86 protein-coding genes and 1 tRNA gene (2 of these 87 only partly in view) are annotated in these 115,343 nt (G+C 45.1%); 30 read left to right on the top strand and 57 right to left on the bottom strand.

The window, feature by feature from the left end:
- From ACM0P2_RS05105 to ACM0P2_RS05070, 8 genes are all read right to left on the bottom strand, one after another.
- On the bottom strand, nucleotides 1-2,717 hold the 5' portion of the coding sequence (locus ACM0P2_RS05105; protein WP_159119408.1) for a 6-hydroxymethylpterin diphosphokinase MptE-like protein. 817 nt of this gene lie to the left of the window's left edge; the window shows 2,717 of its 3,534 coding nt (coding positions 1-2,717); its start codon is at nucleotides 2,715-2,717; its stop codon lies beyond the left edge, outside the window.
- Between the two features lie 174 nt (nucleotides 2,718-2,891).
- The gene (locus ACM0P2_RS05100; protein WP_159119407.1) at nucleotides 2,892-3,209 is read right to left on the bottom strand and encodes a hypothetical protein; all 318 of its coding nucleotides are present in this window, start codon (nucleotides 3,207-3,209) and stop codon (nucleotides 2,892-2,894) included.
- Entirely contained in the window at nucleotides 3,206-3,634 is a 429-nt protein-coding gene (gene fliS, locus ACM0P2_RS05095; RefSeq protein WP_105930236.1) for a flagellar export chaperone FliS, read from the bottom strand. The genes ACM0P2_RS05100 and fliS overlap by 4 nt, the downstream gene beginning before the upstream one ends.
- A 22-nt stretch (nucleotides 3,635-3,656) precedes the next feature.
- Complete coding sequence (gene fliD, locus ACM0P2_RS05090; protein ID WP_159119406.1) at nucleotides 3,657-5,087, bottom strand: flagellar filament capping protein FliD; 1,431 nt, start codon at nucleotides 5,085-5,087, stop codon at nucleotides 3,657-3,659.
- A gap of 13 nt (nucleotides 5,088-5,100) precedes the next feature.
- Nucleotides 5,101-5,589, bottom strand: a complete 489-nt coding sequence (locus ACM0P2_RS05085; protein ID WP_419227387.1) for a flagellar protein FlaG — start codon at nucleotides 5,587-5,589, stop codon at nucleotides 5,101-5,103.
- 94 nt (nucleotides 5,590-5,683) lie between these two features.
- Nucleotides 5,684-6,523, bottom strand: coding sequence for a flagellin (locus ACM0P2_RS05080; RefSeq protein ID WP_105930239.1), 840 nt, complete (start codon nucleotides 6,521-6,523; stop codon nucleotides 5,684-5,686).
- Nucleotides 6,524-7,243: 720 nt separating this feature from the next.
- Complete coding sequence (locus ACM0P2_RS05075; protein ID WP_419227386.1) at nucleotides 7,244-8,089, bottom strand: flagellin; 846 nt, start codon at nucleotides 8,087-8,089, stop codon at nucleotides 7,244-7,246.
- A 789-nt stretch (nucleotides 8,090-8,878) separates the two neighbouring features.
- Nucleotides 8,879-9,730: a flagellin gene (locus tag ACM0P2_RS05070; protein WP_105930241.1), complete on the bottom strand. Its 852-nt coding sequence runs from the start codon at nucleotides 9,728-9,730 to the stop codon at nucleotides 8,879-8,881.
- Between the two features lie 239 nt (nucleotides 9,731-9,969).
- On the opposite strand from ACM0P2_RS05070, the gene ACM0P2_RS05065 reads away from it, so the two are divergent.
- A complete protein-coding gene (locus ACM0P2_RS05065) occupies nucleotides 9,970-10,947 on the top strand; it encodes a hypothetical protein (protein WP_419227385.1) in 978 nt (325 codons plus the stop codon).
- Between the two features lie 5 nt (nucleotides 10,948-10,952).
- Here ACM0P2_RS05065 and flgL read toward each other — a convergent pair whose 3' ends face one another.
- From flgL to ACM0P2_RS05000, 13 genes are all read right to left on the bottom strand, one after another.
- Entirely contained in the window at nucleotides 10,953-12,176 is a 1,224-nt protein-coding gene (flgL, locus tag ACM0P2_RS05060; protein ID WP_159119403.1) for a flagellar hook-associated protein FlgL, read from the bottom strand.
- 7 nt (nucleotides 12,177-12,183) lie between these two features.
- Entirely contained in the window at nucleotides 12,184-14,226 is a 2,043-nt protein-coding gene (flgK, locus tag ACM0P2_RS05055) for a flagellar hook-associated protein FlgK (protein ID WP_159119402.1), read from the bottom strand.
- 27 nt (nucleotides 14,227-14,253) lie between these two features.
- On the bottom strand, nucleotides 14,254-15,204 hold the full coding sequence (gene flgJ / locus ACM0P2_RS05050; protein ID WP_173359442.1) for a flagellar assembly peptidoglycan hydrolase FlgJ: 951 nt from the start codon (nucleotides 15,202-15,204) through the stop codon (nucleotides 14,254-14,256).
- 23 nt (nucleotides 15,205-15,227) lie between these two features.
- Nucleotides 15,228-16,340, bottom strand: coding sequence for a flagellar basal body P-ring protein FlgI (locus ACM0P2_RS05045; RefSeq protein ID WP_105930246.1), 1,113 nt, complete (start codon nucleotides 16,338-16,340; stop codon nucleotides 15,228-15,230).
- Nucleotides 16,341-16,361: 21 nt separating this feature from the next.
- On the bottom strand, nucleotides 16,362-17,042 hold the full coding sequence (gene flgH, locus ACM0P2_RS05040; RefSeq protein WP_159119489.1) for a flagellar basal body L-ring protein FlgH: 681 nt from the start codon (nucleotides 17,040-17,042) through the stop codon (nucleotides 16,362-16,364).
- A gap of 11 nt (nucleotides 17,043-17,053) precedes the next feature.
- The gene (flgG, locus tag ACM0P2_RS05035; RefSeq protein WP_105930247.1) at nucleotides 17,054-17,842 is read right to left on the bottom strand and encodes a flagellar basal-body rod protein FlgG; all 789 of its coding nucleotides are present in this window, start codon (nucleotides 17,840-17,842) and stop codon (nucleotides 17,054-17,056) included.
- A gap of 46 nt (nucleotides 17,843-17,888) precedes the next feature.
- Entirely contained in the window at nucleotides 17,889-18,632 is a 744-nt protein-coding gene (locus ACM0P2_RS05030; protein ID WP_159119400.1) for a flagellar basal body rod protein FlgF, read from the bottom strand.
- A 226-nt stretch (nucleotides 18,633-18,858) separates the two neighbouring features.
- Nucleotides 18,859-20,244 carry a flagellar hook protein FlgE gene (gene flgE, locus ACM0P2_RS05025; protein WP_159119399.1) on the bottom strand — a complete coding sequence of 462 codons (1,386 nt, stop codon included), beginning with the start codon at nucleotides 20,242-20,244 and terminating at the stop codon, nucleotides 18,859-18,861.
- 14 nt (nucleotides 20,245-20,258) lie between these two features.
- Nucleotides 20,259-20,945 carry a flagellar hook assembly protein FlgD gene (locus ACM0P2_RS05020; RefSeq protein ID WP_159119398.1) on the bottom strand — a complete coding sequence of 229 codons (687 nt, stop codon included), beginning with the start codon at nucleotides 20,943-20,945 and terminating at the stop codon, nucleotides 20,259-20,261.
- 31 nt (nucleotides 20,946-20,976) lie between these two features.
- The gene (flgC, locus tag ACM0P2_RS05015; protein ID WP_105930251.1) at nucleotides 20,977-21,399 is read right to left on the bottom strand and encodes a flagellar basal body rod protein FlgC; all 423 of its coding nucleotides are present in this window, start codon (nucleotides 21,397-21,399) and stop codon (nucleotides 20,977-20,979) included.
- 2 nt (nucleotides 21,400-21,401) lie between these two features.
- Nucleotides 21,402-21,836: a flagellar basal body rod protein FlgB gene (gene flgB, locus ACM0P2_RS05010; protein WP_159119397.1), complete on the bottom strand. Its 435-nt coding sequence runs from the start codon at nucleotides 21,834-21,836 to the stop codon at nucleotides 21,402-21,404.
- A gap of 197 nt (nucleotides 21,837-22,033) precedes the next feature.
- A complete protein-coding gene (locus tag ACM0P2_RS05005; RefSeq protein WP_159119396.1) occupies nucleotides 22,034-22,864 on the bottom strand; it encodes a CheR family methyltransferase in 831 nt (276 codons plus the stop codon).
- Nucleotides 22,865-22,879: 15 nt separating this feature from the next.
- Nucleotides 22,880-23,809, bottom strand: a complete 930-nt coding sequence (locus ACM0P2_RS05000) for a chemotaxis protein CheV (RefSeq protein WP_159119395.1) — start codon at nucleotides 23,807-23,809, stop codon at nucleotides 22,880-22,882.
- A 270-nt stretch (nucleotides 23,810-24,079) separates the two neighbouring features.
- Between ACM0P2_RS05000 and flgA the strand changes: the two genes are divergently transcribed.
- The 3 genes from flgA to flgN all read left to right on the top strand — a co-directional run bounded on the left by flgA (nucleotide 24,080) and on the right by flgN (nucleotide 25,692).
- Nucleotides 24,080-24,799 (top strand): flagellar basal body P-ring formation chaperone FlgA, encoded by a 720-nt coding sequence (gene flgA, locus ACM0P2_RS04995; RefSeq protein WP_236547140.1) that lies wholly within the window; start codon nucleotides 24,080-24,082, stop codon nucleotides 24,797-24,799.
- Nucleotides 24,800-24,901: 102 nt separating this feature from the next.
- A complete protein-coding gene (gene flgM / locus ACM0P2_RS04990; protein WP_105930255.1) occupies nucleotides 24,902-25,231 on the top strand; it encodes a flagellar biosynthesis anti-sigma factor FlgM in 330 nt (109 codons plus the stop codon).
- A 29-nt stretch (nucleotides 25,232-25,260) separates the two neighbouring features.
- On the top strand, nucleotides 25,261-25,692 hold the full coding sequence (flgN, locus tag ACM0P2_RS04985; protein ID WP_105930256.1) for a flagellar export chaperone FlgN: 432 nt from the start codon (nucleotides 25,261-25,263) through the stop codon (nucleotides 25,690-25,692).
- Between the two features lie 117 nt (nucleotides 25,693-25,809).
- On the opposite strand, the gene ACM0P2_RS04980 is transcribed toward flgN, so the two are convergent.
- Nucleotides 25,810-26,295 carry an LPP20 family lipoprotein gene (locus tag ACM0P2_RS04980; RefSeq protein ID WP_419227384.1) on the bottom strand — a complete coding sequence of 162 codons (486 nt, stop codon included), beginning with the start codon at nucleotides 26,293-26,295 and terminating at the stop codon, nucleotides 25,810-25,812.
- Nucleotides 26,296-26,675: 380 nt separating this feature from the next.
- On the opposite strand from ACM0P2_RS04980, the gene ACM0P2_RS04975 reads away from it, so the two are divergent.
- From ACM0P2_RS04975 to ACM0P2_RS04965, 3 genes are all read left to right on the top strand, one after another.
- Nucleotides 26,676-27,857 (top strand): flagellar assembly protein T N-terminal domain-containing protein, encoded by a 1,182-nt coding sequence (locus ACM0P2_RS04975; RefSeq protein ID WP_419227383.1) that lies wholly within the window; start codon nucleotides 26,676-26,678, stop codon nucleotides 27,855-27,857.
- A gap of 149 nt (nucleotides 27,858-28,006) precedes the next feature.
- Complete coding sequence (locus tag ACM0P2_RS04970) at nucleotides 28,007-28,687, top strand: transglutaminase-like cysteine peptidase (protein ID WP_419227382.1); 681 nt, start codon at nucleotides 28,007-28,009, stop codon at nucleotides 28,685-28,687.
- Nucleotides 28,688-28,693: 6 nt separating this feature from the next.
- Nucleotides 28,694-30,628 carry a LapD/MoxY N-terminal periplasmic domain-containing protein gene (locus ACM0P2_RS04965; RefSeq protein WP_419227381.1) on the top strand — a complete coding sequence of 645 codons (1,935 nt, stop codon included), beginning with the start codon at nucleotides 28,694-28,696 and terminating at the stop codon, nucleotides 30,626-30,628.
- Here ACM0P2_RS04965 and ACM0P2_RS04960 read toward each other — a convergent pair.
- From ACM0P2_RS04960 to ACM0P2_RS04945, 4 genes are all read right to left on the bottom strand, one after another.
- Nucleotides 30,603-31,199, bottom strand: a complete 597-nt coding sequence (locus tag ACM0P2_RS04960; RefSeq protein ID WP_419227380.1) for a response regulator transcription factor — start codon at nucleotides 31,197-31,199, stop codon at nucleotides 30,603-30,605. The genes ACM0P2_RS04965 and ACM0P2_RS04960 overlap by 26 nt on opposite strands.
- Complete coding sequence (locus ACM0P2_RS04955; RefSeq protein WP_159119389.1) at nucleotides 31,199-32,566, bottom strand: HlyD family type I secretion periplasmic adaptor subunit; 1,368 nt, start codon at nucleotides 32,564-32,566, stop codon at nucleotides 31,199-31,201. Before ACM0P2_RS04955 ends, ACM0P2_RS04960 begins: the two co-directional genes overlap by 1 nt.
- Complete coding sequence (locus ACM0P2_RS04950) at nucleotides 32,563-34,662, bottom strand: type I secretion system permease/ATPase (protein ID WP_159119487.1); 2,100 nt, start codon at nucleotides 34,660-34,662, stop codon at nucleotides 32,563-32,565. The genes ACM0P2_RS04955 and ACM0P2_RS04950 overlap by 4 nt, the downstream gene beginning before the upstream one ends.
- Before the next feature lie 76 nt (nucleotides 34,663-34,738).
- The gene (locus ACM0P2_RS04945) at nucleotides 34,739-36,691 is read right to left on the bottom strand and encodes a TolC family outer membrane protein (protein ID WP_159119388.1); all 1,953 of its coding nucleotides are present in this window, start codon (nucleotides 36,689-36,691) and stop codon (nucleotides 34,739-34,741) included.
- 245 nt (nucleotides 36,692-36,936) lie between these two features.
- On the opposite strand from ACM0P2_RS04945, the gene ACM0P2_RS04940 reads away from it, so the two are divergent.
- From ACM0P2_RS04940 to smrA, 4 genes are all read left to right on the top strand, one after another.
- Nucleotides 36,937-56,259: a BapA/Bap/LapF family large adhesin gene (locus ACM0P2_RS04940; RefSeq protein ID WP_419227379.1), complete on the top strand. Its 19,323-nt coding sequence runs from the start codon at nucleotides 36,937-36,939 to the stop codon at nucleotides 56,257-56,259.
- Nucleotides 56,260-56,466: 207 nt separating this feature from the next.
- Nucleotides 56,467-56,541: transfer RNA gene (locus tag ACM0P2_RS04935), tRNA-Arg, on the top strand.
- A gap of 132 nt (nucleotides 56,542-56,673) precedes the next feature.
- Nucleotides 56,674-56,799, top strand: a complete 126-nt coding sequence (locus ACM0P2_RS04930) for a hypothetical protein (protein WP_268891133.1) — start codon at nucleotides 56,674-56,676, stop codon at nucleotides 56,797-56,799.
- 159 nt (nucleotides 56,800-56,958) lie between these two features.
- Nucleotides 56,959-57,546 carry a DNA endonuclease SmrA gene (gene smrA / locus ACM0P2_RS04925; RefSeq protein WP_159118565.1) on the top strand — a complete coding sequence of 196 codons (588 nt, stop codon included), beginning with the start codon at nucleotides 56,959-56,961 and terminating at the stop codon, nucleotides 57,544-57,546.
- Nucleotides 57,547-57,731: 185 nt separating this feature from the next.
- On the opposite strand, the gene ACM0P2_RS04920 is transcribed toward smrA, so the two are convergent.
- A complete protein-coding gene (locus ACM0P2_RS04920) occupies nucleotides 57,732-57,872 on the bottom strand; it encodes a hypothetical protein (RefSeq protein WP_173359657.1) in 141 nt (46 codons plus the stop codon).
- A 256-nt stretch (nucleotides 57,873-58,128) separates the two neighbouring features.
- The gene (gene purL, locus ACM0P2_RS04915) at nucleotides 58,129-62,016 is read right to left on the bottom strand and encodes a phosphoribosylformylglycinamidine synthase (RefSeq protein ID WP_159118564.1); all 3,888 of its coding nucleotides are present in this window, start codon (nucleotides 62,014-62,016) and stop codon (nucleotides 58,129-58,131) included.
- Between the two features lie 176 nt (nucleotides 62,017-62,192).
- Between purL and mltF the strand changes: the two genes are divergently transcribed.
- Nucleotides 62,193-63,581: a membrane-bound lytic murein transglycosylase MltF gene (mltF, locus tag ACM0P2_RS04910; RefSeq protein WP_159118563.1), complete on the top strand. Its 1,389-nt coding sequence runs from the start codon at nucleotides 62,193-62,195 to the stop codon at nucleotides 63,579-63,581.
- A 405-nt stretch (nucleotides 63,582-63,986) separates the two neighbouring features.
- On the opposite strand, the gene tadA is transcribed toward mltF, so the two are convergent.
- Nucleotides 63,987-64,493, bottom strand: a complete 507-nt coding sequence (gene tadA / locus ACM0P2_RS04905; RefSeq protein ID WP_201282651.1) for a tRNA adenosine(34) deaminase TadA — start codon at nucleotides 64,491-64,493, stop codon at nucleotides 63,987-63,989.
- A 563-nt stretch (nucleotides 64,494-65,056) separates the two neighbouring features.
- Between tadA and ACM0P2_RS04900 the strand changes: the two genes are divergently transcribed.
- Nucleotides 65,057-65,284, top strand: a complete 228-nt coding sequence (locus ACM0P2_RS04900; protein ID WP_159118569.1) for a hypothetical protein — start codon at nucleotides 65,057-65,059, stop codon at nucleotides 65,282-65,284.
- Between the two features lie 48 nt (nucleotides 65,285-65,332).
- Here the strand turns inward: ACM0P2_RS04900 and ACM0P2_RS04895 are convergent, their stop codons facing one another.
- A complete protein-coding gene (locus ACM0P2_RS04895; protein ID WP_159118562.1) occupies nucleotides 65,333-67,300 on the bottom strand; it encodes a cation:proton antiporter in 1,968 nt (655 codons plus the stop codon).
- 355 nt (nucleotides 67,301-67,655) lie between these two features.
- On the opposite strand from ACM0P2_RS04895, the gene ACM0P2_RS04890 reads away from it, so the two are divergent.
- Together ACM0P2_RS04890 and ACM0P2_RS04885 are read left to right on the top strand one after the other, a co-directional pair.
- On the top strand, nucleotides 67,656-68,555 hold the full coding sequence (locus ACM0P2_RS04890) for a GGDEF domain-containing protein (protein WP_159118561.1): 900 nt from the start codon (nucleotides 67,656-67,658) through the stop codon (nucleotides 68,553-68,555).
- Complete coding sequence (locus tag ACM0P2_RS04885; protein ID WP_159118560.1) at nucleotides 68,556-68,762, top strand: hypothetical protein; 207 nt, start codon at nucleotides 68,556-68,558, stop codon at nucleotides 68,760-68,762.
- Nucleotides 68,763-68,780: 18 nt separating this feature from the next.
- On the opposite strand, the gene tilS is transcribed toward ACM0P2_RS04885, so the two are convergent.
- From tilS to rpsB, 17 genes are all read right to left on the bottom strand, one after another.
- A complete protein-coding gene (gene tilS, locus ACM0P2_RS04880) occupies nucleotides 68,781-70,106 on the bottom strand; it encodes a tRNA lysidine(34) synthetase TilS (protein ID WP_236547109.1) in 1,326 nt (441 codons plus the stop codon).
- A 125-nt stretch (nucleotides 70,107-70,231) separates the two neighbouring features.
- Nucleotides 70,232-71,188 (bottom strand): acetyl-CoA carboxylase carboxyl transferase subunit alpha, encoded by a 957-nt coding sequence (accA, locus tag ACM0P2_RS04875; protein ID WP_105932269.1) that lies wholly within the window; start codon nucleotides 71,186-71,188, stop codon nucleotides 70,232-70,234.
- Nucleotides 71,189-71,256: 68 nt separating this feature from the next.
- Nucleotides 71,257-74,721: a DNA polymerase III subunit alpha gene (gene dnaE / locus ACM0P2_RS04870; protein WP_159118559.1), complete on the bottom strand. Its 3,465-nt coding sequence runs from the start codon at nucleotides 74,719-74,721 to the stop codon at nucleotides 71,257-71,259.
- 4 nt (nucleotides 74,722-74,725) lie between these two features.
- Entirely contained in the window at nucleotides 74,726-75,298 is a 573-nt protein-coding gene (rnhB, locus tag ACM0P2_RS04865; RefSeq protein ID WP_201282649.1) for a ribonuclease HII, read from the bottom strand.
- Entirely contained in the window at nucleotides 75,291-76,439 is a 1,149-nt protein-coding gene (lpxB, locus tag ACM0P2_RS04860) for a lipid-A-disaccharide synthase (RefSeq protein WP_159118558.1), read from the bottom strand. Before lpxB ends, rnhB begins: the two co-directional genes overlap by 8 nt.
- Before the next feature lie 2 nt (nucleotides 76,440-76,441).
- Nucleotides 76,442-77,212 carry an acyl-ACP--UDP-N-acetylglucosamine O-acyltransferase gene (lpxA, locus tag ACM0P2_RS04855; RefSeq protein ID WP_105932273.1) on the bottom strand — a complete coding sequence of 257 codons (771 nt, stop codon included), beginning with the start codon at nucleotides 77,210-77,212 and terminating at the stop codon, nucleotides 76,442-76,444.
- A 1-nt stretch (nucleotide 77,213) separates the two neighbouring features.
- Nucleotides 77,214-77,663 (bottom strand): 3-hydroxyacyl-ACP dehydratase FabZ, encoded by a 450-nt coding sequence (fabZ, locus tag ACM0P2_RS04850; RefSeq protein WP_105932351.1) that lies wholly within the window; start codon nucleotides 77,661-77,663, stop codon nucleotides 77,214-77,216.
- Between the two features lie 193 nt (nucleotides 77,664-77,856).
- Nucleotides 77,857-78,372, bottom strand: a complete 516-nt coding sequence (locus ACM0P2_RS04845) for an OmpH family outer membrane protein (protein WP_105932274.1) — start codon at nucleotides 78,370-78,372, stop codon at nucleotides 77,857-77,859.
- Between the two features lie 61 nt (nucleotides 78,373-78,433).
- Nucleotides 78,434-80,911, bottom strand: coding sequence for an outer membrane protein assembly factor BamA (gene bamA / locus ACM0P2_RS04840; RefSeq protein ID WP_105932275.1), 2,478 nt, complete (start codon nucleotides 80,909-80,911; stop codon nucleotides 78,434-78,436).
- A gap of 58 nt (nucleotides 80,912-80,969) precedes the next feature.
- Nucleotides 80,970-82,322 carry a sigma E protease regulator RseP gene (gene rseP / locus ACM0P2_RS04835; protein ID WP_159118556.1) on the bottom strand — a complete coding sequence of 451 codons (1,353 nt, stop codon included), beginning with the start codon at nucleotides 82,320-82,322 and terminating at the stop codon, nucleotides 80,970-80,972.
- On the bottom strand, nucleotides 82,316-83,503 hold the full coding sequence (gene ispC / locus ACM0P2_RS04830; RefSeq protein WP_159118555.1) for a 1-deoxy-D-xylulose-5-phosphate reductoisomerase: 1,188 nt from the start codon (nucleotides 83,501-83,503) through the stop codon (nucleotides 82,316-82,318). The genes rseP and ispC overlap by 7 nt, the downstream gene beginning before the upstream one ends.
- Nucleotides 83,503-84,366 (bottom strand): phosphatidate cytidylyltransferase, encoded by an 864-nt coding sequence (locus tag ACM0P2_RS04825; protein WP_159118554.1) that lies wholly within the window; start codon nucleotides 84,364-84,366, stop codon nucleotides 83,503-83,505. Before ACM0P2_RS04825 ends, ispC begins: the two co-directional genes overlap by 1 nt.
- Nucleotides 84,367-84,420: 54 nt before the next feature.
- A complete protein-coding gene (uppS, locus tag ACM0P2_RS04820; protein WP_159118553.1) occupies nucleotides 84,421-85,203 on the bottom strand; it encodes a polyprenyl diphosphate synthase in 783 nt (260 codons plus the stop codon).
- A gap of 9 nt (nucleotides 85,204-85,212) precedes the next feature.
- Nucleotides 85,213-85,770, bottom strand: a complete 558-nt coding sequence (gene frr / locus ACM0P2_RS04815; RefSeq protein ID WP_159118552.1) for a ribosome recycling factor — start codon at nucleotides 85,768-85,770, stop codon at nucleotides 85,213-85,215.
- A gap of 23 nt (nucleotides 85,771-85,793) precedes the next feature.
- The gene (gene pyrH / locus ACM0P2_RS04810; RefSeq protein ID WP_105932280.1) at nucleotides 85,794-86,531 is read right to left on the bottom strand and encodes a UMP kinase; all 738 of its coding nucleotides are present in this window, start codon (nucleotides 86,529-86,531) and stop codon (nucleotides 85,794-85,796) included.
- A gap of 235 nt (nucleotides 86,532-86,766) precedes the next feature.
- A complete protein-coding gene (gene tsf / locus ACM0P2_RS04805) occupies nucleotides 86,767-87,639 on the bottom strand; it encodes a translation elongation factor Ts (protein ID WP_105932281.1) in 873 nt (290 codons plus the stop codon).
- 121 nt (nucleotides 87,640-87,760) lie between these two features.
- On the bottom strand, nucleotides 87,761-88,492 hold the full coding sequence (gene rpsB / locus ACM0P2_RS04800; protein WP_105932282.1) for a 30S ribosomal protein S2: 732 nt from the start codon (nucleotides 88,490-88,492) through the stop codon (nucleotides 87,761-87,763).
- A 411-nt stretch (nucleotides 88,493-88,903) separates the two neighbouring features.
- Here rpsB and map point away from each other — a divergent pair, with 411 nt between their 5' ends.
- From map to dapD, 3 genes are all read left to right on the top strand, one after another.
- The gene (gene map / locus ACM0P2_RS04795; RefSeq protein ID WP_105932353.1) at nucleotides 88,904-89,698 is read left to right on the top strand and encodes a type I methionyl aminopeptidase; all 795 of its coding nucleotides are present in this window, start codon (nucleotides 88,904-88,906) and stop codon (nucleotides 89,696-89,698) included.
- A 257-nt stretch (nucleotides 89,699-89,955) separates the two neighbouring features.
- On the top strand, nucleotides 89,956-92,607 hold the full coding sequence (gene glnD, locus ACM0P2_RS04790) for a [protein-PII] uridylyltransferase (RefSeq protein WP_159118551.1): 2,652 nt from the start codon (nucleotides 89,956-89,958) through the stop codon (nucleotides 92,605-92,607).
- Entirely contained in the window at nucleotides 92,604-93,428 is an 825-nt protein-coding gene (gene dapD, locus ACM0P2_RS04785; RefSeq protein ID WP_120960526.1) for a 2,3,4,5-tetrahydropyridine-2,6-dicarboxylate N-succinyltransferase, read from the top strand. The genes glnD and dapD overlap by 4 nt, the downstream gene beginning before the upstream one ends.
- 131 nt (nucleotides 93,429-93,559) lie before the next feature.
- Here the strand turns inward: dapD and ACM0P2_RS04780 are convergent, their stop codons facing one another.
- The 3 genes from ACM0P2_RS04780 to ACM0P2_RS04770 all read right to left on the bottom strand — a co-directional run bounded on the left by ACM0P2_RS04780 (nucleotide 93,560) and on the right by ACM0P2_RS04770 (nucleotide 95,244).
- On the bottom strand, nucleotides 93,560-94,009 hold the full coding sequence (locus ACM0P2_RS04780; protein WP_159118550.1) for a flavodoxin domain-containing protein: 450 nt from the start codon (nucleotides 94,007-94,009) through the stop codon (nucleotides 93,560-93,562).
- Between the two features lie 66 nt (nucleotides 94,010-94,075).
- Nucleotides 94,076-94,903 (bottom strand): tRNA pseudouridine(65) synthase TruC, encoded by an 828-nt coding sequence (gene truC / locus ACM0P2_RS04775; RefSeq protein ID WP_419227378.1) that lies wholly within the window; start codon nucleotides 94,901-94,903, stop codon nucleotides 94,076-94,078.
- Nucleotides 94,900-95,244, bottom strand: a complete 345-nt coding sequence (locus ACM0P2_RS04770) for a YqcC family protein (protein ID WP_236547108.1) — start codon at nucleotides 95,242-95,244, stop codon at nucleotides 94,900-94,902. The genes truC and ACM0P2_RS04770 overlap by 4 nt, the downstream gene beginning before the upstream one ends.
- 195 nt (nucleotides 95,245-95,439) lie before the next feature.
- Here ACM0P2_RS04770 and ACM0P2_RS04765 point away from each other — a divergent pair, with 195 nt between their 5' ends.
- Both ACM0P2_RS04765 and ACM0P2_RS04760 read left to right on the top strand, forming a co-directional pair.
- Complete coding sequence (locus ACM0P2_RS04765) at nucleotides 95,440-96,489, top strand: DUF3549 family protein (RefSeq protein WP_419227377.1); 1,050 nt, start codon at nucleotides 95,440-95,442, stop codon at nucleotides 96,487-96,489.
- Nucleotides 96,490-96,792, top strand: coding sequence for a DUF3301 domain-containing protein (locus ACM0P2_RS04760; protein WP_159118548.1), 303 nt, complete (start codon nucleotides 96,490-96,492; stop codon nucleotides 96,790-96,792).
- 948 nt (nucleotides 96,793-97,740) lie between these two features.
- Here the strand turns inward: ACM0P2_RS04760 and ACM0P2_RS04755 are convergent.
- Together ACM0P2_RS04755 and ACM0P2_RS04750 are read right to left on the bottom strand one after the other, a co-directional pair.
- Nucleotides 97,741-98,388 carry a GNAT family N-acetyltransferase gene (locus ACM0P2_RS04755; RefSeq protein ID WP_159118547.1) on the bottom strand — a complete coding sequence of 216 codons (648 nt, stop codon included), beginning with the start codon at nucleotides 98,386-98,388 and terminating at the stop codon, nucleotides 97,741-97,743.
- 198 nt (nucleotides 98,389-98,586) lie between these two features.
- Nucleotides 98,587-98,952, bottom strand: a complete 366-nt coding sequence (locus ACM0P2_RS04750) for a DUF3192 domain-containing protein (protein ID WP_105932290.1) — start codon at nucleotides 98,950-98,952, stop codon at nucleotides 98,587-98,589.
- 428 nt (nucleotides 98,953-99,380) lie between these two features.
- Here ACM0P2_RS04750 and ACM0P2_RS04745 point away from each other — a divergent pair, with 428 nt between their 5' ends.
- Complete coding sequence (locus ACM0P2_RS04745; protein WP_373996012.1) at nucleotides 99,381-99,590, top strand: hypothetical protein; 210 nt, start codon at nucleotides 99,381-99,383, stop codon at nucleotides 99,588-99,590.
- Between the two features lie 42 nt (nucleotides 99,591-99,632).
- On the opposite strand, the gene syd is transcribed toward ACM0P2_RS04745, so the two are convergent.
- Nucleotides 99,633-100,178, bottom strand: a complete 546-nt coding sequence (syd, locus tag ACM0P2_RS04740; protein ID WP_159118545.1) for a SecY-interacting protein — start codon at nucleotides 100,176-100,178, stop codon at nucleotides 99,633-99,635.
- Between the two features lie 143 nt (nucleotides 100,179-100,321).
- On the opposite strand from syd, the gene queF reads away from it, so the two are divergent.
- From queF to ACM0P2_RS04705, 7 genes are all read left to right on the top strand, one after another.
- The gene (gene queF / locus ACM0P2_RS04735) at nucleotides 100,322-101,182 is read left to right on the top strand and encodes an NADPH-dependent 7-cyano-7-deazaguanine reductase QueF (RefSeq protein WP_159118544.1); all 861 of its coding nucleotides are present in this window, start codon (nucleotides 100,322-100,324) and stop codon (nucleotides 101,180-101,182) included.
- A gap of 73 nt (nucleotides 101,183-101,255) precedes the next feature.
- Nucleotides 101,256-102,812 carry a GGDEF domain-containing protein gene (locus ACM0P2_RS04730; RefSeq protein WP_159118543.1) on the top strand — a complete coding sequence of 519 codons (1,557 nt, stop codon included), beginning with the start codon at nucleotides 101,256-101,258 and terminating at the stop codon, nucleotides 102,810-102,812.
- Between the two features lie 11 nt (nucleotides 102,813-102,823).
- Nucleotides 102,824-104,188, top strand: coding sequence for a nucleotide 5'-monophosphate nucleosidase PpnN (gene ppnN / locus ACM0P2_RS04725; RefSeq protein WP_159118542.1), 1,365 nt, complete (start codon nucleotides 102,824-102,826; stop codon nucleotides 104,186-104,188).
- Nucleotides 104,189-104,413: 225 nt separating this feature from the next.
- Nucleotides 104,414-104,788: a DUF3192 domain-containing protein gene (locus tag ACM0P2_RS04720; RefSeq protein WP_012517477.1), complete on the top strand. Its 375-nt coding sequence runs from the start codon at nucleotides 104,414-104,416 to the stop codon at nucleotides 104,786-104,788.
- Nucleotides 104,789-104,799: 11 nt separating this feature from the next.
- Entirely contained in the window at nucleotides 104,800-106,410 is a 1,611-nt protein-coding gene (locus tag ACM0P2_RS04715) for a histidine kinase (RefSeq protein ID WP_159118541.1), read from the top strand.
- A gap of 511 nt (nucleotides 106,411-106,921) precedes the next feature.
- Nucleotides 106,922-107,929 carry an isocitrate dehydrogenase gene (locus ACM0P2_RS04710; protein WP_105932297.1) on the top strand — a complete coding sequence of 336 codons (1,008 nt, stop codon included), beginning with the start codon at nucleotides 106,922-106,924 and terminating at the stop codon, nucleotides 107,927-107,929.
- 337 nt (nucleotides 107,930-108,266) lie between these two features.
- Complete coding sequence (locus tag ACM0P2_RS04705; protein ID WP_159118536.1) at nucleotides 108,267-108,581, top strand: ComEA family DNA-binding protein; 315 nt, start codon at nucleotides 108,267-108,269, stop codon at nucleotides 108,579-108,581.
- A gap of 128 nt (nucleotides 108,582-108,709) precedes the next feature.
- Here the strand turns inward: ACM0P2_RS04705 and galU are convergent, their stop codons facing one another.
- The 4 genes from galU to wecA all read right to left on the bottom strand — a co-directional run bounded on the left by galU (nucleotide 108,710) and on the right by wecA (nucleotide 112,861).
- Nucleotides 108,710-109,603 (bottom strand): UTP--glucose-1-phosphate uridylyltransferase GalU, encoded by an 894-nt coding sequence (galU, locus tag ACM0P2_RS04700; RefSeq protein ID WP_105932299.1) that lies wholly within the window; start codon nucleotides 109,601-109,603, stop codon nucleotides 108,710-108,712.
- Nucleotides 109,604-109,944: 341 nt separating this feature from the next.
- The gene (locus tag ACM0P2_RS04695; RefSeq protein WP_159118535.1) at nucleotides 109,945-110,805 is read right to left on the bottom strand and encodes a glycosyltransferase family 2 protein; all 861 of its coding nucleotides are present in this window, start codon (nucleotides 110,803-110,805) and stop codon (nucleotides 109,945-109,947) included.
- Nucleotides 110,802-111,689: a glycosyltransferase gene (locus tag ACM0P2_RS04690; protein ID WP_159118534.1), complete on the bottom strand. Its 888-nt coding sequence runs from the start codon at nucleotides 111,687-111,689 to the stop codon at nucleotides 110,802-110,804. Before ACM0P2_RS04690 ends, ACM0P2_RS04695 begins: the two co-directional genes overlap by 4 nt.
- Nucleotides 111,690-111,799: 110 nt before the next feature.
- Nucleotides 111,800-112,861 carry a UDP-N-acetylglucosamine--undecaprenyl-phosphate N-acetylglucosaminephosphotransferase gene (gene wecA / locus ACM0P2_RS04685; protein ID WP_105932302.1) on the bottom strand — a complete coding sequence of 354 codons (1,062 nt, stop codon included), beginning with the start codon at nucleotides 112,859-112,861 and terminating at the stop codon, nucleotides 111,800-111,802.
- Between the two features lie 484 nt (nucleotides 112,862-113,345).
- On the opposite strand from wecA, the gene ACM0P2_RS04680 reads away from it, so the two are divergent.
- Both ACM0P2_RS04680 and ACM0P2_RS04675 read left to right on the top strand, forming a co-directional pair.
- Complete coding sequence (locus ACM0P2_RS04680) at nucleotides 113,346-113,744, top strand: hypothetical protein (RefSeq protein WP_173359645.1); 399 nt, start codon at nucleotides 113,346-113,348, stop codon at nucleotides 113,742-113,744.
- A gap of 58 nt (nucleotides 113,745-113,802) precedes the next feature.
- Nucleotides 113,803-115,343 carry the 5' portion of a polysaccharide biosynthesis/export family protein gene (locus ACM0P2_RS04675; protein ID WP_373996011.1) on the top strand. It continues 235 nt past the right edge of the window, so 1,541 of the gene's 1,776 nt are visible here — the first part of the coding sequence; its start codon is at nucleotides 113,803-113,805; its stop codon lies off the right edge, out of view.

The raw sequence follows: 115,343 nt of genomic DNA, 5'->3' as shown, positions 1-115,343 counted from the left end.
CTTAGCATATTGAGACGTGACACTTTTTCGTATTCTGATTCATCCGAATAAAGCAACTTACTGAATGCAGAGTTAGCAAAATTTACCGTACCGTAAAGATAATAGAAAAGAAGTGACCTTCCCTCTTGATATGACGAAAACAACTTCTTTTTAAGTTTTTCTGTGTAATGCTCTGCATCGTCCGATACTTCAAAAGCATCTTGCGTCATCGCTACAAACTCATTCAATTGTTTTTCTAAGGTTGGCTGATCGTAAAAACTATCGTATTCTTGTAAAAAATCGCGATCTTCCGACAAAGGTTGAAATGCTTCCGCCTTCACTTTTCTCAACACCTCCTCTTTTTCATAGGCAGATGTCACTAACAGGATGTCGTCTACAGGTAATGGTTTCGCGCCAGCAATAAGCGCACCGTCACTTGTGTTAAAACAATCTACTTTAGCTTTTGCAAGCGTGCGCTCAATAATGGCTTTGGAAACTTTAAATTCATACTTGGTAAACACACTTTTCTTGAAGTTTCCTGGCACCACGATGTTGGTATTATGCCGTTCTTTATAACTATATTTTTCCTTTCCATGATTGTCATAATAGCCAGACTGCTTAGAATGATGTTTATCTTGTTCTGCAAAACCTAAATCGACTCCGAACAAGTAAAGCTGCTGAAATCCCATCAAGGTAAACAGGTTTATAGCAAAATTGGATACCGTAGGATAAGCAAACTGAAGTTCTTCGTAGTTTTTTTCACCGAGTAACTTTAGTGAAGAAACCGTAGAAGATTCACCTTCTTTAAATGCGATATAGGTATTTCTAAACAACTTACATGTATCTGGATGAATTCCGTTACATGACAACAAGTCCACTTGCTTTAAAAAAGCAAAGTCGTTAATCCGGCAGCTCCAATCAAAAGTAGAACGATTTTGTTCGATTTCTGCATGGAAATCTGGAACTATGCCATTTTTATACAACGGCATAAGCGCTGTACCACACGAGACCACGATAGCTTTGTCTTTAAAAGACTTGATAGCATCGATTGTGCTATCTAGTGACGGGCCATTTCCTACGATGAAGACTGCAATATCCTTGTCTGCTAGTGATAGTTTTTTTGCAGGGTCCTTTAAAAGAAGTGGATACTTTCTACCTATGGTTTCTTTTGTATGCGCAATGCCGTAGCGAGCATGATCAAAGTTTTCACCCATGGCAATAACAACTTGCAACTGCTCACGCAGCTGACTAATGGTATGAACCATCTTGGTGTTATGATAGGTCTGATAAAAGTATGTATTAGCGAGAATGTAGGGACCAACAGAATAAAACTGATTCAGCAAATCTCTAAATAGATTTGAGCCATCATCTCCAACATTAATGTATAAACGTCCGCCTTTCTGGTCGATGCGCTCAAGAATATTTGCCCAGTCTATTAAATAAAGCGATGCATAGAATAGGTCGCGATTAGGCTCACAGACGAAGAGCTTTTCAACATCGTTGTTCTCAAACAACGTTTCTAACTGAGGTCCAATACCAAATAGAATTAGCGACTTTATCTGCTCGGGTAGCTTACTTGTTTTATCTCCTGCGTCTTTTAAAAGTTTCTCTGCCTTTTTAACAAACTGAAAGTGTTGATAATGCTTCAGCTTAACCCCGTTATACCCCAATATTAAGCCATCTTTATTCGGATACTCTTTGAAGTTTTCGAAATTTATACTGGCATCTTCAAATGGTGAATCACTGTACCAATTAGCCAGAGATACTTTGCTAAATATGTTTACTGCACCGCGCGCGTCCTGCATTGGAACCCAATAATTAGGTGTGTAGCACTCAAATTCATTGGCAATATTCGGGACGTAGCGTTTAAAAGCTTCTACATTGAGAGTAAAACGCTCCTCTTTGCTCGCCTCATCAAGTCGCTTCATTGAAACAGGTTTGTTCCAATGCGGCAGGAGACTTTCCTCAGACTTTCTTAGCTGTTTGCTGATACCATCTTTTTGAAAGTTCTCCCAACTAGAAGTAAGTAATGCATTTTCGAGAAGGTTGAACGTATTGTGATTATAATGCCGATAAAAATAAAAACCTGAAATTGGAAAATGAGTTTTCAGTTCCTCTATGTCATTAGACATAGATATACCACTATTTTTTAATTGAAAATAAAGTGCAGTGCCTTTCGACTTGGCCGTTTCTAGTATGACTTTCCAATTTGACGTATAGAGTGAAGCAAAAAAATATTGCTCTTCCGGCTCATAAATAACAAGGTGTTTGATGTTATGGTTTTCAACCAAGGTTCGAATATGAAAGCCTAAGCCCACTCCCATAACAACGAGTAAATTAATATCTTTTGTTAAAGGGGGTTGCGATAAGTACCTGTCATAAATAGGTAAGTAATGTTCATAGTTGGAGTTATAGCTTACATTTCTGTCTAGATCGCAATAGGTACAGTGAAGTAATTTTTCAACATACTGAGCTTGAACTTCCTTCTCGGGTGACAAATCGTAGAATGTACGACCGTTGCTGTAATTGACAATATTAAGTTCGCCATTCCGATTAGTAAAAATGGAAATATCTAGCGTTGCAGCTTGCACAATTTTATCGACTATATTAGGTACATACGCCTTGAATGCCCCGAAATTTCGCCGATAATTTTGTGTAACTCGTTCAGCGAGTTTCTTTTCTAGCTCGCTTTGTTTCTTTTCATCTGGGTCTAAGTGGATTCTAATATCTTTTAGCATTTTTCGACTCCAGCGCCTTAATCAAAGAGCTCTGCCAATTATACGATTTCTAAAATTTTAGTTTTATTTAAGAACGAGACATAATTTTGACGCAACAAGAGGAGTTTACAGGAGGCTCAAGTATAAAAGCTATGTCAAATGAATAAACCAATGCTGTCTAAAGCAAAAATACTTCTATTTGTATTTTTTGACTGCAGCCTTGCCTCTAACAAATTGAATAATCTCTTCTTTTGAAGATTCAAGCAATTTAAAGGCCAACTCCTCGAGGAGGCGATTGACGATCAATTCTTTTTCAGAAAATTGCCGCTTTTCGCTAACAGAAAGTGAGTTTAAGTGGTCTTTTATAAGGCAATCTCGCTCTGCTAACAATGTTCTCAGCATAGCGTAATCAGAGGGTTTTTCTTGGTCCAACAGTAACTGCGCCGCAATGCTTTCGTTTAAGTTTTGCAGCGCTGTTGGCGTTAAAGAGTGGTTAAGGTCTTGTAGTTTCACACAGCTTGTCGTTTCTGACGCTGGGCTTCGTAAGCTTCCTGTTTCGCCTCTTCAGGAATCTGTACCCATGCATCTCGGATAGGTGTTAATAGGCTAGACACTTCATCTAACATATTCAAGTCGTTGTTAAAATGTGCATCGTTCAAGCGCTCAATCATATAGTTATATAGCGCAAACATATTCTCAGCGACTTCACCGCCCACTTCCAAATCAAGAGTGTCACGCAGATGCATTATGATCGCATTCGCTTTTGAAATGAAATCGGCTTTGGCTACTAATTCTTTGCGTTCCATGGCACCTTTAGCGTATGCAATTCTGTCTAATGCGCCTTGAAGAAGCATAAGTGTAAGTTTATGCGGATCGGCATTAGCAATATCTTGCTTAAGGTTACCTTTGCGATATGCATTTATACCTTTAAGTGACATAAAAACTCCAAATTTATGTTTTTTATAACGACGCTAAAAGCGCGGAACCAGTTTGGTTTAATTGCGCTACGGTTTGGTCGAGGTTTAAATATTTATCTCGAAGGATTTCTTCATAATTCAACATACGCAGTTCGAGGGTCTCACGTTCATCAAATATATCATCCCTATCATCCTTGGCTGCGCGCTCTCTCAAGCTAATTAGTCCACTAAATGAGGTGTACTCTTTAGAAAAGTCATAAAGTCGAGTTGCGATGCCTTCGTCAGGGTCTGTAAACAATTTTGCTATTTCATCGAAATTATCTTCTAAAGCATCTTCCAGTCTGTCTTCGCCAGAACCCAATCCAAAATCAGTTGTGCCGACTTCGAGCTTTCCGTCATCATTAAATTCAATACCGATCTGGAAGAGCCCTCCTAATGAAGAAGAACTTACGCTATCGCCAACAATAGAAGCTAATCCGCTTTGTATACCACGCAGTAATGAATCTCCTGCTAATGCGCCATCGTCTTCAAGCTCAGATTCACCGTAGCGCGTCAAAGTTTTTATTTCATCAATCAGTGAATTGTAGTTATCGACAAAATCTCTGATCTTTTTATCTAAACCTTCTTTGTCATAACCAATGTTCAATTTAGTAGCTAAGAAATCGCCTGCAGCATCTTTTGGTGAGACTTCATTTACTTCAAAGGAAACGTTTTGAATCGTGTTTTCAAATTCATTGGAGCTACTTTGAACTTCAATTCCGTCGATATAAGCTACCGCATTTTTTGCACTCTGAATATTTGCGGCACTGATATTGTTTGTGCCACCTGCCGTTGACAATCTATCTAACTCTGTAGCGCCAGTGTCATTGGTAATAACGAGATCGTTTCCATTGCCAGTTTCGCTCGACGAGAATACTAATCGAGGCCCTGCACCGGTTCCTGTATCAATGATGTTTGCGGTTACACCAAAGTTGTTATCAGAGTTGTTTATTTTTTCGCGTAATGCGGTGAGTGACATCCCAGCGGTAACATCTACGGTAAAGCTTTTGCTTCCGCCCACGTCAAACGTTAATGAGCCTGTTCCTGAAGTAAGTACGGGATCGCTGCTTGACGTGAATGCACCTGCGTCTGTTGTAATTCGACTGCCAGACGCTAGCTGCTCTACAACAATTTCGTAACTCCCGCGAAGCGCTGAGTTAGAAGCCTCGGCAGAAAGAACATCATTGTCTTCTGAGGGATTAGAAATGGTGGGCTCACGACCATTAATGCCATTATCGCTTCTTAGTTCGTCAACGGCGTCCTTAAAGTCAGAGAGCTTAGACTTTATCTTACCAAGGCCAGATATTTCAGCCTCGATACGCTCTTCTTTTGCATTTAAACGCTCCTCTTTGGGTTGGCGTTCTGCGCTAAGAAGTTGCTGTACAAGATCATCAAGGGCTAAACCTGATCCTACACCTAGAGACTGAATTGTCATACTTTACCTCAAACTAAACTTGATTGTTGATAAACACTCCCACACTGTCCCCAACATCCTGTTGTAACTCTTGGATCCGATCGGCAAGCTTTAACACTTCTTCTGAAGGTATTTGCCTTATTACGTCACCAGATTTTGAATCTTTAACTGTCACTACCGAACGATTAGTATTTTCATCAATAGTAAACGCTAAATCCCGATTCTGAACTTTTAAGAATGATTCAACTTTCGCAACAGCATCATCTAACTCAATGCCATTACGCTCTTCTTCACTCTTATCGGCCTGCGCTTGAGAACCTTGAGAAAGAATTTGCTGCCTTTCTGTATTATTCGACTCATCAATTGCCAGTCGCGTATTGCCTCGACGCGTATCGCTAGATGTAGCCGGTTCACTACTTTCAAGAACAGCAATTTTATTCTGAATATCAGCTTCAACAACTTCAGAATTCTTAGGAGCTAGTGATGCAAACACTTGGCCAACTTGGGTATTTTGAATTTCCACGTAATACCTCCCGACTGAAACAACAAAACGGGCCCTTGCTTAAAAAGCAAGCACCCGCTACATCTCAACTAAGGTCGCTATTTTAAAGTATAGCTTATCCGAGCAAAGACAGCGCAGTTTGTGGACGCTGATTTGCCTGGCTTAGTACAGAAACAGATGCCTGCTGAATAATCTGGTTTCGCGTTAACTCTGCTGTTTCCGCAGCAAAATCTGTGTCTCGAATTTGTGAACGAGCCGAAGATAAGTTTTCACTGATATTGCTCAGGTTGCGGATAGTTGACTGAAAACGGTTCTGAAGTGCACCTAGGTCTGCACGAACCGCACCAATACCAGAGATAGCAGCGTCAACATCACTAAGTAAGGCTGATGCACCGCCCGCTGTAGCAACGCTGTTTGTAGTGATGCCAAGACCTGTAGCACTGAATCCGCTAATGGAACCCAGATTTGTTGATGACAAATTTACCGAAATTGTTTGGCCGGCATTAGCACCAACAAGAAACTTCGCAGAAAAATTACCATCTAATATGTTCACGTTACCAAACTGTGTATCGGTAGCGATGCGTGAAATTTCTGTACGTAAAGCAGACACTTCTTTTTGTAGTGCCAGACGATCAGCAGAGCTGTTAATACCGTTCTGTGATTGTACAGCAAGAGTACGTATACGCTGTAGGCTTGTAGTAACTTCGCTAAGCGCACCTTCTGCTGTTTGCGACAAAGAGATAGCGTCGTTAGCATTTCGCACGGCCTGGTTAAGACCTTGTACCTGCGATGTAAGACGATCAGAAATTTGCAGACCTGCAGCGTCATCCGATGCACTGTTAATGCGGAATCCCGATGAAAGTCTTTCAAACGAAGTGTTTAGACGATCGTTCACGTCAAAAAGCTGACGCTGCGCATTGATCGATGAAACATTGGTATTTACAAATAAAGACATAGATTACCTCCTAGGGATTCGATGGCAAAACTGCTATAATCAAATCCTTCCAGTTCATATTAGCTGGGTCACTACTCCCGCTAACACCTCAATATAAAAGTAAATTAAATTACCCCTCAACAATAGGTATCGGCCAAGGCTTTAGGTTCTTTAGCTTTTTTTTTATTTTTTTTAAAAAAAACTAGACCCAGCAATCTACAGCAATGATTTAAAAGCAAAAAATAAATTTTTATCGAAGATTTAATTCTAATTTAACGCAGTATCAATCGTACTAACTGGGTCCTTTCAAGGAAGGAGAAAGAGTAGTCGTTCTTAAACGAAGTAGATTAAAGGGAACAATTTTGGTGGTGAGTGATAAGTTGGAGACAGATATGATCTTATAATTTTTAAGTTGGCACTTAATATGCTTTAGATACTATGAACTCGCGGCGTTGCTCTACCGCAGTTTGAAATTGGTGGGATGTTTCGGTAAAAATAAAAAAAGGCCGAGACAATTTAATCTCGGCCAATTTGCTCACGTTAGGAGATTGAGCAAATTCAGTTTCTGTCGGCTGGCAGGGTTTAGTAGGATAAACTGGCCTCTCAACCAACACTTCTACACTCTCAGTCCTGTTAGTCGACGCTTTCTCAAAGGAGCGGCCTAAATGGCCGCTAACCTTTCTTCAGGGGATGGCCTCTCAACTCCTTCCCAAATAAGCGCCTAATAACTAACTTTGGTAATTAGCCAAGTAGTGATAATGCAGCCTGTGGGCGCTGGTTCGCCTGGGCAAGAATTGTGGTACTTGCCTGCTGTAATATCTGGTTGCGGCTTAACTCTGCCGTTTCAGTGGCAAAGTCAGCATCTTTGATACGCGATCTTGCCGCAGACACGTTTTCAGAAATGTTACTCAAGTTACGAATAGTTGACTGAAAACGGTTCTGTAAGGCACCTAAATCAGCGCGTAGGCCGCCAATTGCCGATACTGCTTTGTCTACCGCGGTTAACAAACGTGATGCACCAGCTTCGGTTAACACGTCGTCAGCGATAATTCCTAGGCCTGTCGCACTGAAACCATTAACACCTGCGCGACGCAGTGCCTGTGCAGACAAGTTTACTGATATAGTCTGCCCTGCGTTGGCGCCAACAAGGAACTTGGCAGAAAAATCACCCGTTAAAATGTCTACACCTGCGAATTGCGTTGTCGTCGAAATGCGCGATATTTCCGTGCGAAGTGCAGAGACTTCTTTTTGAAGCGCAACACGGTCCGCTGAGCTATTAATACCGTTCTGTGATTGAATCGCTAAAGTGCGAATGCGTTGAAGCGCCGTAGTGGTCTCAGACATCGCTCCTTCAGCCGTTTGTGCAAGCGATATACCATCGTTTGCATTTCGTACCGCTTGGTTCAGACCTTGAATCTGAGATGTCATACGGTCGGTAATTTGAAGACCAGCAGCGTCGTCGGCAGCGCTATTGATTCGAAAACCAGATGATAGACGTTCAAAAGCAGTGCTTAAGTTATTGCCAGTTGTGAATAATTGACGTTGTGCATTTAACGATGACACATTGGTATTAACAAATAGACTCATGGGTCTCTCCTAACAGTTTCGAGATTGCGCTATTGTTTTTATTATCTGCGCTGTAGTTTTAAAAATGGCATAGCCTGTGCTTTATTCAGGTGTCAGAGTAATCTGACGTTTTACCGGCACACTACCGATAAAACTTGCTATACAGAGAAGTTACTTCTCTTTGCTGGCTGGTGAGTTTGATGTTCCAGACCTCAAACCTCTCACTACCTCCTGGCTTCACTCTCGCCAGTCAGCAGTCCCTCGCCCAACAAACCTTCTTATTTATCGTCACTCAAACAAATTTTCTTTAGAAATTTTTAAAAATTTATTCAAACAAAGATAAAACACTGTTTTTCCTAACTTTAAAACCAATTTAAAAAAAGTTATCTACCCATCAAAAGCTAAATATTGATAATGTAAACCACTATTTTATTGGCTCAGGAAGTATAAAACCTCTTATACCTCCCTTTGTAATAGTTATCGTCACTTGGGGAAAATTACTTTAGTGTTTTTTAAAATATTTTGGAGGTTTTTTAGTTTTCGGATGAAAGTTACTTATTATCAAACACATAGGGTTGGAAAAACTTCTAGCGGAAGTAGTATTGAAGCAAGATAGGGGGTGGGTCTGACGAATTAATACTAGGGTAATTCAAAAATTAAAAAATGCCGATGGTTAATCGCCTTTTTATCGTTTGACTACGTAAGTTATTTTAACCGAGAAAAAATAAAGCCAATACCATATCGGTATCGGCTTTATGAATCGCTTTGTGGACTAGAGCACTACCTCCTGGCTCCACTCTCGATATAGTATTAACCAAGTAGCGATAATGCTGCCTGCGGACGCTGATTAGCCTGCGACAATACAGTTGTGCTTGCCTGCTGAATAATCTGGTTACGCGTTAGGTTTGCCGTTTCAGTAGCAAAATCCGTATCTTTGATCTGAGAGCGCGCAGCAGAAACATTTTCTGAGATGTTGCTCAAGTTACGAATTGTAGACTGGAAACGGTTTTGTAGCGCACCTAGGTCTGCGCGTAAACCACCAATTGCAGATATGGCGCTGTCTACTTTTGCTAAAAGACCAGAAGCGTTTTCGCTCGTAAGAACGTCAACACCAGTTCCTGTGATATTCAATCCCGTCGCACTAAAACCATTAACTCCAGCACGTGTTAGCGTTGGGCTAGAAAGGTTTACAGAAATAGTCTGACCTGCGTTGGCGCCTACAAGGAATTTAGCAGAGAAATCGCCTGATAGAATGTTTACACCAGCAAACTGTGTTGTTGTAGAGATACGCGAAATCTCAGTACGTAGTGCTGACACCTCTTTTTGCAGTGCTACACGGTCAGCTGAGCTGTTGATACCGTTTTGCGACTGAATAGAAAGCGTACGTATACGTTGTAGAGCTGTTGTTGTTTCAGATAGTGCACCTTCTGCAGTTTGCGACAGTGAAATCGCATCGTTTGCATTACGTACAGCTTGGTTAAGTCCTTGAATTTGTGAAGTCATTCGATCGGTAATCTGTAGACCTGCAGCATCATCAGCAGCGCTGTTGATACGGAAGCCTGAAGAAAGGCGTTCAAAAGACGTGCTCAAAGAATTACTAACATCAAATAGCTGACGCTGGGCATTCAATGAGGATACATTGGTATTAACGAACATAGACATAAAGTCTCTCCTACACTCTCAGTCCAGCGTGCGCTGGCTGTCGGCATTGCCGACGTTTTGTTTTAGTAGTCATCAAGACCTGAGGGGTAATTGATGAACTGGCTCTCTCAGAATCTGTATCGACAAAATGTAAATTCCCTTTAGGAAAAATTACGATTTTTGCCGATAAGCGGTAATATATTGCCGCCAAGAACCCGCAAATGCGTTTGTAACCATTGGATTTTTAAGGAAGATTTAAGGTGGAAAAAAAGTTGAATCTAGTTAATTTAATGCGTATTTCTAAGCCTGCTGCCCATTGTGCATTCACCGATTTAATTAAAAATCCTTTCGACGAAGGCGGTCAAACATTACTGTGTTGTTATCGCCTAGCAACTAATCACGTTAGTGCCGATGGTTTTCTCGTTATTCTGACAGTAGAAAAAAAGACTTTTCGCGTTCTCAGGAAAATGACAATCAGAGAAAACAATGCAGATTTAAGAGATCCTAAATTTTCTTTCGATGGGACACGGCTTATCCTAACTACTTACGCAAAAACATACTTAGCTACCGGAAAAATGGTCACTAAAATGCTGACTTACTTTTCAACTACAGGACAATCTTGGTCAGGCAAAAATAGTTTTGGTAAAAGCGGTTGGTGGTTGTGGAACCATGAATGGTTTGGTTCTGAAGCCTACGGATTTGCTTACAATCGGCCCTCAAACACATTATCTCTTTATAAGGGCGACCCCACTCGCACAATGCGGCCCCATAAAGAGGATGTTTTTAACCTAAAAAAGCAAGGCAAAGGTTACCCTAATGAAAGCACAATCTTGTTTGATGACGACGGCAACGCCTCGGTATTTTTAAGAAGAGATGCCGATACTTTCAGTGCACAATTTGGCACATCGAAGCCACCTTTTACTAAATGGGAATGGCACGATTTGGGAATTTACATAGGCGGTCCTGCGGCTGTAGCAATAAGTAGAAATCGATTTATTGTCGCTGGAAGACACGTCAAATGGGAAACTAGAGAGTTCTCTACGAAAATATGGCTGTTCAACAGTGACTCGAAAAAACTTGAAGAACTACATACGTTGCCAAGCAGTAAAGATACGAGTTATCCAGGTTTAGTAGTAGAAAACGACCGCCTGTATGTTTCCTACTACTCTTGTCATGTAGACAACGAAGCTCGAGTTTATTTGGCGTGTTTACCCGGCGTTAGTGAATTAACAAATTAGAAAGGCTAAACAAAATCAAATAGCGACAAGTTGGCCACTTTAGGAAAAGTAGCTAGCGCAGCACTTAATGCCGTTTCTTGCTTCGCAAATTCAGTAGATGCTTCGGCGTAATCCACATCCTGAATTGACGAACGCTGCGCTTTCGCGGCAATTTCCATATCTAGGTTACTTTCGTAAGTACTCTCGGCTATATTTAACCGGCTACCAATCGAAGCACGCTCTAAAGAAAGCTTTTCAAGCCCGTTATCTAAACCTACTAATGCATCGGCTATCGATTCTTGAAGCGCTGAATTATCTATTGTGGAATCCATCAAAATCGTTTGAATTTCGTGAATAGACTGGGCCATGCTTTTTTTCTCAGGCGCATTAAAGGATAAGTCGATACTATCGCCAGGCGCGGCCGTCGCATCAAACTCCATTCCCTTTATAGTGAAAGGCTGACCAGATATATAGGAAACTGAGTCGACAACCGTACCGGTTCCTTGATTGACAAGTTCAGCCTGCCCTGACGCTAAAAAATTAATACGATAATCGTTGTTCGCAGCATTTACCGGGTCATAGTTTTTGTCAAAAAAAGTGTCGAATGTTCCCTGCTGTTTAACCGATGCAGTGTTCACTGTAGCGCCAATAGTACTATCAACCGAGAATTTAAAGCGTGATAGCACGTTTTCAAACACTTCGTAACCATTACTAGTTGATTGAATCTTCGAACTATTTGATAGCTGAACGAAGCTTACTCCAGGATCGCCCGCGAACGTAATGGCGTTGCCACCTGCAGCTGGGTTGTATTCAAACGCCTGGTTACCTGATTGGAAGCCAGCGTATAAATAATTCCCATCAGCATCTTGCGTGTTCATAAGATCAAACACTTCGAGCTTAATTTGTTCTAATTCAGCCCCTATAGCGCGTTTATCAGGGTCAGATAGAATACCGTTACCCGACTGAACGATAAGCGTGCGGGCACGGTTAATTGAGTCGGTAATATTGGTGAGCACCGCCTCTTGCTGTTCAAGTGAACCAGTAACCAAATCGTTGTTACGCTGGAACTGGGTGAGTTCGTCAATTTCTTCAGTCAAGCGAAGTACTTTTGCCGCACCAACAGGGTCGTCGCTGGGCGTAATTATGCGCTTGCCCGAGGCCAGTTGCTCTTGTGTCTTTGCCAAATCGCCCTGGTTCTGCATAATCGAGCGCATGTTTTGGTCATAAATTTGATTCGTTGATATACGCATAAATCACCTACCTTGCTGACTGCAGAATGGTATTAAACAGCTCTTGAGCGGTCGATAGAATTCGCGCTGCTGCGGCATAGCTTTGCTGATACTTTATTAAGTTAGCCGCTTCTTCATCTAAGCTTACACCCGAAACAGACTCAAACCAATTTTGCGATTGCACTTTCATCGCTTCTGCTGAGGCCAGTGAAACATTAGCCATTGAAGCGTCTTCGCCAATTCGCCCAACCATAGACGCATACGCATCCTGAAACGTACGAGGCTTATTGGTGGCTTCACTGCTCACCTGTACTTTATTTTCACTTTGAAGAGCGGCTAAATTAAGCGCATTACTATTGTCATTAAAGCCATCTGTATTATAGCTAATTGAAAAGCTATCCCCGGCTTTCGGCACGCCATCTAAACTCAGATCAAACCCTGGGTCAGGGCTAATGCCTGCTTGGCTGATAAGATTATTTAAGTTCGTTGTGCCAGTAACGGTAGCGAGCACCGTTCCACTTCCATCCAAAACATTATACGTATCAGCCGCCGTAAAACTGATTTGAGCAGGCGCAGAATTTAGAATGCCTCCCGCTCCATCAAAGGCTGACGTTCCTACTTCTGTGTTTGATACGGCAACATCAATAATATTTGCACTACCTAAGTTTGCGCTATCAGCCCCTGCCCTCACGGGATTAGCAAAAGCTAAATCTTCAGGACGATTTGTCGCAAAACTTATTTTTGAAGCTACATCTTTAGTAGGCTGAACTAAAAATGTATTGCCAACGGTGTAAGGATCGCTTCCCGAAAAGTCGATTTCAATACCACCGGGCAACTCGTTAAAACCAGGTGTCACAGCAAAGTTTGAAAAAATGATGTCTGTGCCTGAACCGTCTTTTTTGGGCGTGCCGTCTGGGTTTAAAAACGTAATTTCTATCTCACTGGGTACCCCAGCAGCAACCGCCGTTACTTCAATTTTATAATCAGCATCAGTTAATTCAGCGCCCTTGCCTTCCGTGATCTGTGCTGTAACTACGTAGTCACCATTGGTGTCTTCATACGCTAAGCCTCTGAACGAGGGAATGTCAAAAATGTTACCACCGATTTGGCCATCTAGGTCCATACCCAGCTTGTTTTGCGTATTCATAGCGTCCGCAAAGGCTACAGATAACTGACCAACGTCACGCATCGTTGGGCCTAGGACTTCATTTCGATAGTTGAATAGGCCGCCTAATGCGCCGCCAAGATCACTTTCTAATATACGTAAGGATGCGTTATTTTTAGTTTGTGAACCAAAATCAGTTTCTAACTTGATTTCCTTGGTGGTCAAATCAGCGCTAGAGCTCAACTCGAAAAGATTGAACGCACCGTTTTCAAGAACGAGAGACTCACCTGAGGTAAGGTTAATGGTTACCGCGCCGTTTTGCGTTGTACTTTCCTTTACGGTTATTCCCATTATTGAGGCAAGCTCATCAATAGCTTGGTCTCGCTCGTTAAGTAGGGCACTCGGCTGGTCGCTCGTACTGTTGCCATTTGCAATAACAATGTTGCGATTCAAATCACCGATACTGCCAATCAACGTATTCGCTCTGTTTACCATCGACGTGAACTCAAGATTGAGTTCTTCTTCTTTTTCAAGCATGTAATCCGACAAGGTTCTCATACGATTGTAGAGAGACTCAGACTTACTAAGTACTTGCTCACGTGATGCGAGGTTAGTCGGATCGTCAGCGGCGGTTTGAAGCGCTGAGAAATATTCGCTCAACCCTTTTGAAATGGAGTTTGCTTCACTTGCCAACAGGTTATCAATAGCCGTTGTTTTGCTAGAAAATGCTTCAAGCTCACCAACAGCCGTAATATCTCTTCTAAGTTGGTTTTGGGCGAACACATTGATAATACGCTCGGTGTTGCCAATTTCGACGCCAAATACTTGGCTATTTTGCAGTTCAGTGCGCTCACGAACATAGCCTGGCGTGTTCACGTTGGCTATATTGTTGCTCGTTGTTTGCAATAGCTTACTGCTGGCATTTACGCCGCTTGTCGCTAATGAATATAAGTCAACCGAACTCACTGTATTCTCCTCACCGATGACCCGAAATTATGGCATTAGCCCGCGAAGACGATCGCTGTTATAAACGGCCATTATCTTGCTTGCGTATTCAGGGTCAGTAGCGTAGCCCGCTTCTTGAAGCGCGCTTGTGTATTTGACGGCATCAGACGCGTTGTCAACAGCCCGACTATAGCGAGGCTGCGTTGTGATAAATCGGCCATAATCTTCCATGGCCTCTTCTACCGATGAATAAGATCTAAATGCCGCTTTTTGTTTTTGCGGAAGTCCATTGTTAAATTCCAATGTGTCCACCACCGCTTGTTCACCTTGCCACCCCTTGTTGGCCTTTATGCCAAACAGATTATGTGAACTGCTGCCGTCTGACTTGTGAATTACAAATTTACCCCACCCCGTTTCTACTGCGGCCTGAGACACAATAGCTTTGGGATCCATGCCATACTTTTCTGCTATTTTTTCGGCGATCGGCATAAGGCTTTCGATAAATTGTTCAGGTGTCTCGAACATGGCGTCTTTTTGCGCTGACCTGCTCTTTATTGATTCAGAGTGAAGGGCTGCGTCTTGAGCTTGCGCGACGTTTTGTACGCGGTTTCTATTTAAAGAAGATAAATCACCGTCACTTCTAATCACGCTCGCGGGCGTATAACTATCTTCTGTCTGCCCTAACTGTTTTACAATAACGTCTGCAAGCCCTAAGCCACCGCCTGATGTCAAGTCTGTGGCGAGCTGCTGATCGTGCATGTCGCGATAAAATTTAACTTGCTGTGAATTAAACGGGCTGTTTTCGTCAGCAAGGGCATCTTGTGCTTTACGCATAGACTTCAGCATCATTTGCACAAATATCGCCTCGAACTGCTGCGCAGCTTCTTGCAATACTGTCTCATCGCCTGACGCAATGGCTTCGCGCATTTTGTTTATGCTGCCCATGTCATGGACGTTTCGAGCCATATCAAGCTGAGTTTTTGTGCTGAGTGATTCCATCGTATTTATTCCACTTACACCCGTTAAATAATGATAAGTTCGCCACGTAAAGCACCTGCCTGACGCAATGCTTCAAGGATTGCCATTAAGTCACCAGGTGCTGCACCAACTTCGTTTACGGCGCGCACGAGTTGGTCAAGCGTTACGCCTGGCTCGAACTTAAACATACGGCTATCAGCTAAATCGACATCCACAATGGACTGTGTGGTAACGGCTGTTTGCCCATCAGCAAAGGCATTAGGCTGTGAAACCTGCTGATTCTCTGAAATCGTTACCGTAAGCCCGCCGTGCGTAATAGCGGCTGGCAACAAACGTACGTCACTACCAATTACAATTGTGCCGGTGCGGCTGTTAATCACAACTCTCGCCGGTGCATCTGCCGGAGTGAACTCAAAGTTTTCGAGTGTAGCCAAGAAGCCTACTCGCTGACCTACATCGCGCGGCGCTGTAACTCGTACAGATGCAGCGTCGATGGGTTTTGCGATGATGTAGCCATTTTCAGGCTGCGCGCCCAATCTTTCATTAATGGTGTCGGCTAGCGCTTTTGCCGTTGAAAAGTCAGGATAATGAAGGTTGAGGGTTAGCGTATCGCCATTGGCGAAACCACTGGGAACTGAGCGCTCTACCATGGCCCCGTTTGGTATTCTGCCTACAGTTGGGGTATTGACTACAATCCTAGAGCCGTCGCCGCCTTGTGCACCAAATCCGCTAACAACTAGGCTACCTTGCGCCACTGCATAAACTTCACCATCTACGCCACGGAGAAACGTCTGTAGCAGCGTTCCTCCCTGAAGACTAGCCGCTTCACCTACTGAAGAAACCGTAATATCTATGGTCTGCCCAGGCTTGGCAAAAGCCGGAAGTTCTGCGTGAACCGCAACCGCTGCTACGTTTCTAATTTTAGGTTTGGTATTAGCGTCAAGACTGATACCGAAGTTGCGCAACATGGTACGAAAGCTTTGCTCTGTAAACGGGCTTTGCTCCCCCGTTCCTGGCAATCCAACGACTAAGCCGTAACCTACTAATTGGTTACTACGCACACCCTGAATGCTCGCTAAGTCTTTTATGCGCTGCGCCCCTACTTGAGATGATAAAAGCAGTGAGGAAACGGCCAATAAAACTGATAATAAACGCATGTTCACTCTCCTACCCTTAACCTAAAGAGGCCACCAAGCCGAATCAAAGAACTTGGTTAACCATCCCTTTTCTTGTGCTCGGGCAAAACTTCCCGTGCCCGAATATTGAATGCGCGCGTTCGCGACCTTGGTTGACACAATTTCATTTTCGGGGCTGATGTCGGCTGGACGAATAATGCCGGTCAAACGTATATATTCGTCACCCTGATTCAGTGTTAGCCACTTTTCACCGCGAATAACTAAGTTGCTATTGGGAAGCACATCAACCACGGTTACCGAAATAGCGCCATTTAAGCTATTGCTTTGGTTCGCCGTTGCGTCTCCGCTAAAATCGCGAGACGAACTTATTCCGAGCTGAATCGATTCGCCGCCGATATTGATTGCTTGACCCGCTAGCCCGGTAATAGGGTTAAGGTTTACATTTGAGTCTTTAGCTGTGCTTGTGTCAGCAGATTTGCTGGCTTGCGTATTCTCGCTTAACGTAACGGTAATAATATCGCCTACTCTTCTGGCCGTAACATCCGAATAAAGATTGTTTGCCAACTGTGAACGAAACAGCGAACCGTCTTCAACCACCGTTTCACGCGGGTAATCTGGGATCACTGGCGCAAACGACGGGTCGTTTGCCTGAACAGGCGGTTCACTTGTGCTGGCGCAGCCACCAATAATGAGCAGAGCAACAGATAAACCTAGAATACGCATGATACTACCCATTAAAGTTGCTGAATAACTTGACCAAGCATCTGGTCCACCGACGAGATAACTTTTGAGTTCATCTCATACAAGCGTTGACTTTCGATTAGGTTAACCAACTCTTCAGTTACGTTTACGTTAGAGGTCTCCAGCGTGCCTTGAGAGATATATCCCAGTCCTTGCAGACCTGGAATGCCCTGAATCGGCGCTCCACTAGAGGCCGTCTCTACAAACAAGTTTTGTCCTGTGGGCTGCAAACCCGTAGGGTTAACGAAATCTGAAATGTTTAGCTGTCCCAATACCTGTGGTTCAGCTTGCCCTCGAATGCTTACGCTAATTTCACCATCTTGCGAAATCGTAATTTGCTGAGCATCTTCTGGGATAGCGACTTCAGGCTGAAGTAAAAAGCCAGCGCCAGAGGTCACAATTTGCCCCTGGTCATTTAACGAGAACTGACCGTTTCTTGTATAGGCAATGGTGCCGTCCGGCTGGAGTATTTCAAAATAACCACGGCCTTGAATAGACATATCAAGGGCATTTTCAGTGGTTAATAGATTACCCTGGGTATGCGCTTTTTGCGTAGCGACAACTTTAGAACCTGAACCTAGCATTAAGCCTGAAGGTAATTCGGTATCGGCAGAGGATCGCCCGCCCGGTTGATTAATATTTTGATAAAGCAAATCTTCAAATACCGCGCGATCTTTCTTAAAGCCCACGGTTGAAGCGTTTGCAAGGTTGTTCGATACCACTGCCACGTCAGTTTGTGCGGCATCTAGGCCTGTTTTACTAATCCACAATGCTGGATGCATGTTAACCTCCGACGTTGCTCAAGGGGCAACGATGATAAAAATTCTATTACAAGATTCGCAGCAATTGATTGCCGCGAGTATCAAGCTCTTCAGCCTGTTTCATTACTTTTACTTGAAGCTCGTAATGACGCTGTAGACTTATCATATCTACCATTTCTTCAACTGCGTTCACGTTTGAGCCCTCAAGCATGCCGGACATCACTTTGACGTTGGCGCTAGCTGGCGCAATTGAGCCGTCTTCCATGCGAAATAAGCCGTCATTGCCTCGCTCCATATCTGCATAGTTAGGGCTAACTAATTTAAGGCGACCCACATCTTCTATAACGTTCGCTGGTGCGCCTAACTGTCTCATCGACAGCGTTCCGTCTGAGGCAATGTTTAGGTTGTCTAAAGGAACGGGTAAGAAAATAGGCCCGTTATCACCAAGCACTACGCGATCGTGAATGTCTGTCAAAATTCCGTCGTCGCCCAGTTTAAAATTGCCGTCTCTTGAATAAGCTTCTTGGCCGTTTTCATCTTGAACCGCAAACCAGCCATCCCCTTGAATTGCCACGTCCAAATCGCGGTCGGTCTTAATCATTGGGCCCGACTCATAATTATTTGAGGGGCTTTCTGTTATAGAAAAAACGCGGGTCGGCAAGCCTTCGCCATAAGCTGGCATAGAGCGCGCCTGCTCTAACTGTGCTCTGAAACCAGTAGTTTGTGCATTGGCTAAGTTGTTGGCCCGAATCCCTGTTCCTAAAAGGTCTTGGGATGCGCCGCTTGCTGCAATGTAGAGAAGTTTGTCCATGACTGACTTTTGACTCTGATTAAACCTTAAACAAGATTTTGCAAAGGCAATGCCAATCTGTTGATATTTAGCACTATTGGAGAAGATGGAAGTTACTGAATTGAAATATAAAGAAAAATAAAAAGGCCGCGATGCTGCGACCTGTCATTTTGCGGCAATATTCAGGCGCATTTACACGCCTGAATATTGCCGCTTTATTGCCTCAGATTCTGAAGCTTGCCGTTAACTATCGAATGTTAAGGATAGTCTGGTTCAATGAGTTATTTACCTCAAGGGCTCGCGAGTTAGCCTGGAAGTTACGTTGAGCAATGATCATATCAATTAGCTCTGTAGTCAGGTTAACATTTGCTTGCTCTAAAGCAGACGAGTTGATCTCACCAAACGTTCCGGTTGTTGCTTCACCCGCTAGTGCTTCACCTGATAGAATACTCTCTTTCCACTGAGTGCTGCTCTCTTGCGTCAGACCTTGTTCGTTAGAGAAACGAACTAGCGCAACACGAACGATGGGCTCAGAAGTACCGTTTGAGAACGTAGCGCGGACCAAACCATCAGGACCGATATCTATACCCGTAAGACGACCTACTGGCAAACCATCTTGCTCAAGTGACGTGACCTCGAACGCTGATGCAAACTGGGTCGGTTCGTTTGGCGTAGCATTATTAACATCTAAGTTAAAATCGATACTAATCTGCTGCGTTGGATCTGAACCATTGGCCAGAATACCTGCGCCCAGCGCTTCCGTTTGCATTTTAAAGTCTAAGGTTGGCAATCCATCGGGAGTCTCCATGCCTGAAAAATCACCGCCTTGAGAGAAGATAAGTTTAGATGCCGTTACTGCATTACCCGTATTACCGCCAACAGAATTAACCGCTGTAGCAGGATCGGTATTTGCGCCAGTAGAGTCCGTCATATCAACAAGGGTGTCGTCGATTGCTGTGGCAACATACCATTCGTTATCTACACCTGCTGCACCATCTTTTATAAAGTAATAGGTCATTACATGGCTATCACCAAGCGAGTCATATACGGTTACTGATGTAGCAGCGTTGTACGTCAATGGGTCATCAGGATTGAAATCTTGTGGATCTAAACCTGCATCGCCAGCAGGCAGGTTCATTCGAATATCTACCTCTGCAGTCTGTTGCGGAGAACCTGAAGAATCAGGAATACGCACTGGCTCTGTCGTACTTAATGCAACAGAGGCACTAGTACCATCCGCGTTAACTGGAAAACCGAGCAGGTTGTCACCATTACTATTTACAACGAAATTGTCGCTGTCTAATTTAAACTGACCCGCTCGCGTGAAAGAGAAATCTCGCGATGTAATTTCAGGCACCGTAGCAAAGAAGCCATTGCCGGTTATCGCCAAATCTAGCGATGTATTAGTGAACTGAAGACTACCTTGTGAAAACTGCTGAGCAACCTCTTGAGTTAAAACACCATCACCCACTTTTGTTTTGCCGCCTGCAAGAAGAGATGCTGCATAAACATCACCAAATTCAGCACGAGACTCTTTGAAGCCAACCGTGTTTACGTTTGCGATGTTGTTGGCTGTTACGTCCAAATCTTTTTGTGCGGCTGAAACGCCACTCAGTGCAATATTAAAAGACATTATTGATTCTCCTACTAACTGCCGATTTGAATGACGTCATCAAGATTGATACTGACATCACCATCCAAATTTAAAATTACCCCTTGGCCTCTATTTGCCAAACTTACACTTCCAACATGACGATTAACTGCAGTGTTTAACTGAACACCTTCACCATTTAGCTCTCCGGTGGCACTGATAACGTATTCACCAGGAGCCATTAAATTGCCATGTTTATCTTTGCCGTCCCATTCAAACTCAATGTTGCCAGCACTTTGCGTACCTGCGTCAATGGTTTTAATTACTTCGCCAAATTGGTTTTCGATACTTATCGTCATGTTTTGAACCGTCTTTTCGTTCACAACCACACCCGACAAACCGTCTCCTTCAGAGGCCATGAAGCCAACATTGCCTTGAACAAGCACGTTCTGACCTATCAGACTAGATGCTTGGAGCGCCTGATTCGAGGTCATTGAAGCAGCAAACGACTCGAATTTTTCATTAAGTTGGGATATGCCATCAGCCATCGTGAACGATGTCATTTGCGCCACCATTTGGTCATTGTCTACTGGCGCAGTGGGGTCCTGGTTGGCAAGCTGCTCTGTAAGCATCGAGAAAAAGTCTTCCTGCGTAAGCTGTTGCTCGGTGCCATCGGCAATTTTGACGGTTTCTTCCTGCCAATACATGTCAGTATTTAAGCCGGTGTTGTTTATAGTATTCACTGATTAATCCTCACAAAATTCATGCGGCTAATTATTGCCCTTGACCAAGCTGCAATACGCGACGAAAGATGCGTTTTGTTGTATCAGCTACCTGAACATTTGTTTCATAGGCTTTAGATGCAGACATCATATTTGCCATCTCTTCCACAATATTAACGTTAGGCTTATAGATGTAGCCATTCTCATCTGCCATTGGGTTGTTGGGTGCGTATTCAACTTGAAGCGGAGCATCGCTTTCAACAATACCTTTCACCTGAACACCCGCACCTTTTGACTGATCGCGCATCGCATCTTGTAACGCTGTAGCAAAAACAGGATGACGTGCTCGGTATGTCTCGTCATAGCTGCTGCTGACCGAGTTTGCGTTGGCAATATTACTGGCCGTGGTATTTAGGCGTACGTTTTCGGCTTCCATACCCGTGCTCGAAATTTGCATTACGTTAAATAAACTCATGACTATTGACCTCCTGAGCTAAGCGCTTTTTTCATGCCTTTGATTTTTCCATTTAAAAATTCGAGGCTGGCTTGGTAGCGCAATCCATTGTCTAAAAATCGATTTCTTTCCGCTTGCACTTCCACCGTATTGCCGTCTCCGGTATCTGGCTGAGTTGGCACGCGATATTGCATGTCAAAGTTTGCCGCTACAGACGAAGGATTGCCGCTTAAGTGGCGATCATTTGTCCGCACTAAGCCAGAAGAAGCACGACTAGATGAATGGCTTGATGCCTCTTGCATTGCAGACTGCATCGCCTTGTTAAAGTCGATATCCCGCGCTTTGTATCCAGGCGTATTCGCATTCGCTAGATTCCCTGAAATCACTTCCATACGCTCTGTGCGTATCTTTAGTGCTGACTCGTGAAAGCCAACCAGTTTATCTAGGTTTATAGCCATACAATGACCTCTGACTTACTTAAAACATTTCATGATGACAATATAAGGAAAATACGGCGTCGCTTATTTTCGTTTAACTGTCGTTTGTGAAAATAGTTAGCAAGGCAAATGCCATAATGATTTTTTGACGGGAATTTTGAGGAAGAGGGTTCGAACTAACCAAAAAAAACTTTGGATATTCAAACCCCTAAGTTAGATCATTTTTTTTGGTAGTAGAGTCCAGGGTGACACTTGACCATACTATAGGTAGAGCTCGCAGCACTAATTGACTCGGAAGCGCCAAGGAAAAGTATGCCTTCAGGCTGCAGTTGCCCGGCAATTTGTTGCAGTATGCGCTGTTTTACGTCAGCCGAGAAGTAAATCAACACGTTGCGACAAAAAACGATATCAAAACGGCCCAGCGCAGCATAGCTTGTAAGCAAGTTAAGACTTCTAAATGTCACCATGCGACGTACTTCAGGTTTAACCTGCATCATGCCGTTGTCGCCTTGTTGGAAAAAGGCTTGTCTACGCTGAGGCGATAAACCTCTGGCAAGAGATAGTTCGTCATAAAGTCCAAGTTCGCATTTTTGCAGCATTTCCGATGATAAATCGGTAGCAACAATTTCAACACCAGCTCTCAGAGCGCCGGGTCGCTGTCGTTGATATTCAAGAACAGACATGGCAATAGAATACGGCTCTTGTCCCGAAGAACACGCGGCACTCCAAATGCGGATCCTCTGATTCTTAGATGAAAGTGAGGGAAGCAAGTTATTCACAAGAAGATCAAAGGGATAGTTGTCGCGAAACCACAGTGTTTCATTGGTGGTCATCGCATCAATTACGCTTTGAAGCAACGCTCTGTCAAACCCGCGAACCACGACGTCAATCAACTCATCAGCGGATTCATACTTGTGCTTGTAAAGTAAAGAAGCTAGTCGGCTGCGAACGAGGTACTGCTTATTTTCACCAAGCACTATCCCACATTGCTTCTCTAAGAACTCCCTGAACTTCAAGTAGCTTGCTGGCGAAACGTCTTTATTAGCCAATCCTATATTGCTCCGTTATTCGCACTCTGTCATCAGCCATTTTTGTACCGCGGTAGCCAGTTCATCAGGGTGAAATTTAGCGATGAAATCATCGGCGCCCACTTTTTGAACCATTGCTTGGTTGAACACGCCACTCAATGAGGTGTGGAGAACAACGTGCAGCTTTTGCAATTCAGGCGTATTTTTTATTTCCGCAGTGAGGGTATAACCATCCATTTCCGGCATCTCAATATCTGAGACTAAAACACCAACACGTTTGGTAACGTCGCCATATTCCTCTGCAATTTCTTTCAACCTGTTTAATGCTTCCAGACCATTTTTAGCAAGCTCTATTTCAAGCCCAAGGGATGTAAGTGCTTTTCTAACCTGGTTTCTCGCCACAGATGAGTCATCGGCAATAAAGATTATTTTATTTTCTTGACCTTCGGTTGTTAGCCCTTCGGCCACTTCTGCACTTACCTCTGCGTTAAGAGGTGAAATCTCGTTTAGTATTTTCTCTACATCGAGAATTTCAATAAGTTCATTTTCTACCTCTGTCACCGCCGTTAAGTAGCTGGCGCGGCCAGTTCCTTGTGGAGGAGGCATAATCGCATCCCAGTTTGTATTGATAATCCGTTCAACAGCACCAACCAAAAAGCCTTGTACAGAGCGGTTGTATTCAGCGATAACGATAAAAGCATTAGAAATATCTTCTATTCTGCGGCCTTTAGTGGCCATACTTAAATCGATAACCGAAATGGTTTGCCCACGGATATGCGCGACCCCGCGAACCAACGGGTTGAGCTTTGGAATTGCGGTTAAAGGAGGGCATTGAAGCACCTCACGTACTTTGAACACGTTAATGCCGAAGCGTTGACGGCCATTAAGTCTGAACAGCAGCAATTCTAAGCGATTCTGTCCAACGAGCTGAGTTCGTTGGTTAACTGAATCTAAAATACCCGACATAGGTCACCTCTAAAAATACTGGGCATGATCATTGCCTCTGATAGTAAAGATAGACAATATCACTAAATTTTTGCAGGTCAAACGACAGAAAAATGACGCTTGGTGTCATTTTAGTGTGTTTAGTAATCTCAACCTTCGTTGAGTTGTTATACCTGCCATGGAATCAGCGCATATTGAACTTCAATACGCGCTTTACGATTTAATCCAATGTGTCGCTGGACTGATGTTTTTAAGCATAGTCAAAAACTCATAAACTGAACACGAAAAGTCATGATGAAACGAATAAACAAAAAAATATACCTGTTGCTTACCCGATTGCTTTCGTTTGTGTTGCTTGGAGCATGTTCAACGAGCTGCCTAGCAGCACTGTCTAATCACGAAAAAGTAGAACAAGGCGCCAGACATTATCTTTTGGCTCAGCTTACTGATAATGCGCAGGATACTAACATTGATGTCGATGTTGTGAAGATAGACGATCGGATAAATATTCCCAATTGTCCAACAGGCTTTGAATACCATGTTTCCCAAGAAGCACTGAGCCAGTCCTATATTTCAGTTCGAGTTAGTTGCCAAAATAACGACTGGTACTTATTTACTAGTGGTCAAGTGACTCGCACGAAGGAAATAGTAGTTACACAAGGCGCAGTAAGCCCGGGAACGGTGCTTACATCATCAAATTTAGCGCTGGCTAAAGTAGACATAAGACGACTGCGCCACACCGCATTTACCGACATGGATGGACTTATCGGTGCAAGAATGAAACGAAGAGTGACAGATGGCCAAGCTATTCAATCAAATATGCTATGCTTCGTGTGTAAAGGCGATAGAATAACGATTACTGCAGAAATTGCAGGAATGGAAGTTAAGACTGCCGGTATTGCCCAACAAGACGGCGTTGTAGGTGACAACATTAAAGTTTTAAATGCCAGTAGCAATAGGGCGATTATTGCAAGAGTCGCGAGCCCTGAAGAAGTCGTGATACACTTGTAAAAGGCCCGGTTATTTTCTACTTTTTTGTGCATAATTTTGCTAAAGAAATTTGCCAAAAGGCCGATAACTAAACTGAGGCAAAAAAGGTAGTGAGGACTTAAAATGGCAATTAACAATATAAACAATGGGTTACCTAAAACACCTATTGACAATGGGAAGGTTGCGCAGCAAAACCAGACGCAACAATCTCAGCAACAAGCTTCGGCGCAAACTGCGCAGACCGCTCCTGCTCCACGTCAGGATTCTGTTTCTTTGACTCAATCGGCACAGCAACTTAGTCAGGTGCAGAAAAAAGGTTCTGAAGCACCTGTGAATCAGGAAAAAGTCGATCGCCTTAAGAAAGCAATTCAAAGCGGCGATTACAAAGTTAACCCTGAGGTACTTGCGAATAAAATAGCTAAGTTGGAATCAGAAATTTTTAGTACTAAATAATCGCGCTAGACAAAAAACAGAGAAGACGTGTGACAGAACATAGCAGCCAAACAACACAAGCGATTACCAAGCAGGTAGAGCAACTCTCTACGCTTGTTACTTTGCTTGAAAAAGAGCTTCAGTTGATCAGTTCTCGCGATGCAGAGTCGTTAATGAACCTGCTTGATGAGAAGACGCAGCTGCTATCTGATATACAAACGCTCGATGGGCAAATTGAGCATATTATTCGCGACAAAGGGTCGTTGTCAGACAATGACGAGCTGTTGATGGAACAAGCGAACCGTCTTCTCGACGATTGTAAGTATCGAACACAAATCAATCAAAAAGCCGTAGAGCAAGGACAGCTGCGCCTCACACATTTACGCAATTTGATGATGGAAGTTCGCGCGAAAGAATCGCTCACCTATGACAAAAAAGGCAAGCCCAAGGGTGGTACGCTTGGGTCAGGCGTCAGCGCCTAGGCATAGCTTTCTCATCTACGATATGTGTGCTGGTTGAGAGAATCTCTGTTCAGTGGGGTAATGCACTTCACGCCCCCCACTTTCTACTTTTCGTCACAGCGTCTTAACATACACGCCCTAGTAATACTTAACGTCTTTTACTCTTCTTGGTTTAGCCGTAGACAGATAAATGTTGTAAACCTGCTGCATGTCGAGAGAAAGTTCAGTTACATAGGTGTCTTCTCCTACCGGGTATGCCTTGACAACTTCTGCGCCTCTAATAATTCCTTCAACAGTAGAACGTAAATTTTCGCTGTCTACAACAAGGCCAGAAACAGACTGACTCCCTTCAATTTTTTGACCATACACCTGCTCGGTGAGCTCTCGATATGCATCTAATTTTGACGCTTTCATGGCCATAATAAGTTTCACACTGTCACTGTCACCTTGTTGGGAGGAAATCGGCGCGTACCCAACAGCCTTCAAAACAGGGTAAGAATCAGGCTCAACAGTTTCCCACTCAACATGCTTATCAACGATGCCACAGCCGCCAGCGCCAAGCACTAAACCAAGAACAGCCGCTTGAATAATAACTTTAGATTTTTTCAATTTACGCAAATACATACGCTTAAACCTCAACTTGCATCGCTAATCTATTAATGATGAGTCGCATTTTATCTAGCAAAAATCACTAACCCTGCAACCTTGTGCTAAGAACGTGGACCGGCCTTAGCCTAACCTATCTGTAACCGTTAATTTACGAGCATGTAGTCAATGCGTTTGCTTTCGCTGCCGCAGTCTACTCACCCTATCTAACGTAAAGCTTTGATCAACATAGTTGGCTAACTAACTAGCAGCCTTATTAACAGTAAGGACTAGCAATATATGCGCCTATTTTGATCAACTGAATAATGGCGTTATTACTTGGCACTGTTCTCGCATAGTTCTCACGAAACAAAGGGGTTTAATCATACGCATGAGCTTATCTACAATAGAGGTGTGCGGTGCAACACATTAGCAAAACAACACTGGCAAGAATTTTTAATATCGCTGTGGCGCTAGTTTGCCTTCTAGCATTTTTTATTGGGCAAGCGCATGCCGCGTGGTATGAAGCCACTGGACAGGCTGTTGTCGTAAATGGTAACAAATCAGCTGCTAAACGAACAGCTACACAAGAAGCACTTAAACAAGCAATGCTCTTTGCTGGCGCGTCTGTACAAAGTGTTGCAAAGCTAACAAACGGTTTACTTGAGAACGAAGAAATGACCATACGCTCTACCGGCGAAGTAGAGCACCTTGAACTTGTTGATGAAATATTTAATGGTGATGTGGTGACCGTTAGAGTAAGAGCCGACATTTTTCCAAAGGGAAAGATCTGTTCTGCTCAACATGACGAAAAGCACTTTGCGACGACCCATTTCAGAATAAGGAATAGAGCCCAATTAACACAAGGGAATATTCCTCATTTCGACAAAGCTTTTACTCAACGATTTGCGGACGCTATGCAAAACCAAAGTGAAAACTTAAAAATTTCATATATTGCTCCTCACACTGCTAAATTCGACAGCCGCTATACCGACCAAAATATACGCACGCTCGCGGCGCAAGGTAATACTCAGTTTGTCATCATTGGTGTAATCAACGATTTAAGCATGGGTAAGGAAAAAGGTACTTCTCTCTTCTCACCTTGGCGTAACAGTGTCCCTCGCCGCGTTTTTTCCATGTCGCTGCAATTATATGATGGAATCAATGGCGGACTTCTTTTTAATTCAACTTACCAAGGAGAGGAAGAATGGACATTTGATAGATTTGAAGATGTTGATGAATTCTCATCAACTTTTTGGCTATCGCGATATGGACAGGCAATTGACGGTGTAATAAGTGAAGCGGTAGAAGATATAAAAGAATCTACCGCTTGTCAGCCCATTACAGGCAGAGTAATTGACGTGGTAGACAATCGTATTTCTGTTTCTTTGGGCCGAGACAACGGTATCTCTGAAAAAGATGAAATGTATCTCTACCAAGCAAAAGAAGTCATAGATAACCGCGGCAGGAAATACCTCCAATACTCGCTTTACCCCGGTACATTTATCGTAGAAAGTGCATTTAGCAATTCATCAGTAGTCATCTCTGATGCAGGGATAACGGCAAATATTCAAAATAACGATTTTGTAGTTAAAAAGTAGGTAAAGTTTTTTAAATCGCTTAATTAGGAAATTTGGTTTCTGCCAAACGTCATGCTATATCTATAACAAAGTATTATTTTACATACTTATCCTTCAAGGTAAGAGAGATACCTTGTTTTAGACTTTCGTATAACCTACTTTGTTAATCTATGACCTTTCATCTACTCGCATCGAGTTGTTTAGCACTTATCGCATTATTGCAGGCCGCTCAGCAAATCGAGCGGCATTACACTATTGAGTTCTCTCAACTTGAAAGGCAAGTAACCGAAAAATTTGGTGCTGATAAAGCCCGTCATGTGGAGGCGCTAGCTCGCACCCTAAGCAGTCTTGAAAATAAAAGTACTAATGAGCAGCTCATCGGCGTAAATGCTTTTTTTGATGAACATATCCAGTATGCAACCGACGATGTCGTATTTAATGAAAAGGACTATTGGGCTACGCCATCTGAACTTTTTGGTCATTCGCGCGGCGATTGCGAGGATTACGCCATTGCAAAGTATATAGCTCTGCTACACTTAGGTGTTGATAGTGCTAAACTTCGGTTAATTTACGTTAAGGCAAAAATCGGTAGAAGCCGAGTAACGCAAGCGCACATGGTTTTAGGATACTATGACTCCCCTTCATCAGATCCTCTAGTGCTAGATAGTTTAGTGTCGAACGTTTTACCCGGCTCTCAACGAACTGACCTCATACCTGTATTTAGTTTCAATGACTCAGGTATTTGGCAACCCGGTCAAAAAACGCAAGTTTCATCGTCAACAAGCAGACTGTCACGGTGGCGAGATGTTATTGAGCGTATGAAGAAAGAAGGGATTAGCAGAAGGTCATAAATATTTATGTCAATAACAAGAGAATTATGGCTAGCGATTTTAGTCGTTGTCCTTGTTGCAATTGCGGGTAGCGTGTCTATTCATGCTTTCACCACGAAGCAATACGTAGAAGAGCAGCTTTATTCAAAAAACGTGGATAATGCCAGCATGCTTGCACTTACTTTGAGCGGCCTTGATAAGGACTCCGTTTCTCTAGATCTTTTCATCATGTCTCAATTTGATATTGGCCACTATGCTTCGATAGTTCTGCAAAAGGCGGATGGCGAAATAGTGTCAGCTCATCGTAATAAAGAACAAATAAATGCAGATACGCCTGCATGGTTCGCAAAGAATTTTGCACCTGATGTAAAACTGGGTATTGCGCAAGTAAGCGAAGGCTGGGGACAATATGGCACGGTTTACGTTGAGACGGACACGAGCTTTGCTGTCGCTTCAATGTGGCGCGCCACTCAACGACTTATTATCGGACTGTCCCTTCTGGGACTTATTACCGGTATTATCGGAGGATGGGCACTCCGTTTTATTATACGCCCACTCAACGGCGTGGTTGCTCAAGCTGAATCATTCCAGAAAATGCGCTTTATCCAACTACCTGAACCGCGAACACTCGAGCTAAAGCGGGTAGTTCGCGCAATGAATTTCTTAGCAGCAAATTCCAAGAAAATCATGGAGGAAGAAAATACGCGGCTTGATATTCTGCGCTATCGCACTCAGTTTGACGATGAATCGGGCTTAGCAAACAGAGACTATTTTATTTCCATACTAAAAGGTCAACTCGCCTTTCGTGATTCTGAGGGCGTTAACTGCTTGTTCTTCATGAGGTTCACCGAAGGAAATGGCTTCCTTCGCTCTCCAGCTAATATTCGCAAAAAGAGAATTCGCGATTTCATAGCAGAAATCAATGATAGCCTCACACTTCATCATCATCTTTTCAGCGATAGCCGAGTAGCAAGGATGCAAAAGAACGAGTTTGCCATCCTTCTCACTGAAGCTCACAATACTGCCGAGATATCTAATGCTCTTCATGGTGCTTGCTTAAGTGCATTTTGTTATGAAGGAGACCCAAAAGTCTTTCAATCAGTAACAAAACTGCGCTCTGATGATAGTTTTTCTGACGCATTAATGAGAGCAGACGCAATGCTCGACGAAGCAGAGACAACGAATAGGACTGAGCCTTTTATAGAAGCCATACTTAATACAGATAATAGTTTAGTCGAAGAGAAAAGATGGGAACATGATCTAAAACACGCTATTGAAAACCAGGATGTTGAAACTTTTAACTACCCTGTTCTTGATGTGAACCGACATCTTGTTCATTACCAATGCTGGGCAGGCGTAAATGTAGACGGTGAGCTGCGAAAAAATGGCTATTATGCTCATTGGGCACGTTATCTAGGGCTATTACCTCAATTAGAGTTGACGACTATCACTCACCTAATGGATACCATTAAATATTCCGAAGCGATATCCAAGTATGCGTTTCTTTGCTCTGAGCAGTTATTAGTTGACTCTGCACTTTTATCGCAACTTTACGCTCGATTAGACGCGGATAAAAAGGTGGCAACGCAACTGTGCTTCGAAGTACGAGAATCTACCGCTAACCGTTTCCCAAATGAATTTAAAGCGTTTTGTAACGCTCTTAAAGCCAGAGAATGCCAGGTTGGCCTTAAGCGTGTAGGCGAGTCTTTCTCACAATTATTGAACGTGCAAGAGCTAGGTTTAGATTATGTGAAAATTGATTCTGCCTTTATGACTGACATCGAATTTAACCCAGCCAACCACGCGTTTATCAGAGGTTTTTGTTCATTAGCTCATACTTTTGGCATCAGCGTGTACGCAGATGGCGTTAAACGCCCAGACCATAAAGCTTTATTTATAGAACTAGGTATTGATGGAGTGGTATCTCACATTGAGGTCATAGAGCATATTTTAGATGACTAAACTCGCCGAGTTTGAGTAATAGACCGATTCGATCTTTTGCCTCAAATTTGTGTAGTAGCGTACCAACATATTCCTTAACGGTGCGCTCGGTAATTCCATGCGCTCTCGCTATCTCTTTGTTACTCAAGCCCTCTAATATACCATTTAACACATCTTTTTCTCTGTTGGTTAGCCCTTGTAGCGAGGGGATAACACGCCCCGTTTGTCTATTAGCGGCTACATTTGATATAGACACAGCGAGCAGCTCACTTGGTAACCATATGCCCCCCGCTTCAAGAACACGTGTCACCGAGGCCAGTAAAGATTGCGTCGCTAGCGCATGACAATATGCTCTAGCGCCCATCATTAGTGCCGTTTGCATTTCTACCCGATCATACTTGTAAGTGAGTAAGGCGATATTGTCGACTTTCTGCTTAGCGCCAATGAGCCGCTGACGCCAATTATCATTACTCGCCAATATCCAGATACAATCACTTTTATCACAATTTAGCTGTTCAACTCGACTGTAACTAGTCCACGAATACCGTGCTAGCGCCCCTTGCAAGTCTTTTTCTGCAATGAAATTTCTCATTAACGCTCTCGCAGTGCAGAAGCTGTCACATTGAAAAGGGGGGATAAAATATAATTAAGCACCGTTTTCTTACCCGTCAGTATGTCTACCTGTACAATCATTCCAGGCAGTATTTCTAACGCCTCATTCGCAATGCTTTTCTTCGTCTCAAGTCTTACTAGGTAATAAGTTTCGTCTTTTTCGTTAGTGATAGCATCGGCACTGATGTGTTGAACTTCAGCAGACATACCACCATAAATAGTAAAGTCATAAGCACTGAACTTTAAGATAGCCTGCTGCCCTTCTCGAATAAACGCAATGTCTTTAGGCGAGACTTTTGCCTCAACAATAAGTTGGTCATCTTGAGGGACGAGTTCTACAACAGCGCTACCGGGGGTGATAACGCCCCCAATGGTATTGATTAGCAACCGCTGTACCGTGCCATTAATCGGTGATTTTAGCGCCGCTTGCGACACGACATCTTCCAAACTGGTTTGAGACTGCTGCAACGTCGCCATTTCAGCGGTGGCTTCGGTCAATTCTTGATTCCATCGGTTAACGAGTTTAAGGCGTGCTTCTTCCTTCTTAATAATTTCCTCTTCGATGGCGTTTAGTCCACGCTCAATCGCTACCTTGGACTTGGCGATGTTTCCCTCTAGCTCTACTATTTGACGCTCTAAACGAAGAATTTCAATTTCCGAAACAGCGCCTGATGCAAGTAATGGCTTGGTCACAGAGAGCTCTTTCTTTGAGAGGAACAAAACGTTTTGATACTGGGAAAGATTCGCTCGCTCTTCTTCCACGTCTTGACGGCGTTGCATAATACGAGAATCCGATCCTGCTGCGACTTCATCAAGCTCAGCCAAGTTGGAATTGTAGAGCTTGCGTTCGTTATCAACGACAGTTGGTGCCCGTTCGCGAAGCTCTCGATTAAACCGCAATACGTCACCTTGGGTAAGCGCAGATAAGCGCTGCACTTTCGCCGCCAGCGCCGCAAACTGGGTTGTGTTTTCTTCAAGGCTTGACAAAAAGCGGGTAGGATCAACCTTTAATAACACTTGCCCAGCTTCAACCGTTTGCCCTTCTCGTACTAATATATCCTGTACAATTCCTCCGTCGTAGGATTGGAGAACCTGTAGTTGCTGCGACGGTATAACTTTCCCATCGCCTTTTGCCACTTCATCAATCTCTGCAAAATACGACCATATCACCAAGAGTAACAAAACTAGCGTCACCAGATACAAGAGACCACGGGCTTTCACAGGGGTTTGCATTATCCGTGACCACTCGGCTTCCAATACCCAATCCTGACCTGGAGGCGGCGCTAGCCAACCTCGCATTAATCGCTGCAACCAGTCTTTTTTCTCACCACCACTATTAGAAATCATGGCGCCCTCTTAAGCTTTTGACTTGGCTGTTTAAATTGAACAAGTACGTCTTCCTTTTTACCGTCAGCGATGACTTTTCCGTTCTCGACAACAATCACACGCTCAACAAGGTCGAGCAAGGTTGTTCGATGGGTATTGATGATCAGTGTTTTGCCTGCTGTGGCAGCTTTTATGGTTTCCTTCATTTGCGCTTCGTTAGTTGAGTCCATGGCTGAGGTAGGTTCATCCATGATATATATTGCAGGGTCTCGCACTATGGCTCTGGCCATCGCTACTGCTTGTCGCTGGCCACCAGAAAGTAAGCTACCTCGCTCACCTACATTTTGATCTACCCCATTGGCATTACCGTTAACAAGCTTGGCCAAACCACACTGGGTCAGTACCTCCCAAAAGTCACTTTCATCGATACCTAAATCTTGAGACATAATATTGTCTTTCAATGAACCGTAGAAAAGGCTGACGTCTTGCGGCACATAGCCTATTTGTTTACGAAGTAGTGTTGGGTCGTATTGCTGCAGGTCGATACCGTCCATAAGTAACTGACCCGATTCAGGGCGGTAAAAAGCCATAAGCAATTTATTCAGCGTTGATTTTCCGCATCCGTTTTTCCCCAAAATAGCTACGTGTTCACCTTGTTTTATCGAGAAATTAACGTCTTTAAGCGCCAATACTGTTTCGTCTGGGTATTTAAAGCATAGCTGACAAGCATCTATATTCCCTTTAAGCACAACATTACTTTTTATTTGCTTGTTACTGCCTGTCTCACTCGGCAACGACATAATGTCGTCGAGGGCATTTTTTGCCGTCTCTGCGTGATGATATTGTGCCAATAGAGCCGCAGCTTGAGAGACCGGCCCCATGGCGCGGCTTGATAAAAGATAGGCGGCAATTAATCCACCTTGAGTGATCACACCCTCTATAATGAGGTAAACGCCCGTTAGGATGATGACGACGCCAACTGACTGCTGAACCCAAAGTGCTGCGTTGTTAACCGACATTGAAACCAGACGCAGCTTTGCATTAACTTTGGCAAGAAAGATTGTTTGTTTTTCCCACGCACTTTGGTTTCGGCTCTGGTAACCAAATGCTTTTATGTCTTCTAAAGAAGTGACGCTTTCAGTAACGAGAGAACTTTTACGAGAACTGATTTCCATTGATTCTTCTGACAGAGACCGCATTACGCGCTGTGCTTTCATGGCGTAAAGGAAGAGCGCGGTGGCGCCAATAAGAATAGGAATGATGAGATAAATATCAATCATGGCAATAATAGCCACAAACAAGAGCCCGAAGGGCAAATCAACCAATGCCACCAGAGTTACAGAGCCAAAAAACTGCCGAATGCTTTCAAACGACTGCAAGCTGTTTATAAACGAACCGCTTTTAGCAGGTTTGTTTGCCAAATTAATAGACAGGACTTTTTCCATAATTTTTGCAGATAAGGTGACATCCAGTCGGCTCGCTGCCAGCTCAACAAAATACTGTCTTAGCATGCGCAGTAAAAAATCTGCGGCGAGAACTAAAAGCACGCCGATGGCCAGCGCCCATAAGGTTTCAAGTGCCGCATTTGGAACTACCCTGTCGTACACGTTCATCACAAACAGAGGCAAAGCAATGGAAAGCAGACTGATAAAAACAGAGGCTAACAGTACATCGCGATATAGCCCTTTTGCTGATTTTATAGATGACCACAACCAATGACCTACCGATGACTTATCAATCTGAGCATTGGTTTCATGCGCGCGCATCTCTGGACGGACGAATATGATGTATCCCGTATAACGGGCGGCTAAGTCATCTCTTTGAATTTCGACTACGGCATCATCCAGTTCTGGATACGAAACCCTTGCATGGGAATGGTCAATACCGTGAAGCACGCAGGCCTGTTTTTCGTTTAATACTAAAACTGCGGGTAATAATGCAGTGTTGACATGGTCTAAATCCCGTTTAACTGTTCTGCTGGCGAGCCCCGCTCGCTTTGCCGCACGGTCAAACCCTGTGGGCGAGAGTTCGCCGTTATCCAAGGGAAGACCACTTAGCAGGCTAACTCGAGATACTTTTAAATGGTGCGCATGACAGATGGTCATTAAGCAATCCATCAATACGCCTCCTTGCTGTTCTAAATAGGATATGTCGTCTACGACCCTCTTTTCCTTCATATAAGCCTACACATCACTATTCGTTAGAAGGAAGCTGGATAATAGCCGCTTCAATTCTGCGATTACGGGCGTTTGCCAAGTCTGATTCTTCATCAACCAGCGGACGACTCTCTCCGTAACCAACCGCAGTAATTCTTCTAGCTTCTATATTTGCTTTGGTCATCAGCAACGACGCTACAGCTTTTGCTCTGCGTTCAGACAAGCGTTGGTTGTAAGCTGCATCTCCATCTAAAGAGGCATGACCGTGAATTATCACTCCTGAGCTTGGGTCGTTGTTTAGTGCTTCGATAACGTCTTGAAGCGAATTTTCGTACTTAGGCAAAACCTCGGTAGAGTTAGACGCAAACTCAATATTGACCTTAAACGAATCGATTATCTTCGCATTATCTAACGTAAAATCTGCAGCGCGTGATTCTGGTTCTGGCACTATCTCAGGCTCTTTGGCTTCACAACCAAAGTCATCGACCATGGCACCTGGTGTTGAATCGGCGCAGTCGTCCCACAAATCCACAATGCCGTCGCCATCTGTGTCGCGTTTGAGTATATTCAACTCATCTTCAAAGTTGGTGCGAACGGCTGGGCAGACGTAGTTGGGATCATAAGTAATATTTTGCTCTGCTTTGTCTAATACATCAGGCACGCCTTCTTTTGTGATCCCTAATGTATTCGCCAAGCTCCCAGAAGCTGCAAGCAGTCTTACGCGAGCTTTTTCCAGAGTATATTGCGCCTCTAAATACGCGCGACTTGATTCGTAGTACTCGTTTTCGGAATCGAGTAAGTCTAATAGAGAACGCTCACCAATAGTAAACTGATCCATGTATGCAGACTTTACTCTGTCTGAAGACAGGCGGTGGGCATTCAGTGAGGGTAGCTGCTCAGCAATATTGATAATGTCGTTATAAGCAATTTGTACCGTTTGTCTCATATCGATACAGGCTTTGTCCCGCAAGTCTTTTGCTAAATCAACCTGCGACAATGCTTGTCGAATCGCTGCGCGGTCCGAACCGCCGTTATACAAGTTATAAGAAAAATTAACGCCAACGCTCGCCTCGGTAATGGTATTATTTAATGCAGCTTGATCTCGAGTTTGCGCACCATAACTTGCGGTCAGGTTTACCTGAGGGTGGTAAAGACTTCTTGCGCTATCAACCGCATAACGTTGTGCATCTATATTGTAAATAGCAGCGTTGAACTGAGGATTGGTGCCGTATGCACTGGTGAGTAAGGTTTGAATATCTGTAACACTTGCATCAACATAGGCAGAGTTTAACGTTACCGGCTGCAAGTTGTTCGCGGGCTTCTCGCCCACCAACCGTAAAAAGCGAGCGGTAACATCGTGCAAATTAGACAGTTCAGTAAGCACGTTAGACTCGGCGAGAGAAAGACGACCACTGATTTGCTCTAGGTCAGCTCTGCGACCGACACCTGCCTCAACACTCTCTTCAATTTGTTTGAATACATCTACGTGAGTAATCAAATTTTCTTCAGCGAGCTTTAGAAGCTCCCGGAACAACTGCACGTCCATATAAGCTAGAGATGTATCTAGAGACTTCTGCTCAATTTCACCCATTAGTTCGAAAAAGCGGACAACTTGCGCTTGCTTGAACCGCTTTACTTCACTGCTTGTCAAAAAGCCGTCGTATAGCATTTGGGTTAGCGTAATTTGCCCAGTATGCCCCATGTATTCTCGATCTAACCCATAATTTCTATCGCTATATGCGCTCGATGCCAATACATCTACTTGCGGGCGAAATCCACCCCGCGCGATATCAACATCTGACATTGCTACTTGAAGTTGTCGCCAACTGGCTTGCACTTCTGGATTTTCATTTACCACCTTGCGAACATAGTCTTCCAAATTGACTGACGAAGCATTAGTTCCATTGCTCTGCGCGACGGCAGCGTTAACAAGGACAGCGCCAACTGCACCAATTACAATCTTGGTAAGCACTGAATCCATTACATTCATATGTAAATCTCACTAAATAAAAACCGGCAACATTTGCTTGGTTTCTTACTTAGAAAAGTAGACGCTGTGCGTAATTGTGCAAACCTAGCATCCAATTAATAGACTAATTATTAACAAATTAGGGGGAACTACCTAGGTTTTATACCAAAGGATATGTGCCACCCGTACTACGGTCCGGTAACGGGATAGAAAAGCCCTGCTACGCTTTTTGTATAGCGTGAAAATTTATCGGTTGAGAGGAAATTATGGCTGAAGTAATCATTGCAGAAGTAAACGGCAAGGCTTCTTTAGTACGTGTTGAAACGGGTGAGCTTGTCAACGTCACTGTAGATATGACGGTAGCCGAAGGTGACATATTAACCGTATCTGCTGATGGATTTGTTACCGTAAGTGTAGATGGAGAACTCCGCACACTTCCTGCCGGACAAAGCGTTACTTTCCCGCTGCAATTAGATTTCACTGAAAATAATTCTGACGATGAATTTGGTGTTTTTGATGAGAGTATCAATGAGCTAACAGCACTACTTGACGGTATTGACGGCATAGACAGTAACAACCAAGAAGGTGACGCTGACTTCCTTGATGCGCTTGCTGGTGACGGAGACATTTTAGAGTCGCTAGAAGCAACCGCAGCGGGCCTTGATGGCGGCGCTGGTACTGACGGCGGTAGTAATTTTGTGCGCGTTGACCGCATAAACGAAAAAATCGACCCAGTGGGTTTCCAGTTCGATCAAAGTACAAATCGCGACGACGATATTACGCCAGTTGAGTTTTCTGGCACTGGTGAGCAAGCACAAGATATTTCACTTACCCTAGATGCGATAGGCTTGACGAACGACACCACTCCTACTCTATCGGGGATTACTTCAGCAATTCCAGGCAGTACAGTCACGCTGACCGTTACCGACAGTGCTGGGAATATTCAAATTGTCACGGCTATTGTACAAGACGATGGCACATTCAGCGTAGACGTACCAAATGCTCTGGCTGATGGTGAGTTCACCGTAGATGCTACCGTGTTAGAACCTACAGGTAACACTGCAAATAGTTCTATCACCGGTGAAATTGACGCTACCGCCCCTTCAATTACCATCAATGCACCGGGTTCTGATAACGACACCACGCCTACCCTATCAGGTACCACTGATGCCACTCCTGGCAGCACGGTTACGCTAACCATTACCGATAGCGCAGGTAACACGCAAACTGTGACTGCGATAGTTCAGGCAGACGGCACGTATAACGTTGATGTGACCGTTGAATTGGCCGAAGGTGAATTTACCGTTAACGCCAGTGTGACGGATGAAGCAGGCAATACAGCAACCGCTGATACCACAGGGGAAATTGATACCACCGCCCCAACCATTACCATTAATGCGCCAGGTTCCGATAACGACACCACGCCTACCCTATCAGGTATCACTGATGCCGCCCCTGGCAGCAAAGTTACGCTAACCATTACCGATAGCGCGGGCAACACGCAAACCGTGACTACCATTGTGCAAGCAGACGGCACGTATAGCGTTGATGTGCCCGTTGAATTGGCCGAAGGTGAATTTACGGTTAACGCCAGTGTGACGGATGAGGCTGGCAATACAGCAACCGCTGATACTACAGGTGAAATTGACACCACTGCGCCGACGATCACTATCGACACCATAGCGACTGGTAACGACACCACGCCTACCCTATCAGGTATCACTGATGCCGCCCCTGGCAGCACAGTTACGCTAACCATTACCGATAGCGCAGGCGTTACTCAAACCGTAACTGCCATTGTGCAAGCAGACGGCACCTATAGCGTTGACGTACCTGCTGAATTGGCCGAAGGTGAATTTACGGTTAACGCCAGCGTCACCGACGAAGCAGGCAATACCGCAACCGCTGATACCACGGGCGTGATAGACACCACTGCGCCGACGATCACTATCGACACCATAGCGACTGGTAACGACACCACGCCTACCCTATCAGGTATCACTGATGCCGCCCCTGGCAGCACAGTTACGCTAACCATTACCGATAGCGCAGGCGTTACTCAAACCGTAACTGCCATTGTGCAAGCAGACGGCACGTATAACGTTGATGTGACCGTTGAATTGGCCGAAGGTGAATTTACCGTTAACGCCAGTGTGACGGATGAAGCAGGCAATACAGCAACCGCTGATACCACAGGGGAAATTGATACCACCGCCCCAACCATTACCATTAATGCGCCAGGTTCCGATAACGACACCACGCCTACCCTATCAGGTATCACTGATGCCGCCCCTGGCAGCAAAGTTACGCTAACCATTACCGATAGCGCGGGCAACACGCAAACCGTGACTACCATTGTGCAAGCAGACGGCACGTATAGCGTTGATGTGCCCGTTGAATTGGCCGAAGGTGAATTTACGGTTAACGCCAGTGTGACGAATGAGGCTGGCAATACAGCAAACGCTGATACCACAGGCGTGATTGATACCACTGCGCCGTCGATCACTATCGACACCATAGCTACTGATAATGATACTACGCCTACCCTTTCAGGCACCACGGATGCCACACTGGGTAGCACAGTTACGTTAACCATTACCGATAGCGCAGGCGTTACTCAAACCGTAACTGCCATTGTGCAAGCAGACGGCACCTATAGCGTTGACGTACCTGCTGAATTGACCGAAGGTGAATTTACGGTTAACGCCAGCGTCACCGACGAAGCAGGCAATACAGCAACCGCTGATACTACAGGTGAAATTGACACCACTGCGCCGACGATCACTATCGACACCATAGCGACTGGTAACGACACCACGCCAACCCTTTCAGGTACCACTGATGCCACATCGGGAAGCACAGTAACACTTAGCATTACCGATAGTGCGGGCAACACGCAAACTGTAACTGCCATTGTGCAAGCAGACGGCACGTATAGCGTTGACGTACCGGCTGAATTAGCTGAAGGTGAATTTACGGTTAACGCCAGCGTGACGGATGAGGCTGGCAATACAGCAACTACAGATACCACGGGCGTGATTGATACCACTGCACCGTCGATCACTATCGACACCATAGCGACAGGTAACGACACTACGCCTACGCTTTCAGGTACGACTGATGCCACGCCCGGCAGCACGGTTACACTAACCATTACTGATAGCGAGGGCGATAAGCAAACTATTACAGCTATTGTGCAGGCAGACGGCACGTATAGTGTGGATGTACCGGCTGAATTAGCCGAAGGCGAATTTACGGTTAACGCCAGCGTGACGGATGAGGCTGGCAATACAGCAACTACAGACACCACAGGCGAAATTGACACCACTGCGCCGACGATCACTATCGACACTATAGCGACTGGTAACGACACCACACCAACCCTTTCAGGTACCACTGATGCTACACCGGGTAGTACAGTTACATTAACTATCACCGATAGCGCGGGCAACACGCAAACTGTAGCTGCCACTGTGCAAGCAGACGGCACCTATAGCATTGATGTACCTGCTGAATTAGCTGAAGGTGAATTTACGGTTAACGCCAGCGTAACTGATGAAGCAGGCAATACGGCCAATGCTGACGCTCAGGGTGCTATCGACGTGACGGCGCCAACCATCTCATTAAACGACCCAGGAATAAATGGCGATGCTACACCCACACTTTCGGGGTTAGCGGATGCCGTGCCCGGAAGCACCATAACGCTTACTGTTACCGATAGTGCTGGCGTTACTCAAACCTTTACCACCACTGTACTTGCCGATGGTAGCTTTACCGCTGAAGTTCCAAATGCGGTGGCAGAGGGTACATACAGCGTAACTGCCGAGGTGACAGATGATGCGGGTAACACCGCACAAGCAACAGCAAGTGGCGATTACGATTCTACGAGTCCTTCTACGACTGTAAATCAACCTGCGCCAACGAACGATACTACGCCAAACGTTTCTGGTGAAACCGATGCCCCTCCAGGCAGTGAAGTCGTCATTGTTGTTACAGATAGCGAGGGTAACGAGCAAACAATCGTCACTACAGTGGGCGCTGACGGCACGTTCAACGAAGATGTGCCAGCGGAACTTAGCGAAGGTGAGTACACGGTAGATGTTACTGTAACAACACCAGCAGGCAACAGTTCTACCACCACAGCTACAGGAGAAATAGACACTACCGCACCAGCGCTTTCTTTAGACCCGCAAACTGACGGTAGCGACACCACGCCAACGATTTCTGGCTCTACCGATTTACCACCTGGTTCAACAGTAACTATTGTGGTGACCGACAGCGCGGGCAACACACAAGCTATCGATGCCATCGTTGATGAGAACGGTGATTTTAGCGTAGACGTACAAACGCCGCTTACTGAGGGTGAATATACCGTAGAAGCCAGAGCAACAGACGAGGCAGGCAATACAACGACTGTCACTGAAAATGGCGGCAACATTGATACGCAAGCCCCCACCATTTCACTAGAACCACTTGGCACAGGTAACGACACGACACCGTCAATTAGCGGTTCTACAAACTTGGAAGCGGGCAGCACGGTTACACTTACCGTTACCGATAGTGCTGGAAACAGCCAAACCTTTACTGCCACAGTAGACGAGAACGGCGAATTTAGCGCAGACGTGCCTGCCGAACTCGCTGACGGCGACTACACTGTTGAAGCAACAGCTACCGATGCTGCGGGTAATAGTGCTTCGACGTCACAAACTGGCACCGTGGACAGCAATGCGCCAAGCTTAACCCTTGACCCACTGGGTGATGATAACGACACCACGCCCACTATTTCCGGCACTACCGATTTACCCGCTGGCAGCACTGTTACACTGTCTGTTACCGATGCGCTTGGCAATACACAAACGTTCGCGGCGACGGTAGATGGTTCAGGTAATTTCAGTGTCGATGTGCCCAACCCATTAGCGGAAGGTGAATATAGCGTAACGGCTACAGCAACTGACGGCGATGGTAATGCGACAATAGTAACCGACAATGGCGGCGTTGTAGATACCACCGCGCCTACGCTTACCCTTGAAAACCCTGGCAGCACGGGCGACACCACACCCACACTTTCAGGCACAACAGACCTTCCTGAAGGAAGCACGGTTACACTTGTCGTAACAGATAGCGCTGGAAACACGCGAACTATCAATGCCTTGGTCGATGCGAATGGTAACTTTAGCGTAGATGTGCCAAACGCACTTGCTGACGGCGACTTTACTGTGACTGCCAGTGCAACCGACAGTGCAGGCAATACCGCGAATGCCAATACAACAGGTAATGTAGATAGTGAAGCGCCACTGTTAGCCCTTGATACACAAGGCGCTACCAGCGATGTTACCCCAACTATCACAGGTACTACCGACGTGGCACCTGGCACACTGGTTACCATTACTGTGGTAGATGCCAACGGTAGCTCGCAAAGTTTCCAAGCAGCCGTGCAAGCAGACGGCACGTTCAGTGCTGATGTGCCTAGCGCCCTGGCTGAAGGCGACTTTACCGTTACGGCAACAGTAAGCGATGCACAAGGCAACACCGCGACGGCAAACGAAACAAATGGAAGTATTGATACACAAGCACCTATTGTTACCGTTAACCCGTTAGATTCAGGTAATGACACTACGCCGGTTATTTCAGGTAATACAGATTTATCTGAAGGCGCTGTCGTTGTGATCACCGTAACTGACAGCAATGGCGACACGCAAACCATTAACGCATTGGTTGATGCAGATGGCAACTTTGCTACAGAAGTATTATCTCCACTGCCTGAAGGAGACTACAGCGTCGAAGTTACTGCAACAGATGATGCAGGTAATTCAACAACCGCAACTGAGGACGGTGGCAATATTGACACCACCGCCCCTGTACTTACGCTAGATCCGCAGGGCACAGGCAACGATGAAACGCCTAACATATCGGGCAGCACTGATTTAGCACCGGGAAGCACGGTAACGTTAACCGTCACAGATAGCGCAGGCAATACACAAACCTTTGACGCCATTGTGGACGCAAACGGTGACTTCAGTGCGGATGTTCCAAACGCTATACCAGACGGCAGCTACACTGTAACAGCAAGTGCCTCAGACGATGCAGGTAATACAACCACCACCTCTGATACCGGTACGCTAGATACCAGCGCCCCTGCGTTGACACTAGATGCGCAAGTTACGGTTAGCGATACTACACCAACCATTTCAGGTACGACTGACCTACCCGCGGGTTCAACCGTGACGCTTTTTGTCACTGACAGTGCAGGCAACACCCAAACCTTTACTGCACTTGTTGATGCGAGCGGTAACTTTAGTGCTGATGTCCCCGCGCCTCTTGCCGAAGGTGATTACTCAGTAACCGCTACCGCTGCAGACAGCAACGGAAATAGTGCATCTGTCACCGACAATAACGGTATCGTCGATACCGTCGCCCCCGTTATTTCACTAAATGCGCTGGGTTCAAATAACGATACTACGCCGACCATTTCAGGTACTACGGACTTAGCAGCAGGTGAGAGCGTAACACTGTCGATCACCGATAACGCTGGCAATACACAAACGGTGACCGCAACGGTTGACGCAAACGGCAACTTTACTGTGGATGTGCCAGCTGCACTGGCTGAAGGTGACTATACGGTTACCGCAACGGCCACCGACGATGCTGGCAACAGTGCGTCAGCCAATGCAACAGGCACCATAGACACCACAGCGCCTACCCTAACCTTAGACCCTCAAGGATTAGGCAACGACACAACGCCAACCATTTCGGGAAGTACAGATCTAGCGGAAGGTAGCGTGGTCTCCTTGGTTATCACAGACAGTGCTGGCAACATTCAAACGGTTACAGCAACAGTTGATGCTGCAGGAAACTTTGCGGTTGATGTGCCCAGTGCCCTTGCTGAAGGCTCGTACAGTGTTGAAGCTACCGCCATTGATGAAGCAGGCAACAGCACGTCGGTTCTCGATAATTCAGGCGTAATCGACATCACGTCACCTGAGCTAAATCTTGACGAATTAACGCCAGAGAATAACGCTACGCCAACCATTTCTGGCACCACAAACCTTCCAGCTGGCGCCATTGTCACATTAACGGTGGTCGACAGTGCGGGTAATACGCAAACCTTTGCCGCTACGGTACAAACCAACGGCAGTTTTTCAGCCAACGTACCTTCACCACTAGCTGAAGGTGACTATACGGTTACCGCAACGGCTCAAGACGCGGCAGGTAACCAAGGTTCTGATTCTGAAACGGGTGGCAGCGTAGATACCACAGCGCCTGTTATCACTCTGGATCCGCTTGGTACAGGTAACGATAACACGCCTACCATTAGCGGAAACACCGACCTGGCCGCAGGAAGCACAGTAACTATCACAGTAACTGACAGCGTTGGCACTGTGCAGACGTTTACTGCAACCGTAGATGCTAACGGCGACTTCAGTGCAGATGTGCCTAATCCTATGGCAGACGGAAACTTCGACGTTACTGCAACGGCCACTGATGCTGCAGGCAATACTGCTACAGATACAGTGAGCGGCGACATAAACTCTGCCGCACCTACCCTATCCCTTGATCCTCTTGGGTCTGGCAACGACACCACACCGACTATTTCAGGTAACACCGACTTAGCGCCAGGTAGTACTGTAACGCTGACTGTGACTGACAGTGCTGGAACCACACAGACATTCAGTGCCATAGTGCAAGGCGATGGAAGCTTTACGGCTGATGTTCCTGCAAGCTTACCTGAAGGTGACTATTCTGTTACTGCGACCGCCACAGACGGCGCTGGCAACAGTGCATCAGTGACCGAAAATGGCGGTAACATCGATACCACAGCCCCATCGATAACCATCGATACACAAGGGCTTGGCAATGATGCAACGCCATCTATCTCTGGCACCACAGACCTCAATGCTGGCGAAACCGTTAGCATAAGCGTGACAGACAACGCTGGAAATACCCAAACATTCACTGCAACCGTTCAAAACGATGGCACTTACAGTGCTGATGTTCCTGCCGATTTAGCTGAGGGCAGTTTCAGTGTGACTGTCACTGCGACTGACGATGCGGGTAATTCAGCAACGGCAATAGATAATAACGGTGTCATAGACACAGCAGCCCCCACCATAACGTTAGACGCACAAGGCCTGACCAACGACGCTACACCGACTATATCGGGAACCACCGACTTGGCTGCGGGAAACACTGTAAGCATTAGCGTGACTGACAGCCAAGGCAATACGCAAACCCTCACTGCCACCGTTCAAGCGAACGGTAGCTTTAGCGCTGATGTGCCAGTTGACCTTGCAGAAGGCGATTACACAGTAGAAGTGACGGCGACTGATGATGCGGGAAATCAAAACACAGCGGTTGATAATAACGGTACAGTTGACACCACTCCACCTGTTATCAACTTAGATCCAGTAGCCAGCGGCAATGACGCAACGCCAGTATTAAGCGGTACTACCGACTTGCCAGAGGGAGCAACAATTACGCTGGTTGTCACCGATGCAGGCGGTAACGTACAAAATCTTACCGCCACGGTAAATGCGGATGGCACTTTCTCAGTTGAAGTACCCAGCGCGCTTGTTGATGGCGATTACGATGTAACAGCCAGTGCGAGCGATGCTGCGGGCAATAGCACGACAGTGACGGATAGCGGCAATATTAATACAAGCGCCCCGGACATTACACTAGATGCCCTTGGCCAGACAAACGACGCTACGCCTCTTATTTCAGGTACAACTAACGCGCCAGTTGGTGCAACCGTCACTTTAACAGTGACAGATAGTGCTGGAGCAGTTCAAACCTTTACTGCAACAGTACAAGGAGATGGCACCTTCAGCGCAAGCGTACCGTCAGACTTGGCCGAAGGTAGCTACACAGTTGTCGCAGAGGTGACTGACGGAGCCGGAAATACAGGCTCTGACTCTGAAACTGGCGGTGTGGTAGATACCACATCACCGGCTATTGATGTGGCAGATCCGGGTGTTGGCAATGATGCAACACCGACCATTAGCGGAACGACAGACCAGCCAGCCGGAAGCACGGTTTCAATTACCGTCACCGATAACGCTGGCAATATACAAACCTTATCAGCAACCGTGCAAAGCGACGGCTCTTTTAGCGTAGACGTACCCGCCACTTTGGCTGAGGGTAGCTACACAGTTCAGGCTACGGTTGTTGATGAAGCTGGCAATACAGCGTCCGACGCTGAAACCGGCTTAATCGACACAATTTCACCTGTTATTACGCTGGACGAGCCAGGCACAGTTAGCGACTCAACCCCAACCATAAGCGGCACTGTAGATTTACCGCAAGGCTCTACAGTGCAAATAACGGTTGTTGATAGTGCGGGTAATACTCAGGTGTTCTCTGCATTGGTTGCCGCGGGCGGCGCATTCTCTGCCGACGTGCCAGCGGCAATGGCTGAAGGGAACTTCACTGTTTCAGCAAACGCGACTGATACAGCAGGCAACAGTACAACCAATAACGAGGCAGGCGTAGTTGATACACTTGTACCTACGCTTACCATAGATGTTGCCGATACCACTAACGACGCGACGCCACTCATTACCGGTACAACCGATGAACCTGCGGGCTCTGTGGTCACTATTTTGGTAACGGATAGCGCTGGTGCGACCCAGACCTTAAGTGCAGTGGTACAGGCCGATGGTTCTTTCTCTATCTCCCCTGGTACGGATTTAGCTGAAGGCGACTTCACGGTAAGCGCTACCATCAGTGATGAGGCAGGTAATACAGCGACAGCGAGTGATGCTGGAAGCATAGACGCTACAGCACCATCACTAACCTTAACGCCACTTGAGGAAGGCAATGACACAACGCCTACTCTATCTGGTAGCACAAACCTTGCGCAGGGTAGTGAAGTTACACTTGTGGTAACTGACAGCGCGGGAAATGTTCAAACCCTCACAGCTACAGTTGATGCAAATGGAAACTTTACAGTGGATGTGCCTGCGCCTTTAGCTGAAGGTGCATACAGTGTTGAAGCCACGGCGAGTGATGAAGCGGGTAATAGCACTACCGTCGTAGACAACACAGGTATTATTGATACAACAGCCCCTACTCTATCGTTAGATACACTAGCCTCAGACAGCGACACAACGCCTACAATATCAGGGAATACTGACCTGCCTGCAGGCGCGACAGTAACGATTACGGTTACGGATAACGCAGGTGTAAGTCAAACCTTCGATGCAACCGTTCAGGGAGACGGCAGTTTCTCGGCCGATGTGCCAAGCCCAATGGCTGAAGGAGGGTATACCGTTACCGCCGTTGCCCAAGACCCAGCAGGTAATGAGACTACTGCCACTGAAACAAACGGTAGCGTAGACACTACCGCGCCGACGATCAATTTAGATGCACAAGGCACAGGTAACGATACCACGCCAACCGTCACCGGTAGCACCGATTTAAGCCCAGGTAGTTCAGTGACCATAACCGTCACCGACAGCGCGGGAGCAGAACAGACATTTACGGCTATTGTCGACAGCAACGGTAATTTCAGCGCCGACGTGCCCAATGCAATGGCAGACGGAAACTTCGATGTTACTGCTACCGCCACTGATGCCGCTGGAAACTCGGCGTCTGATACTACCAGCGGCAATATCAATACAGCCGTGCCAAACCTAACCTTGGACTCGCTTGGTACAGGAAACGACACAACACCAACCATTTCCGGTACTACAGATATTGCACCAGGCAGCACCGTATCCATCAGCGTTACCGATAGTGCAGGAAACACCCAAACATTTGGCGCCATTGTTCAAGCTAATGGCACCTTCTCTGTAGATGTGCCAGCAGCCTTATCTGAAGGTAATTATTCAGTCACCGCAAGTGCAACAGATGGCGCGGGTAATACGGCAACCGCAAACGAAAACGGCGGTGTTATCGATACTACTGCGCCAGCTGCGCCTACTGTTGATGCAGGCAATGGTACTGAAATTACCGGTACAGCCGAAGCTGGCGCTGTCGTAAACGTAGACGTTGACGGTGATGGCACACCTGATTTCACAGTGATTGCTGATGGCGATGGTTACTGGTCACTAACACCCACAACACCGCTAGCGGATGGCGTGGTTGTCACGGCAACAGCTACCGATGAAGCAGGCAATACGAGTAGCCCGGCGTCTGATACGGTAGACGCTGTTGCGCCAATCGTTGCCTTTAACGATCTAACGACTAATGACACCACGCCTGCACTTACCGGTTCGGTAGACGATCCAACCGCCATCGTGGTCGTTACCATTAACGGTACAGACTATACTGCTACAAATAATGGTGATGGAAGTTGGACGCTGGCTGACGATGCAGTGGCTGCACTTGCAGATGGTAGCTATACCGTTACGGTTACTGCTACTGATGCCGACGGTAACACCGGAACTAACTCTGGCACTGTGGTGATTGACACCACTGCTCCAGCAGCGCCTACCGTCGATGCAGGTAACGGCACTGAAATTACGGGTACTGCGGAAGCAGGGGCAACTGTAAATGTGGACGTGGATGGCGACGGCACGCCAGACTTCACCGTCATCGCAGATGGCGATGGAAATTGGTCAGTAACACCCACTACACCGCTTGCCGATGGCGTTGTAGTTACGGCAACGGCGGTTGATGAAGCTGGCAATGGTAGTGCGCCAGCGTCAGATACAGTAGACGCTGTTGCACCAGTCGTTGCAATCAATGACTTAACCACTAATGACGCTACACCAGAGCTAACCGGAACGGTTGACGATCCAAGCGCTATCGTAGTAGTGACCATTGATGGCGTGGACTACACCGCAACTAACAATGGCGATGGAAGCTGGACCCTGGCTGACGATGCAGTGGCTGCACTCGCAGATGGTAGCTATACCGCTACCGTTACTGCCACGGATGCCGATGGCAATGTAGGTTCAAATTCAGGAACGGTAGTGATTGATACTACACCACCTTTCATACCTACTGTGGATGCGGGCAACGGTACCGAAATTACCGGTACCGCTGAAGCCGGTGCAACCGTAAATGTGGACGTGGATGGCGACGGCACGCCTGATTTCACCGTCATCGCTGATGGCGACGGCAATTGGAGTATTACGCCTGATACACCGCTTGCCGATGGCGTAATTGTGACCGTAACGGCAACTGACGCAGCGGGTAACATTAGCAACCCAGCCTCAGACACGGTTGACGCGGCAGCGCCAGTCGTTACCTTCAACGATTTAACGACTAATGATACAACACCGGCGCTTACTGGTTCCGTTGACGACCCAACGGCTACTGTAGTAGTCACTATTGACGGTAATGACTACACCGCCACTAACAACGGTGACGGCACTTGGACGCTAGCTGATGATGCGGTGGCGGCACTTCCTGAAGGTAGCTATACCGCAACGGTTACTGCAACCGACCCAGAAGGTAATGTGGGTACTAATACTGGCACAGTGGTTATTGATACCACAGCACCAGCAGCGCCTACCGTTGAAGCGGGCAACGGCACTGAAATTACCGGCACAGCCGAAGCGGGCGCAACGGTAAATGTGGATGTAGACGGAGACGGCACGCCAGATTTCACTGTCATCGCTGATGGCGACGGCAATTGGAGCGTAACGCCAGATACACCATTAGCAGATGGAGTTGTAGTAACGGCAACAGCAACCGATGAAGCGGGCAACACAAGTGGGCCTGCATCTGACACGGTAGACGCCGTGGCACCTGTTGTAACCATCAATGATGTAACGACCAACGACACTACGCCTGCACTAACGGGTACGGTTGATGACCCAACGGCTACTGTAGTAGTCACCATTGACGGCAACGACTATACCGCTACCAATAACGGTGACGGTACGTGGACGCTGGCCGATGACGTAGTCGCTACACTCGCCGAAGGTAGTTACCCAACATCTGTTACTGCAACTGACGATGCGGGTAATACCGATACCGACACTGGTACTGTAGTAATTGATACCACCGCGCCTACCGTTGCAATAAACGATCTAACCACCAACGACACCACGCCTGAGCTTACTGGTACGGTAAACGACCCCAATGCGGTTGTGGTGGTCACTATAGACGGCAAAAACTACACCGCCACTAATAACGGGGACGGCACATGGACGTTAGCCGATGATGTAGTTGCCACGTTAGCTGAAGGTAGTTACCCAACGTCAGTGACTGCAACAGACGCCGCAGGCAACACGGTAACCAGCACGGGCACGGTGGTAATTGATACCACTGCACCTACGGTGGCCATTAACGATCTAACCACCAACGACACCACGCCAGAACTTACCGGTACGGTAAACGACCCTAATGCGGTTGTGGTGGTGACCATTGACGGCAATGATTACACCGCTACGAACAACGGTGACGGCACATGGACGCTGGCTGATAACGTAGTCGCCACACTCGCTGAAGGCAGCTACCCAACTTCGGTAAGCGCAACAGACGCTGCAGGTAACACGGTAACCAATACGGGTACTGTAGTGATTGATACCACAGCACCTACGGTAGCCATTAACGATCTAACCACCAACGACACCACGCCAGAGCTTACCGGTACGGTAAACGACCCCAATGTGGTTGTGGTGGTAACGATTGATGGTAATGATTACACCGCTACGAACAACGGTGACGGCACATGGACGCTGGCTGATAACGTAGTCGCCACACTCGCTGAAGGCAGCTACCCAACTTCGGTAAGCGCAACAGACGCTGCAGGCAACACCGTCACCAATACAGGTACAGTGGTTATTGATACCACCGCGCCTACGGTTGCAATAAATGACCTTACCACCAACGACACCACGCCTGAACTAACCGGTACGGTGAACGATCCGAATGCGATTGTGGTAGTCACTATTGACGGTAATGATTACACCGCTACGAACAACGGTGACGGCACATGGACGCTAGCTGATAACTTAGTCGCCACACTCGCTGAAGGCAGCTACCCAACATCGGTAAGCGCGACAGACGCCGCGGGCAATACGGTGACCAGTACAGGTACAGTGGTAATTGATACTACTGCGCCTACGGTAGCCATTAACGATCTTACTACTAACGACACCACGCCAGAGCTTACCGGTACGGTGAACGATCCGAATGCGATTGTGGTGGTGACCATTGACGGCAATGATTACACCGCTACGAACAACGGTGACGGCACATGGACGCTGGCTGATAACGTAGTCGCCACACTCGCTGAAGGCAGCTACCCAACTTCGGTAAGCGCAACAGACGCTGCAGGTAACACGGTAACCAATACGGGTACTGTAGTGATTGGTACCACAGCACCTACGGTAGCCATTAACGATCTAACCACCAACGACACCACGCCTGAGCTTACTGGTACGGTGAACGACCCCAATGCGGTTGTGGTGGTAACGATTGATGGTAATGATTACACCGCTACCAACAATGGTGACGGAACGTGGACGCTGGCCGATGATGTAGTTGCGACCCTTGCAGAAGGCAGTTACTCAGTCTCGGTGACGGCAACAGACGCCGCGGGCAACACCGTCACCAATACAGGTACAGTGGTTATTGATACCACCGCGCCTACGGTTGCAATAAATGACCTTACCACCAACGACACCACGCCTGAGCTTACCGGTACGGTGAACGATCCGAATGCAGTTGTGGTAGTCACTATTGACGGTAATGACTACACCGCTACCAACAATGGTGATGGCACGTGGACGTTAGCTGACAACGCAGTTGCTACACTCGCTGAAGGTAGCTATCCAACATCGGTAAGTGCAACAGACGCCGCCGGCAACACGGTAACCAATACGGGTACTGTAGTGATTGATACTACTGCGCCTACGGTAGCCATTAACGATCTTACTACTAACGACACCACGCCAGAGCTTACCGGTACGGTGAACGACCCCAATGCGGTTGTGGTGGTAACGATTGACGGCAACGACTATAACGCTACCAATAACGGTGACGGCACGTGGACGTTAGCTGACAACGCAGTTGCTACACTCGCTGAAGGTAGCTACCCCACTTCTGTTACTGCAACAGACGCCGCGGGCAACACGGTAACCAATACTGGTACTGTGGTAATTGATACCACCGCGCCTACGGTTGCAATAAACGATCTGACCACCAACGACACCACTCCAGAGTTAACTGGTACGGTGAACGACCCCAATGCGGTTGTGGTGGTCACTATAGACGGCAAAAACTACACCGCCACTAATAACGGGGACGGCACATGGACGTTAGCCGATGATGTAGTTGCCACGTTAGCTGAAGGTAGTTACCCAACGTCAGTGACTGCAACAGACGCCGCAGGCAACACGGTAACCAGCACGGGCACGGTGGTAATTGATACCACTGCACCTACGGTGGCCATTAACGATCTAACCACCAACGACACCACGCCAGAACTTACCGGTACGGTAAACGACCCTAATGCGGTTGTGGTGGTGACGATTGACGGCAACGACTATACCGCCACTAATAACGGGGACGGCACATGGACGCTGGCTGACAATATTGTCGCCCTGCTTGCTGAAGGTAATTATACGGCAACGGTTACCGCCACAGATGCTGTAGGCAACCTTGCTACTGACACAGGTACAGTTGTTATCGATACCAGTATTGATGAAAACAATAACGGTCAGACGGTAACGTTCGATAGTATTTCAAACGACTCTGGCGTTGCTGGAGACTTTATTACTAGCGATAGCACGCTTACGCTAAACGGAACGGTAGACCTTGGTGACAATACTACCCTAACCGTTACCGTTGATGGCACTTCCTATACCTTTGGCACTGACCCTGAACTTACTATTGATGGCAGCGGCAACTGGAGCCTGGATTTAACTGGCACACCGCTACCAGCGGGCACCTATGCCGTAGTGGCAACCGTCACTGATGAAGCAGGAAATACTGCGAGTACCGCTAGCCAAAACGTAGTTGTACAAGCGCTTGATGCTATAAACGACGGTAACACCGTTGATATGGGCGAACCTGTGGTCACGGTCAACCCACCGGAAACCACCAGCGACGTGCAAGTGATTGGCTTAGCAGAGTCTACAGGCGGTGTCGATGCAAGCGCATCTTTTGCCGTTTCTCCTAACCATGTGGGTGAAGTGTTAGTAGAAGTTGATCAAATAGCACTGGTTGCTGTTGCCGATGCCTACATTGTTGAGGTGTATGACGAGAGCGGTCAACTTGTTTACCAAGGGGTTAGCGCAGATTCACAACTTGCCGATGTCGGTGGACTAGACATTTTTGATGTTACCGGCGACGAGACCATTTCGTTCACGTTAGCAGGCCTTGATGCTGGCAACTACAGTGTGGTGGTCCGCAATGATGAGAACTTACTTGAAGACTTGTTAGACAACGACAATAGTAACGATGTTGACCTTGATGAACTTGGTACAGCTGGTGTTGTACTTGGGCCCGACAATCAAGCAGTAGTTCTTGATACTATTGAAACCACGTTAAATACCGGCGTTTTAGGTATTCCACTTGGTACGGTTGGCACGCAAGTAAGGGGAGTATTAGAAACACTTCTGGATACGACTACAGTAATTGGCGCAGGTCAGCTTGTTAATTTACTTACCGCGCCTCTTGATGCAATTGGTTTAACTGGCTTCCTTGATGATATTTTAAGCGTCATTGCCGATGCATTGCTCAGCAATACGCTAACCCTATTGCAAGACACCGACATCACAACCACGTTAACAGAATACACCTATACAGGTGATTTAGTGGCCCAAGGCAACTTAATTGACGGTGATATTAGTGGTGTAGGCGCAGACACTATTTTAGATGGTGCTCAAGTTACTGTTGTTACTAATTCGGCCGGTGATAGCGTCAATGTGCCTGCAACAGGTACTATAACCATCCAAGGTCAATATGGTGTATTAGAAATAGCTGCAGACGGCACTTACACCTACACCGCCGATGGTGACCGCAGCGCCATTGGGCAAGATGAAGTGTTTAACTACACCCTATCAGATGGTGAAACTTCAGATATTGCGACACTTACCATCACCATTTCTGGCAGCGACTTCCCACCAGTAGTCGCCCAAACCGATAACAATGATATGGAGCTAGGCGCACAAACCGCCATTGTGAACGCCCCAGTTACCGATAGTGACTTCCAAGTCATTGGCTTAGCCGAAGGTTCACCAGCGGCAGGGTCGCCAGAGGCTAGCACAACGCTTACCGTTGATGCTGGTTTCTTTGGCGAAGTGGTTGTAGAAGTTAGCCAAACAGCGTTAGTCGCCGTCGCTGATGCGTATCGTGTTGATATTATTGATGCAGATGGCAACGTGGTCGCCACGGCCATGACACCAGACAACCCTTTAATAGGTGATGTAGCAGGCGTAAACCTGATTGGGTTGACAGGTGACGATATACTTGTTGCTAAGTTTTCAGGGCTTCCAGCTGGTGAATATACCGTTGTAGTTCGCAACGATGATAGTGTACTCGAGTCTCTGCTTGATCAAGATGGTGACGGCTCGATTACCTTAACTGAACTAGGTGACGGTGGTGTTGTCCTTGGGGAAGAGAACCAAGACGTTGTATTGACTGCTGTAGAAGATGCACTGAATGGTACTAACGCGAGTGTTCTCAATGGTCTGGGTTTAGGTACGGTAGTACGAAATCTTATTCTAGAGCCGGCCTTGAGCACCGCAGACACTATAGGTGCCGGCGATTTAGTCAGCACAATCACCACAGGCCTGAATCTATTAGGGTTAGGCGCATTGGCAGATGCCGTATTAGACGCTGTTGCGGCGGCATTGCTAAGTAATACACTTACTTTACTACAATCTACCGATATAACTTCAACGCTCACTGAATACGCGTTTGAGGGCAGCACTACAACATCGGGAAATGTTATTGATGCTGCTAATACAGGTGATGTTGCAGATAGCATTGCTGAAGGCGGCGTAGTGACGCAAGTTACCCATACCAATGGGGAATCGGTAACCGTATTAGGTACTGGTTTGTCGGGCATTACTATTGAAGGTGACTATGGCGACCTCACCATTTTTGAAGACGGCAGCTACATCTATGTAGCCAACGGCGTGCGCGACGGCTTAGGCAATACTGATAGTTTTAGCTACACCATTTCAGACGGAACCAATACGTCTACTGCAAACTTGAACTTTAACCTGTCTGGACAAGGGGTATCCGCTGACTCGGCCCGTGCTGAATTAACCTATAACTTTGTATCTGAAGCTGGTCCAAGTGACATAGGTGCGCTTTCACATAGCTATTTGCTAGGACTTGGAGGAAGCTTTAGTGATACCAGCAGTACCTTTGCGGTAGCTACGAATACCACTCAAGATATCACCTTGAACGTCGATAATGGCAGCCTATTATCACTGGTTTCGAGCCTTACTTTAACAGTAGAAAGATTCGAAAACGGATCGTGGGAACCTTATAGAGTGTTCCCAAACGGCGAGCTCATTAGTTTGTTAGGCATTAACGGTGATACCGTGCTTACCGTCAACGGACTAACTGAAGGCTTATATCGTCTATCAATGAATGGCACCACGGGGCTTGGGGTAGCGGGGAGTATTAGTGTGGATCTATCCTCTACCGTCAACTACCTTGATCAGTTTGAAGTCAGTAGCGTACAAACCGCCACCGGTAATCTGTTCGAAAACGATATACTGTTTGGCCCAACATACGACGTGAGTGTATCTGCTGATGGAACTAACTTCCAAGACGCTTCGGGCGGCATTACGTTAGTGGGAGATTTCGGCACGCTGCAAATTGACGAAACTGGCGCTTACACTTATACCCCGGATAACACGCAAGCCGTATTTGGTGGGACCTTAACGGATACTTTTACTTACCGTATCGAATATCCAGACGGTACTATCGAAGAGGCAGAATTTAACGTGTTTGTAACGGCATCTGGTGAAGGTGTACCAGAAGTGGTAATGAGCAGTTCATCTGAGTCTGTAAGTGCATCAGATAGCAGCGGCACCGTGGTTACTGACGAGCCTACAGCACCTGACGAAATTGACCTAACAGGGCAAACCCTTCAAACAGTCGACCTTAACGCTGAAACTAGTCTGGTAACACCAGAAAACGAGCCTACTTCGCCGCTCATGAGTGCGGAACCAGTAGAGACCAAGCCTGATATCATTACGCTTCCTGAAGAGGAGGTCAGCACACTTGGCACCACTGTTGGCGATGGTTTTGGCGGTGGCGACACCATCGATTTATCAGGTATAACTTTAGACACGGTTGATATCGGCAACCCGATTTCAACTGCTCCAGAAGAAACGAGCCCGCTTTCTCCTGAGGCATCAACACCTGAAAGCACGTTGCCTGATGACACCATCACGCTTCCAGAAGAAGACGATATCGTCTCCGGGGGCCCGGTGACAGAGGTAACTGTTGACCTCGTCAATATTGATCTTCCCCCAGAAGAGTTGATTCTGCCATCAACAGAGCCTACTTCTGTGGATTCAAATAGTGAGGGCGTATCTCCTGATGCTAGTGACGGACTTGTAGGCGATACGTCTAAAGAAAGTGGCGGTGACGTGACAACCGCTTCTCCGACAGAGTCTGAAGTTTTGAAAACAGCGATAGATAAACTTCCACCAACTGACATCTAACCTTGTTGTGAAGTTAACCTAAAGCCCTCGTATTCGACGGGGGCTTTTTATTGGGTAGATTAGAATCACATGGTATTCATACCAATCCGCATAGATAAGCCGTTTTAGCCGCATAAGTACGTTGTTATAAAACACTACACCTTGTTGATTAATCAAAGGGTTTCGTATTTTCTGGAACTACGTATAATAAAGCTTCCTACGCATTAGGTCCCCATAGTTTAATGGATAAAACAAGGCCCTCCTAAGGCTTAGATGTTGGTTCGATTCCAGCTGGGGACGCCATTTTGACTGGCTTAAACCAAAAATTAAGTAAACCTTGCTATACATTTCGCTCCCCTATCATCATGTTTATTTCTTCTACTTTGGTTGTAATTTAATCGAATTGAGCAATACTCTTCTAAACAGGAGAGCACAATGACTTTCGATTCGTCCCCCCAAAAAGAAACAGGCGATGATGTTGAAACACCGAGTGATTCAACATTTACCGAAGAGGAATGGTTTGCCATAGAGGCACTATCTGAGCCCGGTGCCATCTACTAACCGATGAAATTTCGAAATTAATCCCCACTTTTATAGCCGTTGCCGATTTTAAGCGTCGTCTATCTGCGCATTTAGCTTTCCAATAAGTACACTTCGCATAGACCATCAGGCAAAAAATAACGTATAAATAATGATGTAGTAGTTAATACGGGGAATAGTATGAGCCAATTTGAAAACGATGATATCGATTCGTTTTTTGCAGAAATGCAAGATGTAAAACCTATTGCATCAGATGATAAGGCTTTATTACACGACCCTGAAAAGGCGCTCGCAGAAAAGCAGAAACGTGCCGCCAGGCAGATGAGCATCCGCGAAAAACTCGTTAACCCTCTAAGCATGGAAGGTGTAAAGCCGGTACCGCCTGATGATTTTATACATTTCCAGCAGCCTGGCATTCAAGACGGCGTATTTAAAAAACTTCGTCTTGGGAAATACCCTTTAGAGACCAACATTTCGCTATCAGGAAAGACGCTAGAGCAAAGCCGCGACCTGATTTATAGCACTATTAAATCAAGTCACGAGCGAGGGGTTCGTGCCCTACTCATTAAGCATGGAACAGGTGAAAACAGTAAACCCTTTCCGGCATTAAAGAAGAGCTATGTTAATCATTGGCTAAAAGAACTTGATGAGGTGATTGCGTATCATACGGCGCAACCCATGCACGGCGGGTTTGGTGCCACTTATGTGTTACTGAAAAAACATCCTCAGCAAAAGCTAATTAATAGAGAGAAAAATAAGAAAGGATAAAAGCGTAAGCTTTCTAAATTGAGGGCTGCAGGGCTTATGAAATAACGCTCTGTAGCGCCTTCAAAAGTGCTTATTGGCTTAGCGCCTTTTCTTAACCGATGTTATTTAGTCGCCTCTTCTCGCATGCCAATGATTAACGCCCGTATCAAGCAACTTGATACGGGCGTTAGAATTTTTCTTTCAGACTACTTAACTGAAAACAGCACACTTAGCGTTGTTGGAGCTTCGGCAGACTTCGCAGATGTGCTAAAAACAGCAGTTACGAACATCAGCACTACAGCTACAGCCACTCCGGTTAAGCCAAACCCTTTTGAGGAACGATTCATTGGTCGTCTCTTATTATTTAAACCAGCTCGCAAATGCAGAATACCGGTACAACCCTAACTCAACTCCTGTAACCTAATTGCATTCCCTGCGTGCACTACAATAGATCAGTGACAACTTGATGACAAGAGCAAAAACCAGATTTTTGACACTTTGACAAAGGTTTGACGCCTATTTAAGGTATGCGCGTTTATTAAACAGTATTTTTATAGAAAATAAACAGGGGTTTCCCCCTGTTTATTAAAATCACACTGTTAACTAGCCAACAAATTTACGGGCGTTTCTAAAGATTCGCATCCACGCACCGTCCTCTTGCCATTCATCTGGACGCCAAGAGTTTGCAACGGCTCTAAATACACGTTCAGGGTGCGGCATCATTATAGTGCTGCGCCCATCTACAGAAGTTAAACCAGTAATACCTTGTGGTGAACCATTCGGATTAGCTGGATATTGCATGGTTGGCTTGCCGTAGTTGTCTACGTAACGCATCGCCACCTGCGCGCCCACCAGTGATAACGCGTTGTCGTTAGCGAACTCAGCCTGACCTTCACCGTGCGACACAGCAATAGGCATACGCGAACCTGCCATGCCATCAAGCAGCACAGACTTAGATTCCATCACTTCAACCATTGCAACGCGGGCTTCAAATCGCGCCGACTGGTTAGTGACAAAGTGCGGCCAATGCTCAGTGCCAGGGATCAATGATTTAAGGTTCGAGAGCATCTGACAGCCATTACACACACCTAAACTGAAAGTATCGTTACGGTTGAAGAAGCCTTCAAACTGATCCCGAGCAATGCTATTAAACAGTATAGACTTAGCCCAGCCTTCACCTGCTCCCAGAACATCACCGTAAGAGAAACCACCACAAGCAGCAAGACCCGCAAACTGTTCAAGGGTAATGCGACCTGCCAACACGTCACTCATGTGTACATCGATAGCGTCGAAGCCTGCACGGGTAAATGCAGCCGCCATTTCAAGATGCGAGTTAACGCCCTGCTCTCTTAAAATAGCCACTTTGGGCTTAACGCCTTTGGCGATATAGGGCGCGGCAACGTCTTCGTTAACATCGTAAGATAGCGCTGCATGCAAACCAGGATCGGCAGCATCTTGCTTCGCCGCATGTTCTTGTTCAGCACACTCTGGGTTATCACGAAGCTTTTGCATTTCAAACGTAGTTTGCGCCCACGTTGTACGCATTGATACGCGGCTATCTGCAAGTACAGCGACGCCATCGCGACTAAACTCAATCATATCTGTGCTATTAAGCGTACCGATATCGTGAGTAAATTCAGTTAAACCGAATTCCGTCAATACTGCGTTAACTGCTTCCTGGTCGCTTTTAAGCACTTGAATAACGCCACCCAGTTCTTCATTGAACATTACAGCAATGTCGTTACCTTTAAGGCTATCAAGGTTAACGCTTACGCCTGTTTTACCCGCAAAGGCCATTTCAGCAACAGTGGTAAACAGGCCACCATCTGAACGGTCGTGGTACGCACATACCAAGCCTTTTTCGATAAGCGCCTGCATTGCGTCAAAGAAGGCTTTAAGGCGGCTAGCGGACACCACATCGGCTGGGCTATCGCCAAGCTGGGTATAAACTTGCGCCAAACAGCTCGCGCCCAAGCGATTTTTACCTTCACCCAAATCTAGTAGCAACAAGCGGCTTGCGCCTTTGTCTGTTCTAAGCTGAGGCGTCACCGTTTTGCGAATATCTTTTACGGCGCCAAACGCTGAAATAACCAGTGACAGCGGAGAAGTCACCGCTTTGTCTTCTCCGTTTTCATTCCATGCCGTTTTCATCGACATTGAGTCTTTACCCACAGGAATGGTTAGGCCTAACTCTGGGCAAAGTTCCTCACCCACTGCTTTTACAGCTTCATAAAGACCTGCATCTTCCCCAGGGTGTCCAGCTGCTGCCATCCAGTTTGCGGACAGTTTAATGCGCTTAATATCGCCGATGTTTGCTGCGGCAATGTTGGTTAACGCTTCACCCACAGCAAGACGTGCTGACGCGCCGTGTGACAAAAGTGCAACAGGCGTACGCTCGCCCATCGACATCGCTTCACCGTGGTAGGTGTCAAATGCCGCAGCGGTTACTGCTACATCCGCCACTGGCACTTGCCATGGGCCCACCATTTGGTCGCGACTTACAAGGCCGGTAACCGAGCGATCGCCAATGGTAATAAGAAAAGTTTTTTCAGCGACAGTTGGCAAAGATAAAATGCGGTTTGCAGCTTCACTTAAGGTAATGCCTGTGTCGTCTAATGCTGGCGAACTTACTTCGGACGAACTTACGTCGCGATGCATTTTAGGCGGCTTGCCTAAAAGTACATCTAGCGGCATATCAATAGGTTTGTTCTCAAACTGACTGTCGTTCAGGTTCAGGTGCTGTTCGGCAGTGGCTTCACCAACCACAGCAAATGGCGCACGTTCGCGGGCGCAAATTGCTTCGAATACCGGCATATTTTCAGGCGCGACAGATAAAACATAGCGCTCTTGGGATTCGTTACACCATAGCTCTAAAGGTGTCATACCAGGCTCATCAGACAATACTTTTCTAAGCTCAAAGTTACCGCCACGGCCACCATCATTAACCAGTTCAGGCAGTGCGTTTGAAAGGCCACCCGCGCCCACATCGTGGATAAACTGGATAGGGTTGTTGTCGCCTAGCTGCCAGCATGCATCAATCACTTCCTGACAGCGACGCTCCATTTCTGGGTTGTCACGCTGTACAGAGGCAAAGTCTAAATCTTCGTTCGATTGGCCAGACGCCATTGACGACGCTGCGCCGCCGCCAAGACCAATGTTCATCGCAGGGCCGCCAAGCACAATTAGCTTAGCGCCAACGGTGATTTCACCTTTTTCAATATGTTCACGACGAATGTTTCCTAAGCCACCAGCCAGCATAATAGGCTTATGGTAGCCGCGCACTTCGACGCCGTTAAAACTATTAACTTCTTGCTCAAACGTACGGAAATAACCTAATAGCGCAGGACGACCAAATTCATTGTTAAACGCAGCACCACCTAGAGGGCCTTCAAGCATAATATCAAGGGCACTAACAATGCGCTGTGGCTTGCCGTATTCTAATTCCCAGGGCTGCTCAGCGCCCGGTATACGTAAATTAGATACGGTGAAACCAACCAAACCTGCTTTAGGTTTTGAACCACGACCTGTGGCACCTTCATCACGAATTTCACCACCAGAGCCTGTTGCAGCACCTGGGAAAGGTGAAATTGCCGTTGGGTGGTTGTGGGTTTCTACCTTCATCAAAATGTCGATATTTTCATGATGGTATTCGTACTGATGTGTTTGAGGATTAGGGAAGAAGCGCCCCGCTTCCCATCCTTCCATAACCGCTGCGTTATCTTTGTAGGCTGAATACACGTGATCAGGCAATAACTCGTAGGTGTTCTTGATCATTTTGAACAGCGACTTCTCTTGATCTTCGCCGTCAATGGTCCAGCTAGCGTTAAAAATCTTGTGACGACAATGTTCTGAGTTTGCTTGCGCAAACATATAAAGTTCAACGTCAGTCGGGTTTCTGCCTAGCTTTGTAAAGCTTTCAAATAGGTAGTCAATCTCATCATCTGCAAGTGCCAGGCCTAACGATACGTTCGCATTAACCAGCGCTTCTTTGCCTTCGCCTAAAACATCAACACTGGTGAAGGTATTGGCTTCAGTGTGAGCAAAAAGCACCGCTGCATCGTCGGTATTAGTAAATACTGACTCAGTCATTCTGTCGTGTAGGAAGCTAGCAACAAGTGCAAAATCATCTTCGCTAAGTGCCGTCTCTGACTCAATATAAAATGCACAGCCGCGTTCTATTCGGTTGATATTTTTTAGACTACAGTTATGAGCGATGTCGGTGGCTTTAGAAGACCAGGGAGAGATGGTGCCGGGGCGAGGAGTGATAAGGAATAGAGTTCCAGAAGGTGTTTGTGCTTGCCTCGCGGGGCCGTAAGTGAGCAGCTTTTCGAGTATTTCTATTTGCTGCTTAGACAAGTCACCTTTGGAATCGACTAGGTGAACATATTCGCTATAAAGGTTTTTTACCCTAACGCCGGATTGACCCAGCTTTGCAATCAGTTTAGTTTGGTTAAACTCTGATAGTGCAGGAGCGCCTCGAAGGACCAACATATTGATTTACCTGGTTTGTTAGAAACAACGACCACCAATGCGACGCGTTGCCTCTTGGATTGATGAGTATTTCGGCGCGGATTATAAAGTAATAATGAGCAGTAAGTAACCTCATAACGCGCTTACGTGAACTTTTTTTTAAACTTAGACGGTTTAATGACAACAAGTAAAGGTCTATGCAGTCATCTGACTATAAAAAGCGATTAAAACTACAGTTAATAATTATTTTATCTATAGCGGTAATGAGTTGTGGCGTCCCATCAGTGCCTACTTCGCTTTCATCATTATTAGAGAGAGAATCGATTCGCGTGGGCACGGTTTACGGAGCAGGCACGTTTTATAATGGCGCAGAAGGCCCTCAAGGGTTTGAGTACGAATTACTGGCAGGTTTCGCTGATTACTTGGGTGTCACCTTAGATTTGTATCCGTTTTATAGTTACGAAGTCATGCTTGAGCAACTTGAAGAAGGCAACCTAGATATCGTAGCAACGGGTGATGCGGTCACTGATTCATTGAAAAAACGCTTCGCTTACGGACCCGCCTACCAGCACGTCGAACAAGAGCTTATTTTTCAGGCGGGAACAAACAGGCCTAGAGATCTCGCTGATTTGGACGCACCGATTGTTGCAGTATCAGGGAGTAGCCAAGCCTATCTTTTAACAGATATTTTCGACGAACTGAATGAGAGCGGTAAGGTCATAAAAACCAATTTGATGACCACTGAAGATTCAGACTCAGAAGAACTGCTACAACAAGTTGCTAATGGTGACATCGCGTATACAGTGGCCGACAGCAATCGGTTAGCACTTCAGCGCAGACGCTACCCCAATTTAGCAGTAGCGAAAACACTTGATGAGAAGATGCCAATGGCATGGGCTCTACCAATGAATCAAGATGACTCGGTTAAAGCTGCATTAATTGAATATTTTGGCACCGTGCATCAGTCTGGTTGGTTTACGGTGTTGGAAGATAAATATTTCGGCCATATTCGACAGTTTGATTATGTGGACAGTCGAGCATTTAACTACGCTGCAGAAACCTCACTGGCAGAGTACAAACCGTTATTTCAAAAGTATGCTGGCGAGCTCGACTGGCGACTTTTAGCGGCTATGAGCTATCAGGAAAGTCACTGGGACAGCGAAGCTATCTCTCGGACGGGCGTACGTGGGTTAATGATGCTTACGTTAGACACGGCAAGCGACTGGAACGTGGACGATAGAACCGATCCTGAACAAAGTATTCGCGGTGGGTCACGTTATTTCGCCAGCTTACTAAATAGGATCCCAGCGCGTATAAGCGATCCCGATAGAACCTGGATGGCTATGGCATCGTACAACATCGGCATGGGACACTTAGAAGATGCGCGAGTACTTACTGAAAGACAAGGTGGAAATCCTGATCTATGGGTAGACGTAAAACGCCGTTTGCCGCAGCTTAGACAAAAGAAATACTATCGAACTACCCGCTATGGTTACGCAAGAGGCGACGAGGCGTTGCAGTATGTTGAAAATATTCGTCGCTATTACGACAGCTTAGTCTGGCTAGACGAACAAGGAAAAATTTAACGCCATTCATTATCGCCTCTCTTGAAAACTGTCATTTCGATGTCATCTTTATTCACTACCCTAAGAAAGAGTTAGTCAACGCTAACTCACTTTCTCAAAAGACAATATTCGATAAACATATTCAATGCGAGAAGGACGGTTAGTCTTTCTACAGCGAGAGATGAGAGAAAGGAGAATAAATGAAAAGAAATCGTTTTATGAAAAAAGGAATAAAATTGAAAAACAATAATAGACGTAGGCTTATGCTTAAACGTTGTCATCAAAAAGTACTTCAGCGTCGCAAGCTCTTTGTGACCAGTGACATGTTTACTCAACTAACTCGCACACCGAGCTAGTACTATGGGCGGCTCAACCCGCTGCCCTCAGATCTCTTACATTTACACTTCTATAAACTTCTATGTTGAACTAATCAGACTCACCATTCTCTTTAAGTTTTTGGGCTTTTTTAGCCGCCTTTATTTCCTTTCTGCGCTTGCGGAAAAAGTCTGACAATTTCTGTGCACACTCGTCAGCTAGTACCCCCGACACTATCTCAATCTGATGATTTAGGGCTGAATGTTGAAGTAAATTCATGACAGAACCCGCTGCACCGGTTTTGGCATCTTTGGCGCCAAACACCACCCGCTTAACACGCGCATGTACCAACATGCCTGCGCACATTGAGCAGGGTTCCAGTGTGACATACAGGGTTGCATCAACAAGGCGATAATTTTGTACTTGAGAGGCGGCTGCTTTCACGGCACGAAGCTCAGCATGAGCAGAAGGGTCGTTATCTGTTATAGGCGTATTGTACCCTTCGCCAATTAGCTCGCCATTTAATACCACACAAGCTCCTACAGGCACTTCTCCTATTAATTCCGCTTTATCGGCAAGCGTTAAGGCATGTTTCATCCAATGCTTATGTTGCTCAATCTCTTCACTTGTGAACGTCTCGCAAGCATCTTGAAAGGGTCGTTTGATTTGAATCGCGTTATCGTGCAGGGATAAACTACCATCATGCTTCGACGGTTCACTCTCAATTGCTAAATCCCTTTCTTCACTCTGTCTTTTTAATTCGCCAGATGAATCTTGCTGATGCTCTTCTGTGTGCTTCTGTTCTTTCATGAGGCTTGCTGACAGAGAGTTACTATTTTGGTCATTCATTCGTCAAATTTGCTATTTAAGTTGGTGAAATCTGTTAATCTTTATTTTATACCTGCCGAGTAAAAAACCTAACACATTAAAAAATAATGACTTTTGTCACTTGGCAATGTACTTGCAAACTCTCATTATAACACTGCTGAAGTGAAGGAATTAACTGGTTACATTTTTTACCAAAAATGTTGAAAAATAACCGTTATATTGCCAAAAGCCTAGCAGGATTTTCTCAATAAGTAGTTAGATCGAATTGACTAGATATACAGGTGAATTAGACAACTGAACATATTTTCACCTACACTGTTTTAAAGCCATTTGTGAGGGATACCACCGTGAATATGACCGCGATTGCAATAGTAGCCATTTGTGCTTGGGCACTTGTCAGTATTGTCGATAGTGCAAAAGACAAAAGTAGAAAAAAGCTTAACACTAAAGAAGTGGAAGCTTACAAAAAAGAAATTGCTGATTTGAAAGAGCGCGTATCAGTGTTGGAGAAAATTGTGACCGACGAACGCTACGACTTAAAAAAGCAGTTTGCGGACTTAGAAAAAGACCGCGTCGCATAGGTCACCTCAAACTTGTCTCCCCGCCAGCGCGCTAACTTAAACCGCGCGCTAGCTCCCTTCTAACAGTTTGCGCTCTGCCCGCTCCACCCGTCGAGGTTTACCCGCAATCACAAGGACGTCGTGAGCTTGTAAGATAGCGTCCTTATCGGGGTCTTTTACTTCGTTGCCGTCTCGTCTCAACCCTTTGATTGCCACCCGCATTCTAGAGAAATCTATATCTTTGATTGCTTTTCCGATACACGATGCATGTTCAGACAGCACAACCGCGTGAATAAATTCTAGTTTATCTTCTGTGCCATAGGTGATTTCAGTGGTTTCTCCTGGATAAAAGCCGTGCATGTGATCGTAACGGCCTTTCCTTTCCGCTCGAACGCGCTTTAAAATACGTGACATGGGAACACCGGCATAATGCAGTACTTGAGAAACTAACATCAAACTTCCTTCCTGAAGTTCCGGAACCACTTGATTAGCGCCAGCGGTATACAAACTATCAAGTTGGTAATCTCGCTTCGTTCTTACCATAACATCGGTCGTCTCGGTAATGCTTCTTGTTTGGGTGATAACTTGCTTCGCTTTATCGACTTGATCAAAGGTAACCAATACGAGTTTGGCGCTTTCTATATTGGCATTAAGCAAAATATCTTTTTGACTAGCGTCACCGAAAATAACGGGCTCCCCAGCGTTTCGACTCTCGTGTACCCTCACAGGATCCATATCAATGGCGACAAAGTGAATACCTTCCATTTTCAGCATTCTCGCCACCGACTGCCCTACTCGACCAAACCCACATATCACCACATGGTTAGTGAGTTGAGCGCCCGCACTGTGACTTATATTATCGTCAAAAGATAAATCGTTATTAACGATGCGTTTAGCAATGGTGACACTATTGTTCATTAGCCAAGGTGTTAGTGCCATACTGATTACGCCCATACTCACGATGAGAGACGATTGTTCTGATGTGAGTACACCATGTGTAGTGGCGAGTGCTGCAATAACAAAACTAAACTCTCCGATCTGACATAGCTTAACGCCTGCTGACCATCCATCTATGGCGTCTGTTTTAACCAATAAAGAAGCGACTCTTACGAGTACCACTTTGGTTATCATAAGTGCAAATACACCGAAAACAATTTCAAACAAACTGTCCCATAGTACGGTTAGCTCTAACTGCATTCCCACTGTCACAAAGAACAGCCCCATCAATATGTCTCTAAAAGGGCGTATATCAGCTTCGAGCTGGTATTTGTACTGGCTCTCTCCGAGCATCATGCCCGCCAAAAATGCGCCCAATGCCATAGATAGCCCGAAATAATAGGTTAACCCTCCTGCCAACAATGCTATGAGAATAGTGGTCAGAACAAACAGCTCGTCTGTTCTGGTTCTCGCTATTTCTCTAAATACCCAAGGAAGTAACCACTTACCTACAGACATTAAAAATGCAATAACGAAAACGCCTTTGAGTAGCGCTTCACCGAGGGCAAGCGCAATGCTTACTTCACCGGTCTGAGCTAGGAGAGGAATGGCAATTAAAAATGGAACAACCGCTAAATCTTGAAAAAGTAAGATACTGACAGCGAGCTGCGTGCGACGGTTATTGAGGATCCCCATTTCTGTGGCTTGTTTAATGACAATCGCCGTAGAGCTAAGAGCGAGAGTACCACCTATGATTATTGAAGCGCTCATTGAAATACCGAAAAATAAGGGGATGCAGGTAAAGACAGCGGTAGTGAACACCATTTGCCCTAAACCTACTCCAAATACTAAAGAGCGCATGGCGAGTAATTTAGGTAGGGAGAATTCTAGCCCCAAGGAAAAAAGCAGAAAAACGATGCCGATTTCGGCCAAAAGGTGCATTTCCTCTGGGTGTGCGAAAACCGAAAGGATCTGCGGTCCAGCCAAAATGCCAGCAAAAAGGTAGGCAAGAATAGGAGGGAGGTGAACACGTTTAAATAAAGCGACAGCGCATACAGATATAAACATCAGTATCACAACATTTAAAAAGCTTGTTCCCACATTACCTCCGAAAATTTAATGAATATGCTATGCAATATCGCTACAGATTTTTGCGGCTTTAGTATCGAGTAACTATCGTATACCCAATGATAAATCTAACCCTATGTGTGTATTGTTGTAGGCCGTCAAAAAAGCCACGTAAGATTAATATCCTCACATTTATAATAAAAATCAAACTGCTTGCCTTTATTGGCACTTGTTTTGCAAAAACCTTTAGTACAAATGCAGATTCGGCAAGTTTTGCCATTGTGACCGCCATAAAACCTTTCAAAAATTGAAAGCTAGGCCACAGGAACGTCAGGGCTTTGACGCTTGTTTCTTTGCATATCAACGCATTTTGTATAGGGGCACTACTGTGGATTTTTCAACCTCGGTCTACGATAGCACACAACACAATAGCTTTTATCCTGCTGAGAGCACTGCAAGTTCACTTACATTTAGTGAACTATCAGGCTTTGTCACACAGATACTTTCCACTCTTGAACTTCAAGAGTTAGGTGGCGTGTATTTCCAGCAGCTTAATATGCTGCTGCCAGTCATCGGGTTTAGCCTATCTGATTTTGACTCCCGCTGGATTTATGGCAATGCGAAGATATCGTCAACGCTGATTGATTTGCCTTTGCAAGGTGCCAACACTATCAATGGCGAACAAGCCCACGCGTATTATTACATTAGTTCACCATTGTCGTTATCGCAACGGGAAGCGCTTTTCCAACTCCATGATTTATTTGGAAAACAGGTTAAACACGCGCTAACTCTTGCGCAAGTTCAGCAGATGGCGACAAAAGATGCGTTAACAGGTTTAGGCAACCGAGCAGGATTTGAGCAATCTATGACAAGACAGCTGGGCTGGGCCCAAAGGCACGATGAACCCTTTGCTCTTTTAGTTATAGATTTAGACAATTTCAAGTACGTTAACGACAACTTCGGGCACGGCGAAGGTGACAAAGTTCTGGCGCATGTGGCATCACACCTATCGAGAATGCTGCGCGACGAAGATGAAGCATTCCGCTATGGCGGCGACGAATTCTGTTGCTTGTTAGATTGCCAAACACAGCTTCAGCTTGCCTGTGCTGCACAGCGTATACAATCGAGCATAAACAGCTCTAGTTATTTGGCAGGCTTAGAAGTATCGACAAGTTTAGGCGGTGCTATCTACCGAGACGGTGATACAGTCAGCAGCATTTTCGACCGCGCAGACAACGCGTTGTATCGCGTCAAAAATTCAGGAAAAAATAGCTATCAAGCGGCATAGATGTTTGAGTCAATACCAATCCGCATAGAGAGGCAAAATACTGCCGCCTTCGCCTCTTTCTCTTTCCCAGTATACCAGTCTGAGGCCCCCAAGCTTCTGTGCTTTAGCTTGATTATTGCCGCAGCTTGGTATGCAATAAATGCTGACTTAAACGCTCCTATCAAAGCACCATTAGCGAAAACAGCTTTTTTAGTTGGTGTCGTTTAACGTGTTAACTAAAATGTCTTAGTCTGATTTGAAAGACACATGGATACGCTGATCTCTGGGTTGTAAATAAACACATTCCCCATTAACAATTACCGCAATAGGTTGCCTATTTAGGTAAATAACCGGCGCGCCATTTCGCTCCCATCGCGGAATACGCCACACCTTGAACCATTCCTTCAATGGTTTAGATACACTAGCGTGCTCAGGCTTAATGCGAAGGTTACGAGCATTGGTTTGAAACGTAACCATGTCGTCCTCTTTTGGCTGAGTTAAAAGAACGGTTACCGACCCGTTAAGCCAAGGAAGATGATTGTCAGTATTGAGATTTAATGTGCCATCTGCGTCAGGTTCATGTGTTGTATTTGCGACCCAATAGAGGTCTTTGTCAAACCGAATCACCTTTCCCCACTTGAAGTTAACTTCAGGCGTCGCATCATGCTTCGCGTTTAACATCGATAGTACTTGGTCAGCTTGTGCTTTAGACGGTGACAGTTGGCGTTGTGCATTAAACCAGGCACGTATAACCATGGCTTGCCAAGGTGGTGACAAAGAAGCGAGTTTTTGACCGTCTAGCCTTAACTCTGTGCGCTTACAATCCTCATAAAATGACTGGGCCGAGTCAACCACAAGCGCGCTCTGCTCTGCACACAGCGTTGCACTGCGCCCCACTGTCTTAGTCAACTGAGGCCAGCGATTTAATAAATGTGGAATAATCTCGTTTCTTAAAAAGTTTCTGTCAAAACTATTTTGCTGGTTAGATTCATCCTCAACCCACTGCAGCATTTCATCCTCTGCATAGGTGACTATATCAGTCTTCTCTAATGCCAACATGGGACGCATGATGAGCGTTTTGCCTCGGTATTGCATTTCCCCCATCCCTGCTAATCCTTGTGGCCCAGCGCCTCGTTTCAACTGCAGCAAAACGGTTTCAAGCTGATCTTCTGCGTGCTGACCTAGCAGCAATACGCCGCCTATTTGCTCACAAACTTCAAGTAGTGCGTTGTACCTTACTTTCCGCGCCTCGGCTTCTAGACTCTTGCGCGCACCGGTATTCACCTCTACGCGATACAAGTGAAACTGTACATCTTCGAGACGACATTGCAATTCACAATGACGTGCCCAGTTGTCGGCGTTCTCACTCAAACCATGATGTACATGTACCGCATGGACAGGCGCATTAAATTGTTCGCGATACGCGATTACGGCTTGTAACAGAACAGAAGAATCAACACCGCCGCTATAAGCGACAACGAGAGGGGTCTGCAAAGACATGTCAGCTTCGCTTAGAAGGTGCTCTATACGATTAACGACATGTTCGCTTACTGAGAAAATTTGGCGGGACACTTACCGGTATGCCTCTTAATCTTATGGTCTAAAAAAAGCCAAGGGGTTGGTTACCTTTGGTAAACAACCCCTTGATATCATTAACTAAACAGCCCTGCGCTACTAAACGCAGAGGCGAAAAAAGCCTAGCAGTAACCGAAGGACATTAAACGGGCGTAACGCTCTTCCATTAATTTGGTTTTATCTAGCTCTTTTAGCTGACTAAGCTGCTGTTTAATAACAGCTTTAAGGTTAGCCGCCATACTATTGTGATCGCGGTGCGCGCCACCTAACGGCTCTTCAACAATACTGTTAATTAACCCAAGCTCTTTAATTTGTGGCGCACTTACGCCCATTGCTTCAGCAGCCAAAGGGGCTTTTTCTGCACTTTTCCACAAAATAGAGGCACAGCCTTCCGGCGAAATAACCGAGTAGGTAGAGTATTGAAGCATATTTACGCGATCGCCTACACCAATTGCTAGTGCACCACCTGAGCCACCTTCGCCAATCACGGTACATACGATTGGAACAGTAAGCTCTGCCATTTCAAACAGGTTTTTCGCAATGGCTTCACTTTGACCACGCTCTTCAGCACCCACACCCGGGTATGCCCCTGGCGTGTCGATGAAGGTAATGATAGGCATGTTAAAGCGCTCAGCCATTTTCATGAGACGCAATGCCTTGCGGTAACCTTCAGGTTTAGGCATACCGAAGTTACGCTTAATTTTTTCGTTAGTGTCGCGACCCTTTTGGTGACCAATAATCATCACCGGCTGGTCGTCTAACATCGCTGGGCCGCCCACAATAGCTTTGTCATCTGCAAACGCACGGTCTCCAGCAAGCTCGTCGAATTCGGTAAAGATACGCGGAATATAATCAAGGGTGTACGGACGCATCGGGTGACGTGCTAGTTGTGAAACCTGCCATGCGCCAAGATCAGAGAAGATTTTCTTAGTTAGCTCCGCGCTTTTTCCACGAAGCTTGTTAATCTCTTCTTCAATCCCAACGTCAAACTCGCCACCTTGATTTACCAACCTAAGCTCTTCAATTTTTGCTTCTAGTTCGGCTATTGGCTGTTCAAAGTCCAAAAACTGTATACTCATTTCATGTCCTATTCGTACTACGCTCGTTTATACAAACGCGAGATGTCCAATCTAACGAACTCTTACCCTTAATGGTAGAGAATTGATACGGCTTTGTCTCCCAAACATTGTTTGAGATCGTGTAAAAGTTGGTCTTCAGGGGTAACGTACCATCTTGCACCACACGCCAAGGTAACTTCAGCGTCCGGATGGGTTACCGCTAACTGAACAGGACAACTTCCACCATTAAATGCCTGCAGGATAGATTGCATCTGACTCATTTTCTTTGGTTCAAGCAACTGGGTATCAATATTAAGCGCCAGTGCTCTCGCGTTTTTCTCTCGTGCTTGAACAATGTCCATTACATCACGGGCGGTGATTGTATTGCCCCCAGAGAAATCATCAAAGCTGACCTGTCCCTTTATTAGCAATATTCTGTCAGTTTCTAACACGCTTTCGAACTGTTCGTACATATCGGGGAAGAAACGTACATCTATTCTGGCACTCTTATCATCAAGTGTCACTATCGCCCAACGACGCCCTCGTTTGTTCGTCATAACACGAACGCCAAGTACTAAACCAACCGCGCTAGCCATTTGATCTTTATTAGTCGGTTTTAAATCAACTAAGCGACCATCGGTGTAATAACGTAATTCTTCCGCATACTGATTTATGGGGTGGCCCGTCAAGTAGAGCCCTAAGGTATCTTTTTCACCTTCTAGCCACACTTTTTCTGGCCACTGCGGTACATCTGCAAAGGCTTGTTTAACCTCGTCGGGTTCAGTAGTTAAAAGCCCAAACATGTCTGATTGACCAAACGACTCCGCCTTAGCATGCTGTCCCGCGGCGGCAAGGGCATCAGGTAAAGTAGCCATCAATGTAGCGCGATGTGGACCTAAGTTGTCCATAGCGCCTGCAAGCACTAACTTTTCTAACACCCGTTTATTAACGCGCTTAATATCAACCTTCGCACAAAAATCAAAAAGATCTTTAAATGCACCCTGGGTTTCGCGCGCTTCGATAATGGCTTCAATAGGACCTTCACCTACCCCTTTAATTGCACCAATACCGTAGACAATGCGGCCTTCGCTATCGACGGTAAATTTGTATTTACCCGCGTTCAAATCTGGCGGCAGTATTTCAATGCCCATGCGCTCGCATTCATCCACAAGCGTCACGATTTTATCGGTGTTATCCATATCCGCCGACATTACCGCAGCCATGAATTCCGCAGGATAATGCACTTTCAGCCAAAGGGTTTGGTAAGACACCAACGCATAAGCAGCAGAGTGAGATTTGTTAAAGCCGTAACCCGCGAACTTTTCTACCAAGTCGAAGATTTTCATCGCAAGATCAGGGTCAATGTTATTGCCCTTGGCGCCTTCAGCAAAGGTACCGCGCTGCTTAGCCATCTCTTCCGGCTTTTTCTTACCCATTGCACGGCGCAGCAAGTCAGCACCGCCCAGTGAATAGCCCGCCATTTCCTGGGCTATTTGCATTACCTGTTCCTGATACAAGATAATGCCATAGGTGGGCTCAAGAATTTCTTGAAGACACTCGTGTTGATATTCCGCATCGGGGTAAGATATTTCTTCACGACCATGCTTACGGTCAATAAAGTTATCTACCATGCCTGATTGAAGCGGTCCAGGACGGAATAGGGCTACCAATGCGATGATATCTTCAAAACAGTCCGGCTTAAGGCGCTTGATCAGCTCTTTCATGCCTCGAGATTCAAGCTGGAATACCGCCGTTGTCTCGGCGTTTTGAAGAGTTCGAAAACTCTTAGGATCTTCAAGGGGAATAGCGCTGATATCTACATCAACATTCTTGCCTTCCTTGATCATATCTATTGCCCACTGAATGATCGTCAGCGTACGAAGACCCAAGAAGTCGAATTTAACAAGCCCTGCTGTTTCAACGTCGTTTTTGTCGAATTGGGTTACTGGGTTCTTACCTTCATCGTCACAATATAGCGGCGAAAAATCTGTGATTGTCGTTGGCGCAATAACAACGCCACCGGCGTGTTTACCCGCATTACGGGTTACCCCTTCAAGAATACGGGCCATATCAATGAGGTCTTTAACTTCCTCATCACTTTCATAAACTTCTGGTAGTTGTGGCTCAGCTTTAAACGCCTTTTCAAGCGTCATGCCCGGATCTGGTGGAATAAGCTTTGAAATTCTATCTACAAAACCATAAGGATGACCAAGTACACGGCCTACGTCGCGCACAACCGCTTTTGCCGCCATTGTACCGAATGTAATAATCTGCGATACCGCCTGACGCCCGTAAAGTTCAGCAACGTGGTCGATTACCTCGTCTCGTCTATCCATACAGAAGTCGACGTCGAAGTCGGGCATAGATACACGCTCTGGGTTCAAGAAACGTTCGAATAGCAAGTCGAATTCAAGCGGGTCTAGGTCGGTAATTTTAAGGGCATAAGCTACCAGTGAACCCGCACCGGAACCACGCCCAGGCCCTACCGGAATACCGTTATCTTTACTCCACTGAATGAACTCCATAACGATAAGGAAGTAGCCTGGGAAACCCATTTGGTTGATAACTTCTAGCTCAATGCGAAGTCTGTCATCGTACTCAGGGCGCTTGGCTTTGCGCTCTTCTTCATCAGGAAAAAGAAACACTAACCGTTCTTCGAGCCCTTCTTCAGACACCTTAACCAAGAAGTCTTCGGTGGTCATGCCACCTGTTGGAAACTGAGGTAAGAAATACTCGTTTAAGCGAACCGTGACATTACAGCGTTTAGCAATCTCAACCGTGTTTTCAATGGCTTCTGGAATATCGGCAAATAGCTCAACCATTTCTTCACTTGTGCGAAGGTACTGCTGGTCGCTATAGCGCTTAGGGCGGCGATTATCATCTAACGTATAACCGTCATGGATACACACACGAATTTCATGTGCGTCAAAGCCTTCTTGGTCAATAAAGCACACTTCATTAGTGGCAACGACAGGCATACCGCGCTGCTCAGCAAGCTCTACCGCACGGTGCAAATAATCTTCTTCACCCTGCCTACCTGTTCGAATAAGTTCTAAATAAAAGCGATCAGGAAAGTGAGTTTGATAGAAATCGACAGCGCTGTCTAAAAGCTTGGGATTGTTTTTCGTTAAACCTACGCCCACATCGCCATGCTGAGCACCGGAGAGGATAATAACCCCTTCGCTATGCTCAATAAGCCACTCTTGATCAATCACCGCGCGATGAGCCAAATGCCCCCGAAGATAGGCTTTAGATATAAGAACCGTGATATTCTTATACCCTTCGTTATTCATTGCCAATAAGGTGAGTCTGAATGGCTCATCGCCAAACGTTTCGTTAGTTACCCAAAAATCTGTACCAATGATCGGCTTAATGCCTAGGTTATGTGCTTCGGAGTAAAACTTTACCAAGCCACACATATTCATTTGGTCGGTTATCGCCACCGCGGGCATCTCAAGCTCGGCAACCTTCCCCAATATAGGCTTAACTTTATTTAAGCCGTCCATCATCGAATAATCGCTGTGAACACGTAAATGAATAAATGGCGATGACATGGTGTTATTTCTCTTCAAGTAACGCTTTAACGGGCTTAAAGCTTTTACGATAGCAATCTAAAATGCCATATTCAGCAATGGCTTCAAAGTGAGCTTTGGTTGGGTAGCCTTTGTGCCCTGCAAAATTGTACTGTGGATAGGCTTCATGGAGCGAAATCATGTCGTTATCGCGTTCTACTTTAGCGATAATAGAAGCTGCTGAAATTTCAGCATGAAGGCTATCTCCTTTTACGACAGCCTCAGACTCATAATTCCAAGCGGGCACGCGGTTTCCATCTACGCGCACAAAATCCGGCCTCACAGATAAGCCTTCAACTGCACGGACCATCGCTAACATTGTCGCTTGAAGAATATTGAGTTTATCGATCTCTTCTGGACTGGCTCTACCAATATTCCAATAGAGCGCTTTCTCACGAATTTCTTGAGCGAGCGCTACCCGTTTCTTCTCGCTGAGCTTTTTAGAATCAGTGAGACCTTCAATTGGATTCTCTGGGTCGAGAATAACCGCGGCAGTGACCACATCACCTACCAGTGGTCCGCGCCCCACTTCATCAACACCGGCAATTAACTTATGCAAACAATTCCTCCACGACAGCTTTTGCTGCTGTTTTATCAGCATTGCATTTTAGCGTATGGTGGAGGTCGGTGAAACGGGAAATAAGGGCTGAATTGTCACTTTCGAAGAAGTTGAGTAACTGATTGCTCATATTCTCTGCATTGACATCATCTTGGAGTAATTCAGGAATAATCGCTTCATTAGCTAATAGATTTGGCAACGTGAAAAACGGCGCTTTATATAAACGCTGCATTATTTTGTAAGTGAGCGGTGCAAGTAAATAAGCGGCTACCATTGGGCGCTTACACAACATAGCCTCTAACGTAGCCGTACCTGAAGCAAGCAAAATAACATCACTTGCGATCATCGCATCACGGGAAGTACCTTGTGTTACGTGAATAGGTAAACGCTCCTCTGCGTTATTGGCTGCAAGCAATAGTGATTTTATCTGCGCAAAACGATGCTCGTTTGCAGCGGGAATAAGAAACTGAATATCACTACGCTTCGCATGGATAGTTTCAATGGTTTCTAAAAACACCGGAAGTAGCGTATCCACTTCACCACGACGGGAGCCGGGAAGCACAGCTAGAACTGGCGCAGCTTCGTCTACACCAAGCGTCTTTCTTGCCGCCTTTTGGTCTGGTTCTATGGCAACAGCATCAGCCATTGTGTGCCCCACAAAGGTGTAGGGAACATTATATTTGTCGTAAACCTGCTGTTCGAAAGGAAATAAACCCAATACGCGATTAGCCGCTTTCGCTATCTTGTGAATCCTTTTCTCACGCCACGCCCACACCGTAGGACTTACATAGTGCATGGTTTTGATACCGCGGGCTTTGAGGGCTTTCTCTACTCTCAAATTAAAATCAGGCGCATCAATTCCCACAAAAATATCTGGTGGGTTTTGTGCAAAGTGAGCGAGAAGCTGTTTTTTGACTTTTAAAATAGCAGGTAAATGAGAGAGGACTTCAACAAGCCCCATTACTGATAAGGTTTCCATGTCGAAAAGACTATGGAAACCTGCTTCTATCATGTTTGGACCGCCAATACCCTCGATGATAGCATCAGGATATTGACGTTTTAGTTCTGCAACCATTCCAGCGGCAAGCACATCACCAGAGGGCTCTCCGGCAACCATGCCGATACGAATTGGCTTAGACATAATTAGCGAATGATGCCTCGCTTAGCGTCTTGCAAAAACTTAACCATTAATGCCACACCATCAAATTTATCAGCAGGCTCGGCAAGCTTTTCAATCGCTTCATCAATGGTATTTCCTTCGCGATAAATAGCTTTATAAGCACGCTTTATCTCAAGTACCTCTTCTTTCGAAAAGCCTCTACGCTTAAGGCCTTCAGAGTTTATTCCTTGAGGAATGTTCTTTTGCCCACTTACCATCACAAAAGGAGGAACATCTCTTAAAATGATACCGCCGGCACCTAAGAAGGCGTGTGCACCAATCTTGCAAAATTGGTGAATGCCTGTAGCGCCGCCAACAATAACAAAATCGTCGATGTGAACGTGCCCTGCCACTGCTACATTATTGGCGATAATAATATCGTCACCTAGCACGCAGTCATGGGCGATATGTGCGTTAGCCATAAACAGACCACGAGAACCAATGATGGTAATACTGTTATCTTGGATAGTGCCTCGGTGAACAGTTACGCCTTCACGAAATTCGTTGTCGTCACCGATAACAAGCTCAGTAGGCTCGCCCGCATACTTTTTATCTTGGCAGTCTTCACCGATTGAAGAAAACTGATAAAACTTATTATTTTTACCGATACGCGTAGGGCCGCGTACCACCACATGTGATTTCAGAATACACCCATCACCAATGGTGACGTTGTCGTCAACCACGCAAAAGGGACCAATGGTGACATTCTCACCAATCGTTGCACTTTCTGAAATTACCGCAGTAGGATGGATCACGTTACGCTATCTCTCTCATCGCACACATAAACTCTGCACAGCAAGCAATGTCGCCGTCGACACTTGCAGTACCTTTAAATTTCCAAATCCCTCTGCGCTCTTTAACCAGAGCAACATCAAACTCAAGCTTGTCTCCAGGAACAACTGGACGCTTAAAGCGTGCATTGTCGATCCCTGCATACAAGTATAACTTATCATTATTACCCATGGTCTTGAATCCTAAAACACCGGCGGCTTGGGCCATGGCTTCTAAGATAAGGACGCCTGGGAATATAGGCTGCCCAGGGAAATGCCCAGTGAAACAAGGCTCATTAATAGTAATATTTTTATAAGCCTTTACAGACTCACCCAGAACATAGTCTGTTACACGATCAACAAGCAAAAATGGATACCTATGTGGAAGTAACTCCAAAATTTCTTGAATTTCGATGGTATTGAGTGAATTGGCCAAAAACTTTCTCCTGTATACAAGCATGACCCATGACTATTTCATACCAATGCGGATAATTGATTGGTATTTGGTCAAACTCGCCGTAAAAACTAAAAACGGCGGCAACCATACGCTGTTAAGCGCAAAAAACAAATCAGACCAACACCTTTCGGAAATTGGCCTGATATATTTCACGACTGTTTCAAACCGTCGATTAGTTAGCTTTGCTAACCTGCTGAAGTACTTGCTCAGATAAGTCGTGCTCTTCTTTTGCAAATGCAACTGCGCCAGAGTTAAGCACTAGGTCGTAACCTTGCTTTGCTGCTACAGAGTCAATAGCCTGTTTGATAAGGCCAAGAAGCTTATTGCGTTCTTCGTTGCTACGACGTTGGATATTCTGCTGTAAAGGCTGACCTTTTTTAGAAAGCTCTTCACGAACTGACAAGATTTTTTGTTCAAGTTCTTTCTTTTCGGTATCGCTCATCGTCGCCGCATCGCGTTGAAGACGCTCCGCGTAAAACTGACCGTCACGCTGAAGTTGATTCACTTCTTCAAGCTGATCTTTAAACTCAGCTTGAATAGCGTTTTGTATTTCAGCAGCTTGAGGCATTGCTTGGAAAATACCTTGAACGTCTACTACAGCGACTTTCTGTTCAGCCATTACAGACGTACTTACTAAAGCGCTACCCAACATTGCTCCTGCAACGATATGTTTAACCAACTGTTTCAAAGGGAACTCCTTTTGTAAATCTTGTTATAGAGCGCGATTATTACACGCTCGCTTTAATGTTTTAGAAAGTTTGACCAATATTGAAAGTGAAAAATCTCGCATCGTCACCATCACGTTGCTGTATCGCTTTCGAGAAGCTGAATACCATCGGCCCCATTGGAGATATCCACTGAACCGATATACCTGCCGAGCTACGATACAGACTCCAGTCAGAATAGTCTAATAGCTCGCCTCTCTGTGTTGAGGCCACTTGAAACTGACTGTAATAGTCATAATCGAACTCAGTATCCCATACGTTACCCACATCCACAAACAAACTTGTGCGAACAGAGTTATCCATATCTTCTTCTACAAATGGCGTTGGAACTATGAGCTCAACACCACCGAGTGCCATGGCGTTTCCACCTAAGCTGCGCGTAGACCAAGATAATTGAGCATCTGTTGGATCGCCTGGGAAAGCTTCACCGTCTGGCCCCACGATACTACCCGCGTTTCCAAGGAATACCCCCCTTGGGCCCACTGTATTGTTCTCGAATCCACGCAGTGAATCCGCACCACCTGCCGTGAAGTTCTCAGTAAACGGTAGTATTTGCTCGTTGCCGTTTATATCGCCATAACCGTTACCATACCCTAGACGCATACGCGCCAAGAATGACCAACGCTGGTTACGCGATAGCGGGAAGTACCACTTACCATCAAATACGGTTTTAAAGTAATTAACGTCTGAGTTAGGGGTAGTAATACTAACAGAGGCACGCTGTGATGAGCCCGCTGTTGGGAATAACCCCCGGTTTAATGTACTTCTACTCCAGCTTACGCTAGCTAAATAACTGTCGTACTTAATAGCAGCATCAGGGTCTTCACCGTTGGTAAACTGATTGTAGAACTGCTCAGTCTGTTCATAATAACCACGGTTGAACAACTCAACATTACTGTAAGTCAATCCAAAGTTTATACGGTTAAATTCGTTGATAGGGTAACCTACGTTCGCGCCGATAGACCACCGTTTCGAGTTATATTGAATAACGTTGAAGTCAGAACCATCAAATTCACTGTAGCCTAAACTTCCGCCCAAACTAATGCCGTCAATAGTAAAATAAGGGTCGTTGTAAGTTATTTGCGCGCTTCGCTGATACGACACTGTGCTAAGGTTAAGACCAATACGCTTACCCGTACCCAAGAAGTTATCCTGTTGGATACCCGCTTGTAAGCTGAGTTTTGTTCTGTCGCCGTAGCCGATACCGGCATTGAACGAGCCAGAAGGCTGTTCTTTAACGTTGAAATTAACATCAACTTTATCTTCAGAGCCCGGGATTCGAACTGTTTCAAACTCTACATCTTCCATGTAGGTAAGACGAGAAAGCTGGTTTTTAGAAGATTCAAGTAGGTTATTAGATAACCACGTACCTTCCATTTGGCTTACGTTCTGACGCAACACGCTATCAGCGGTTACAACGTTACCGTTGAACTTGATGCGATTTACGTAAATACGCTTACCTGGGTCAACTGACAACGTCAGTTTTACCGTTTTGTCATCATCGTTAATTTCAGGAACGGTAGTCACTGTTGGATAAGCATAACCAAATCGCCCTAAGTACTTACTAATGAACTCTTCTGTATAGGTAACTTCTGCTTGGTTATAAAGTTCGCCAGTAGTGAGGGGAAGCACCCTTTCGATGTACTCTTCGTGGCCCAGCACATCACCCACTAGTTCAACTTCAGAGATAGTGTATTGCTCACCCTCAGACACATTCATCGCAATGTAGATACCAGATTTTTCTGGCGTCATTGATACTTGTGTAGAGTCTACGTTAAAGCGAAGGTAGCCGCGATTCAGATAATGGTTACGAAGCGTTTCCATATCGCCTTGCAACGTTTGCTGCTGATAGCGAGTTTCAGATAAGAAGTCCCACCATGGCGTATCATATTGCAGTTCGAAAGCTTCCATCAGCTCTTCGTCTGAGAAAATTTCGTTACCGACGATATTTATTTGTTCGATTTCAGCAGCATCGCCTTCTTCAAACAATAACTTTAAGTCTACCCGGTTACGCGGTAAAGGCGTAATGATGGCGGTCACATCAGCGTTATATTTGCCGATGCTGTAAAAGAAATCTTTTAAGCCGTTCTCAATTGAGGTCAATACTGTCTTATCAAGCGGCTCACCGATACGAACGCCATTACCGTCCAAACTTTCTTGAAGCTGCTCATCTTTAATATCATCGTTGCCTTCAAAAATGATATTACTGATCGTTGGACGTTCAGCAACACGCACAACTAGCGTATTACCATCACGAAGAATTTCAACGTTTTCAAAGTGAGTTGAAGAGTATAACGAGCGAATAAGCTGCGTTACCCTAAATGTATTGAGCTCGTCGCCAACCTGAACGGGCAAGTAGGTTAAGGCTGCACCTAGTGCAACACGTTGCAAACCTTCAACGCGAATGTCTTCAACGACAAATTCACTGTTTTGCGCCGCAGCGTTGGCGAAGCTAGCACTGGAAAGAATGGCTCCGGCTGCTACTAACTGTTTTAACTTCATCTATTTTTCTTTTCCTGGCCGCGTTTTGTATTAGCTGTTTTGTACTTCCTGATATCTATCAGGTTATGCGAGCGATATCGTTAAAAATTGCGATACCCATTATCATAAACAGAAGCACGCCACCTATTCTGTAACCCCATTCCTGCACGGCTTCAGGCACAGGTTTGCCTGTGATCCACTCCACGATAAAAAACATGAGGTGACCACCGTCAAGCATGGGCAAGGGTAATAAATTTATAATGCCTAAATTCACGCTTATTAAGGCAAGAAAACTCAAGAAGTACGCAAGTCCATACCCAGCACTTGTTCCCGCACCTTGAGCAATTGAGATAGGTCCGCTTAAATTCTTCACCGACACGTCGCCAGTAATGAGCTTCCCTATCATTTCGACACTCAGTGTCATAAGACGCCACGTTTTATCTAGCGCCTTCCCAATAGCCTCTATAATGCCATATTGATGTGTAAACACATACCCCTCAGGCCAAGGCTCAAACGTTGGGCTAACGCCTAGATAACCACTTTGCCCTTGTGGTGTATCGCGGCGCGCTATCGTGGCATTTAACGCAAGTGTTTGTCCATCCCTTTCTATTTCGAGCAATATTTGCTCTCCTGGGCTTTCAACAATCTCTTCCACTAAACGTTCCCACGACTGCAGCCTATTACCGTTAAGCGCTAACAGTTTATCACCAGGCTGCAACCCAGCCTGTTGTGCTGCACTTCCCTCACCGACAAAGCCAACGGTTAATGTTGCATCAGGGCGGTAAGGGGTTAGCCCTAAGCTGCTTAAAGGAGACTCGCGATCTGGGTCAAAGTTCCAAGCATTCAGCGTAAAACTCAGTTCTTTTTCAACATTTGATGGATTTTTAACCGTAACACTGGCTTTTTCAGCGCCGATATTTGAGACAATTTCTAAATTAACCGCTTCCCAATCTGGTGTAATTCTATCGCCTACCTTGATAATTTCATCGCCTGGCTTAACGCCTGCGATAGCTGCAATACTATTGGGTTCGATGGTTTTGACCACAGGTTTCACGGTATCTAGTCCAACTAAATACATTACCCATAACGCGAAAAAGGCAAATATAAAGTTGACCCCAGGTCCAGCCGCAATCACCGCCATGCGCTGCAATACCGGTTTATTATTAAAGGCCTTATCTGCTAGTTCAGGTGGTACATCGTCAATACGTCCGTCAAGCATGCGAACGTATCCACCAAGCGGGATCATAGCAATGACATACTCTGTGCCAGATTTGCTTAACTTACGCCAAATTGGCTTTCCAAAACCTATTGAGAAGCGTTCTACCTGTACACCGCATTTACGGGCAACATAGAAGTGCCCCCACTCGTGAACCGCAACTAAAATACCTAAGGCAACAATAAATGCGCCTAGGCTCCATAAAAATGCTAGCACTGAAATTTTCCTCGAATAATCTCGTCAGCTTTCGCTCTCGCCAAACTGTCTTGCTCTACTATTTGCTGTATCGAACTAACCGATACATAGGGCATGGCGTTTAATGTGGCTTCGTTCACTTGAGCGATGTTAGAAAACTGAATCTTTCCTTGAAGAAACGCCTCGACGGCCACTTCATTAGCAGCATTCATCCTTGTCGTCGCACATTGCCCTTCTTTACAAGCATCAATCGCGAGCTTTAAGTTGGGGTAGCGTTCGAAACAAGGAGTTTGAAAACTAAAATTCGCCATATTAGAAAAGTCGAGTGGATCGACTCCCGCCTCTATTCGCTCAGGATGCGCCAATCCATAAGCGATAGGCGTGCGCATGTCAGGGTTGCCCATTTGCGCGATAACCGAGCCGTCAACGTATTGCACCATAGAGTGAATAATACTTTGTGGGTGAATAACCACATCGATGTCTCCGGCTCCCGCACCAAACAGCCAACAAGCTTCAATAAACTCAAGACCTTTGTTCATCATGGTTGCCGAATCGATGGTTATTTTCCTGCCCATAGACCAATTTGGGTGAGTGCTCGCTTCATCGATAGTGATTGAAGAAAAACTACTTAAAGGTCTTTCTCTGAAAGGACCGCCTGAGCCCGTTAGCAGTATTTTATGAATGCCGGATGCCGCAAAATTACCGTACTCATAATCGTGCGGAAGGCATTGAAAAATGGCGTTATGCTCACTATCAATTGGAAGAATTTTGGCACCGCTTTGATTAGCCGCATCAATAAAAAGTGCCCCCGACATAACGAGCGCTTCTTTATTTGCAAGTAAAACCCGTTTACCAGCCTTTACTGCTGCTAATGTAGGAAGAAGACCTGCTGCGCCAACAATTGCAGCCATCACTGCATCAACTTCCGGCGCGCTTGACACCTCTTCAAGCGCTTGACTTCCCGCTAATATTTCAGCGTCGACACCATATTGAACTGCAAGTTCACAAGCTGCTTGATAATGCGACTCATCAGCGACAACTACATAGCGCGGCGAGCTTTTTTGGGCTTGCTCCATAAGCAATTTAAGCTGTGAATTACCCGTGATAGCAAAAACACGATACTTTTCTGGGTGACGGTTTATAACATCTAACGTATTACAACCAATGGAGCCTGTGGCCCCTAAAACGGTAACTGTTTGCATTACGCCATCCAAGTTACATAGCAAAACGCAAATACGGGAAATGCCGCTGTTAAGCTGTCAATTCTATCAAGTACGCCACCATGCCCAGGAAGAATTTTACCGCTGTCTTTTATACCAGCACAACGCTTTAGCATACTCTCGTTCAAGTCACCTAATGCCGAAACGGCAACCGTAATACCACCTATAGCGAGATGAAGCCAAATGCGAGATGGCTCTACCTGATAGTGGAGTGCCGCAAAAGCAATAATAGCGAACGAAGCAGCAATGCCACCTAATAAGCCTTCTAAACTTTTACCAGGCGACACATTAGGGCGCAGCTTATGGCGACCAAATTTCACACCTACAAAGAATGCACCTATGTCGGCAGCCCATACAATACCGAGTACATAAAAGATAAGCGATGCACCATAGAAAGGGTCAACATCATGCAAACTAGTGCGAAGTGCAACCACAGCCACCCAAGTTGGAATTAATGTCAGCGCGCCAAACAAGGTTCTTACACTGCGGCTGTCTTTCCAAAACTTTGAGTATTTAGGATAGGCAAGCACCATAAACAACGAGGCTATCCACCATAATACAGCCACGGTAAGTATGGCGCGGTACAAACCATGAAGTTGGCCTTGATACCAAATCATACTTGCATCAACAATCAATGAGAGTGCAATGCATATGGCAAAAGCACCCGCCATATAAATGAGCTTCTTAGGGCGTTCACACACGCCCGACATGTTTGCCCATTCATAAGCGCCTATGCCAACCACGCCAGCAATGGCTATTTCGAACCAAAAAATGGGAAGGAAAAGAATAGCGTAAAGCGCCAGTGGCGCTAGGATTAATGCAGTTATTATTCGTTGTTTTAGCATAATTTGCCCTTGGCTTTAGTTACCAGGGCTAGCCTGATAATTGCCTGCATGGTGTTAACCATCGGCTGTGACTACCTGTTCACCGGTTAGACCGAAACGACGTTGGCGCACATTGAAATCGTCTACGGCTAATTGAAATACGTCTTCGTTAAAGTCAGGCCAAAGTACGTCTGTGAAGTACAATTCGGCATAGGCACACTGCCACAGCAGGAAATTACTAATACGGTGCTCGCCGCCAGTGCGAATGAGAAGGTCTAACTCGGGAAGGTTAGCCGTTGAAATATGCGCATTAAATGCGTCTTCATTGATGCTCTCAACATCAAGTTCACCACTTTTCACTTGCATCGCAAGATTTTTAGCAGCATTGACAATGTCCCATCTACCGCCATAGTTTGCAGCGATATTTAAAACTAAGTCTTTGTTGTCTTTAGTCATGTCTTCGGCTTTGCGAATTTTTTCGACTAGCTTAGCATCAAACGCTTCAACATCACCTATGACCTGCAAACGCACACCGTTTTTGTGTAATCGTTTTGCTTCACTATTAAGGACAAGATTAAACAAGTCCATCAATACACTGACTTCTTCCTCAGGACGTTTCCAGTTTTCACTTGAAAACGCGAATAGCGTAAGTGACTCAATACCGTTTTGACGTGCAAAGCGCACAACAGAACGTACAGACTCTACCCCGGCCTTGTGGCCAAAGGTACGAATTTTCCCTTTCTTTTGCGCCCACCGACCGTTGCCATCCATAATGATCGCAACGTGCTTCGGGCCAGCAGTGACTGCCGGCACCTCAGCTTTCGTCGATTTGGCTGCGCTAAAACGCTTTCCAATCATAATACTTACTTAAACTTCCATTAGTTCTTTTTCTTTGTCAGCAAGCATGCTGTCGACTTTCTTAATGAAATCGTTAGTAATAGATTGAATGTTCTCTTCAGCTGCACGGCTTTCATCTTCACTGATCTCTTTTTCTTTAAGAAGATCTTTAATGTCGCCATTAGCGTCACGACGGATGTTACGAATAGCAACACGACCACCTTCAGCTTCGTTGCGAACAACACGAATAAGATCTTTACGGCGCTCTTCTGTAAGTGGAGGAAGTGGAATACGAATTGAACCACCCGCACTCATTGGGTTAAGGCCTAAGTCAGACTGCATGATCGCTTTTTCTACTGCTTGTATAGCACTCTTGTCGAATACAGTAAGCGCTAATGTACGACTGTCTTCAGCAACAACGTTAGCCACTTGCTTGAGCGGCGTGTCTACGCCGTAATAAGGTACCATGATGCCGTCTAGAAGGCTTGGATGCGCACGACCTGTGCGAATTTTGCTGAATTGGCCTTTTAATGCAAGTAGGCTTTTCTCCATGCGCTCTTGCGCATCTAATTCAATTTCATCAATCACGTTTTGTATCCTATTGTTCTTAATTAATCGTTGTCAGCGTGGCGAATTACAGTACCTTCTTTCTCGCCCATCACAACACGCTTTAGGCAACCAGGCTTATTCATGTTGAATACGCGAATAGGTAGGCTGTGATCACGCGCCAAAGTGAACGCAGACAAGTCCATCACTTTAAGTTCTTTTTCTAATACTTCTTGGTAGGTCAGCTCGTCATAAAGCGTTGCTTCTGGGTTTTTCACTGGGTCATCGCTATAGACACCGTCCACTTTAGTCGCCTTTAGTACCGCATCGGCTTCAATTTCGATGCCACGTAAGCAAGCCGCAGAGTCTGTAGTGAAGAAAGGGTTACCCGTTCCGGCAGAGAATATAACAACACGACCTGATTTTAGTAAGCTAATCGCTTCTGCCCAGTTGTACGCATCGCACACGCCATTTAGCGGAATAGCTGACATCATACGAGCATTTACAAATGCTCGGTGAAGCGCGTCACGCATGGCAAGACCATTCATAACGGTTGCCAACATGCCCATGTGATCGCCAACAACACGGTTCATACCCGCTTTCGCTAGCCCTTCACCACGGAACAAGTTACCACCACCGATAACAAGACCAACTTGAACACCAAGTTCAACCAGCTCTTTAATCTCTTGTGCCATTCTATCTAACACTTTAGGGTCTATGCCAAAGCCTTCAGCCCCCATTAGGGCTTCACCACTGAGCTTTAACAGAATGCGTCGGTATGCTGATTTTGGTGTGATACTCATAGTTTGAATTGTCCTCGTAAACCCGGTTTGTCCTATGCCTTTCGGCGCATTATACGCAAAAAAACATAGGACAAATCGCTTTCGTTCTTTAGGCAGGCGCGCACTTGTCTCGCCTAGCTTCACACTTACGCATTGCAATGGCAAGACGAAAGACGTTCAGCTATAAAAAAGCACCTCCTAGGAGGTGCTTTGTAGTTTATCTAACTATTGCGTAATGCAAAAGATAAACACTGAATTATTTCTTAGCAGCGGCCATTTGAGCGGCTACTTCAGCAGCGAAGTCTTCAGTCTTCTTCTCGATACCTTCACCAACTTCGAAACGTACGAAGTTGATTACGTCTGCGCTGTTGTTCTTAAGAAGCTCAGCTACAGAGATTGAAGGATCTTTAACGAAAGGCTGACCAGTCAAGCTCACTTCGCCAGTGAACTTCTTCATGCGGCCTGCAACCATTTTCTCTGCGATATCAGCTGGCTTACCAGACTGGATAGCGATTTCGATTTGGATTTCTTTCTCTTTCTCAACAACTTCTGCTGGAACGTTTTCAGGCTTAACGAACTGCGGGCTTGCAGCTGCAACGTGCATTGCAACGTCTTTCGCTAGCTCTTCGTCGCCGCCAGTAAGGATAGAGATAACACCAATACGGCCGCCGTGTACGTATGCACCAAGCGTATCGCCTTCAACGTTAATTACGCGACGAGGAGAGATGTTTTCGCCAATTTTAGCAACAAGTGCATCTCGAACTTCACTTACTTTAGAACCGTTAAGGTCTGCGTCGTTAAGTGCGTCGATATCGTTGATGTTGTTCGCTGCTGCTACTTCTAGAAGCTCATTACCGAACTTAAGGAAACCTTCGTCACGTGCTACGAAGTCAGTTTCACAGTTAAGTTCAAGCATGGTCGCACGACCACCTTCAACTTTAGTAAGGATAACACCTTCAGCTGCGATACGACCTGCTTTTTTAGCCGCTTTCGCTTGACCTGATTTACGCATATTTTCAATGGCTAACTCAATGTCACCATCGGTTTCAACCAGGGCTTTTTTACAATCCAGCATACCTGCGCCAGTACGTTCGCGCAGTTCTTTAACTAGTGCTGCAGTCACTGCCATTTTTCAATTCCTCAGCATTAAATATAAATTCGTTAGGTAAAAGGGGCGATACCGCCCCTCTCAATACGTTTCGTATTGTAGTCCTGTCATATTATCAAGATATGACAGTCAGCAATCAGAATTACTCTGCCGCTTCTACGAAGTCGTCTTGCTCAGCTTGTACTTCAAGGTTGCTTTCGCGACCTGAGTTAATAGCGTTTGCAGCAGCATCCAAGTAAAGTTGGATAGCGCGGATAGCATCGTCGTTACCAGGGATGATGTAATCAACACCGTCTGGGTTAGAGTTTGTATCAACAACACCAACAACAGGAATACCAAGGTTACGCGCTTCTGTTACAGCAATGTGCTCGTGATCTGCGTCGATAACAAAGATTGCGTCTGGAAGACCGCCCATGTCTTTGATACCGCCAAGGCTGTTTTCAAGCTTGTCCATTTCGCGCTGAAGCATAAGTGCTTCTTTCTTAGTTAGCTTCTCAAACGTACCGTCTTGGCTTTGCTGCTCAAGCTCTTTAAGACGTTTGATTGACTGACGTACTGTTTTCCAGTTAGTCAGCATACCACCTAACCAACGCTTGTTTACGTAGTACTGGTCGCACTTAAGCGCAGCATCTTTAACCGCTTCACCAGCTGCACGCTTGGTACCAACGAAAAGGATTTTACCTTTCTTAGACGCAACACCTGAAAGGTAGTTAAGTGCGTTGTTGAAAAGTGGAACCGTTTTTTCAAGGTTGATGATATGAACTTTGTTACGAGCGCCGAAGATGAAAGGCTTCATCTTTGGGTTCCAGTAACGAGTTTGGTGACCGAAATGCACACCGGCTTTCAGCATGTCACGCATAGAAACATTAGCCATTTTATTTTCCTCTTGGGGTTAGGCCTCCATATACCCCTTGTATCGATTCAGACCAACCTAGATTGAACTGAACACCCCGATACGAAGTGTCGGTATATGTGTGTTTTAATAGAATAAATTTACCCTCTAAAACGGTGCTAAATGCGAGCAGCAAAATGAGCTTTCCGTCAGGGCGCGCGCTTTATATCACAATCTAACCCTAGCCTCAAGTTTTGAGGGTAAAAAGGCAAGGCCAAAATGGTGTAGCTTTATTAAAAGAAGCGCTATAGCGCACACTTTTACATTCGTCAGCGCTATACAAATAAAATCACTTAATTTCAGCATCTTACTAAGAATGACCTGTTTAGTGCTATAATGCGTAGAGAAATAAATTCTTCATCAACACTAGTTTCAAAAGATTTGAGAGGCGCTGTGACAGCTATTATCAAAACCCCAGAAGAAATCGAGAAAATGCGCGTTGCCGGTAAACTGGCTGCCGAGGTTCTCACAATGATAGGGCCTTATGTTAAGAAAGGCGTTACTACTGACGAGTTAAATACAATCTGCCACGATTACATCGTAAACGAGCAGAAGGCCGTGCCAGCACCACTAAATTATGGCCACCCGCCGTTTCCTAAGTCAATTTGCACATCAGTAAATCATTGCATCTGCCATGGAATACCTTCCGACAAAAAATTGAAAGACGGCGACATCATCAATATTGACGTAACTGTTATAAAAGATGGCTACCACGGCGATACATCAAAAATGTTCGTAGTTGGTAAACCCTCAATTCTTGCTGAGCGGCTTATTCGCGTAACTCAAGAATGCTTGTATAAAGCCATAGAACAAGTGAAGCCAGGCATGCGCCTCGGTGATATCGGTCACATCTGCCAAACTCATGCAGAAGCGCATAACTATTCAATTGTTCGAGAATATTGTGGTCACGGTATTGGCGCTAGCTTCCATGAAGAGCCACAGATTGTTCATTACGGCAAACCGGGCACAGGCGATGTATTAGAGCCAGGTATGTGCTTTACTATCGAACCTATGGTAAACGCGGGTAAACGCTATTCAAAAGTGCTGCCAGACCAGTGGACGGTGGTAACTAAAGACAGAAGTTTAAGTGCCCAATGGGAACATACATTGCTTGTAACAGAGACTGGTGTTGAGGTGCTAACACTTAGAGAAGAAGAAGCGTTGGAGCGGGTTATTTCTCATAACTAATAAAATGAACCATAGTCTCTGGTTTTTAATTTAAGCGGCATCGATTTATCGTTGCCGCTTTTTTCAAATAAATACGTGGAACAAATTACTTCAACACCCATCTAGCCTTCTTTATTGTCATGCTACACACCTATAACAAAAAACCATAAATATTCACAATTCAACCTAACTTATGCATTAATTTGCTACTGCGAAGTGCTACCAATTCATGCTATTGTTCGTAGCGTTTAAAAAGAAGTCTAATTCAAAGGTGCATTTTGACGCTGCAATCACTGATAAAGAATATCGACACCATAAACTCTGTGGATGAAATCCCCGCAATTAAGTCTTGCGTGGAGGCCAGTTATACATGGATAACCGAGTCCTTTGACGTAACGCCAGTTAATCAACTCGTTACTGGACGTGCGCAGTTTGTCGATGCGCTTCTTTGTCATCTTTGGCAACTTTACGGTCTCGACACCGTAGACGAACTGTCACTTTGCGCGGTAGGCGGATATGGTCGAGGTCACTTGCAGCCTCACTCAGATATTGACTTACTTATTGTCAGTAGAAAGAAGCTGAAGCCTGAAGTTCAAGAAAAGATTGGTCAATTTATTACCCTATTATGGGACATTAAACTTGATGTGGGCCAGTCTGTCCGGACCATTAAAGAAACCGTTAAGCTAGCAAAAGACGATATTACCATTGCGACCAATTTAGTTGAGAGCCGTTTGCTTTGCGGCAGTGAAACTACCTTTGATAAATTGTGGGATGAAGTTAATGGTAGAAACTCTTGGTCGAGTAAAGCGTTTTTCTCTGCTAAATATGATGAGCAGAAGCGACGTCATGCCAAATTCAACGGCACCGCCTACAACCTTGAGCCAAACATCAAAGAAAACCCCGGATGCTTGCGAGATATTCAGTCGATAGGCTGGGTAGCGAAAAAGCACTTTAAAGAGTATGACGGCTGGAATTTGGTGGGTCACGGGTACTTTACCGAACAAGAGCACAGTGAATTAATCGCTTGTCGTATGCATCTTTGGAAAATGCGTTGCGCACTTCATTTAATTGCTGGTAGAAGCGAAAACCGATTACTTTTTGACTATCAACCCGACGTTGCAAAGATGATGGGTTACGGTGAAGAAGGGAAATCGTCCGTTGAGAAAATGATGCGTGACTTTTTCCGTACGGTAGCGCGTGTATCAGAGTTAAATCAAATGCTGCTTCAACGCTTCAAATACGACATGCTTAATCAAAGCGTTCAAAAAAGCGTTGTAATTAATGAAGACTTTGAGCTTCTCGACAATATGATTTCGCCACGACACGAAACCGTATTTTCATCACCTGAAGCAATTTTAGATTTTTTGAATTTGGTGGCCAATCTACCTGACGTAAAAGGCCTGAGCACCATATGTATTCGTCAATTGCGTAATGCTCACCGCGCGTTTGAAGCTGAGTATTATGTAGAACGCCCGCTGTGCCGTGAAAAATTCATGCGCTTAATGAAACAGCCTGAGTTCTTCGATTTTGCTTGGGACATCATGCATCAGTACGGTATTTTGCAGGCGTATTTACCTGAATGGGATACGATTGTGGGCATGATGCAGTTTGACCTGTTCCACGCCTATACGGTAGATGAACATACCCATAGACTTGTTAAACATGTAAATTACTTTTTCTCGAGAGAGAACAAAGACTTTCCGCGCTGTGGCAGAATTTGCAGAAACCTAGATAAGCCAGAAGTTCTTTATATCGCAGCGATTTTCCACGACATTGCAAAAGGTAGAAATGGCGATCACTCAACGTTAGGCGCACAAGATGTGGCGAAGTTTTGTAAGCAGCACAATGTATCAAGTGACGACGCTGAAATGATCGCATGGTTAGTTGAAAATCATTTGCTTATGTCTGTAGTAGCCCAACGTCGTGACATCTATGACCCTGACGTAATAAGTGAGTTTGCAAGTGCAGTAAGAAGTCATAACCATCTAAACTTGCTTTACACACTTACGCTTGCTGATATCAGAGCAACTAACGACAATTTATGGAACGACTGGAAAGCCTCGCTACTTCGCGAACTTTATCTAATGACACAGAAGGCGTTGGACAATGGCCTGCAGTGTCAGGTAACGCTTAACGAACGCGTTGCCACCCATAAGCATCAAGCGAGACAGATTTTACAGGAACGAGCTATCGACCCTATTTCCATTGATGCATTATGGGCACGCCTTGATGACGACTATTTTGTTCGCTTTAAACCCACGCAAATTGCCTGGCACACCGATGAGATCATAAAGGCGCAGGATGATTGGCTTTCGCCAGAACACGATGGGCTTCTCGTTAAAGCAAACGATAACAGCGCCAAAGGTGGCACTGAGTTGTTTGTTTATGGCAAAGACAGAAAAGCCTTATTTGCTCAAGTCGCTTCTGTTCTTGATAGCCGCAATTGTTCAATTCATGATGCCCACGTAACAGTAACACGTGATGGCTATGTATTTGACAGTATGCTCATTCTTGAAAACGATGGTAGCCGGATAAGTTCCGAGTCTCGTATTTCGTCAATTGAAAATGCTATTTCTGCCCAATTAGAAAAACCGGGGCGCTCACACGAAAACAGGCGCAAATTACCACGACAAATGAAACAATTAGACGTTCCGACTAAGGTTCGTTTTTTCAGTATCAACGACGAAGCCACACTTATTGAGTTAGAAGCCCTAGACGCTCCAGGCATTTTAGCTAAAATTGGGCATGCATTCGTTGATACTAATATGACGCTAAAGCTTGCAAAAATTGCCACCATAGGTGAGCGAGCTGAAGATATTTTTATCGTCAGCAATGACGCTGGCAAAGCATTAACCCAAGAACAACAGGTAAACCTTAAAAAGCGGATCCTGTTTAAACTCGACCAACTTGAAGATATCACAATACCATGAATGAATTGAAAGCCATTATTGAAGACGCCTTCGAAAATCGCGACAACATTAGCCCTTCATCTGCACCTGATGAAGTAAGAGATGCAGTAGCACAAGCTATCGACCTTCTTAACAGCGGTAAAGGCCGTGTTGCGGAAAAGATTGCTGGCGAATGGGTGGTACATCAATGGCTTAAAAAAGCTGTTCTACTTTTCTTCCGCCTTCACAATAACGATGTAATTGAAGGTGCGGAAAGCAAGTTTTATGACAAGGTGCCGCTTAAATACACTAACTACACCGCAGAACAATTTGCAGCAGACGGTGCGCGCATTGTTCCACCTGCCGCTGTACGCACAGGTACGTTCGTAGGTAAAAATGCGGTAGTAATGCCTTCTTATGTTAATATTGGTGCATTCGTAGACGAAGGCACTATGGTAGATACATGGGCGACGGTTGGCTCATGTGCACAAATCGGCAAGAATGTTCACCTCTCCGGCGGTGTAGGTATCGGTGGTGTATTAGAGCCGCTCCAAGCAAACCCTACTATTATCGAAGATAACTGCTTTATCGGTGCACGCTCTGAGATTGTAGAAGGCGTAATTGTTGAAGAAGGCTCAGTAATTTCAATGGGTGTTTACATCGGCCAAAGTACGCGTATATATGACCGCGAAACCGGTGAAATTCATTATGGCCGTGTACCAGCAGGTTCAGTAGTAGTGGCGGGTAACCTGCCAAGCGCCGATGGTAAATACAGTCTTTACGCAGCTATCATCGTGAAGAAAGTAGACGCCAAAACCCGCGCGAAAGTAGGTATCAACGCGCTACTTCGCGGCGTAGAGTAAGTAGTATTCCTGGCTTATCGCTAACGGCTCGGATTAGTTTTAATTAGCCGAGCCACATGCTAATAGAGTCACAAACTAAAAGAGGCGCATAAGCGCCTCTTTCTATTCATAATCAAAAAGCGTCTACTGGTTTAGGCCAGCAATTTATCTTTAATAGCGTTAACCCACTCTACCACATCTTTTTCTGGCTCTAATGTTTCAATCGCGTCAACTTCCAACATATCTGCAACTGCGCTGCCTTGTAGTTCTGTAAGTAGCGCTTGGAATTGTTTACCTGCGCCACAGAAACTCTCTCCGTAGCTGCTGTCGCCTAATGCTGCTACCGCAAATGGCTTTCCGCTCAGCATTGGCGCTTCGTCTTTCAAATCCGAAAAAACGAACTCTAGGTTAGGTGGCACATCACCCTGACCGGTTGTAGACGTAATAATAAGGAGCGCATCTGCATCGGTGAAATCGGCAACCGAAGGGTCACTTTCTAGTGAGCAGTCAACCCCCTGTTCGGCTAAGCTTTCTTCTACCTGCTCGGCCACGTGTTGCGCATTCCCGTATACCGTACCCGCAATAATTTTCAATGTTGCCATTTTTACCTCTTAAACTAATATTCGTTGCCTATAGCGACAGGCTGGAATTCTGACTTCTTTATAGATTCAAACCCTAAACGGTTCCAATTGCGCTACTAATTGTTGCATTCCATGATTCATCTCGCCATTAATGGTTATCCACTTTCCAGTTAGCGGGTGGGAGAATCCCATATGGGTACAACTTAAGGCCAAATTGTTAAAATTAAAGTGCTGTTTAGCAAATTTGTTTTGTTTACCGTCTCCATGGGTCGTATCGCCAATGATCGGATGACGGAGGTGCACCATGTGCCTACGAAGCTGATGCTTTCTTCCTGTACTCGGGGAAAGCTTCACGAGAGAATAACGTGCGCTTTGATACTTACCAACAGGCTCTGGTACTTCGAAATGTGCCACCGACTGATACATTGTTGATGCGGGTTGTGGAGCTTGCTGGGGACGTTTGTGTTTATCAGCAATTTTATCGTAGCGATATTTTAGCGCGTAGTCGATAAACCCAGTGTAATGCACAAAACCGCGAACAATGGCGTGATATGCTTTTACTACTTGCTTATCCATCATTTGCTGACCAAGCTTTGCCGCGATTTCAGAGCTGAAACTAAACACCAACACGCCAGATGTAGGTCTATCGAGGCGATGAGCAGGAAACACGTGCCTTCCAATTTGATCTCTGAGTGTTTGAACCGCAAACACGGTTTCATGTCTGTCTATCGGACTTCTGTGTACAAGTAGACCCGGCGGCTTATTTATAGCGACGATATACTCATCTTGATACAGCACAGGTAGATGCAGAGCGCTAAAGTCGCCTTGTTGATCCTCTTTTTCTTCTGACGTTGTTTTCAAATGGCACCTTGCGTCACTGTCTATAGAATATTGGGGTTGGTTACGCCTATTCATCCAATGTCTCCATTGGCAATATCATCAATTTTTTGCAGTTGATAGAGCGTTCGTTGCTTTGCACTGGATAGATAAACTTCAGCGGCAGGCGCAATTTGCATTGGCGGTAGAGGAGATTCTAGCGACAGCAAAACACGCAATTTAGGAATAAAAATAAAGGCTAACCAACTTTCAAACGTTAAACAGTCTACAGAAAAAGGGACTGTACTCTCCATCGCTCTGTTGAGGTCTTGCTTACTCGGCGTTTTGCTCGGCCAAACCCCCTCTTCTTTCATGGTAGTCTCTAACTGTTCCAGCGCGCATTTAAATGCAATATAACGCATACCTTTTGACTGATTCACTATGTCCCCGCAAAACATGAACGCTTCAATTTTGAGGCGCGCAGTATAGCAGGGGCTTAAGGTGAACATAAGTCAGTGTGGCTTATCGTTGAAATTCTTATGCTGTGATACCATTACCAATGTTTCTTGGCGGTATCTCATTGAAGAATGCTCGCCCTGAAACATTTTTATCAAAGCAGTTTTTTGGAACGAGTTATGAGCGCTAACAGTATTAATTCTATCAGTGAGTTTTTGTTACATGCAGGCACTGAATATCTAGTTTTTGATTTAGGTCGCCGCCTTGAACCTACAGATAGTCAAATTTTTCTAGAAATAGAAAACGGCAGCGCCTATGCGCCCTATCCTCGTCAGCAGCATGCTTGGTTTGGCATTGTATTTTGGAATAAAAATGCTTCAACGCAACATTATATTTGGTTCGTTAAATTGCCGCTTGATGAACAAGGTTTGGTGGTTGCCGCTGCTAGAAATCACTTTCTAGAGATTATTGTTGATGCGCTAGGGCAATCTGTTGCTGAAGATACGGAAAACGCGCAGAAGCTGCCGGATAATCCATATTCTTTTGTTCCCAATCAATCGCAACTCGCTCAGTTCAACGCACTGGTCAAACATACCTTAGCGCAACCGTTAAGTGAAGAAGCACAGAAAGTTGAAGCCTATATTCAAGCTCCGCAACTTGTTGACTGGCAGCAAATCTCAATGCAGAGCGTCGCGGATTTTGCGTATCGCTTCAGTACACATCCCAAAAGAGATACTTTAGAAAATGCGATTAGAAACAACGTATCGCTTTATTCTAATGTATTTCTTGATACGCTAATGGAAATGAGTGAAAGCGTAGCGTTGTCTGAACATTTGTTAGCCATGTATTTAAACGAGATAGATAAGCGTTCCGATATTAATTTAGCAGCGCTAAGGGGCTCGTCAGAAGGGTCCTTTAACGCTCTAATAAATAATAAGCTTCTTGATTTATTAAAAGACGAAAAATCACAAAGACTGGATATTCTTAGCGTAATTGCTGCCCGTCACTTTGAACAAATGGAACCGTTGCTGCTGAGTGCCTTTCTTGAACAAACAGCCAAAGTTGATGAGAAAGAGGGGCATCAAGGTGCTTTATTTGCAGGTTTTTTCTCCGATTTAGTACAAATCCCGAAATTGCGCAGACAAGTGCTGACGCTCTTACATTCAAATGCAAACTCAAACGTTCTCTCAAACGCATTTCAACAACTGTTTGCACAAGCGAGAAAGTAGATGACGTTACTCGAATTAGTAGTGTGGCTGGTTATTGGATTTACAGGCTATCAGTTTTGGCGTATACGCGCTATTTCCGAACGAACAAACACTTATCTAAAACAATACTGCGATAAACACGGTTTGCAATTGTTGAGTGTGGCACGAGCAAGAACCCGATTCTCATTTAAATATGGTAAGCCAGACTGGCACAGCTTATTCAATTTTGAGTTTTCAAGTAATGGCGAGGACAGGTACACCGGCGAAGTTGAATTGATAGGTGTAAGAATTATGCGAACAGAGGTGCCACCACATAGAGTTTAAGCCTTTAAGTCGGAAAGCGGGCACGCTTCCTAATTCTCCAACGAGTTCTCAGGACGGGACATTTTTACAAAAAAAAGGGGAACCTGACGGCTCCCCTTTTTCCTGGAATTTTGAGTATCCTTCTCCGCGATCCTTTGCGACTAAAATCTTCCCGATTAAAATCCGTATACGCCCCTTTCCATCTACTCTCGCGCCTTCCTGTGCGAGCTACCCATCCATGCGTAGGTCCCTTCCCTTGCTCCTACATAACTGCAAATCCGTTGTACAGTGTTCCTCATCCTGAGGCTGTCCTAGTCAGGCTCCGCTGACATTCCTTTCCTTTATCCATCATATACTGCACATCCTGCTACAGCTTTGCTAATCCTTCAGCATGTCCTTTATTCATCCTTGGTTTGCTCGTCCATGCAAACTCAGTATCCTTTAAAGACATTTCCTCGCCCTTGGCTTCATGCCGACTAGCTCCTTGCTAGCATTTGTCCCTATTCCTTTGCTACATCCTGTCGTGATGTCCTATCACACAAAACATCCTAAATCCTTACTATCCCTTCAATGTCCTTATCGCTGCAGTTTCCTAACTGCTTTCCTTTTCCCTTCTCTCACTATCCTATGAGAATCTTATCCTTAAGTTGTCCTATCGCTTTCCTTACTCAATCCGTGACTCGTCGTGTTTCCTTGTGACGTGTTTATAGTATTCCTTCTAAATATTACCGCCATGTTGAATTACAGCAATTTTAGAAAGTTTTTCTTACTACTTTGGACTAACTATAAGAAAATCCAATAAAATCAATAGCTTTATACTTTTGTCTAATTTTGTATTGATGAATTTAGGTAGGATCACGCACAGAGTTTGTAAGACATATCCTACAAACTCTGTCATAAATTTAACGTTACGAAGATTAAGATGGCCAGAGCGGTTCAAGAAACGAACAAAACGAGGTTGGAAAGGAATCAGGTGCGACGAAACATTACGTCGCCTTTAACATGAGAAAGGCTTAGCTGCCCGACTACCTGATAATTATCGTCGTTAAAAAAAGAACGGTGTTTATCAATGGTAACAAACACTGATACCCCTTCACTCTTTTCATCTTCCTCAACTACGCTATCAATAGCGCCAAGTAATATATGACCAAGACCATGATGTTGGTAATCTGGATGAACCGCAATAAAACTGAGCATGTGGAAGTTATCAGCAGGCACCAGTGACCTGACTTTTTCTTCTTTCTCCAGCATCTGTTTGGTACCAAATAGCCCCGCCGTAAGCAACATTCTTAGTCTCCAGTGCCAGTATCGACCAGAGCCGAATGCTGCGTCAGGCGCTGTTAAGCAAGCAACTGCAATCAGCCTTTCTTCATCAAAAAGCCCAATCATTGGTTGCTCTGCTACCCAAAATGCGTTTAATTCCTCACGAATCGCAGAGCGAAGACGGTTCTCATAACCTTCTTTCTCAGCTTGAAAAATATCTATAAACAAAGGGTCGTCGACATAAGCGTTATAAAGGATAGAGGCGGCGACTTTGAGATCGTCTACGGTTAGGTATATCGCTTTGACAATGTCTTGAAGAGGGGCTAACGCACCATCTATCGCTTCGTTACTCATAGGGGCTCCTCAAACGCAAAGTTTTGTTAGTGGCTTAACCATTACAGTGAAATGAGTTATTGCGATCTTTAAATTAAAAACCTCTATCGACCATTTCACCCGCTCAAACTTTACCCTACGCGAAAACCCCCAAGATGTTAACTTTTTATTAACAAAAAACACTTAACCCAGCACTTGACGCACTGGTTCTAAGAACAATTAGTGCATTAGACCGTAAGCACTATCACCCCATCCAACGAGGTTTCCATCTCTAAATACAAGAGGCGTGCATTCATCTTTCGTTGTAATACCGTCACCCATGGTTTTTTGCGTTCGGTAATAAAGTACACGGTAAGTGCCATCTTGCTTTTCAAACAGTTCATTGAAGTCTGCTACACCCATCTTTCTGAGCACGCTCTCATAGCTTGTCCCCTTCTCAAGATTTGCGATGTGCTTACGATTGTTAAACTCTCTATCTTCCCAATCAGCGCCATAATGACTATCTGAACCTCCGCCAACAGATACAACACATCCCGATAATAGAAGTGAAGAGGCTAAAGCAGCAGAAAGAAGCATAATTTTCATGTGAATTCCTTATTTTTATTTGTGCAGTAATTTACAATTTTGACGCGAGGTTTTGTAAGGTATTAAGTCTGCAACCTGACGCAACATTAAGTTCCAATCCGAAATACCTACAACGTTTCGACACTCGCTAAATGCGTATTAAGTAATTGAAAACAAAGTAAACAAGAATAGGACCAAGATTTTAAGTAATTAATATTTAAAGATTTTAATAAAAATCTATCGTTCCCCACCTTTTGCGGTTAGCGAAATCACTAATTTTTTGGTGAAATTAACCATCTTATCAAGCTAAACTAATCCGCATTCCAACCTACCATTCCTTCATAATGAATAATTCGAACTTACAACAACTTCACGCTCTTTGCCTCCAAATGCATAATGAAGGTAAAACACCCACAGTAGGAATTTTGCGAGCAAAGGCGCCGTATAAAGTGTCAGTAACCGAAGCGATTGAGGCCATTAAACGTTTTAACGCTAACAAACCAGCCGTTGATAGGAATGAAAGTGGTTCGTTACCCCCACAAGTCTCTGAATTACCTTCTAGTGCTATTCGACACCTTTACGAACAAATTGCAATGTTAGAAAAAGAAGTCACTGAGCTAAAGCAGATAGTACAGCAGCTCGTTAACGAAAAGAGATAACGACACGATGGGAGCCTTTATACCAGTCCGCATAGATAGGTATTACCTTGTAATAGGCGTAAGCTGCGCTAGAAACTCAGCTAATGATGGCGCAAGAATTTGTGTTGGCTCTTTACCTACTTGTTCTAGTGCAACTTCACCACTGTCATTTACGACAGTAAGAATAAAATCCTCTTCATCAGTAAGGCCAAAAAATAAGGTTGGAGCTTGCTTTAGCCGCTGCTTCATCAATAAGTGACCAATTAAGTTTTGCTGAAGCCGCTCAAAGTCTTCATGGTTAAATACCTGAAGCAGTTCGCAGTTACCTTGTGGGGCTTTCGCTTTTAAGTTATCGCTGTAATAGACAGTAAAATAACTACAATAATCCGGATGCAGCTTCAACGACATCGCTTCTTCCACATTATCGAAAGAAAGTTTAGGAGTTTGTAACGTTGGCTTCCATCTTACAAAGTCACCGTCTTCTGCCGCCTCTTGATAGCAGGGTGATGGCCAGTCGCTATCGAAAACTATTTTGAGCCCTTCGCTTTTCGCCTCTTCGACATAAGATGATACAAATTTAGTTAATTGTTCTGAAATTGTTAGAGCCATTGTGACGTTACCTGCGTATTTTTGGGGTACACTATACAACTAAACAGTTAAGTCAATATCAAGGCCACGGTACTCGCTATTCGAACTCACAGAGGTTCAGCGCAAATTTCCTTCGCCTTCTAGTAGATATATAAAAGGTTCTTATGTCGACTGACAACCCACCTAAAAAAATTATTATCTCTGCACCTGATAACCTTTCTTTGGGAAAACAGGTTGACTACGAGTTTGAATATAATCCAAGTCTATTGCAGGGAGTGCCGCGCAGCCTTAGCCGTGACACGCTCAATCTAAATGGTAACCAACTGCCTTTTACAGGTATAGATACATGGACGGGCTACGAACTTTCCTGGCTAAACCCGAAGGGAAAACCCTGTGTCGCTATTTTAGAATGCCGTGTTCCGATAACGTCAGAAAATCTCATTGAGTCAAAATCGTTCAAGTTATACTTAAACAGCTTTAACCAAAGTCAGTTTTCCTCTGACGATGAAGTAAAAAACGTATTACAAGCTGATCTATCTGCATGTGCCGGACAACCGGTGGACGTAAACTTAATCTTGCCCCAGCATTTTGCTGAACTGCAGTTTAAAGAGTTCGAAGGCGTTCTATTGGATGAGCTAGACATAACTGTCGATGAATATTCACCTAATACGCACTATCTAACTGTCGATGAAAGCCACGAAGAAGTGAAAGAGACACTCGTTTCCCACTTACTTAAATCTAATTGCTTAATAACAAGCCAACCAGATTGGGCTAGTATTCAAATAAGATATGAAGGAAAGGCGATAGCCCGCGAAGGGCTCTTACAATATTTAATTAGCTTTAGGCAGCATAATGAATTTCATGAGCAGTGTGTTGAACGCATTTACAGCGACATTATGCACAAGTGCAGCCCAGAAAAGTTAACTGTTTGTGCGAGATATACGCGAAGAGGAGGATTGGATATAAACCCCTTCCGCTCAAATTTCGAGACGCCCTATCCCAATCATCGCCAAGCCCGCCAATAAAAATAGCGGTGAGTTAAGTAAAGTGGGTTAGCTACAATTCTGCCTCGAAGCGAATTTAAATGAAGACGAGAATATGGAAGCAAAACAACTACAAACCCTAAAGCAAAATAATACGCTTCTTTGTCAATTTATCGTAAAGCTCTCCGCTTTTTATGAGGGCTTTTCCGATAAAATAGATGCCGAGCTCAAAATATTAAGAGGGCACCTTTCCGGCACCCCCAATTTTAGTCTGGCCGCAGTAAGCATAGAAAAATTAAACAACTCGCTGCAACACCAAGAAATAACGCTGAGAAAATACAGTGTTGATACCGTTTCTTCGTTAGAAGACGCAATGAAACAGCTGCAGAAAATTGTGTTTGAAGATAATGAACTCAAAAGCCTTACTACCCAAGAGCTCATAAAGCTAAACCAGCCTGTTACCGATATTTTCAGCATTTACAAGCTATATGCTAAAGCCATAGCATTGCACCGTATCGCGCTTAACAAAGAAATGGTTGGATTGTCGCCAGTCGCGGCGCCTGACAACGACGCAAAAACAAATGCTCGCGGGCAAGCCCGCTCTGTCAAAGACGACAACCCACACTACCGCTCTATTCTTGTTGAGCTAAACCACCTGATAACCTCTTATGCACAAAAGAAGCCTAACGACCAGCAGTTAAATGATATTAAGAAACGACTTGATGAAGGCATGGATGAAGGCCAGTTATTAAAAAGCTGCGTCGTTATTTTACGCATGATAGTACAAGACGCCATGTCAGAGGCTAGCTTGACAGGTAAGGTTATCCAAAGCCTTCATCGTTCACTTGGCGAAGTAAGTAACGATGTCAACAGCACCATAGAAAGCAGCCAATCACAGTTTGAACAAAGGCGCGCTGGCAACGAACAACTTATCCGCCACATTAGCCATATTGAAGAGGCGGTCTCTGAAAGCCAGTCTTTTGAACGGCTAAAAGAACAAACCCAAACCTGTGTAAAAGAGCTAGCGAATACCCTAAGCGAACAGCAAGATAATGATAAAGAAGGCCAAGAAAAGTTATTGGCCTTACTCTCCGCTATGCAATCCCGTATTGACACACTGCAGCAGCAAACCGTTATTTATAAAAAGAAAATCGCTGAACAAGCGATGCAGAGTCGAACGGATGCACTGACGCGCTTACCTAACAGACAAGCTTACAACGAGCGTCTAGAAACAGCATATAGCAATTATAAAGCAACCGGCGGTAGCTTAGCCGTGGCAGTTGTCGATATTGATTTTTTCAAATCTATAAATGACAGATTTGGTCATGCCGCGGGCGATAAAACCTTGCAAGTGGTTAGCAAGTTTCTAAAGCAAAACCTCTCAGACAATGAGTTTATTGCACGGTGGGGAGGTGAAGAGTTTGTGATGTTGCTGCCGGAAATACCGATGCAAGATATTGACAAAAAACTTAACGAAATCAGAACTAAACTCGCAGCCATGCCGTTTAAGTTTAAGCAGGAAAAAGTAAAAATCACCGCATCTTTCGGCGCAACCTGCTTCGGTGAAAAAGATACCACGGAATCTGTATTTGAACGGGCCGATGAATATCTTTATAAAGCAAAACGTGACGGCCGTAATCTTGTTGTGACTGACCTAAGCGCTGATTTATAGGAAGTAGATGTATGAAAAAGGTACAGCTTAATCCCGTTGGCTGGATGAGCCAACTCTCTCAGGTAGAGGTCGCTCGACTTCAAGATGCAGCGAATAGCGAACTTTTCGATATGTTCAGAAATTGTTGCCTAGCGGTCTTAAATAGTGGCGTTGACGAAGACAATTTCGAAGCCCTATTTGCACCTTTCGAAAGTTTTGAAATTAAACTAATACGTCGTGAACGAGGGGTGAAAATTGAGCTGATTAACCCCCCTGAAGTCGCCTTTGTCGATGGAAAATTAGTACGTGGTGTACATGAACACTTGTTCGCAGTGCTTCGCGATTTGCTTTATATGGGAAACAAGTACGCTTTTCTTCACCAAACAGCACCCGCCGAAGGTAATGAAATCACAGACATGGTGTTTGATATGCTACGCCATGCCAAGGCACTTGAAGGCAATGACGGTGTAAATACTATCGTCTGCTGGGGCGGCCACTCGATAAATCAAACAGAGTACAAATATACAAAAGAAGTCGGCTATCAGCTTGGTCTTCGCGATATGAATATTTGCACTGGATGTGGGCCAGGAGCTATGAAAGGTCCTATGAAGGGCGCAACAATAGGTCACGCTAAACAGCGACATAAAGCAGGACGCTACATCGGCATTTCCGAACCAAGCATCATCGCGGCTGAGCCACCTAATGCAATCGTAAATGAATTGATAATCATGCCTGACATCGAAAAGCGTTTGGAAGCATTCGTTCGGTTAGGACATGGCATCGTTGTTTTTCCAGGTGGGGTAGGCACTGCTGAAGAGTTACTTTATCTTCTTGGTATTCTTGTGAACGAACGCAATGCTCAACAACCTTTTCCGTTCATATTAACCGGCCCCGCGGGCAGTGAGGAATACTTTGAAGCTATTGATGAATTTGTTGGCGCTACCCTAGGCGCTGAAGCTCAATCAAAGTATCAAATCATCGTCAACGACCCCGAAGAAGTGGCCCGTACTCTATGTTCAGAACTTGAGAAAGTTAAAAAATTTAGAGGAGCAATGGGAGACGCCTTCAGTTTTAATTGGTCATTGAAAATTGAGCACGATTTCCAGCAACCCTTCATCCCAACCCATGAAAGTATGTCGGGCCTCAAACTTCACCTCGACCAGAACAAAAGCGAGCTTGCAGCAAACCTGCGCAAAGCATTTTCTGGGATTGTAGCCGGTAACGTGAAGGCTGAAGGCATTGCACAGATTAAAAAGCATGGTCCGTTTGAACTTACCGGTGATAGCGCGCTAATGAAAAAAGTGGATGTACTGTTAGAGTCCTTCGTAAAGCAACACAGAATGAAGTTACCAGGTAGTGCTTATGAGCCCTGTTATGTGGTGAAAGATACGAATTAAAGGCACGCTATTTAAGACGTATTTGCTTACGATTACCACTTATGTTTCCCGCGCGTTTTGCGGTACACTGTTTAAAAGAGTGCTGTAGATAATTGTATAACGCACATTGAGTGTCCTTATTGTGGGTTCAATGCGCTATGCAGTAAATAAAGAGTCGACAAAGTTCAATATGATATCCATGCCTCACGCATGTATTTAAGAACTCAGAATTGAGAAGTAACGGTCATGAACACCAAGGTTATTCGTCTAATTTTAGCTGGCGTCGCGCTTTACGCGGTGTTTGTTTTTATGGTTATCGCTTTCTACCCCGATAAACCAGAAAACATGGATTGGAAAGATCGTGAAGAATATAATCGAGTTCAAATCACCAAGTTGAAACTAGGAAGTACGCGAGAAGAAGTTCTCGCTCTCCTTGGGTCACCAGATATCACAGAGGCTAAGCGTCAAGGTTCTATGGCCATCCAAGTTATGTTTTTTCGCACCCAACATGTGCGCGCGGATGGCTTGACTACGCAAGACGAATGTACGCCATTGTTGTTCGAGAATGACAAGTTAATTGCTTGGGGCGAAGGAGCCTATTCCAGTTACCAAAAAAGTTAAAAGGATGGGGAGTGAGCGATATCATTTCCACGCTTAAGCGACTTGCAAAACAAGGCGATGCGTCGCTCAATGTTGAAGAGCGCATAAACCATTGGTTAAAAAGTGCTAAACGCATTCTTGCTTTGATAAATGGAAATCCGGCGATCCCAGCGTCTTTACTTCATCTTGACAATGAGCTCCCCAAGGGCACCCAACAACTCTTACTGTTAGCATTGTTTGGAAAACTTTGTCGTTTAAATGACCATTATTTGCAGCACATTATCGGGTCGTTGCTCGCGACGCATTGGTTCACTGATATCGAGAAAGATAAAAGCAAAATTGCTGACGTTGTTCGTTTTTTACGACAGCACAATCTGACAATTTGGTTAGATACGCTTCGCTTACAGAAAGCGTTCCAGTCTGAAAGACAAATGAAATACATCGCAGATAACAGGCTTAACATTGCCCAGCGCCTTTGTTTACTTGCCGGAGTATTTGCTTTTAAATCAGACAAAACAGAACATGCTTTGCTGTTCACGCTAATAGCATCTCGTATTCCTGTTCAGCACAGGCATTACATCGCCTCTTTGATGTTGTTATTTGAATATCCTTTGCCAGGCGCAAAAGTTTACGCAAACGGAATTCCTGGGGTGATTGTAGACAGACAACAGAGCCATGCCTTTGTGTTTGCCTTAAGTAACGAAGATGTAGATGGCAAATGGGTCCCGCTTTCATCTATCCATAGCCCTGTCAAATTGACGGTGCCATTCGAACATTTTGTCGCCCTTTACACTGACACCGCCAAGGCGAGGTTAAGCCACGGTGGTAGTTCGTTTGTGCCCTCCACCTACGCTATACAGCACCCCCCAAAAGCGTTACTGGGCATCATAGATTCGTTGCAAAAACCTGATGTAGATATTCCAACGCTCTGCGATAAGATTGAACAAGTGCCAACTTTCAATCAATTCCTGATACATACTGCGAGCCAAGATAATCGACTACAGCTTCCTGTAAAAAGTTTAAAGCAAGCGGTATTGACCTACGGTATTGAGCGTGTCGGTGATATGCTTATTCAGTTCGCCTTATTAGAAAGGTTGACGCAAAATCAATTCCCCCTGATGGCCATGTGCAAACAAGTCACCCTACTCGCTTGTTCATTTGCCAGCCACTTTGCTCAAGCGGCGAATACTAAATTTTCGCCTCAGTCAGCGGCATTGAGCATGACGTTTGTATGCTCTCCGCTTTTTACGTTACCTGGCTTCAAAGTGGCCCAGTCGCTTCCCGTAGATAAAACTAAAAATGTCACCGTTAACAGCGCATTCAAAGTAAAATCAGGCACCCCTTGGCTTGCAATAGCATCTGAACTTGCTGGGAGTTGGCATCAAAACTCGACGTGGCGCGCCGTTATTCATCAGTGCAACAAGCCAACTAGCGAAGTGCCTAAATCCTTACAAAAAGAACAAGCCATTATTCTGCTGGGGTTTTCATTGGCAAAATCATGCTTGCTCACGCACGACTTCTACGTTTTGCTAAAAAGTATCGAAGTAAAAACTATATTGCGTATTTTGAATTTAGAGGAAGACGAGGTACTTAAAACATTAGATGCCAACGCGCATTTACTCTACTGCCCTCTTTCCATTTAACTTTCAAGCCTTCCAACCTTCTGAGCGACCTCTCACTCTTGTAATACCAGTCCGCATAGATAATTACCCACTCAGCGAGAGTTAAAATGTTCGTAATCGCGGCGTGTTACCGCAGGTATAGTGGTTCTACATCAAGGTGACACAACAAAGAGTACGGACATTTTAAACTCGCCCTTCGGGAAGGTCTGGCAAGCTTCCTAGCGTCATTCTGGGAATTTGAAAGGGAGCAGCCATTCCTGCATTCCCACGCCCTCTAGGAAACTTGTCAGCGCCTTCTGAGTGGGCACTTATCTATGCGAATTGGTATAACGGGAATAAATTTATCTTTACGAATGGCTATAACTTGCGCCGGCTATCGTATAAAATACGGCAACTTTTGCAGTGCTTTACCGTTTTTCCCTACAATTTCCATTATAATAAACAAAGCAGGCAGGATTTGGCCTTTAAAGCGCCAGAAAAACCCAATAAACCTAACGATTTTGACAACAGAATTACCAGAGGATCCCTCCACATGACTCAGCAACGTATTACAGTCATTCGCGGTGACGGCATTGGCCCGGACATTATCGATGCAACCACAAAAATTCTAGATAAGGTTGGCTGTGACTTTGCCTACGACTATGCCGACGCAGGTTTAGTTGCACTGGAAGAACATGGCGAGCTTCTACCTCAAGAAACATTAGATTTAATCGCAAAAAATAAGGTTGCACTTAAAGGCCCACTAACGACGCCAGTGGGTGAAGGTTTCACTTCGATTAACGTAAGCCTACGCAAGCAGTTCAAACTTTATGCAAACTTGCGCCCAGTTATTTCTTTCAAAGGCACCAAAGCACGTTACGAAGATATCGATATCATCACTGTTCGTGAAAACACGCAAGGTATGTATTCAGGTCTTGGTCAGGTTGTGTCAGAAGACGGCAACGAAGCTGAAGCAATGAGTAAGATCACCCGTGACGGCGCTGAAAAGATCGTAACCTTCGCTTATGAACTAGCTCGTCGTGAAGGTCGCAAGAAGGTAACGGCAGTACATAAAGCTAACATCCTTAAGTCAACGTCAGGTCTTTTCCTTAAAGTCGCACGTGAAGTTGGTGAGCGCTACCCAGACATCGAATCGGCTGAAATGATTGTTGATAACTGCTGTATGCAGCTTGTTATGAACCCGCATCAGTTCGACGTTATTGTGACTACCAATCTATTCGGAGACATCTTATCAGACCTGTGCGCGGGTCTTGTGGGTGGTCTTGGTATGGCACCTGGCGCAAATATCGGTGAAGATTGTGCAATTTTTGAGGCGGTTCACGGCTCTGCACCAGATATCGCTGGTAAGAACCTAGCCAACCCAACATCAGTTATTCTAGCTGCAGCGCAAATGCTTGAGTATCTAAACATGGGTGACAAAGCTGAAAAAATCCGCACAGCATTGAAAGACGTTATTGAGTCTGGAGACCGCACTACGCGTGATTTAGGCGGTGAAGCCGGTACTATAGAGTTCACACAAGCACTTTTGGATCGCTTGTAAGCCACTCTGTTTTAACAAAGTAGTACTAAAAAACGGGCTTTATTGCCCGTTTTTTGATTCACCTTCATTTTTTCACCGCACAAACTGTACTAAAACTGGACTACCGCTTTCCTCATTCACACTTATCATTTCAATTGTACCTTTTCAGAGTGCTGAGCTTTGTAATTTACCTGCTTTAACAAGAGTAAAACGCCGCCGTAAGGTTAAACAACGTTCTGCCTTGCACTAGCCTGTAAAACGTAAGTGCACTCTGTGTACACAACTCACATACTAAACAGCGACAACACAATGCCATTTAAGGTGAAAGTGTTTGATGCATTACATACAAGGAAAGATGATGAAAAAGTTAATCTCAGGTTTGTTAGTACTTTCAGCTTTAGCCATTCAAGCTCCTACAGTTCACGCTCAGGCCATGAGTGAAGACGGTAACAACGCTAGCGAAACTGCGCCCCTTCAGCAGCGAATCGACTTAAACTCAGCAACAATAGAGCAACTGGTAACCTTACCAGGCGTAGGACAATCTAAAGCGAAAGCAATCGTAAAATATCGCGAAGAAGTAGGCCCATTTCTTGAAGTAGCTCAGCTTACCCAAGTTAAAGGGATTGGTGAAAAGATGCTCAGTAAAATAGAGAGTTATGTCTTAGTAAAATAGGTCATGTAGTTGTAATTATTAGACCTTCTTGCCAATAAAAAATGCGCCGCGATAGGCGCATTTTGACAAGCTAGTAACAATTGCGAGTGCAGGCTTATTTTGTTTATAAACCTAGTAACTCATAGCCATTATTTTAATACAGAGGTTAAGTACTCTTTAAACTCTGCGCCTAAAGATGGGTGACGTAGTGCATATTCAACGTTAGCTTTCATATAGCCTAACTTACTTCCACAGTCGTGGCTTTTACCTTTCATGTAATAAGCGTCTACTTGCTCAAGCTTCATTAATGCGTCAATAGCATCAGTAAGCTGTACCTCACCGCCTGCCCCTGGAGGTGTAAACTCTAATAGATCCCAAATCTTCTCGGACAGCACATATCTACCTACAACTGCTAGATCAGATGGCGCTTCATCAAGAGGTGGCTTTTCTACCATCTTATGGATCTTAGCTGATTGACCCTGCGTGATTGCAGCGCCGTCGAGATCGGCAATACCGAATTTAGAGATCTCTTCCTCTGGCACTTGCTCAACCATTACTTGGCTTACTCGGCTAGTATTAAACTTCGCAACCATATCGGCAAGGTTATCTTTTTTAGGGTTGCTAGCGGCATCATCAATAATTACGTCTGGTAGAACTACAGCAAACGGTGCATCCCCGATAAGCGGACGAGCGCAAAGTACAGCGTGCCCAAGACCATTAGCAACGCCCTGACGAATATGCATAATCGTAACGTCTTTCGGGCAAATTGACTGGACTTCTTCTAAAAGCTGACGTTTTACACGCTTTTCAAGCGTCGCTTCAAGTTCGAAAGACGTGTCAAAATGGTTTTCAATACTGTTCTTACTTGCATGTGTCACAAGAATAATTTCTTTAAGTCCTGCAGCAACACACTCACTGACTACGTATTGAATTAACGGCTTATCCACCACTGGAAGCATCTCTTTAGGAATTGCTTTTGTTGCTGGAAGCATTCGCGTTCCAAGTCCCGCCACAGGGATTACCGCTTTTTTTACCTGACTCATAGTTAATATTCCTTTTTTGAATTCCTAATTTTACGCTTAAGACGACACTTCATTGTCATTCAGCATCTCAAGCTAAAGCTTTTTTCATTAATTCTTTTCAATAACGCATTTCAATGCAATCGATGTTCCAATTGCCCTTTTAGAGCATTTATGTATTGTTAGTGGGCAAAACCACCCAAATCTTTATCTAATCGCACCATTAGTGGGATTAATGATACCTAATGCACCAACTTAGTGAAAGATTACTTAGGATGATTTTACAACGTAGCAGCGGAATTTACCAAAGTGTTGCTTTTTGCTAACGCCTGTATCAACCGCTACTTTCCTCTATGCCTATCTTCCTACCTCTCGTCCAGAGAACCTGTGCGATGCAATGTCCCGTCTCTAAGTCCAGCACGCATGAAGCAGCCCCGTTCTTTACCTTGCGCAAAAAAATACCGGTTTACAATATACCTAAGTGGTATTGCACAAACATGACGAAGCTTCCAATAAAGAGGAACGTAGGGACGCCGGGCTAGAATCAGTACGTTTCGAAACTGATAGTAAAGTCGAATAGGTGCCCCTTGCTTAAACGTTACACCGCACACCTTTACTCGATCATCCCCTTGCCGATGAGGCATACAGGCACTTAGCGATTGATAAATTGCCATGCCCTTTGCTCTAGCACGCCAACACCATTCATGATCAACACCGTCAATGAAAAGGGCGCTCTCTTTTCCTCCCACCTTTGTAAAAGCGCGGTGAGAAATGAGCATACCTGAAGCTATAATTTGCTTTACCTCTTTAAGCGAATGGGAAATCTGCTTCCCTTTTTGTAGTACGCCCTCTTCAACACGATCTGAGAACTGGCAATGAATAGAAGGACCTATCGCTGCGATTGGGCATGATTTTTCAAGTTCCAAAAACTGTGATAGCAATTCACGAGCGATAACCGGCGAAAAGAAACTATCTTGATCGAGCAAAAATGCATACTCAAGGCCACGGTCAAAAAGCGCCTTTAGACCAATATTTTGGGCCTTCGCTATACCAACATTTTCTGAACAATGAATGTACTTAACGTGAGAGGAGGCGAGGCTTTGAGTGCATACTGGGGAGTTATCCACCAGGATTAAATCCCACTCAGATGAAGAAAAAGCGTCAAGCAGTTTAGCTACGTGCTTAACGTCTGGATTGAACAATACAATGACAACGCCAGTAATCAATGTTTACCGAACCTTTCTAATAAGTGCCTATCTAGCTTGTAGGCAAGCTTGACCACTTTACCCGGCATTAGTCGTAATGAAAGTACGCCACAGGCATATAAAAAGTTGTAAGGAGAAAACTGCCTGAGCTTAGTTATCGCATACAGACGCGCCTTAAATTCGTTAAGTGACTTACTTAACCCCCGGCGTTTATAAAAATTATTTACTCGCCTAAATTTAAGCAGTCTATCTTTTAAATTTCTAAAAATGTACCCTCGAGACGCTAACGTTATCCAGAGAAAATAGTCTTGCGTGTTGAGCAAATCTCCATCATATCTATGGCCATCCGTAAAGACATTAAACCTGATCACCACAGTAGGATGATTTAGCGAACAGCGACGAGGTAATATACGCACTATTTGTCGGTGGGAAGCAGGCATTACACGTGCGCCTACCTTCTCACCTCTTTCATTAATCTCGGTAAGTGCAGAGCCCAATATAGATATATTGCTATGCTTTTTTAAATAGGTGATTTGACGCAGCAATCGATGCTCTTCAGATATATCGTCAGCATCCATTCTCACAAAAAAAGACGGGGAAAACTGCATAGCGAACTCAACAACAGAATTCATACAGCTCGCTAAACCGATATTATGGCTATTTTGCCCTATTATTACTCTATCATCGCTTCTCGCGGCTTCATCTAGCACTTCTATAATTGCTTGCGGGACGGGGCCATCCACCACAATCATGAATAAAAAATTCGTATAGGTCTGTGCTAAAATACTATTTACTGCTTCGCTGATCCACTTTGCATTATCAGCTTGATAAACCGCCATAGCCACAATCGATTCAACCTGCTGTTTTTTATTTTTGTTATGGAGAATAGAGAATTGATTTATCAAGTATTTTTACCAGCGAAATAAGTAACAAAGAAAATAAAAGCGCTAATGGATGCGCTCTTATTTGAGGTATGTTACAGAGATTTTATTCAGACGGCTACGGTTTTACTAATCTAGGCAGTTACGCGCTTAACAAAACGAAGTACGCTCCAGATATGTTGGATAACAAGACTGTAAACAACGAGTAAGCCAATAAAGCACCAAAACATTATCGCTTCCGGCACTTGATAAACTTCGCCAAGAATACCGATAAGGCAGTAGCAAGCCCCTAACATTAGAATGGCGACAAGTGATTTTCTGCTGCTTAACCCAGCTCGCATGAATATGTTATGAAGGTGTTGGCGGTCAGGTTTTAGCATCGATTGACCTTTTCGCGCTCGTCGATACATAATCGCCGCCATATCCATCAAAGGCAATCCCACTAACCATACAGCAGTAATAGGTCTAAACGCTGCCGTTTCTCCTTGGGTATGATCAACAAGCAACCAAACAATGGTTAGTCCAACAAACATACTCCCCGCATCGCCCATGAATATCTTATTTCCCCTGAAACCTTTCCAACTGAGATTAAAGGCGAGGAACGGAACGATTGCAGCTACTATAATAAGAGGTTCCATTATGGACGCGCCATGGCCTGTAAAGACTAGAAAACCGGAAACCGTTAGCAAAATGACTAAACTCATTCCACCGGCTAAACCGTCAATTCCGTCTATCATGTTAAACGCATTAATGACGCCTACGACGCAAATGATAGTGAAGAAATAACCGCTAAGTCCAAGCAGCACTTCACCTGTGCCGAAAATATTACCTAACGACGTAATATAGTTTTGGGCACTCCAAGCCATTATTGCTGCAACACCAAATTGACACATCAAACGACCTTTAGCACTTAAATCAAAGCGGTCGTCTAACATGCCAAGTAAAACAATAAAAGCGCTAGCCGTGAAAAATAGAGGGTTATTTTTCATCCAAACATCAGTAGCAACACTGGCGACTAACACAGCCATAAAGATCGCAACGCCTCCCGTTAAAGGAACGATACCAGCATGGCGTTTGCGCGCAGAAGGTTGATCGACTAGACCAAATTGATGTGCCAATGGCGTCATTACTACTAAAAGGATCAGCGCAACAAAAAATGCAGTGAACAATGGAACGAACTGCAAGTACGTTAGCATAAAAAACACAACCTCTCGTCACCGACCCCAAAAACGTATTCCGCTTCACTACAGATCAGTGCATTCAAAAACAACATTAAAAACTTAAACCGTGCATCCATTTTTTTACAACTTCCATTTCTACCAATGCGACGAGGGCGTTTTGTTATTAAGCGTGGATAGAAAACTCTGTAATGATATAAAACATTTGGTTGACTAACCACCTTAATTATAAAAATACCTCTAGAAACATCGTTTTTAATCTTTAAAATTACCACGCCAAAGGAATTTGCAATAAAAACACATTCGATGATCCAAATTTGAAAACATAATCCTGGTTGTAACATTGCAACTTCAAGAAGAAATAACTATCTCGGTTTCTCGTCAACTTATATTTAAGCGCGATTCAAATGCTTTAAACTACGTAGCAATTGAGACGGCAAACATGCTTTTTTCAAAACTTATGTTATTCTAGCGCGAAATTGCTATATGGATATGAAAGCTAATGTTCAAACAATTCACACGTTTTATGTTGCCGTTCGCAATTATTGCGTTCGGAGCCGGGTGCACAAACTCCCCCACGGTTACCAAAGCTGACATTCCTTTGGTGCATTCTTCGCTCGCCTACTCGCTCGCACCAGACAAAGAGCTTGCAATAAATATTCCAAAAGCCAATATATATTTCGATTCAAAAGAATCATTTTCAATACGTTTTGACGGCGGTGAGTACACTGCTGTTAAACACTATATCTCGGCGACAGGGAATAAGTGTATTCGCTTTTCTTTACAAGAAGGTGAAATTAGCACTCCTTCAGCACAAAAAAAAGTGACAACTTGCCAGCGCGGTGGTCAATGGCGAGTGATTTCTCCTCTGGTTGCTTCTACTAATGCGCAAGGTGAATAAGTAAATGAAGTTTATGGACATCGGAACAATTATAAAAAGCGTATTATTCGTCACGTATATGGCTTTGATTTGCAATTTATCTATAGGTAACTCGTTTGCCCAAAGCGTAGAGCAGTTGCAACAACTTAGAGAAAGGGCTCAACAGTCTCAAAGTAGTACAACGGCACAATCAGTTTCTCCTCTTAGTATATCAACGCAGCGTACCTTACCTGGTGCAACGAGTTCGGCGAGCGCGATGGGCCAGTTTTCAACACAACCAAGAAATGGCGTCAATCTTCCAGGTGAGCCTACAATTGATACCGTTTTTCCAGCGCAAGCGCCTATGGAAAACCCGCCCTTTGCTGCTAATTTATTTATCGGCGGCTTTGAATCAGAACGCAGTTCTGGTTTAAACGACAATTACTTAATTGCACCTGGAGATAAGATTTCTATTTGGCTTTGGGGCGCAGTAAACTTTTCTGATGTGGTTACGGTTGATAATCAAGGAAACATATTTATTCCGAATATTGGTCCAGTTCGCATAGCAAACACGCCGGCAGGTAGTGTAAATCAAACGGTGACCGCCAAAATCAGACAAGTCTACACAAACGACGTTAATGTATACGTGAACCTGCTGACATCGACACCAGTTTCGTTGTATGTTTCAGGTCCAGTTCTAAGACCAGGTCAGTATGCTGGCCTTGCGTCGGACAGCGTCCTGTATTACTTAAAACGTGCTGGAGGTATAGACTTTCAGCGGGGTAGTTTCAGACAAATAGATATTGTAAGAGACGGAAAAGTCGTCGCTTCAGCAGATTTATATGCATTTTTCAGAAATGGTAAGCTCCCTGAAATTTCATTCAAAGATGGAGATACCATTTTAGTGCATCCAATTGGCAACACTATCGTTGTTGAAACTGGCGCGCGCAATAGCTTTACCTTCGAGTTCTTAAACGAAGAACTAAACGGTGGTGTGGTTAACTACTTTGCACGTCCCGGCGAATTCGCTTCTCATGCCTCTGTTTCAGGTATACGCAGCAATAAGCAATTTGCACGATATTTAAGTGTTGAAGAATTCGCGTCTCTTGAACTTAGAGCTGGCGATACGGTTGAGTATATCGCCGACCACGAACCACAAATCTATCGTATCAATGTAGCAGGTGCCTTTGCAGGCGCTTCACAAATCATGGTTGATAAAGGCGCGCGACTTATCGATGTACTTGACCATATTGAAGCTGACACAACGCTTTCCGACACTCAGAACATTTACCTCCTAAGAGAAAGTGTCGCAATAAAACAGAAAGAGATTATTGAGGAAGGGTTACGACGTCTTGAACGCAGCATGTTCACCGCGCCCATAAGTTCGACAGGTGAAGGGGCTATTCGTGCTCAAGAAGCGCAGCTTGTTGCTGACTTTATCGCTCGTGCTCGCCAAGTTGAGCCTCAAGGACGAGTGGTAGTTTCAGAAAATGGTGAAATTGCAAATATTCTACTAGAGCCTAACGATACAATTGTAATTCCAGAGGTTACAGACTTGGTCCACGTGGGTGGAGAGGTGTTGCTTCCACAATCGGTGGTATTTAATCCCGACGCAACCACAGAGGACTATGTTGCATGGGC

Source organism: Alteromonas sp. OM2203, from assembly GCF_048517045.1.
In the GTDB taxonomy this organism is placed as follows: domain Bacteria; phylum Pseudomonadota; class Gammaproteobacteria; order Enterobacterales; family Alteromonadaceae; genus Alteromonas; species Alteromonas gracilis.
The sequence above is the reverse complement of the archived record's forward strand: the minus strand, read 5'-3'. Positions and strand labels throughout refer to the sequence as shown.

Coding starts and splice junctions, on each gene's coding strand:
- fliS (WP_105930236.1), bottom strand. CDS start 3,634: ATGTCACTTAAAGGTATAAATGCATATCGCAAAGGTAACCTTAAGCAA.
- fliD (WP_159119406.1), bottom strand. CDS start 5,087: ATGACAATTCAGTCTCTAGGTGTAGGATCAGGTTTAGCCCTTGATGAT.
- ACM0P2_RS05080 (WP_105930239.1), bottom strand. CDS start 6,523: ATGTCTTTATTTGTAAATACCAATGTTTCATCGATCAATGCGCAGCGT.
- ACM0P2_RS05075 (WP_419227386.1), bottom strand. CDS start 8,089: ATGAGTCTATTTGTTAATACCAATGTGTCATCGTTAAATGCACAACGT.
- ACM0P2_RS05070 (WP_105930241.1), bottom strand. CDS start 9,730: ATGTCTATGTTCGTTAATACCAATGTATCCTCATTGAATGCCCAGCGT.
- flgL (WP_159119403.1), bottom strand. CDS start 12,176: ATGCGTATATCAACGAATCAAATTTATGACCAAAACATGCGCTCGATT.
- flgJ (WP_173359442.1), bottom strand. CDS start 15,204: ATGGAATCACTCAGCACAAAAACTCAGCTTGATATGGCTCGAAACGTC.
- ACM0P2_RS05045 (WP_105930246.1), bottom strand. CDS start 16,340: ATGCGTTTATTATCAGTTTTATTGGCCGTTTCCTCACTGCTTTTATCA.
- flgH (WP_159119489.1), bottom strand. CDS start 17,042: ATGCGTATTCTAGGTTTATCTGTTGCTCTGCTCATTATTGGTGGCTGC.
- flgG (WP_105930247.1), bottom strand. CDS start 17,842: ATGCATCCAGCATTGTGGATTAGTAAAACAGGCCTAGATGCCGCACAA.
- ACM0P2_RS05030 (WP_159119400.1), bottom strand. CDS start 18,632: ATGGACAAACTTCTCTACATTGCAGCAAGCGGCGCATCCCAAGACCTT.
- flgE (WP_159119399.1), bottom strand. CDS start 20,244: ATGTCTTTTAATATTGCACTGAGTGGCGTTTCAGCCGCACAAAAAGAT.
- flgC (WP_105930251.1), bottom strand. CDS start 21,399: ATGAGTTTATTTAACGTAATGCAAATTTCGAGCACGGGTATGGAAGCC.
- flgB (WP_159119397.1), bottom strand. CDS start 21,836: ATGGCTATAAACCTAGATAAACTGGTTGGCTTTCACGAGTCAGCACTA.
- ACM0P2_RS05000 (WP_159119395.1), bottom strand. CDS start 23,809: ATGTCGGGTATTTTAGATTCAGTTAACCAACGAACTCAGCTCGTTGGA.
- flgA (WP_236547140.1), top strand. CDS start 24,080: ATGATGAAACGAATAAACAAAAAAATATACCTGTTGCTTACCCGATTG.
- flgM (WP_105930255.1), top strand. CDS start 24,902: ATGGCAATTAACAATATAAACAATGGGTTACCTAAAACACCTATTGAC.
- ACM0P2_RS04980 (WP_419227384.1), bottom strand. CDS start 26,295: ATGTATTTGCGTAAATTGAAAAAATCTAAAGTTATTATTCAAGCGGCT.
- ACM0P2_RS04970 (WP_419227382.1), top strand. CDS start 28,007: ATGACCTTTCATCTACTCGCATCGAGTTGTTTAGCACTTATCGCATTA.
- ACM0P2_RS04965 (WP_419227381.1), top strand. CDS start 28,694: ATGTCAATAACAAGAGAATTATGGCTAGCGATTTTAGTCGTTGTCCTT.
- ACM0P2_RS04960 (WP_419227380.1), bottom strand. CDS start 31,199: ATGAGAAATTTCATTGCAGAAAAAGACTTGCAAGGGGCGCTAGCACGG.
- ACM0P2_RS04955 (WP_159119389.1), bottom strand. CDS start 32,566: ATGATTTCTAATAGTGGTGGTGAGAAAAAAGACTGGTTGCAGCGATTA.
- ACM0P2_RS04950 (WP_159119487.1), bottom strand. CDS start 34,662: ATGGATTGCTTAATGACCATCTGTCATGCGCACCATTTAAAAGTATCT.
- ACM0P2_RS04945 (WP_159119388.1), bottom strand. CDS start 36,691: ATGAATGTAATGGATTCAGTGCTTACCAAGATTGTAATTGGTGCAGTT.
- ACM0P2_RS04940 (WP_419227379.1), top strand. CDS start 36,937: ATGGCTGAAGTAATCATTGCAGAAGTAAACGGCAAGGCTTCTTTAGTA.
- ACM0P2_RS04930 (WP_268891133.1), top strand. CDS start 56,674: ATGACTTTCGATTCGTCCCCCCAAAAAGAAACAGGCGATGATGTTGAA.
- smrA (WP_159118565.1), top strand. CDS start 56,959: ATGAGCCAATTTGAAAACGATGATATCGATTCGTTTTTTGCAGAAATG.
- ACM0P2_RS04920 (WP_173359657.1), bottom strand. CDS start 57,872: ATGAATCGTTCCTCAAAAGGGTTTGGCTTAACCGGAGTGGCTGTAGCT.
- purL (WP_159118564.1), bottom strand. CDS start 62,016: ATGTTGGTCCTTCGAGGCGCTCCTGCACTATCAGAGTTTAACCAAACT.
- mltF (WP_159118563.1), top strand. CDS start 62,193: ATGCAGTCATCTGACTATAAAAAGCGATTAAAACTACAGTTAATAATT.
- ACM0P2_RS04900 (WP_159118569.1), top strand. CDS start 65,057: ATGACCGCGATTGCAATAGTAGCCATTTGTGCTTGGGCACTTGTCAGT.
- ACM0P2_RS04885 (WP_159118560.1), top strand. CDS start 68,556: ATGTTTGAGTCAATACCAATCCGCATAGAGAGGCAAAATACTGCCGCC.
- accA (WP_105932269.1), bottom strand. CDS start 71,188: ATGAGTATACAGTTTTTGGACTTTGAACAGCCAATAGCCGAACTAGAA.
- dnaE (WP_159118559.1), bottom strand. CDS start 74,721: ATGTCATCGCCATTTATTCATTTACGTGTTCACAGCGATTATTCGATG.
- lpxB (WP_159118558.1), bottom strand. CDS start 76,439: ATGTCTAAGCCAATTCGTATCGGCATGGTTGCCGGAGAGCCCTCTGGT.
- bamA (WP_105932275.1), bottom strand. CDS start 80,911: ATGAAGTTAAAACAGTTAGTAGCAGCCGGAGCCATTCTTTCCAGTGCT.
- ispC (WP_159118555.1), bottom strand. CDS start 83,503: ATGCAAACAGTTACCGTTTTAGGGGCCACAGGCTCCATTGGTTGTAAT.
- ACM0P2_RS04825 (WP_159118554.1), bottom strand. CDS start 84,366: ATGCTAAAACAACGAATAATAACTGCATTAATCCTAGCGCCACTGGCG.
- uppS (WP_159118553.1), bottom strand. CDS start 85,203: ATGATTGGAAAGCGTTTTAGCGCAGCCAAATCGACGAAAGCTGAGGTG.
- pyrH (WP_105932280.1), bottom strand. CDS start 86,531: ATGAGTATCACACCAAAATCAGCATACCGACGCATTCTGTTAAAGCTC.
- tsf (WP_105932281.1), bottom strand. CDS start 87,639: ATGGCAGTGACTGCAGCACTAGTTAAAGAACTGCGCGAACGTACTGGC.
- rpsB (WP_105932282.1), bottom strand. CDS start 88,492: ATGGCTAATGTTTCTATGCGTGACATGCTGAAAGCCGGTGTGCATTTC.
- dapD (WP_120960526.1), top strand. CDS start 92,604: ATGAATGAATTGAAAGCCATTATTGAAGACGCCTTCGAAAATCGCGAC.
- ACM0P2_RS04780 (WP_159118550.1), bottom strand. CDS start 94,009: ATGGCAACATTGAAAATTATTGCGGGTACGGTATACGGGAATGCGCAA.
- truC (WP_419227378.1), bottom strand. CDS start 94,903: ATGAATAGGCGTAACCAACCCCAATATTCTATAGACAGTGACGCAAGG.
- ACM0P2_RS04765 (WP_419227377.1), top strand. CDS start 95,440: ATGAGCGCTAACAGTATTAATTCTATCAGTGAGTTTTTGTTACATGCA.
- ACM0P2_RS04760 (WP_159118548.1), top strand. CDS start 96,490: ATGACGTTACTCGAATTAGTAGTGTGGCTGGTTATTGGATTTACAGGC.
- ACM0P2_RS04755 (WP_159118547.1), bottom strand. CDS start 98,388: ATGAGTAACGAAGCGATAGATGGTGCGTTAGCCCCTCTTCAAGACATT.
- ACM0P2_RS04750 (WP_105932290.1), bottom strand. CDS start 98,952: ATGAAAATTATGCTTCTTTCTGCTGCTTTAGCCTCTTCACTTCTATTA.
- syd (WP_159118545.1), bottom strand. CDS start 100,178: ATGGCTCTAACAATTTCAGAACAATTAACTAAATTTGTATCATCTTAT.
- queF (WP_159118544.1), top strand. CDS start 100,322: ATGTCGACTGACAACCCACCTAAAAAAATTATTATCTCTGCACCTGAT.
- ACM0P2_RS04730 (WP_159118543.1), top strand. CDS start 101,256: ATGGAAGCAAAACAACTACAAACCCTAAAGCAAAATAATACGCTTCTT.
- ppnN (WP_159118542.1), top strand. CDS start 102,824: ATGAAAAAGGTACAGCTTAATCCCGTTGGCTGGATGAGCCAACTCTCT.
- ACM0P2_RS04720 (WP_012517477.1), top strand. CDS start 104,414: ATGAACACCAAGGTTATTCGTCTAATTTTAGCTGGCGTCGCGCTTTAC.
- ACM0P2_RS04710 (WP_105932297.1), top strand. CDS start 106,922: ATGACTCAGCAACGTATTACAGTCATTCGCGGTGACGGCATTGGCCCG.
- ACM0P2_RS04705 (WP_159118536.1), top strand. CDS start 108,267: ATGAAAAAGTTAATCTCAGGTTTGTTAGTACTTTCAGCTTTAGCCATT.
- galU (WP_105932299.1), bottom strand. CDS start 109,603: ATGAGTCAGGTAAAAAAAGCGGTAATCCCTGTGGCGGGACTTGGAACG.
- wecA (WP_105932302.1), bottom strand. CDS start 112,861: ATGCTAACGTACTTGCAGTTCGTTCCATTGTTCACTGCATTTTTTGTT.
- ACM0P2_RS04680 (WP_173359645.1), top strand. CDS start 113,346: ATGTTCAAACAATTCACACGTTTTATGTTGCCGTTCGCAATTATTGCG.